We start from the raw sequence: 115,343 nt of genomic DNA, 5'->3' as shown, positions 1-115,343 counted from the left end.
CGCACCGAGCGCGCGAATCTCGTGCGGCAGCACGGCCGCCGGATGCGAGCCGTCCAGCTCGGACACCGGGGTCGCCTCGTCCGCGCCGTCGACGGCCCGGGTCATCGTGACGTCGAGCATCGTTCCGGCCTGGGGGATTCCGGTGACGCGCAGGCCCTCGGGCCGCTCGGCGAGCAGGTGCGCGCGCAGCGCGTCCAGGTCGCCGAAGTCACTCCAGGCGCGCCGGGGCAGGTCGGCGAGCGATCGCACGTTCGCGGGGGCCTTGCGCAGCACGATGTCGTACCGGTAGCGCGTGAGCTCGTTGTCGACGGGCGCGTACTTGAGTTCGATGTCGACGGCGGCGATGTCGGAGATCCGTTCCCGTACCGCGAGGAAGAACTCCGGGGCCAGGAGCAGTTCCTGCTCGGCCAGCAGTGCGCGCCGGGCCCGCTCGCGCACGGCGGCCACGGTGTCGCCGTCGCCGCCCCCGGCCAGTTGGGTGCCCGTGGCGAATTCCCGCAGCAGCGACAGGTTTCGGATGTCACCGAGGAACAGCGCGCCCCCGGGCGCCAGCAGGGCCATGACCTTGCCGATCACGTCGACCAGGTAGGCGGCGTTCGGGAAGTACTGCGCCACCGAGTTGATGACCACCACGTCGAATCGGCCCGGGGGCAGATCCGAGACGTCATCGGCGGCCTGCACGCGCAGCGACACCCGCTCGGCCCAGTCCACGCCCGACTCGCCCAGGCGCGAGCGGAGATTGGCGATGGTGGCGGCCGAGAAGTCGGTGCACCAGTACTCGGCGCAGTGCTCGGCCAGGCGCGACATGAGCAGGCCCGATCCGACGCCGATCTCGAGCACGTGTTCGGGCCGCAGCGCGAGCACCCGGTCCACGACCGCGTCCCGCCATTCCCGCATCTGCGGGACCGGAATGGGCGCGCCGGTGTAGCTGCTGTTCCAGCCGCCGAAATCGGCGTCCAGGGCCAGCGGCTCGGCGAACTCGCGGCCGTTGCCGAGGTAGCTCTCCCTACCCGCGTACAGGTTGTCGTAGACCTGGCGCCAATGATCGACCAGATCGGCCGCGCGGTCATCGTCGTCGCCGACGGTCGTGTCGTGATCGCGCACGATGTAGGCGACCAATTGCTTGTCGAGCACGGCGTTCTCGTCACCGGAGGCGAGTGCGCGCGCCACCACCACCGCGCGCGACACCGCCGGGTGTGCGACCAGCGCCGCTTCGACCTCGCCGGGTTCGATGCGGTACCCGCGCACCTTGACCTGGTCGTCGGCGCGGCCCGCGAACTCCAGGACCCCGTCGCGGGTCCACCGCACCACGTCCCCGGTGCGGTACATGCGCTCGGCGTCCCCGAACGGGCACGCCACGAACCGCTGTGCGGTGAGCCCGAGCCGGCCCGCGTAGCCGCGCGCCAATTGGGCTCCGGTGACATACAGTTCGCCGGCAACGCCCGTCGGCACCGGACGCAGCCGCGCGTCCAGGATGTACGCGCGCACGTTCGGCACGGGTGCGCCGATCGGCACCCGCGCGTCCTCGGCCCACGGGTCGGCGGCGAGGATGCGGTGGGTCGACACGCAGACCGTGTTCTCGGTCGGGCCGTAGGCGTTGGCGATGTCGACGCCCGGCCAGCGATCCCGGAAGCGGCTCACCGCGGCCGCGCTCAGCGCGTCGCCGCCGGTGACCACCTGGCGTACCGACGCGGCGTCGAGTTCGGGCTCGGCCGTGGCGAACAACTCGAACAGCGCGGTCGCCATGAAGAGCGTGGTGACGCGATGGCGGGCCACGGCGCCCAGCAGCACGGTGAGATCGAGCCGGCCGGGGGGAGCGACCACGAGCGTCGATCCCGCGAGCAGCGCGGGCCACAGTTCGTACGCGGAGGCGTCGAACGCCATCGAGGAATGCAGCATGACCCGCTCGCCGGGTCCGCCCGGCCAGCCGTGCACCGCCATGTTGAGCACGCCGCGGTGGTCGACCACAACGCCTTTGGGGCGTCCGGTCGAGCCGGAGGTGTAGATGACGTACGCGGCGTCGGACGGGGACAGCGCGGGCAGCGGGACGCCGGGCGCGCCGGTGTCGAGTTCGACGGTGTCCAGGCACAGCGGAACCCGGTCGCCCAGGGGCAGGCCGCCCGCGGTGGCCGAGGTGGTCACCACGAGCGCGGGCTGCGCGTCGTTCAGAATGAATTCGATACGGCTGCCGGGGTATTCGGTGTCGATCGGCAGGTACGCGGCCCCGGCCCGCACCACCGCCAGCACCGTGGTCACCAGATCGGCCGAGCGCGGCAGCGCGACCGCCACCACCGCACCCCGCCCGACTCCGCGCACGGTGAGCACCCGCGCGAGCGCGTCCACGCGCGCGCCCAGGTCGCGATAGGTGAGTTCGCCGTCCGCGTCCGCGACGGCGATCGTGTCCGGCGCCTGTGCCACCCGTTCGGCGAACAGGTGGGCCGCCGACGGCGCCTGCGGCACCGCCGCGGCCGTGTCGTTCCAGGTCCGCAGCAGCCGGTCGCTCTCCTCGGGCGCGAGCAGATCCATCCGGGACAGGGACAGTCCGGGGTCCGCGGTGACGGCCGCGAGCAGGCGCACGAACCGATCGGCGAGATCGGTCACGGTGGCGAGATCGAAAAGGTCGGTGGCGTATTCGATCCGGCCCGAGAGCATCGGCGCGGCCGCGCCGTCGGCGGGATCCGCGCGCTCGACCACGTCGACGTGCAGATCGAATTTCGCGGTGCCGGTGAGCGCCGGGACGATCTCGGCGGCCAGATCCGGCAGGCGCAGATCCGGCAGCAGGTTGTTCTGCAGCGCGAACGAGACCTGGAACAGCGAGTGGTAGGCCGGCGATCGGGTCGGCTGCAGCAGTTCGACCAGGCGCTCGAACGGCGCGTCCTGATTCTCGTAGGCGGTCAGGGCTTTTCGCCGGACCTGATCGAGCACCTGCTCGAAACGCGGGTCGCCGGACAGGTCGACGCGCAGCACCCAGGTGTTGACGAAGAAGCCGATCAGATCGTGGGTGGCCTCCTGGGTCCGGCCCGCGACCGGGCCGCCGATGCTGACGTCGTCGCCGGCGCCGAGCTGGGACAGCAGCACCGCGAGCGTCGACTGCAGCAGCATCGACACCGTCACCTGGCGCTCGTGTGCCAGGGCGTAGAGCCGCTCGCACAGCTCCGGCTCGAAGCCGAACTCGATGACGTCGCCGCGATTGCTGGCCACCGCGGGCCGCGGGCGGTCCACCGGCAGCGTGATCGGCTGCGGCGCGTCGGCCAATTCGGTTTCCCAGTAGCGGAATTGGGTCGCCAGCACGCTGTCCGGATCCGATTCCAGGCCCAGGGTCTCGCGCTGCCACAGCGCGAAGTCCGCGTACTGCACCGGCAGTGGCGTCCAGTCCGGCTCCCGATCCTGGCGGCGCGCGGTGTAGGCGGCGGTGAGATCGCGCACGAACGGCGCGATCGACCAGCCGTCTGCGGCGATGTGGTGCAGCACCAGGACCAGGGTGTGATCGTCGGCGCCGTTGCGCAGCAGGGTCACTCGCAGCGGCGTCGCCGTCGAGACGTCGAAGCCCCGGCGCACGAGGTCCAGGATGGTCCGCTCGCGCTCACCGGGATCGACCGTGGCGGTCTCGATCGCGGGCACGGCCTCCTCGACCGGCAGGATCTGCTGGTACGGCACCCCGTCCTCGTGCGGGAACACCGTGCGCAGGCTCTCGTGCCGGGCGACCACGTCGGTCAGCGCGGCGGCCAGCGCGTCCTGATCCAGCGGGCCGCGCAGGCGCAGCACCATCGGAATGTTGTAGGCCGGTGAGTCCGGCTCGAATCGGTTGATGAACCACAGCCGGGACTGGGCGAACGACAGCGGCGTGCGCTCGGGCCGCGCGCGGACCGTCAGGCCCGGCCGGGCCGGCTGCGCCGTGGCCGTGCGGTCGGTGAGCGCCTGCGCGAGTCGCGCGGACGTGGGCGCCTCGAAGACCTCGCGCACGCCCACCTCGACGCCCAGCACCGCGGTCAGCCGGGACGCCACCCGCATCGCCGAGAGCGAATGCCCGCCGAGGGCGAAGAAGTCGTCGTCGACCCCGACCCGGTCCAGGCCGAGCACCTCCGCGAAGACGGTGACCACGGTCGTCTCGGCCGGGGTGAGGTCCGCGCGGGATTCGGTGACCGCGGCGCTCGGCGCGGGCAGTGCGCGCCGGTCCACCTTGCCGTTGGGGGTCAGCGGCAGCGCGGGGAGCACGACCAGGGCGGAGGGCACCATGTACTCGGGCAGCCGCTCCGCGGCGAAGCGCCGGATCCCGGCGGCGTGCCCGGCGTCGTCCGGTTCGGATCCGTTCGTGTCGAGCACGAGGTATCCGACCAGCCGCTTGTCGGTCGCGACACCCGAATCCGCACTCGCGGAACCGAGTTCGCGGGCGATGACCACCGCCTGCGCGACCAGCGGGTGCGCGGCGAGCACGGTTTCGACCTCGCCCGGTTCGATCCGGTAGCCGCGCACCTTGACCTGTTCGTCGGCGCGCGTGACGAATTCCAGTATCCCGGTGCGGGTCCAGCGCACCACGTCACCCGTGCGGTACATGCGCTCGCCGGCGCCGAACGGGCAGGCCGGGAACCGTTCCGCGGTCAGGCCCGGCCGGTTCCGGTAGCCGCGCGCCAGCTGGACACCGGCCACGTACAACTCACCCGCGACGCCCGCGGGTACCGGGCGCAACCGCGAATCCAGCACGTACACACGCATATTGCCGATGGCGGCGCCGATCGGCACGCTGCCGTGCTGCAGCGCGCGCGGTGCGCCGGGGATCTCGTAGGCGGTCACGCACACCGTGTTCTCGGTGGGACCGTAGGCGTTGATCACCGCGATGCCCGGCCACCGGTCCCGGAAGCGGGCGACCGCCGCGGGCCGCAGCGCGTCACCGGCGGTGACCACCCGCCGCACCGAGTCCAGCGCCAGTTCCGGACCGGCGCTCGCCACCACCTCGAACAGCGGGGTCGTGACGTACAGCGCCGTCACCCCGTGCCGGGCCACGGTCCGGCCCAGTTCCGCGAGATCGGCGCGCCCGGGCGGCGCGACGGCGAGGGTCGAACCCGCCAGCAGGGCGGGCCAGAGCTCGTACGCGGAGGCGTCGAAGGCCATCGAGGAGTGCAGCAGACCGCGCTCGCCCGGTCCGCCCGGCCAGCCGTGGGCGGCCATGTTGACCACGCCGCGGTGTTCCACCACAACGCCTTTCGGGCGTCCGGTCGAGCCCGAGGTGTAGATGACGTACGCCGCGTCGGCGGGCGCGGGCGCGGGAAGTGCGGTGCCGGGGGCGGTATCGGTGAGATCCGCGGTGTCCAGGCACAGCACGGCCCGTCCGTTCATCGGCAGCCCCGCGGCGGTCTGCGCCGTGGTGAGCACGAGCGACGGATCGGCGTCGTCGAGAATGAATTCGATACGGCTGCTCGGGTATTCGGGGTCGATCGGCAGGTACGCGCCGCCGGCGAGCACGACCGCCAGCAGGGCGGTCACGAGCTCGGCCGAGCGCGGCAGTGCGACCGCGACCACCGCGTCGCGGCCCACGCCCCGCTCGCACAGCGCGCGGGCCAAAGCCTCGGCGTGCCCGGCGAGTTCGGCGTAGGTCAGTTCCCGGTCGCCGTCCCGCAGCGCGACGGCGTCCGGGCGCGCGGCCACCCGGTCACCGAACACCTCGGCGATCGTGAGCTGCGGTCCCTCGTGTGGCGCGTGCGCGTTCCACTCCAGCAGCAGCCGTTCGCGTTCGGCGTCGCCCAGCAGGCCGATATCGGTGATCCGCACGGCCGGTTCGGCGCTCACGGCCCCGAGCACCCGCAGGAATCGGTCGGCGATACCGGCCACCGTGTCGTGGTCGAACAGGTCGGTGGCGTATTCGATGCGACCGGCCAGCGTCGCGGGCGACTCCGCGGTGCCGAGGGTCTCGATCAGATCCAGGTGCAGGTCGTGTTTGGCGCTCGCGGTGGACACCGGCACGAATTCCGCCACCAGATCGGGCAATTCGAGCGCGGGCAGGCCGCCGCTCTGCAGTTCCAGCGAGACCTGGAACAGCGGGGCGTGCGCGGTGGATCGGATCGGGTTGAGGCGTTCCACCAGGCGCTCGAAGGGGGCGTCCTGATTCTCGTACGCGCTCAGCGCCTTACCGCGCACCTGGTCGAGCACCTGATCGAAACGCGGCTCGCCGGACAGATCCACGCGCAGCACCCACGTGTTGACGAAGAAGCCGACCACGTCCCGCAGGGCATCGTCGGTGCGCCCGGCCACCGGTCCGCCGATCGACACGTCGGGCCCGGCGCCCAGCCGCGACAGCAGCACCACCAGCGCGGCCTGCAGCACCATGGACGCGCTGACCCGGTGTTCTCGGGCGAGCCGGTACAGCGCCTCGCGCAGCGGCGCGTCGACGGTGAACTCCACGACGTCGCCACGATTGCTCAGCACCGGCGGGCGCGGGCGGTCGGCGGGCAGCGCGATCGGCTGCGGCGCGTCCGCCAATTCGGTTTCCCAGTACCGGCATTGCGCCACCAGGGCGCTGTCGGCGTCGGACTCGGTGCCCAGCAGGTCGCGCTGCCAGAGCGCGTAGTCCGGGTACTGCACCGGCAGCGGGCTCCAGCCCGGATCCCGGCCCGCGGACCGCGCCGCGTACGCGGTGGACAGGTCGCGCAGCAGCGGGGCCATCGACATACCGTCCGCGGCGATGTGATGCACCACCAGCACCAGGACGTGATCGAGCCGCCCGCAGCGCAGGATCGTGGCGCGTACAGGCAGTTCGGTCCGCAGGTCGAAGCCACGCCGGACCCGCTGGGCCACCGCCTCGTCGAGCCCCGCGGGGTCGACATCGGCCACGTCCACGATCACCGCGGCGTCCGTGCCGGAGACCACCTCCTGGTAGGGCACCCCGTCCGCTTCGGGGTACCGGGTCCGCAGCGCCTCGTGCCGTGCGATCACCGCGTCCAGCGCCGCGCGCAAGGTCTCGGTGTTCAGCGCCCCGGCCAGCCGGAAGACCAGCGGAATGTTGTAGGTCGGCGCCTCTGGCTCGAAGCGGTTACCGAACCACATGCGAAGTTGCGCGAACGACAACGGGATTCGCTCGGGTCGCGGTCCGGCGGCCAGCGCCGGGCGCCGCCGGTTCCGGCCGATCTCGCGGGCGGCCAGGACCCGGGCCACCCCGGCGACGGTGGGGGCGTCGAAGATGTCCCGGACGCCGACCGTGCGCCCGGTCACCTCGGCCAGGCGTCCCGCGACCCGGGTCGCGGAGATCGAATGTCCGCCGAGGGCGAAGAAGTCGTCGTCGGCGCCGACGCGGTCCACCCCGAGGGCCTCGGCGAACGCGGCGGCGATGATCTCCTCGAAGGGCGAGGCCGCCGCGCGATAGGCGGCGACCGGGCGCAGCGGCGCGGGCAGGGCGCGGCGGTCCACCTTGCCGGTCGGGGTCATCGGCATCTCGTCGAGGACGGTGATGGTCTCGGGAACCATGTACGAAGGCAGCCGCCGCGCCAGCGCCTGCCGGACGGCGGCGGTGTCGACGGTGTGGCCGGGTGTCGCGGTGATGTGGGCCGCGATCCAGATGCCCGCGTCCGCGCCGGCGGTGCCGACGACGGCCTGGCGGATCTCGTCGAGAGCGTTCAGCGCCGCTTCGATCTCACCGAGTTCGAGGCGCTGGCCGCGGATCTTGATCTGGGAGTCGGTGCGGCCGACGAAGATCAGCGTCGGGGCGCCGTCCGCGCGCGATTCCCAGCGCACGATGTCCCCGGTGCGGTACATCCGCGCGCCGGGGGGACCGTCGGGATCGGCCACGAACGCGGTGGCCGTCAGCACGGGCCGGCCGGGGTAGCCGCGCGCCACCCCGGGCCCGGAGACGTACAGTTCGCCCGCGACGCCCGCGGGTACGGGACGCAGCCACGCGTCCAGGACCGTGAGCCGCACACCGGGAATCGGGGCGCCCAGTGCGACGGCGTCGTCCGGGCGCAGCGCGGCGCCGGTGACCCAGATCGTCGCCTCGCTGGGCCCATACAGGTTGTACAGCTCGCGGACACCGGCGGTGTCGGTGCCGGACCACTGCCGCACCAGCGCGGGCGGGCACGCCTCGCCCGCGACCATGAGCACGCGCAGCTCGTCCAGGCGCGACGCGTCGAGGGTGGCGGCGACCGCCGGAGTCAAACACGCATGCGTCACACCGTGGGCATGCAGCAGCTCGGTCAGGGGCGGACCGGCGAAAACACCGGTGGGAGCGACGATCAGGGCCGCGCCCGCCGACACGGCCGCCAGCAGTTCGAAGACCGCCGCGTCGAAGGTGCGGGCCGCGACGGCCAGCATCCGGGCATCGGCGTCGACCCCGTAGTGCCGGGCCAGGGTGTCCGACACTCCCGACAGGCCGGCGTGGGTGACCGCGACCCCCTTCGGGGTGCCCGTCGAGCCGGAGGTGTACACCAGGTACGCGGTGGAGTCGAGCCGGACGACACCGGCCCGATCCGCGTCGGTGACGGCCTCCGGGCGGTGGTCGCCGGGGAGGTCGTCGAGGTCGAGCGCGCGCACCCCGTGCCCGTCCGGGGCGGCGGCGACCATGCCGTCGAACAGCACGATCGCGGCCCCGCAGTCGTCGATCACGAACCGATTCCGCTCCGCGGGCTGGGCGGGGTCCACGCTCACGAACGCCGCGCCCGTCTTGGCGACCGCCCACACCGCGCGCACCCAGGCGGCCGAGCGGGGGATCGCCACGGCCACCGTGGTTTCCGGACCGGCGCCGCACTCGATCAGGGCCCGGGCGCACCGGTTCGACCACTCGTCGAGTTCGCCGTAGGTCCAGGTGTGTCCGCCGTCGCGGACCGCGATCCGGTCGGCGTGGGTCGTGGCGGTCCGGGACAGCAGCTCGGGCAACGTGATTCGCTCCGGACCGGCCTCCCCGGTGCCGGCGGCGCGCAGCGCGCGGCGCTCCTCGGGTTCGAGCAGTTCCACCGAGCGCACCCGGGTGCCGGGGTCGGCGCGGACGCAGGCCAGGAAGCTGTCGAAGAAGTGCGTGAACCGCTCGTGATGGGCCGCGAGCTGTTCGGGGGTGTACGCGCTGGGATTGGCGAAGAAGTCGACGCGGGTGCTCTCCCCGCCGACCGCGGGGTAGACGTTCACCGACAGGTCGGGCACCAATCCCGGTGTGAGAACGCGCAACCGGCCGACGATGTCGGCGAGCGTGATCCTGGTGTCCAGGATCATCAGGTCGACCATGGGTCCCGCGGCCTGCGGAAGATGGCGCGCGGCAACCGATCCCGAGTCCGCGAGCATGTCCTCGTGCCGATACCGCTGCCCGCGCAGGACTTCCATCAGGGTGGCCTGGGTCCGGTCGAGCAGTTCGCCCACCGACAGGTCCGGGGTGAGCCGGATGCGGAACGGGACGATGTTGGCGGTCATGCCGCCCGAGCGGCTCATCGCGGCGGTGACGCGCGCGGACACCGGCAGGCTCAGCACCACGTCGTCGGTGCCAGTCATACGCGCCAGGTACACCCCGAAGGCGGCGAGCAGGAAGACCGCGGGTCCGGTCGAGCGGTCCGCGACGGCGGTGCGCAGCGCGGTGTCGGTGCTGTCGGACAGCACGGCGCTGACGGTGAGCGGATGCGCTTCGGCGAGCGCGACCCGATCGGTGAGGGTGACCGGTTCGGGCAGGTCCGCCACGTACTTCGACCAGAACAGCCGATCGTCGTCGAAGCGCTGCGAGGACCGGTACTGCTCGTCCGCGGCGACGATCTCGGCCAGTGACCGGATCGCCGGGCGGGCGGGCTCGTCGCCCGCCGGCGCGGTGGTGTACAGCTGGGCGCTGCGGGTGAGGATGTTCAGCGCGGCGACGCCGTCCATGACGATGTGGTGGGCGCGCAGGTACCAGTACCAGCGGTGTTCACCGACGCGCAGCACCGCCCCGCGCACCACCGGGCCGTGCGGCAGGTCGATGGGTGTGCGGAAGTCCGCGTTCATCCAATCCTGGGCGGCCGCAACGGGATCTGCCGCCGAGGTGAAGTCCAGTTGCAGGACCGCGCCGTTGGCGGTGTCGTCCACCACCTGGCACGGCACGCCGTCCACCTCGACGACGCGTACGCGGCTGACCTCGAACTCGTCCAGGGACCGCCCGAACGACGCGATCAGCAGCGCCGTGTCCAGGTCACCGTCGAGTTCGAGGTACAGCGCGTTCGATACCGGTGTCTCGCCGGCCAGCTGCTGCAGTAACCGAATCGCACGCTGCGCCGCGGTGAGCGGGTAGGTCGATGCGTGGCCCTCGAGGGCTTGCAGGGGTGATCGATGGTCGCGCATCCCGCCTCCTGAAGATCCGAAACTCAAAGAGAACGTGCCTTGTTCGCAAGGGTGGCCAGCGAGTGCAGGCCGTCGAGCACGGCCGGCACCGGCACCCCGAAGTCGATGAGGCAGGCGATCTCGTCCGCCCCCGCCCGGTGCAGGCTCTCGACCATCGGCAGCGCCGATTCCGGGGTGCCGAACAGTCCGCTGGCGCGGTAGTAGCGCTCGAAGGCGAAGTCCAGCACCTTGTCTCGCGACCGGTCGTCCAGCTGGTCCAGGGCCTCCGCGCCGCGCCGCCACAGGTCGACCGAGTCGGCGAGGTAGGTCTTGAACGGGTCGCGGACCGTGTTTCGCACCTCGGCCTCGTCGGGGCCGACGAAGGTGTGCAGCATGACGGTGACCTTGCCCGCGCCGTGGCCGTGGCTCGCCCGGGCCTTGCGGTAGGCGGTGATCTTGTCCGCCAGTTCGTCCACGCTCTGGAAGAGCAGGGCGGTCAGCACGTTCGAACCGGACTCGCCCGCCATCTCGAAGCGCTCGATACCGCCGCTGCAGGTGAGCCAGGTGGTGAGCTCGGGTTGGATCGGGGCGGGGAAGACGCGCACCGATCGGGGTTCGCCCGCGCCGTTGGGCAACTCGACGGCCTCCCCGCGCCACAGCTGCCGGACGGTGTCGATGCCCGCGCGCGTGACCGCGACGCGTTCGGCGTAGTTGTCCGGCGCGAGCACGAAATCGTCGGGATTCCAGCCCGTGGCGAACGCGAGGTCCACCCGGCCGTCCGAGAGGTTGTCGACCACCGACCAGTCCTCGGCGACCCGGACCGGATGGTGCAGCGGCAGGACCACGCTGCCCGCTCGGATCCGCACCCGCCGGGTGCTCGCCGCCAGCGCGGCCGCCAAGACCGCGGGATTCGGGTACAGGCCGCCGAAGGTGTGGAAGTGGCGTTCGGGCAACCAGATCGCGGCGAAGTCGTGCTCGTCGGCGAATCGCGCACTGTCCAGCAGCAGCCGGTAACGCCGCGAATCGTGGTGTTGCGCATCGCTGGCGAAGAAGAACAGGCTGAAATCGACGCCGGCGCCGGGTCGTTTCGCGGTGCCGCCGGTGGCGCCGGCCGGCTCGGTGCCGGGGGACCGGTGTTCGGTGATCGCGGCGGCCAGGTCCGCGACGCACATGCCGCCGTAGATGTCCTCGGCCGACACCTCGATGCCGAAGCGGTCCTCGAGGATCGTCAGGAGTTCGGCGGCCTTGACCGAGTCGAGCCCGAGGGCGGTGAGCGGCGTTCGAGGGTCGACGGTGTCGAGTCCCAGACGTTGTCTGGCCCAGTCCAGGAAGAACTCCGTGGTGTTCGCGTCGTCCCGTGGCTCGCTCAATTGGCCCTCGATTCGAATTCGTTGGCGTACACATGACGTAGGTGCGATCGGCGAATCTTGCCGCTGGTCGTTTTCAGGACTTTGCCCTTGTCGACGAAGATCACCCGGTACAGCGCGACGGCGTGCTCGCGGCTGATCGTCGATTTCATGGACTCGGCCAGGACGGCGTTCTCGGGGGAAGCCGGTTCATCGACTTCCTGGACGACGACCAGCCTTTCCTCGCCGTCCACCTCTATCGAGAGCGCGGCACAGCCGCCGCGGCGCAATTCCGGATGCGTGGACTCGATACTCCATTCGATATCCTGCGGAAAAAGATTGCGCCCGTTGATGATCATCACTTCTTTGCGGCGCCCGCAGATGAACAGATCGTCGTCCACGGTGAAGCCGAGATCTCCGGTGCGCAGGTATCGGGTGCCCGGCTCGCCGGCGATCTCCGCCTCGAAGATGGTCGCGGTCTCCTCGGGCTTGTTCCAGTAGCCCGCAGTGACGCTCTCGCCGTGCAGCCAGATCTCGCCGACGCCGCCCGGCTCGGATCGGCGCAGCGTATCGGGGTCGACGATCGCCGCTGTGCCGGCTCGGACCGGTCCGTAGCCGACGAGTTCGCGCCCGTCCGATTCCGGTACCGCACGGCCCTGTTCGAGCTCCTGGCTCGCGAAGGATGTCGCGCGCACACCCGCGCCGGCGGGCCCGCCCGCCACGTACAGGGTCGCCTCGGCGAGACCGTATCCGGGGAAGAACGCCTCGCGGCGGAATCCGCTGGCGGCGAATTTGTCCGCGAACGTGGCGAGAATGGTCGGATTCACCGGTTCGGCGCCGATGAACGCGATATCCCAGCGCGACAGATCGAGTTGTTCGACGTCCTCGCGCGAAACCCGTTCCGCGCAAATTCCGTAGGCCAGATTCGGGCCGCCCGCGGTGGTATTCGCGTTCTGCGATATCTCGCGCAGCCAGATGAGAGGGTGGCGCAGGAATGTCAACGGCGACATGAGCGTGACGGGATATCCGGTGAACAATGGTTCGAGGATTCCGAGGATCAGGCCCATGTCGTGCGACGGCGGCAGCCATTGGACGGCCGAACTGCTCTCGTCGTGTTCGAGTACGCGTCGCAGCACATCGAGGTTGTGCATCATGTTGCGGTGCAGCACCACAACGCCCTTCGGGCTGCCGGTGGAGCCCGAGGTGTACTGCAGGTGCGCCACGTCGTCCGCGCAGGGCAGTGCCATGTCGAGCAGGCCGAGGCCGCCCTCGCCGGTCGTCGCGCTGTCGATGATCCGCTCGTCGGGCCAGCTCAGCAGCTCGCGGGCGACCGCGCCGACCGAGCGCGGCGCGATGATCGCGATCGCGCCGCTGTCGCGGGTGATCGCGGCGACGGTGTCGGAATGCCGTTGTGAGGTAGGCACATACAGCGGGACAGCGACACGCCGGGTGAGCAGGCACGCCAGGTACGCGTGCACCATGTCCAGGCTCGGCGGGCACAGCAGCAGGACGCGGTCGCCGGGCGCGCTGACGGCCTGTAACCGGGCGGCCAGGGTGGCGACCCGGTTCAGCAGCAGCGCGTAGTCCTCGACCTCGCGATTGCCGCGATCGTCGAGGAACATGTACCCGATCCGGCCGGGTTGTTCGACCGCGCGACGCATGAGAATGTCCGCCAGGGTCGACGGGCGCCCCGGTAGTTGTTCGTAACTCATCGACCTCGACCTCTCGAATCAGCTTCAGCCACAGTGGACGAACGGTATTCAGGCCTGCGAAAAGACGATCGGCAGCGCGATGGATGCGCTGCGCGCAGGACATCCTCGCAGGTATTGCGTCGATCACCGGGAGGCGCTCGGGGCCCGTCGCGAACGAGACTGCGGGGAGGGGGACTTCGGCGCCCGGGTCGCGATCGCGATTCCCGGTCGATCGACGGTCAGCGGGCCGGTCTCCCGGGCACGGCGCACGAGCGCACACCACCGCGGATCACACGCGCCGCGCATGCTCGGACCGCATCGTTCGAGCTGGTAGGAGGCGGTACGAAGGAACGCAAGGACATGTCGAGCCGTGGCACTGTGCTCCTTTCCTGGTGGGGCGCAACGGCGGTGGTCGAGGTGTCCTCCCGGTTCGTCGCCGCGAGTTGGTTCGACGCCGGGGGTGCGGCGGATGGGTCGGGATCGATGTCCAATTCACGAACTTGCGGTCGGTGCCCGGGCGGCCCGGCGCCCGTGCGGATCGCACCCGGCGCAGGGGGCGCGGGAGCGCCCGCGCCGCTCGAGATGCGCGGACGCCGGTTCGGTGCGATGGTTCTGACCGCTTGGTTGTGTGGAATCAGGGACGGGAGCGTCGTCATAACACTTCGGATTTGGCTGAGCAGTGCCGGCGCGGTGAGTGCACAGATCATGCGGCTGTTGCGGGAGAACCCGGACGGGGTCGACGTCACGATCTACGCGGGCAATGTCGACCCGGCGGCGGTCGCGTTGCTGGCGTGCGATGTGCCGGTGGTCGAACCGCGCTGGGTCGACAACGACGAGTACGCGCGGTTCGCACTCGAATTCTGTCTCAGGAACGGGATCGACGTCCTCATACCGGCCCGGCGGCTGGAGGCGCTGGCGCATCGCGCGGCTGATTTCGCCGCGGTGGGCACCAGCCTGATGTGCGCGCCGCCCGCGGCGGTGCGGGCGCTGGTCGACAAGGCGCGCACCTACGAAATCGCCGGGGCCGCAGGGGTTCCGGTACCGCCGTGGCGGGTCATCTCGGACGCGGACGGATTGGTCCGGGCGGTGGCGGAGCTGTCACACACCGCGGAGAAGCTGTGCATCAAGCCCAGCGGTGAGTACTCCGCGTTCGGCTTCCGCATTCTCGACGATCGCCCGCTGAGCATCGCCGGGTTGCTCGCTCCACCGCAGCCGGTGGCCTCGGTCGATCAGGTGGCGGCCGCGCTGCGGCTGGCGGCGGCGCAGGGTGAGCGGGTGCCGGAGCTGATGGTCATGCCCTACCTCGACAATCCCGAGGTCAGCATCGACTGCCTGTCCGGTCCGGGAGGCGAGCTGCTGGTGGCGATTCCGCGCGCCAAGCACGGCCGCTTCCGTACCCTGCTCGACGATCCCGCCCTGGTGGAGGTGGCCAGCCGCCTGGTCGCCGGTTTCGACCTGCCGTACCTGTCCAACGTCCAGCTCCGCTACCTGCACGGGGATCCCGTTCTGCTCGAGGTCAATCCGCGCGCCTCGGCGGGCCTGTTCCAGACGGCGTACGCCGAGGTCAACCTCCCGTGGTCGGCGATCCGCCTGCTCCTGCACGACGACCCGTCCCAACCCCGCACCCCGCGCCTCGGCATCCGCCTGGCCGTCACCGAGGCCGTCATGGAGGTGACGCCCGTGCCCGACGGCGCCGCGTTCGTCAGGGCCGTGGATACGGTTCCATATCGCGTAGGCGCTGGCGGTGACTGCGCTGTAGTTCGCTCACCCGGGTGAGGAAACCGGCTATCAGTTCGAGCTCGGCCGGATCGTACCGGGCGAGCATCATCCGGTAGCCGTCGTCGACCAGGCTCGAGAGCAGGTCGCGCAGGCGGGCGGTGGCCAGCTCGGTGGCCACCACTACCACCCGGCGCCGATCGGTGGGATGCAGGGAGCGGGCGATGTAGCCCTGCTTCTCCAGCCGATTGAGCAGGATCGTCACACCGGCGGCGGTGAGATCCAATCGCTCGGCCAGCATTCCGGGCGTGGTGGCCTTCACGTCGCCGAGCAGCACGATTTCCAATGCCCGCCTGTCGGTTTCGTTCACACCGAGCAGGCGGATCAATTCGCGGGCCAGATCCTCGAGGGTGCCGTGATAGAACTCCAGCGCCTTGCGCAGCTCGACCGCGACCGGCGCCGGATCAATGGACATCGGACGCACGGGCTCCCATCCTCGAACACTCGAAACATGAAACCTCTCAACAGGAGTCATCCGCAAGCCCGGGCTGGGCCGCTGATCGCAGCCCAGCCCGGGCACTCACCACATGTCACCAGCGTGCATGCGGGCCGTCACGCTGTACCGCCGGCCGATGGGCTCAGCTGACGGTCGTGGTGGTGAGGGTCGGGGACGGGTTCGGGTAGCACGCGGTCGCGACGTTGCCGACGAACGCCACCTTGGTCGTCATGGTCATACCGGGGTTGCCGTAGCTGGTTCCGGCGTACTTGCTGGTGATCGGCGTACCGGGCGAACCCGCGGTGACGTTGATGGTCACCGCCGGCGGGGTGAAGCTCGATCCGCCCGCGATCGGGCCCGGCACGGTGAGCACGACGTTGCCGCCCGAGGTCGACACCGAACCCGCCACGGTGCCACCGGAAGCCGTCGCCGAGACCAGCGTCGAATTCGCCGGCACCGGGAAGGTCATCTTCAGGTTGCTGATGTTCGTCACCGTGAACCCGGACGCCGAACTGGGCACCGAGGACGCGCCCGGCGTGAGGGTGATGGCCACCGCCGAACCGGACGTCGCCGAACTCGGCGCGGTGCCGGTGACGGTGGTGCCCATGCTCGAGGTCTGCCCGATGCCGAAGATCGTGCCCTGGCAGCTCCAGTTCACGCTGATCGGGGCGGCATTGGCGGGAGCGGCGAAACTGAAGAAAGTGGCAAGCGCCACCGGAGTAACGATGCCGGCACGAAGCAACACGGATGCGGTCGTTCTCATGACAATCTCCAATATTGTGAAGCAATGGCACGACCCGGGTTGCGAGCCGTAACCGTAAGAGATCTGAAACATAACCTGTTCTCATCTTGCCGTGGGTGAATTCGGAAATAAATTCCCCAGGTCGGAAACAGGTGACGACATCACGTGTTCGGTATGTATCTATCCCGGATTGATAATTAACTCGGGAAAGCTAATTCGGCCAAGCGTTCGGCAATTCGAATTCGTCCGGGCATTCGAGCGGAATTGCAGATGCAAGAACAAGGCGGCGCGAACTCGGCCCGGGTCGCGAATTGCGGCCGCGTGTCGCGATCGGGGCGTCGCGTCGCGTGTCGCGGTCAGGGCGTATCGAGCGCGCTCACCGGTACCCCGTAGGGCAGGAAGCGGACCCGGCGGCGTTCGTCGGTGTTGTCGCGATGGGCGCGCAGGGCTTCGAGCTCACTGGGGAATACCTGATCGATTCTGGCCGCGCCGTCCTCGACGGTGTAGATGGTCCACACGCCGCTGCCGGTTTCCCCGGTGGTCTCCTCCCGCGGCGTCGCGGTCCGGGGGCGTTCGGGTTGAACGAATTGTGCGAACAGCGAGCCGAGGGTGCCGGCGCCGGTGCGGTCGATGTACTGGCCGGCTTTGCCGAGCAGATCCTGGAGGTTGATCCCGGCTTCACGCAGTGCGCGTTCGAATTCTTCGGGATCGATCCCGAAAGGCCCGTTGGTTGCCATTGCTGCTCCTGGGGAGAAAGGTGCGCTACGGACCCAGTCTCCCCGCGAAACTCGGCCCGCGCCACGTGCGCCGGCCCGTGTCCCGGGGTCGCGGACCGCCGCGCCGGGGCTCGCCGTTCGGGCTGCGGGGCATTGTCGGTGCAGGTCATTACACTCCGGGCCACCGACTCGAGGAGGATCCGCATGGCCGTCATCAGTGTCGCCCGCACCATCAACGCACCCGTCGATCGGGTCTGGGCGGTGCTGACCGATCTCGACAGCGCCGCCGACACCCTGACCGGCGTGCGCAAGGTCGAGCGGCTCGCGGGCGAGGGGTATCAGGTCGGCACGCGCTGGCGCGAGACCCGGGCCATGTTCGGTAAGGAGGCCACCGAGGACATGGAGGTGGCCGAGCTGTCCGCGCCGAATCGCACGGTGGTCGTTGCCAATTCGCGCGGGGTCGACTACCGCACCGAGATCACCGTCGAGCCGCGCGGCGCCGGGTCCGAACTCACCTTCGTGTTCTCCGGGGAGACCCGGAGTCCGAGCAGGCTGCGGGCCCTGCTCGAACGTCTCACCAGGCCGCTGGCCGCGTCCATGACGAAGAAGATGATCGCCGCGGATCTCGCCGACATCGCGCGGGTCGCCGAGGCGGGATAGGCGGACGCGTTCGGCGCCGCCGAATCGCGCTGAAATGCTTCGGTTTCCGCTCGGGGGCCCGGTCTCGTCCCTACGATGAGATGATGAGTAGTTTTGTTTCTCACTCTTCCGAGGGTGCGGGCGCGCACGTGGTGGTGGCGGGCGGCGGTCTGGCCGGTCTGGGGTCGGCGGTGTGGCTGGCCGAACGCGGGCACCGGGTCACCCTGGTCGAGAAGTCCGGTCGCCTGGGCGGGCGCACCTTCTCGTTCGAGGTGCCCGGCGTGGACGGGCTGGTGGACAACGGTCAGCACCTGTTCGCCGGGTGCTACGACGCCCTGCTGAAGTACGTCGAGACCATCGGCAGCGCCGGGGGATTGCGCTGGGACGCACCGCCGTTGGCGATCCGGAGGGGGCCGGGCGAGCTGCTCACCGGAGCGGGCCCGTCCTGGCTGCCCGGGTGGGCTCGCCGGGTCGTGGGGCCCGCGTGGCTGGTGTGGCCGCCGATTCCCCTGCGCGACAGGCCCGCCGCGCTGCGCACCTGGGTGCGGCTGGCCGCCGCGGTCGCCCGCGAGGACGCCCGGCTCGACGAGCTGACCGTGGACCGCTGGTTCCGCACGATCGGGGTGCCGAACTCGCTGCGCGCGCTGACCCTCGATCAGTTCGTGATCGGCCTGCTCAACGAACGACCCGACCGCGTCTCGGCGTTCACCTTCGTCCAGGCGTTGCGATTCATCGCGGGGCGCGCGCTCGCGGGCAATCCCCGTGCGGGAGACGCGGTCTGGCCCCGCGTCAGCCTGCACGAGTTGTTCGTGGCGCCGGCCGAACGGTACCTGCGCGCCCGCGGCGGTGAGATCCACACCGGCGCGAAGCTCGTCGACGCGGTGCTGCGGGACGGGCGCGTGCGGGGCGTCGAGTTGGCGGACGGCCGCGTGATCGATTGCGACGCCGCGGTACTGGCGCTCCCGCCGTGGGCGCTGACCACCGTTCTCGATCGCGGCGCGCTGGGCGGACACGATTTCTTCACGCCGGTCCGCAAGATCGAGGCGGCGCCCATCTCCAGCGTGTACCTCTGGCTCGATCGCCCGCTGCGGATGCGGCGGCTCGCGGAGAACCTGCGCGACACGACGATCGAGTGGGTCTTCGACACCTCCGGCATGCACGGTTCCCCGGATGCCGCCGAGCACTGCTACTCCCTGGCGGTCAGCGCGTCCTGGGACACCGTTCACCTGCGCAACGCCGAATTCATCGACGCGGCGATCGCATCGCTGCACAGGCACTATCCCGAGTCCCGGACGGCGCGGGTGGTGCGTACCAAGGTGATTCACCAGCCCGCCGCCACGTTCTCCGCCCAGCCCGGCTTCGAATCGCTACGGCTGCCGCACGTCACGCCCATTCCGGGGCTGTTCCTCGCGGGCGACTGGACCCGCACCGAACTGCCCTCGACCATGGAGTCCGCGGCCGAGAGCGCGGTGCGCGCGGTCGGCGCGGTGACCGACTATCTCGCCGCCGTACCCGGTCACGCCCGGTGAGCGGCGGCCGCGCCCGGCGCGGCGATCAGTTCGCGCCGCGCATCAGCCCCTGTGCGGTGACCGAGGCGACCAGTTCGCCGGTGTGGGCGAAGACCTGGATCTGGCCGTACATGCGGCCGGCGCCCGCGAACGTGCTCTCGCACCGCAGCAGCAGCCAGTCCTGGATGTGGAAGGGGCGGTGGTAGGTGACCGTCTGGGTGAGCATGGCCGAGGTGCCGCGCTCGCCCCGGCGGGCGATCTCCGAGCGCGGATAGGGGCGCATCGCGGTCGGGCCCAGGAAGCCTTCGGTGCCGTGCGCCAGCAGGGCGCGGCCGAGCGTCGGCGCGTCGGGGGCCTTGGTGGCGCGCATCCAGACGTTCAGGACGGGCGGTGCGGCAAGTTCGGGTGCGAAAGCGTCCGCGCCGCCGAGGGTTCGGACTTCCCAGGGCAGCAGCGCGCAGGGGAATTCCGCGCACTCGTCGGGGCCGGGGACATCGCCGGGCAGTCGCGCGCCGTGCTCGAGGAAGTCGGGTTCGCCGGTGCTGAGCATGGTCAGCACCCGCGCGTGTTCGCGGCCCTGCTGGCTGAACGACACCTGGACGGTGGCCAGCGCCCGGCCCGACTGCACGATCTCGGTGTGCACCTCGACGTCGCGGTCGGCGTAGCCGCCCCGCGGGAACACCCCGTGCAGGGACTGGACCGCCATGTGCGGCACCGTGCGCTCGGCGGCCACCACCGCCTGGGCCAGGGTCTGACTGCCGAGGGTGGTCGGCAGCGTCGAGACGACATTGCGGGCGTGGAAGCGCCCGGGGCCCGCCTCGGTGAGGTCCAGGACGTCGAGCAGGTCGGGCAGGTCGACGACCGGCCATGAATCAGTTCCACCAGCCATCGCGAAATATTCGCATACCGGGCACGGTGCGGCGGTCACCGAGGCCGGTCACCGGACGCGGGCCGGTGTGGTCACGCGGTGGGATCGTTGTGCCGTGCGATGAGTGAATTGCCGCATGGCGTTGGCAATGCTGCGAATCGGAATTGTTGTCGACCTGTCGTCGCGCGGCCTTGTGACGTCTCACAGGTCCGAGCCGATGGCCGCGGTGGTGGCGGGCGTAATCCATTGTCGCGGATGACAATATCGCCGTCGATTCGTGCGACCGGGGCGGGCCGGTGACGCGCTCGTGCACTGTGCACCAACGAAGTCCGGCCGTACCGGACAATCGGCTGAATTGCTTTGGAATTCGGTATTTCTCATCGGGCCCCTCCTACAGTTTGTCGTCACCACCATTCGGTGGGTGCCACTCAGATTCAGGAACACGTATGCAGAATCGAATTCTCGGTACCCGTCTCGCTTTCCTCGCCGCCGCTGCCGCCGCCGTCCTCGCCGTGCCGAGTACGGCGGTGGCGGCCGGCACGATCACTTTCGCGCCCAAGGTGGATTCGCCGTCCGGCGGATCATTTCCCTCCTGGGGGCCGGGCCCGTCCGCCATCGGCATGATGGGCGGTGATTTCACCGGCGACGGAATTCCCGATGTGGTTGCCGCCGACTTCCAGGGTGAGGGCCCGATCCTCATGACGGGCAAGGGGGACGGCACTTTCGCCAAGGGAACCCGCGTCGGCAAGCCCGGAATCGGCTACGGGGCCATCGGCGCGGGCGATGTCAACGGCGACGGCAAGATCGACGTCGTCGCGCAGAGCTGGGTGAATCTCGCGGTGTTCCTGAACAACGGTGACGGCACGTTCAAGGCGGGTAAGACCTACTTGACCGTCGAGGGCGCGCAGCAGCAGGTCATCGTGGCCGATGTCAACGCCGACAACAAGCCGGACATGCTGAGCCTGGTGCCCGCCGGTGTGCAGGTGTGGCTGGGTAAGGGGGACGGAACGTTCGACCAGGGCGGCTCGGCGCTCATCCCCGGCGCGCCGACGGCCTTCACGGTCGGAAAGTTCAACGCGGACAACAAACCCGATATCGCGGTCAACAACACCGTGCTGCAACGGGTGGAAGTGTTTCTCGGAAAGGGCGACGGCACATTCGACAGGAAGGGTTCGAGCACCAGCGGACTCATTACCGAGGATGTGCGGGCGGGGGATTTCACCGGCGACGGCATAGACGATGTGGTGACCGCGGATTCCTTCTCCTTCAGCACCACGCTGCTCGTATCCGACGGGAACGGCGGATTCACGAAGACGAATCGGGTCGGGCTGTCCGGTCTGGGGCCGACGAGTATCGCGGTGGCGGATTTCGACCGCGACGGCAAGCTGGACGCGGCGATGTCGGCGGTGCTGAATTCGCGCATGGTGCTCTTCGCCGGGAACGGTGACGGCACCCTGGCCAAACGGGGTGAGGTCGAGGTGACCTCGCAGCCGCAGACGCCGGTGCTACTCGACTTCGACCGGGACGGGAAGGTCGACATCGCGGTCGCGGGCAGTGCGAACGCGGTGTCGTTCCTGAAGAACCAGTCCTGAGTCGAACGGGGCCCGGGCCCGCGCCGCGCGCCCGGGCCCCACGCGTGAACCACGCACGATGCCGGGCACGGCGGTGAGAAGGCGGCACCCATGCGATCAGCCGACAGCAGTGAAACTCCCGATACGCACGCGACCGAGCTCCTCCCGCTCGAGGCACACGCGCCCGGCCCGCGCCCGACGGCGATGATCCGCGCGTACCTCGCCGGCACCGACTTCCGCAGGCACAGGCCCCAGATCGCCGCCGTCGCGGCGCTGGTGGCGGTGACGGCCGGGGTGTTCGTGGCGGTGGAATCCCGGGGCGAGGACCGGGTGGGCGACGCGGTGGCCGCCACGTCGCAGACCTCCGACGGAGTACCCCCGGCCGTCGACGCCGGGCCCGAGGGCGCGACCCTGCCTGTGACGACAACGCGGCCGGTGACATCGACGAGGCCGGGGACAACCACCCGCCCGGTCACGACCACACGTGTCGAGACAACGCCACGCGTGACAACACTTCCCACGACATGCGACGCCACGACGGGGACCACCACGACCGGCCGGGGGACGACCACCCCGGGAGCGACCACGACCGGCCCGGCGATAGCCCGCCCGCCGGTCACCCCACGCGCCCGGACCGCGCCGTCGTCCACTACCCCCGCACGGATGTGCGGATAGCACGGCACGAGAAACCCGTTGAACAGCACTGCCGCACACAGTTATGACCGCTGACCCTCGAGCGCCTGCCCGCCTCGAGCGCCCGAGTCGAACCTCTCGTGCATGCGCGCTCGCCCGCGGTGGGGAAGGTGTCCTTGCGCCGGGCCACGGTCGGGAACACCGGCAGCCGGGTGCCGTCGACCGTCTCGGTCCACTCGGTGCGCTCGACCAGGGCCTAATAGGCGAACTGATCCACCGCCGGGGCAGCCGAGGTCGGCTGTGTCCGGCCGTCGCCGATCCTTGTGCGCCGCAAACCAACTCGGTGCAGGCGACGCCGAGTCGAACTCACCGTTCTGCTCGCCGGTGTCGTGGCGCGGCGGTGGTGCGGGAACGGCGCGCGGTGCCAATTCCGCAGCGGGTCGCTCTCACTGCTCCAGGTGGGGGCGGCGGAGGTCGGTCACGGCTATGCGGGCGGCCTCGGCTATGGCGGCGTCGGCGGCGGGGAGCACGGGGTCGGCGCGGGCGGCGCGGGTGAAGACGGCCACGGCTATCGGGGGTTCGTGCGGGAACTCGACCACCGCCACCTCGTTGCGGATGATGCCGATCGTGCCGGTCTTGGCGGCCACCGAGATCGTGGGGTGGGGGAAGGCCGAGGCTATGCGGTGGGGCCAGATCTGGTTGCGCATCACCGCCTGGGCGGCGTGGGTCTGGGTGGGGGACAGGAGCTTTCCGGTCCACACGGCCGTCAGGAGGCGCGTCATCTCCTCCGGGGTCGTCGCGCTGGTGTAGGAGGGATCGTAGGCCGAGACGGACCAGGCCTCGTCGTTGTCGGCCAGGGCGGCGAAGGCCTCGGCGGTGGTGTGGGTGTCGGTGTCGCGGACCAGGGTGCGGTGCAGGTCGGCGGTGCCGCCGACGAGATGGGTCTCGGTGAGCCCGGCCTCGGCGAGCAGGTCGTGGACCGCGGGCAGGCCGATCTCGCCGAGCAGCACGTCGGCCGCGGCGTTGTCGGAGGCGGTCATCATGGAGGTGGCCAGGTCCCGGCGGCTCAGCGTGATGGGATCCCGCATGATCGCCAGACCGGTCGGGCCCGGCGTGCAGTCGGCGGGAACGACGGTCAGCCGCTCGGCGGGATCGAGTGCGCCGCTGTCGATTCGGCGGCAGAAGGTCAGGAACAGCGGCAGTTTGTACACCGACGCCATGACCACCCGGTCCCGGCCGTCCACCGATATCTCGGCCGCGGAGTCGTCACAGCGGCGGGCGTGCAGCCAGCCGGTGCAGCCCGCGTCCGCGAAGACCGCGCGAATCCGTTCGACGGCTGTCATCGCAGCCGCTCCCGATACAGCGCGCGATCGAGCGCACCGGCCTGCGCGCTCGCGTCGGGACGGCGAATCACCCGCAGCCGCAACGCGATCGCCTGCGGCGCCAGGCGCACCCACGCCACCCCCGGCGTCGGGGTGGGCGGTGTGGCGGTGAGCCCGAAACTGCCCCCGGCCGCCACCGCCGCGAACAGCGCCCGGTCATCGCGCGCGGTCACGACGGGCGCGTCGACGCCGCGTTCGCGCAGCAGATCCACCACGGTGTCGAAGGCGGGTGGGTTGCCCGCCCGCGCCGGATGCGCGAACGCCAGACCGGACAGCATGGTGAACCCCGGCCGCTCGGCGACGGCGCCGCGATGATCCGCGGGCACCACCACCCAGCGCGGAATCTTCACCACCGGACCGGCTTCCACGCCGTCCACCAGCGCGGGGTGATCGATCACCGCCACGTCGCACACGCCCGCGCGCACCTCGCCGATCAGATCGACGGTCGTCCCCATGGTCGTGGAAACCGTTGCGCCCGCGCCCGTTTCCGCCCGCAGCGCGCTCACACAGGCGGTGACGACGCGATCCGGCAGCGCCTCGGTCGCGCCCCACTGCACCGCGCCGCGCGCGTTGGCTATGCGCTGGGACTCGGCGAGCAGGCGTTCGGCGTCGTCGACGAGCAACCGGGCCCGGGGCAGCAGTTGCCGCCCGGCCGAGGTCAGCAGCGCGCCCTGGCGGGTGCGATGGATGAGCTCGACCCCGAGGTGCTCCTCGAGCCTGCGCAACCCCTGCGACAACGGCGGCTGGGTCATGTCCAGCACGGTGGCCGCCCGGCCGAAATGCCCCTCGTTCGCGACGGCGACGAAGAACCGAAGATGCCGGACCAGATCCATGCCGCCATTGAACCAGCCGTTAGCGCGCCGGCCACGGCCCCGCCGCTCGGGTCCGGGCTTTCGACGGATACACGAAGTCTCTACCTGCGACGATAGTGAACACGACTCGGCTCGTGCCGGGTCCGCTATTGGCTCGGACCGCCCCGTCGGGCGTTTGCTGAGGTCGTGATCAACCCCCTATCGACCCGCACCGACCGCCCGCTCCGCACCCGGTTGCTGGCCGCCGCGCTCGCGCTGACGGCATCGACCGCCCTCGCCGCGTGCGACAGCCCATCCGCTTCGACCGAGCCCGTCACCAGCTCCGCGCCGGCCGCCGCGAACCCCGCCTTCGCCGAGCTGGAAGCCCGGGCGGGCGCCCGCCTCGGCGTCTACGCGGTGGACACCGCCACCGGCCGCACCGTCGCCTATCGCGAGGGCGAGCGCTTTCCCATGGCCTCCACCTTCAAGGGCCTGGCCTGCGGGCTGCTGCTGCGCGAGCATCCCCTGTCCTCCGGCTACTTCGAGCAGCGGATCACCTATCCCGCAAGCGATCTCGTCGAGTACTCACCCGCCACCGAGCAGCACGTCGCGACCGGCATGACCATCGGCGAACTCTGTGACGCGGCCATCACCCTCTCGGACAACACCGCCGGCAACCTGATCCTGAAGCAACTCGGCGGCCCGGCCGGTTTCACCGCCGGCCTGCGCGCCCTCGGCGATCCGGTGACCCGCCTGGATCGCTGGGAGACCGAACTCAACACCGCCGTCCCCGGCGACGAGCGCGACACCACCACCGCGCAGGCGCTCGCGGCCGACTATCGCGCCCTCGGGCTCGGCGATCTGCTCGCCGAACCCGAACGCGCGCAACTGCTCTCCTGGCTGAAGGCCAACACCACCGGTGACAAGCGCATTCGCGCCGGACTGCCGTCGGACTGGATCGTCGGTGACAAGACCGGCAGTCCCGCCTACGGTTCGGCGCTGGACGCGGCGATCGCCTGGCCGCCCGGGCGGGCGCCCGTGGTGATCACCGTGCTCACCACCAAATCGCAGGAGCGGGCCGAACCCGACAACGCACTGGTCGCGGCCGCGGCCCGCGCCGCCGTCGCGGCACTGGGCCTGGACCACTGAGCCGGCGCGAGGGCCGGTCCGCCGAGCTCGCCGGCGGCCCGGCCACCCGCGCCGATCACCTCACGGCTCTCGCAAACACAGCGTGCCCCACTGGAATCCGGCCCCGATGGCCGACAGCAGGAACGTGTCCCCGCCGCGCACGCGCCGCTCCTGCCGCGCCCGATGCAGCGCGGTGAGCACACCCGCCGAGCCGGTGTTGCCGAGCTCGTCCAGCGTGACCGGAGCCCGCTCCATGGGCACCCCGAGCTCGGTCATGGCCGCGGTCAGGATGTTCAGGTTGGCCTGGTGCAGGAAGAAATGGTCGATCTCGGTGACTTCGAGCCCGGCGCGCCGGGTGGCCGCGCGCATGCTCGCCGGGAGCGCCCGGGTCGCGGTCTCCCACACCGCGCGCCCGTCCATGCGCAGATAGTGCTCGCGATCGGCCACCGTCCGCGCGCTGGTGGGCAGGCGCGAGCCGCCCGCCCGGATCTCCACATCGTGCGAGAGCCGGGACCCGAAGTCCCACGCGAGCAATCCGGCGCCGGGGGTTTCGGTGCGGGACAGCACGATCGCGCCCGCCGCGTCGCCGAAGAACACCCCGGCGGTGCGGTCGCGCGGATCGGTGACCCGGGACGCGCAGTCCGCGGCCACGATCAGCACCGTGCGCGCGGACACGCTCAGCAGATGCGCCGCGAGCAGAATCGCCTGCAGCCCATTGGCACACGCGGCCTGGGTGATGTCGATCGGCAGCGCGCGCCACGCCCCGAGCCGCTCCTTGATCAGCAGCGCCGTCGAGGGCAGCGGCTGATCGAAGGTGTAGCTCGCCACGATCACCGCGTCCAGCTCGCTCGCCCGCACCCCCGCCTCCGCCAGCGCCGCGGGCGCGGCCGCGACGCACATATCCGAGACGGCAGCCTCGGGGGCGAGCCGGCGGCGCTGCCGGATGCCGGTGCGCCGCACGATCCATTCGTCCGAGGTGTCCAGGGTCCGGGCCAGGTCCGCGTTGGTCACCACCGTCTCGGGCAGGTGAACGGCGGAGCCGGACACCGTGATCGGCAACGGCACCGGCGGGCGCACGGTCAGCGAGCAAGCGTCCGCGGGCGCGTACGACATCGTCATGTCAGGGCCCCGTCCAGTTCGCGAGCGGTGTTGTGCTCGGGTGCGATGAGGGCGTCGAGGTCGACGTAGAACCGGCCCGAGGCGCACGGCGCGCCCAGCAGGATGCGCCGCGCGGCCGAGGTGACGAGCGCGCCGCCGAGCGCGACGTCCGAGGCCAATTGCGGCCAACTGCTCAGGGTCCGGCCGATCTGGCCGAACGCGTCGGCGAGTTCGGGGCTGATGCGCTCGGGGTCGACCATGGCCAGAATCAGATCCGACTTGGCCTGGGCGGTGAGTTCGGGTAGATCCGCGGCGCGCAGGTCGCCGATTCTGCCGTGCAGCAGCGGCCGGTCGGGCTCGAGGTCGAACCGCTCGATGTCGAGCATGCCCCGGTCGTTGCAGTCCATCACGACCGGAATGCCCAGCGCCCGAGCGCATTCGCGGGCCGCGATCTTCACGTACGGGGTGTCGCACTCCTCGACCAGCAGGTCGATCGGCGCGTGCTCGCCCTCGAAGAACTCCGCCATGTTGTCCGCGTGCAGCCCCCCGCTGTAGATCTCGATGTCGAGGTACGGGTCGATCTCGAACATCTGCCGGGCGCAGATCACCGTCTTGGCCAGGCCCAGGTGCTGCACCCCCGCCCGCAGCCTGTTCATGTTCGACAGGCTCAGTTCGTCGAAGTCCGCCAGCCGGAACGTGCCCCCGACGCCTTCGAGCGCGAGCGTCACCGCCGCGCTGTTGCCCACCGACAGCCCGACCACCCCGATGCGCCCCTCGAGCAGTCGGCGCTGCTGCGGTCGTTGGATCTTGCCGCGATTGCGGTCGGTGCGCACCAGCCGGAACTCCTCGCGCGGCAGCACATGCACCAGCCGCCCCGACCACGGGTACCAGACCCACGAGCCGTAGGCCCAGGGCTCGACCCCGGCCAACTGCTCCTCGATCCGGCGCTCCAGTTCGGCTCCGGCATAACGGTGCTGGGGCTCGCGGCAGCCGATCAGCTCCGCGAGCTGATCGGTGATGGTGTCGTGCACCGCGTTCACCCGGCCCGATTCGAGCAGGTCGGTCAGCGCCGCGTAGTCGTCGGCGCGGTGGGGTTCGAACAGCACCGGCCGCCACGTCTCGTTGTCGCCGTGCCGCGCGGCCGCCAGAGCCGCTGGCACGTGCGGGCTTTCGCGCCGCGCGGCGGGCGCGGCGTCGAGACCGCCGGTCACCAGCAGCGGGAATTCGTCACGCATGCGCGCCACCAGGCCGGTGTACTCGCCCGCTCCGGCGGCGGTGCGGTGCACCAGGATGACGACCTCTTCGGTGTAGCGCTCGACGTAGCAGCGTGTTCCGTCCACCGGGTGAAACCCGAACCGGCCGTGGAAGTGATCCTGCCCGTCCCGGGTGCCGGAGGTGCCGATCATGAGCTCGGCGCCGAGATGATGCGCGGCCCCGATGGCCACCGCGTTGAGATGCGCTCCCAGCCCCAGTTTGCGCGCGCGGTGTTCCACCACCAGCCGGCTGTGCTCGTAGGTGGTGGCGATCCCGGCGCCCTCGGCGGCCAGCAGCTGCTCGTATCGCGCGTCGCCCAGGTACGCGCGGGACTGGAACAGCTCGGCGGTGTCGGGGGTGGAGAGCCGGATGTAGCCGAGCACGGGGCCCTCGCGATGCCGCCGCGCCACGAAATGCCAGGCACCGTAGTCTAATTCCTGGTCGTCGACGTGAGCGCCCGCGGCGTCGCGGAACTCCGGTCGCCGGCCGTTGTCGTAGAGGATGCGGGCCCGCAGCGCACGTAACCGTTCCACCTGATCGGCGGCCCCGGTCCCGTGGCGGGGTATGTGGAATGCGCAAACATGCCACTGCGGATCAGAATTGCGGTTCCGGATATCGCATCCGTCGACAGGCATACGAGATCCGCCAGATACCGACACGTGTATGGATCCTTTCCCGGAATTAGCTGGCTATACCACACCCCGCTACAAGTTCAGCCGGGTACGGCAATGCCATGGCGAAACTGAACAGGAAGACAACGTGATTCGCGCGCCCTCGCGACTGACAATCAACGTTGCTGAATAGTAGCTGTGATGGGAATGGAATGACTAACCGGACAAATTGCCATCGGATAACAATGGCAATTTGTCTACTTTGTTCCCTTTGTTGCGCGGGGTTCCGAGGCTCATCGCCCGAGTGCGCGTCGCTGTCCCCGGAGTGTCGGGCGAACCCGGACCGTCATCGCCTGCGCGGTTCGAGCCAGGCCAGCGCCGCGGCGGTCAGCCCGTTGACCCCGGGCCCGATGGTGGGTTCGGCCAGCGGCGCGAAATGCGGCGAGTGGTTCATCGGCAGGTCCTGATCGGTCGTGCCCCGGCGCTGTGCCGCCGCGACTTTCGCCGGATCCGCGCCGCCGAAGAACCAGAACGACAGGGGCGCGCCGGCGGCCTCGGCCAGGATGCCGACGTCCTCGCTGGCCGGGAAGGCCGCCATGTCCAGCACGTGATCGTCCCCGAGCGCCGCCCGGAGCCCGCCGCATGTCTTGTCCAGTGCGACAGGGTCGTTGAAGGTGACCGGTAATCGGGTCAGGGTCTCTATGGTCGGCTCCCGGTCCGCGCCCGCGGCCGCCGCCTCGGCGTGCACGATGCGCCGCACCGCCGCGAGCACCCGCTCGCGCGATTCGGGCGAGTAGGTCCGCACGCTCAGCCCGAGCTCGGCCTGATCGGCGATGATGTTCTCCTTGGTGCCCGCGTGCAGGGTGCCGACCGTGACGACGACCTGATCGGCGGCGGCCACCTCGCGGGACACGATGGTCTGCAGCCGCAGCACCGTCGCCGCCGCCATGACGATCGGATCGATGGTGGTCTCGGGCCGGGAGCTGTGCCCGCCCCGCCCGTGCAGCGTGACGCGCAGACTGTCGTTGGCCGACAGGATCGCGCCCGCCCGGGTGGCCACGGTGCCCGCGGCGATCGGCAGGACATGCTGCGCGAGCACTACTTCCGGCCTGCCGAAGCGGTCGAACAATCCGTCCTCGACCATGGCCAGCGCACCCAGGCCCACTTCCTCGGCGGGCTGGAACACCGCGAGCACGGTGCCGGACCACCGGTCGCGCGCGGTCGCCAGCGCGTCGAGCGCGCCGAGCAGGCACACGATGTGCATGTCGTGCCCGCAGGCGTGCATGACCGGTTCGCCGCCGGCCGGATCGGTGGCGGTCGAGGCGTAGGGCAGCCCGGTCTGTTCGAGCACCGGCAGCGCGTCCATGTCCGCGCGCAGCAGCACCAGCGGTCCGGGCCCGTTCGCGAGCCGTGCGACCACGCCTGTCCCGCCGAGCTTCTCGGTCACTTCGCACCCCAGGGCCTTGGCCCGCCGGGCGATGATCGCCGCGGTGCGGTGCTCGGCGAAGGACAGCTCGGGATGCGCGTGCAGATCGCGGTACAGGTCCGCGAGATCGGCGGTGACGTGGGCGACTCGACTCTTGATCGACGACACCCTGCCAATGATCCACGGCCCGAAGCTGATCATGGCGATTTCCCGGTTTTCGCCGTACCCGCCGCCGAACCTCACCGTGACCAGGGGCCCGCTGACCCCGGCCCGGGCGATCCGGACGGGTCCGCACGGGCAGCAACGGAACCGCAAGGGCCGCAATTGTTCCGAACGAAACTCCGTGGTCGGGCGCGCGGACGGCTTAGCCTGTCCACACAGGGTGTGATCGTTCCGGGCGAGTGAGGCGGGTTCGATGGACAGGGTTTTCCCGCTGGATCAGCCGCACACGTCGCGAATCTACGATTACTTCCTGGGCGGCAAGGACAACTACGAGGCCGACCGCGCGGCCGCGGCCGAGATCCTGCTGGCCTGGCCGGACATCCGCACCGCGGCCCGGGCCAATCGCCAGTTCATGCACCGCAGTACGCGATTCCTGGCCGAGGCCGGGATCACGCAGTTCCTCGACATCGGCACCGGCATACCGACCGAACCCAACCTGCATCAGATCGCGCAGGAGATCACCCCGGACGCCCGGGTGGTCTACGTCGACAACGATCCGCTGGTGCTGGCGCACGCCCGCGCGCTCATGACCGGGGGAACCCCGGGCGCCACCACCTACATCGAGGGCGATGTGACCGATCCGCGGGCCATTCTCGCCGCACCGGAGCTGGCCGCGCTGCTCGATCTGTCGCGGCCGATCGGGGTGAGCATGATCGCGCTGCTGCACTTCGTCGAAGCCGACGTCGACAAGATCGTGTCCGACATCCTGGCGGCCCTGGCCCCCGGCTCCTACCTCGTGATCTGCACCATCACAGCCGATTTCGCCCCCGAGCAGGTCGTGGCCGCCCAGGACGTCTACCGGGTGCGCCGACTACCCGCGCAGGTCCGCACCCACGACGAGGTCACCTCCTGGTTCGCCGGGCTCGAGCTCGTCGAACCCGGGGTGGTGCCGCCGCATCGGTGGCGGCCCGCCGAACCCACCGACATCTCCCGCGCACACGACGCCAGGGTCTCCTGCTATTGCGGCGTGGCGCGCAAACCCTGAATCGGCCCGGCAGCTGACATTTGTCATGGCCGAACCATGACGAACCCGCTCTGCATCGGTGACTGCGCGTACTACTGACGCCGCGCCGAATTCGCGATCGTGGATCACGTGACCATCACCGAACGACGCCACGTCCGCAATCCGCCGCCGAGTCCCGACGTCATCGTCGCCCACGGCCTGCGCCGCACCTACGGCACCGGCAAGAACGCCTTCGAGGCGGTGAAGGGCGTGGACCTGCGGGTCGGGGAGGGCGAGGTCTTCGCGCTGCTGGGCACCAACGGCGCCGGCAAGACCTCCACGCTCGACCTGCTCGAGGGCCTGGCCGCGCCGACCGCGGGCGGCGTCGAGGTCTTCGGCCTCGACCCGCGCCGCGACCGCGCCCAGGTACGAGCCCAGGTGGGAATCATGTTGCAGTCCGGCGGTTTACCCGCGGAGCTGACCGTCACCGAGACCCTGGAGATGTGGCGGGGCACCTGTAGCAACCCGGCCCCGGTGGAATCCGTGCTGGCGCTGGTCGACCTGGCCGGGCGGGCCGGGGTCCGGGTGGGCTCGCTCTCGGGCGGTGAACGCAGGCGGGTCGATCTGGCCTGCGCCCTGCTCGGCCAGCCGCGCCTGCTGTTCCTGGACGAGCCGACGACCGGCCTGGACCCCGAAAGTCGCCGGGACACCTGGCGATTGCTCGCGGACCTGAAGGCGTCCGGGGTGACGATCGTGCTCACCACGCACTACCTCGACGAGGCCGAGGCCCTCGCGGACCGCATCGCGATCATGCACGCCGGCGCGGTCGCCCGCACCGGAACCCTGCGCGAGATCGTCGACGGCCACCCCGCCCGCATCGTGTTCGACCACCCCGGACTGCCCCTGCCCCCGCTGCCGGGCGCGAGCGTGGACGCGCGGGCACGCGTCACCATCGCCACCCACGATCCGCAGGATCATCTGCTCACGCTGCTGGGCTGGGCCCGCGATCACGACGTGCGCCTCGGCGGGCTCGAGGCCCGCGCCGCCTCGCTCGAGGCGGTCTTCCTCGACATCGCCGACGACTCCGCCGGCGCCCCCGAACCGATCGGAGCCACCCGATGACCGCCACCCCGACCCCCGCGTTCCGGCGCCGTCCGCTCACCGCGCTCGCCAAGGCCGAGTACCTCCAGTTCCGCCGCAACAAGACCCTGGTGTGGATGGGTGTGCTGTTCCCGGTGGGCATTTCGCTGGCCACCTACTTCTTGCTGACCAAGGAGCAGGAGCCGACCGCGGACATCACGGCCTCGACCCTCGAACTCATCACCCTGGTGTCACTGCTGTTCGTGCAGTACTACTCGGTGCTCTCGATGATCACCACGCGGCGCGGGGAGGGCGTGCTCAAACGCCTGCGCACCGGTGAGGCCGCGGACTGGCAGATCCAGACCGCCCCGGCCGTACCCGGCGCGCTGCTCACCGTGGCCTCCACCGTCGCGGTCGCGGCGGTTGTCTACGCCACCGGCGCGCCGCTGCCGGTGAACCCGCTCGCGATAGCGCTCGCCCTCATCGCCGGGATCGTGTTGTTCTCCCTCCTGGCACTCGCGACGAGCGCCGTCACCAAGAACGCCGAAGCGGCACAGATCACCTCGCTCCCGGTCATGACCGTCGCGATGCTCGGCATGGGGTGGCTGCGCGGCGTGCTGCCCGATCGACTGGCCCAGGTGGCGGACTGGACCCCGTTCGCGGCCATCTCCGACCTCGTGTACCTCGGCGCCTCGGGTCGGACGGCGACCGCCGGCGACGCCGCCGCGACCCTCGACTTCGCGGGCACCTGGGCCGAGTTCGGCCGCCCGTTTGCCACACTGGCGATATGGACGGCCCTGGCATTCGCGCTGACCCGCAGGAACTTCCGCTGGGACGATCGCGGCTGATGGGCGTGCGGTCGTGGTGGCGCGGGTTGTCGGCGGCCGCGAAGTTCCGCCTCTACAGCCGGGTCATCCTGCAGGTGGGGCTCGTCGTGGTGATCATCGCCATGGCGGTCACCGCGGGCTCGTGGTGGTCCGCCGCGGTGGTCGTGGTCGCGGGGATCGCGTCCATCGCCGTGGTCGAGATCCAGCCCGAGTTCGCCCCGCCCGCGGCTTCGGCGCCGCGCCCGTGGATCCGGCCGGTGGCCACCGCGACCCTGGTCCTGCTGTGGCCCGCCATGGCCGTGGTCGCCCGGACGACCACCGACGACGCGACCGCGACCCACGCCCGGGTCGCCGGAATCTATGTCGCTCTGCTGGCCATGTTCTCGGTGATCTCCTTCGCCCGGCAGCGGTGGTGGGCGGTGCTCGGGCTGAGCCTGGCCACCGGGGTGGCGTTCGGTTCGGGGCCCGCGGCGATGGCCGCCTTCGCGCTGATGACCTTTCTCGCCGGCGGATTCGTGGTCGGCACCACGCTGCTGACGATCTGGGGACTGCGGGTCGTGGAGGAACTGGACCGGGCCAAGGGCGTCGAGTCCGAACTGCGCGTGGCGCAGGAGCGGCTGCGCTTCGCGCGGGATCTGCACGATGTCGTCGGGCGCGGCTTCTCGGCGATCGCGGTGAAGAGCGAACTCGCCGCGGTGCTCGCGCGGGCGGGTGCGAGCGACCGGGCCGCGGCGGAAATGGACGAGGTGAAGACCCTGGCCGTCGAATCCATGGGCCAGATGCGCCAATTGGTGCGCGGCTACCGGGACATCGACCTGCGCGGCGAGGTCGCCGGGGCGCGGTCGCTGTTGTCGGCGGCGGGCTGCGAACTCGTCGTCGAGGGCGATCCGGCGAAGGTGCCCGCGCGACTGCACGAGGTCGCGGCGTGGGTCGTGCGCGAGGGGACCACCAATATCGTGGAGCATTCGCGGGCGAGCACCGCGGTGCTGACCCTCGGGCCCGCGGGCATGGCGCTGCGCAACGATCGCCCCGAGGGCGTCCCGGGTGCGCACTCGGGATTGCGCGGGCTGGCCGAGCGGCTCGCGGCGGTGGGCGCGCGGCTGACCGCCGAGCTGCGCGACGACCAGTTCGTACTCGAGATCCATTGGGAGGAAACATGATTCCCGTCTTCCTGGCGGACGACGAAACCCTGGTCCGGGCAGCGCTGGCCACCATGCTGGATCTCGAGGCCGATCTCACGGTGGTCGATCACGTCGGTTCGGGCGAGGAACTGCTGGCCGCGTGGCGGGCGCGGGCCGCACACGGTGATCCGGTCGCGGTGGCGGTGATCGACCTGCAGATGCCGGGCATCGACGGCATCGAGACCGCCGTCGAACTGCAGCGGCTGACCCCGGGCGCGGGCACCCTGATCGTGACCAGTCACGGGCGTCCCGGCTATCTCAAACGCGCTCTCGCAGCGGGGGTTCGGGGGTTTCTGCCCAAGACGACGTCCGCGGCGACCCTGGCCGAGGTGATCCGCACCGTGCATCGCGGCGGCCGGTACGTCGATCCCGAACTGGCGGCCGAGGCGATCAGCGCGGGGGACACCCTGCTCACCGCGCGCGAGGCCGATGTGCTGGAATACGCGATCGACGGTGCGCCCGTGGAGGATATCGCCCGGCGTGCGCACCTGTCGCCGGGCACCACGCGCAATTACCTCTCCTCCGCGATGGCCAAACTGGGTGTCTCGAACCGCTACGAGGCCGCGCTCGAGGCCCGCAGGAGAGGCTGGATCTAGGCCGCCGGAAGGCGCTGTTGCAGTTGCAATTTCATTTGTCGCTTGCAGGTGTCGTTGTCGAGGACCTGCGGTGCCGAATAGCCGACGAGTTGTGCCATAAAAGGATTCGTGGGCAGAAAAGTAGCCCGGAGGAGATGACACTCGGAGGCACGGTCCGTTGCGGGCCGTTGTCCAGATCGCCGGCAAGGGCACAGGAGCCGGCGGCCAACGTTCGTGTATGGAGGCGAGACCAGAGTATGAGGGCATCCGAAGAGGAGCGGCAGATCAGCGAGCTCGTCGACCGGCTGGCCGGCAAATTCCCCTACCTGACGGCCCGGGTCGTCGGCGAGGAAGTGCGTGGAATTCACCGCGAGTTCGACGGCCATCGCGTTCGGGAATTCATACCGCTGCTGGTGGAGCGGATCGCGGAACGACAGCTGAGCAGGCGGGTCTCGTATCAGCCGTCGGCGAAGATGGGCGACCCGTTATGGGGCGCGTTGCGGCCGTCGTCCCCGATCTTCCTGTGACACATCGATCGCTGTGTCGGTCCGGAGCCGTGTACCCGGTGACAACCGGGTACACGGCTCGGTCGTGGATCGCGCCCGCCGCTCGGGATCAGCCGAAGGTCGGGGTGATCGTGAGTTCGGCTCCGCTCTGGGTGGATTTGCCGTACCAGCAGATCGCGTCGGTGCCCGAGGTGTCCACCGGATCGCCGTAGAAGACGTTGTTGCCCACCTTCGGTGCGTCCTGTTTCCACCAGACCGCGGCGACCTGCGGGATCACCTTGTCGGTGATGGCGGTGTTGTAGTTGAACACGTAGCCGAGCACCCAGACGACATTGCTCTTGTCCACGGCCGTGGTGAGCGTGACGATCTGATTCCCGGGCTGGGCGTACGCGGTGACCGTGCCCGCGCCGTCGCCGAGGATCTTGAATCCGCTGGTGTCCGACAGATCGACCCGCCATTTCAGCTGGGCCTGCGAATTCGCCCACACCAGTGAGAAATCGGCGGTCGCCGCGATCGGCGCGGTGAACGAGATGTCGTTGACCCCGGCCGTCACCTTGCCCGGATAGGACTGCTTGCCCGCGGGCGGCTGCGAACTACTGCTGACATCGGTGATGACCAGCGCGATATCCGACCCCGAAGCCCAGGTCGTGTTCTTCGACAGCGTCAGGGTGAGCCGCCCGCCGTCGTCGTCGAAGTTCCAGCCCGGATAGTTGATATTCATCTTGCCGACATCGGAATCGGAGAAGTACGTCGGCATATTGATCGTCACCGTCGCCCCCGAACTCAGCGCGACATCGTGCCCGGAGGTATTGGTGAGGGTCACCTCCAGCGTGGCGTTCTCCTTGACCGCGATGGTGCCGACCCCGGTCGCCTTGTTCACCACCTTCAGCGTGGCGCGCCGCGGCCGGTCCCACGCGGTCTGCTTCGCGGCGAACACCGCGATGACGCCGTCGGGGGTCTCTTGGTTCTGCCGCAGCGGCAGTCCGATGCCCAGCGGGAATTGCAGTGAGACACCACTGAAGTCGAGTTCGGTGGTGCCCTCGGCGCGCTGCTTGATGTACATGAACCGGATGAACAGCACGAGGGCGTACTTGGTCGGAATGTAGAGGTCGAGCAGCCAGCCCGCGAGCGCGCCGGTGACCGGCTTCTGGACCCAGAAGCTCAATTCCAGGCCGGCGCTGATGGACAGCCCGCCCTTGATCGAGCCGCCTTTCCACACACGGCCGTGGACCTGCGCCTCGTCCTTGAAATCGAAGACCACGTCCGCGCCGGCCAGCAGGCCGACCACCGCGCTCACCCCGGCCGAGACGCCGATGCCGAAGCCGCGCAGGCCCTGCGGGGCGCCCGCGGTGAGATCGAACGCGCCGTTGCGCGCGATCTGCGCGGCGATGTCCACGCTGAGCGGGTTGGGCGCGACGCTCTCGAACGAGCCCTCCAGCGCCTTCACGTAGGCGACGCCGTCGGGGCTGTCGAGAAAGTCGATCGCGCCGTCCACCGCTTTGTCGAAGACGTCCTGGTGTTTGAGATACACCTTCTGGCAGGCCTGTACCAGTTCGACATTGGTGGGTGTCTTTTTCGGAAACAGCTCTTCGGTTCCGACCGGACGGATTCCTTTTTTGTCGAGCTTGGCGGCCTTCGCCAATTCTTCCTTGAATGCCTTCTCGAGAATACGAGTGGGAGTTGACATGAATTCCTCCTGGAGCGACTCGTGACGCAGCCCCCGGTGCACTGTGCGCGTGCATATCCCTCCGCGCCCGGGACCGGATGTTTATCGGCCGATGTATGGCGGATTTCGCGGCGGTGTCGTGTCCATCGGTTCACACTCGGTTCCCGCGCAATATGCTACGCCCGTCGTCACGCGACAGTGGTGCTGTTTCGATGAATTCTCGTGCGCCGCCGAGTATTTCGAATTTGCTAGAAGAATGGATAGAGCCGACTGGTCTCGATTGGAAAAGTCGCAGTGTCGGGGGATTTGCGGCGGTGGGGGTGAGATCGTTTCCGGTGCCGTTGCTACAGGGGTGCGCCGGGCCACCATCGGTCGCGAAGCGCCTGGCCGGAGGTCAGACCCACGACTTCGAAGCCGCATTTCGACCGGCTGGGGCGGTCGAAGTCGATCAGGACCACACCCTCGTCGTTGTACGTGCCCCAGATGATGCGGCCCGAGCCCGAGGGGCGGTCCCATTTCTCGTTGCCCTGGACTGTCATACCCGTGATCGGCTGCACGCGATAGGAACCCGTCGGATGTGAGCAGATCATGGTGAGACGGCGAACGGGGTTGCTGTCCCCGGTGCAACTCACCCGCAGTTCGGCGCCCTGCGGTGCGTCGACATCGGCCGGTTGCATCTTGCTGTCCACCGCGGTGCAGCGAATTCCCTGGTATCCCTGCGCAGCCTGTGTCTGCGGCATCAAGTCGGGGTACAGCTCGACGGCGGACTTGTATGCGCGCCACGAGCTGGTTTTCGTGGTTCCGGTGGTCTTGGTCGGCGTGCCGGTGCCGGTGGTGTTCGGTGCGGTGGGAGCGGCGGCCGGGGATTCCGGGTCCCGCCCGCGCAAGGCCAGCGTCCCCGCCCCGATCAGCACGATGAGGGCCGTCGACACGGCCAGCGCGACCAATGCCCGCCGGCGCCGAGACAGGCCGTGCGCCTGTGGAATCGGAGCCGAGTTTACGAGGGCTGCGGCGGCCGCGGCGACCAGCTCACCGGCGGAGGCGAATCGCCGCGCCGGATCTTTGGCCAGCGCCGTCGCCACCACCGCGTCGATCCGGGCGGGCAGCGCCGGAGCGCGCTCGGTGGCCCGGGGCGGCTCGGCGGTGAGATGCGACCGTGCGACTTCGGCAGTCGACGCGCCCGGGAACGGTGGTGTGCCGGTGAGCATCTCGTAGAGGATGCAGCCCAGGGCGTAGACGGTCGTGCGCCCGTCGACCATCCCGCCGGTCAGCTGCTCCGGTGCGGCGTAGGCGAGCCTGCCGAGTTCCGCGCTCGCGTCGATCGAGGTGCGCGCGATGCCGAAATCGGTGACGAACACTCGATCGGGTTCGCCCGCAGGCGATTCGACGAGAATGTTGGCGGGCTTCAGCTCGCGATGCAGCACCCCGGCCGTGTGCGCGGCGTCCACCCCGCGCGCCACCTGGCCGAGAATCGCCAGAACCCGCGAGACGGGCAGTGCGGCGGGGCCCCGGCGAATGAGCGCGGCGACGTCGACGCCGTCGACGAATCGCATGGCGACCCAGGGCCGGCCCTGCTCGATACCCCGGTCGTGCACCGCGACGATATTCGGATGATCCAGCCGGGCAACGTCTTCGGCCTCGCGAAGAAAGCGCGCTCGGGTCGCGGCATCGGTGGCCGAGAGCACCTTGAGCGCGTCCCGCCGCGGCAACCGGGGATGGCCGGCCAGATAGACGGATCCGGACTGCCCCAGCCGGGCCTCGATGGTGTAGCCGGCGAAGATCGAGCCGGGACGTAGTTGGTCGCCGGTCATTCCGGATCACGCTGCAGGAGCACGAATTGGGCAGCGGCCTTCTTGCGCACCTGGTCCTCGTCACTGCTGTAGAGGAGCGCGACGTAGCGTCCGTGGAGCAGGACACAGGCGTACTCGCTGCCGGTGCCCGCGCCATCGAGATCGCGTACGCAGTCCACCTCCGGCACACCCGTGGGTCCGGCGATGTCCTGAACGGTGGCTCCGGCGGTGAAGTCGCCGAGATAGGCCCGCCTGGCGGTCGACGCGTCCGAGTACCGGAGCAGCTCGGACTGGCCGCTGAAGGCATGGGCTTCGGCTTTGCGCTTCGCTGGGCGCGGGCCGCGCAGTGCCACCGCCCGCGGGCCGTAGACCACACCGCTGGGAAAGATGATGGCTCCCCAGCCCGCGTTCGTGCTGTAGCCGTTCGTCAGCGCCTCCGGGGCGGGCCAGTGGCCCGGATCCTCGCTCAGCAACCGTCGAAGCATGCCGTCACGGTCGGCTCGAAGCGCCGCGATATCGCCGGTCGAGGTGGGCCGGAATCCGGCCAGGAGGGCTCGCTGGGCGGCGAAGGCGCGGCCGGCGAGGGCTGTCATGGCGGTCAGATCGGTGCTGGTGTGGCCGATCAGGAGGCTGATGACGAAGGAGTCCTGTGCCAAGGACGCGGCGAGAGTGGGTGCGGTGGGTCGCCAGTGCGCGTGGGCATCGGGAAATCCCGGAATCGGCACGCCGACGTTCTCGGTGCTGACCGCCGCGTCGGCGGAATCCATCTCGATGGCTGCCTGCCGTGCGGATTTCGCGTCCGGAAAGCGCAGCAGGAGCACGGTGAGCAGGCGATTGGCGCCGACGATGGGCTCGGCGGTCGCGCGATCCATGCCGGTGGCCCCGAAGCCCGCGAGCATGCCGTACTTCGCCAGTACGCCGCGGGCCGGATCCGAGAGCGTGCCGATCGCCTTGCTCGGGGTCGGGATCGGGTGGGCCCCGGCGGTGGCCACGCCGTAGATCAGACTCGCGTCGGCGTCGGCGGGATCGATCGTGGCCTCGCCCATGCGCACCGACTCCAGTACGCGCCCGTGTTTTTCATCGGGCGCGGCGGGCTCGGTGAGGGGGTCGATCGAGTAGTAGCCCACGTCCAGCGAGGTCAGGTCCGTGGTCTCGCGTACCGGTGTACCCGCCACCACACATCCGGACAGCACCATCGCCACCGCGGCGGTCACGGCGGGGAACCCCGCGCGAGATGTTCTGGGTCTCATGGCATTCCTACGCGGGGGCATCGGCCCACCAGCGGTCGCGCAGTTCGGCGCCGGAGGTCCGGGAGAAGGCCCGGAGGGAGCAGAAATTGCGGGCCGGATTGTCGAAGTAGACCTCGATGTACCCCGCGGTCGCGTTCCTGACCGTGGTGTAGGTCCCCCAGCGCGCGAAGCCCGTGCCCGACGCCCGGGTCCATGTCTCCTCGCCCTCGACGACGTCGATCGCGGGTTCCGGCTTCATGATCGAACGATCGGAATTGCAGAACACCTGCAACCCGACCGCCGGGTCCTCGTCGCCGTTGCACGAGATGGTCGAGATCGTGGGCGATTTCGAGAAAGGTATGTACTTGTCCTCGAATTTGGGCCGGCACTGGACGAGTGCCTGGTATCCGATGTGGTTCGGGGAGAACGGCAACAGGTCCGGGAACGCCTCGGCGACATAGGTGAACGCTCCCCACTCGGCGGCGGCGACCGGCGGAGCGGTCGTGCGCGGCAGATTGGGCGCCGCCGCGGCGTCCTCGCGACTCAGTACCAGCGTCACTACGCCGGCGATCACCAGCGCCACCGCCAGCAGCGTGGCCCCGAGCAGGTGGAAACGCGCCGACGGAGGCGCGCCCGAGGTGGCCGCGGCGATCGTCGCCGGCCGCGCGGAAGCGCCGCCCGGACTCTCGAGAGGCTGTTCACCCGTGTGGATCCGGTGGCCCGGGCCGGTTGCGCGATCGGCCTCGCGCTCCGGGACCGGCAAACCCGCTGCCGCCCACGCCGCGTCCGCGAGCGCCCGGCAGCTCTGGAACCGCTGATCCGGGTCCTTCGCCATCGCCGTCGCGATCACCGCGTCGAAACCCGCCGGTATCAGCGGATTTCGCTCCGTGGGCCGGGGTGGCGGCTCGTGCAGGTGCGCGTAGATCACCGCGCCGGCGCTGCCGCGCGCGAACGGCACCGTGCCGGTGAGCATCTCGAACAGCGTGCAGCCCAGCGCGTAGACGTCGACCCGGTGGTCCAGCGGGTCGGCGCGCAGTTGCTCGGGCGCGGCGTAGCCGAGGGTGGCCGTGATCGCGCCGTCGGCGCCGATGGTCGCGGAGTCGTCGGCGGGGCGCGCGATGCCGAAGTCGGTGACCAGCACGCGATCCGGGCCCTCGGGGGAGGAGGCGACCAGGATGTTGGCGGGCTTCACGTCGCGGTGCAGCAGGCCCGCGCGGTGGATCTCGTCGAGTCCGCGCGCGGCTTCGGAGAGCACGTGCAGCATGCGGGGCGGTGGCAGCGCCTGCGCTCCACCCTTGATCAACCCCGCGAGATCCACGCCGTCGACGAACTGCATGGCGATCCAGAGGTGCCCGTCGTACTCCCCGCGATCCCGGACCGCGACCAGGTTCGGATGCTGCAGCCGGGCGGCGACCTCGGCCTCGCGCAGGAAGCGCGCGCGGAACTCCTCGTCACCGCGATGGGTGTCGGCGAGCACCTTGAGCGCGTCCCGGCGCGGCAGCCGCGGATGCTGCGCCAGCAACACCGTTCCCATACCGCCGCTGCCGAGCGTGCGTTCGATCCGATACCCCGCGAAGGTCGTGCCTGCCTCGAACACAGCGGGCCTCCCCTCCCAACTGGACAGCAGCGCGGCAACCGTCTGGCTACCTGTAAAGCTGTGCTGTACAACGATTTACGTCGCGACTATAACAGCGACGACCGCCCGGACCGGCTACCGCGTGGGTGCGGTGGACCGTCCCGCTCCCGGGGCGGGATGACAACCGCGGGCGAAACGGGTGGTGAGAAAGCACACAGCACGGTCCTCAATGCCGACTTTAAACTGTTTGCGAGTTTCGGTCGCGACGATCGAGTCTGGGTGGGGCGCGTACCGTGCGGGTCCCTTCATCGCGTGTGGGCCTTGTCATAGGAGTGGATCCAGTTTTGAGCAGCGCCTTTCGCCGCCGCATCTCGCCCACCGAACGTCTCTACCTCGCGGCGCGGGAGGTGCATCCGCACTTCCTGATTCAGGTGGCCGTCGAGGGCGACGGCGCGCTCGACGCGGACAAGTTGCAGCACGCGGTCGAGGTCGCGACGCGGGTGCACCCGGGTGCGCGGCTGGTGCGCTCGGGGACGGACTGGATCGCGCGGGGCGCGGTGCCACGGGTGCGGGCGGTGACCAACACCGTGCTCGATTACGACCGGCTGACCGAGGACGCGGTGCTCAACGCCCCGATCAGCCGCCCGGACTACGTATCCGAGGCGCCGAACTGCGAGGTGGTGCTGCTCACCGCCGATCCGGTGACCGTCATCTTCCGCGCCTTCCACGGCGTCATGGACGCCAAGGGCCTGCAGATGTGGGCCGCGGACGTCTTCCGGGTGCTGCGCGGGCAGACCCCGGAGGGCGCGCTGGACGCCACCACCGATCAGGAGTTCGCGCTGCGACTGGGCATTCCCGGCTCGCCGGTGTCCACCGTCCCGAACTTCCGATCGCCGATCGGGCACGGCGCGAAGATCGCGGGACGCCCGTTCCTGCTGCGGCATCGCGAGATTCCCGGCGTCAGCCCCGCCATCGTCGCCCGCGTCGGCGAGATCGTCACCGCGGCGACCGGTTCCCGCGCGCGGCTGATGATCCCGGTGGATCTGCGCCGCCACGACGCCGAACTGCGATCGACCGCCAACCTGACGCTGCCGCTGTTCCTGGACACCGAACCGGGCGAGAGCTGGCGCGAGATCAACGCCCGCATGCTGGCCGGCCTGATGCGCCGCGACGAACTCAACCAGATGAAGAACCCGGGGCTGGAACAGGTTCCGGTGCCGATCGCCAAGGGCATCATCCGCACGATCGACAAGCTCGGCAGGCGCACGGGCCGAAACCTGTGCTCGGCCATCGTCTCGCACGCGGGCAAGGTGGTCCTCGACGACTTCGCCGGACCGGACTTCACCCCGACCGCCGTGGTCGCGATCCCCGCGCACACCGGACTCGCCCCGATCAGCTTCGCCATCGTGGAATCCGAACGCGCCACCGGGATCACGGTGTCCTGCCGTAACGGCGCGGGCGTGGCCGAGCGACTCGAATCGCTGCTCGACACCATCGCGCGCGAACTCGCGCAGGAACCGGAGCTCACGGCCCTCGGGACCGGGACCGTGCTCGCCCTCGAAGCGGCGAGCACGAGTTCGGCCGTCGTTCTCGATCCGCTGACCGGCCCCGAGCTCACCGGCCGCGAAGCCACCCTCGTCGAGCTGTTGCGCGCCCAGATCGCCGCGCGCCCCGGCGCGGTCGCGATCACCGGCCCCGACGGGTCGCTCACCTACGCGCAGCTGGGCACCCGCTCGGCCGCCGTCGCCGCCGCGCTGCGCGAACACGGCGTCCGGCCCGGGGACACGGTCGCCATCCTGGCGGGTCGTACGCAAGCCGGCCTGACCGGGCAGTGGGGCATTCTCGAAGCGGGCGCGGCCTTCCTGCCGCTGGACCCCAGACACCCGCGCGAGCGAATCACCCAGGTACTCGCCGACTCCGGCGTTCGCCTGTGCCTGGCCGAGCGCCGTTTCGCCGAGATCGCCGAGGCCACGACGCCGGTGCTCGTCCTCGAGGACCTGCCCGCGGACGGTGCCGACCCGGTCGACGTCGGCGTCGAGCCGGGCGACGTCGCGTACGTGACCTACACCTCCGGATCGACCGGGCGCCCCAAGGGCGTGCGGGTGACCCACGACGGTGTCGTGCACTACCTGCGCGCGGCCCTGGACTGGTACGAGCTGACCCCCGCGACCCGCTACGCCCACTACCACACCCCCGCGGCCGATATGGCCTGCATGGCAATGGTTTCCCCGCTGATCGCCGGTGGCGCCGTGGTGCTGGTGCCGGGGGAGATCAACCACCTGACGCTGTCGGACATCCTGGGTCCGGACGGCGCGGACACCCTGTTCCTCACCCCGAGTCTCGCCGAAGTGGTCCTGCGGCAGGACATCACGCCGGTGGGCATGCGCACCGTCGTCCTGGGCGGCGAGCAGCTCAGTCACGATCTGCTGCGCCGGGTGCGCGAATTCTTCGGCCCGCGTGTGCGATTGGTCAACAGCTACGGTCCCACCGAGGTGAGCCTGGTCTGCGTCTCGCAGATCCTCACCGGCGTTCCCGCGCCGGACGCGACCGCGGTGCCGATCGGCCTGCCCGCCCCCGGCACGACGGTGTACCTGCTCGACGCCCAGGGCCGGCCGGTGCCGGACGGCAAGGTGGGCGAGCTGTATCTGGGCGGTCCCCAGGTCGCCGCCGGCTACCTGCACCGGCCCGAACTGACCGCCGAGCGGTTCGTCACCGTCGGCGGCGAACGCACCTATCGCACCGGAGATCTGGTCCGGCGGCTCGGTGACGGCACGTTCGAATTCGCCGGGCGGGTGGACGATCAGGTCAAGATCCGCGGCAACCGGGTGGAGCCCGACGAGATCCGGTGCGTCCTCGAGACGCATCCCGCGCTCGCGGCCGCAGCCGTCGTCGGCCGCCGCCGCGCCGAGCACAGCGATCACGTGCTGGACGCCTTCGTGGTCATCGCGCCGGGCGTGCCCGCCGGCGAACCCGGTGATCAGGAATTGCGGGACTTCCTGGCCGAGCGGCTCCCGGTGTACATGATTCCCCGGGCGTTCCACCGCCTGCGGGTGTTGCCGCTGACCAGCAACGGCAAGACCGACCGGCTCGCGCTGGTCCGGCTGGCCGAGGGCGAGTCCGAGACCGCGCTCGAGGCTCGGTCCGAGCTGCCCGCTCCCGTGACCGTCCCCGCCGGTGCGGCCGAGATCGCCGCGAGCGAACCGGTGGTCGCGGACGTGCTCGAGGCCGCACCGAACCCGCTGCCGGACAGCGATTCCGGCGCGGATGCCGGGGACCGTGTCCTGGACGGCGTCGCCGACATCTGGGCGCGCGTGCTGCGGCGCGAGCGCGGCGAGCTGCGCGCGGACTCGGACTTCTTCGCCCTGGGCGGGGATTCGCTGGCCACGGTGGAAATGCTGGCCCAGGTGTCGCGCCAGATCGTCGGACCCGAGGCCGAACAGGCCTTCGTGGCCCAGGTGGAGGGTCTCATCCACCATCTGACCCTGAACCGAGTAGTCGAGGCCGTGACGGTGGCGGTCAGTGCGGGAGAACAGCGGTGATATTCATCGGTAGCGGCTCGCTGCTGTGGCGCGCGGTCGATTTCGCCCTCGCGGCCGGGCATCCGGTCGATCTGGTGGTGGTGCCCGCCGGGCAGGCGGGCACGGCGGGCGCCCGCGCGGTGACCGTGCGCGCGGTCGCCGACGTGAACACGATCGCCGAGGAGGTGGCGGCCGGATCTTCGGATCGGATCGTGTTCTCGGTCAACAACGCGACCATCCTGCGCACACCCCTGCTGGACAAGGGTTTGCGCATCTACAACATCCACAACGGCCTGCTGCCCCGCCATCGCGGGCTGCCCGAGGCGGCCATCGCGCACGCGATCCTCAACGGCGACACCGCCTACGGCGCGACCCTGCACGAGATCGACGCGGGGGTGGACACCGGAGCCGTCCTGGACACCGAGAGCTTCCCGATCTCGGGCACCGACGGCTTTCAGGACATCATGCTGCGCGGCCTGCGCGCCTGCACGCTGCTGTTCGAACGCAACCTCGACGACATCGCCGCCGGTCGCGCGGTGCCGGTGCCCCAAACCGGCGGGGCCGGCGGCTATTACGGCCGCAAGGCGCTGGACGGGCTGCGGGATCTGGCCGATCACCCGGACTTCTCCCGGGCGACGGATCTGGGCATCTTCGCCGCCTTCTACCCCGAGCTGGCCGCCGCGAGCCGCGCTTCCTGATTCGGGGCGCGGCTCGCGGACGGGTCCGGCCGGACCACGTTGTCCGGCCGGTGCCGGAGGGTTTCAGCCGACGGCGGTCACGTTCCGGGTGGACGCGACGAAGTCCGAGATCCAGGGCAGTACCGCGCCGCGGACCCGAACGGTTTTGGGCAGCAGGCCATTGGCGGCCAGCAGGTCGGCGGCGTGCTGCTGCTCGTCCAGGAACGATTCCGAGACCGGGTCGATCCCGAACGGGCGCCCGCGCAGGGCGGCCTCCCACGCGTCGAGATCGGCCGTGCCGCCGCGCGCGACGATGTCGTCGACGAAGTACTGCGCTGCGGCGCGCGGATTCTCGGTGATCCAGGCGTCCGACTCCTGTAGTGCGGCCACGATCGCCTCCAGGGCTTCGCGATTGCCCTCGGCGAAGTCACGGCGGGTGAACCACAGCGAGGGGTGGCTGAACAGCGATTCGGTGTCGACCAGGGTGTGCAGCTCGGCCTGCGCCTCGATGGCGGCCAGCCCGGGGTACGCGCCGACCCAGGCGTCGAGGTCGCCGTTCAGCAGCGCGGCGCCGCCGTTGACATCGGTGTCGACCGGCTCGATGTCGGCCCAGCCCAGGCCCGCCCGCTCGAGCGCGAACAGCAGCAGGGTGGTCTGCCACGAGCCGTGCGCGATGCCGACGCGCTTGCCCTTCAGGTCGGCGACGGTCTCGATCCCGTTGCCCGTCTTGGCGACCAGGCGGCCGTTCTCGATGCGGGGTCCGGAGATGCCGAGGTAGACGATGTCGCGGTCGTTCGCCAGCGCGGTGACCGGCGGGGTGAAGCCGGTGCCGATGACGTCGTAGCCGCCGTCGGTGAACAGCCAGTCCGAATGCAGCGACGGCAGCGCGGTTTTCACGTCGGCGCGCGGGGTCTCGGGCAGCGCGCGCAGGTCGACCCACTCCACGTCGGGCAGGGTGCGCTCGGCGATGCCGCGGTGCCGCAGCACGAACAGCGAGTTGTTGTGCGGGAAGTAGCCGATACGAACGGTCACGGGGGAATTCCTTCGGGGTGGGAGTGATGGATCAGATCAGGCCGCGGCGGCGGGCCTCGTCGGCCAGCCCGGTGCGGCCCCACTGCACGGCGAGGTTGGAGGCGTCGAAATCCACCGAGCCGCCGAGGGTTTCGCCGATGGCCTGGTACTGCGCGCCTTCTTCGAGAAGGACGACGAGCTTGGCCAGGTCGAGCAGCCCGGCCCGGCCGATCACGTTCGCGCCGCCGTTGGCCTCGAAGATGGCGATGAGGTCCGGGTCGACGGTCAGGCGCTGGAGGATGAAGTCGCCCGCGCCGATGCTGCGGTCGATGTGCGGCGGGATCTCCCTGGACAGGGTCAGTCGCTGCACGGCCGCGTAGCGGATGGGCAGGGTGCGGTGGGTCTGCGCCCAGCCGCCCAGCCACGGCGAATGCACGTGCACCACGGAGGTGATCTCCGGGTGGGCGCGGAACACCTTGGCGTAGCCGGTGACGAACCCGGCGGAACCGCTGCCGGACAGCACTTTTCCGTCGAAGGTCGCCACCACCGGACGCACGGTGCGGTCGTCGGCCCAGGGGCCCGGCTCGTTGAGCGCGACGGCGATGTCCTCACCCGGCACGCGCTCGACGAAGTTGACGGTGCCGTTGCCGGTCACGGTGCCGCTCTCGCGCAGCACCCGGAACGCCTTGTCCGCGTCGCGGGTGACCGCGGCGACGAATTCGGCGGCGGTGTCCGAGAGGACGGTCTCGACGGTGGTCATGATGTCTCCTGATTCGATGTCTGTGGTGTGCTCAGCGCGTAGCGGACAGCGCGGCAACGGGTTCCGGTGCGGTGAGCCGCGAGCGGCCCAGCAGCGGCAGCACTTCCTCGCCGACCCGGTACGCCTCCTCCAGGTGCGGATTGCCCGCCAGGATGAAGGCGTCGACGCCGAGCTCGGTCAGCTCGTCGAGGCGCTGGGCGACCTGTTCGTAGCTGCCGACGAGCCCGAACGCGGGCCCGCCGCGAATGAGGCTGAAGCCGCACCACACATTGGGTTGCACCTCCAGATCGCGGTAGCCGGTGATGGTTTCGGGCACCCAGCCCTTGATTCGGGCCGCGCCGACCGAATCGCCCTGGGCGGCGCGATTGGCGGCGTCGCGGTCCACGAACGCCCAGCCCTTCTCGATCTCGGCCCAGGCGGCCTCCTCGGTGTGCCGGGCGACGATGTCGATGCGGACCGCGAACTTCGGGGTGCGCCCGATCCGGTCGGCGTGCGCGCGGACGCCGTCGAACTTGGCCCGCAGGTCCGCGAAGGGCTCGAGCCAGGACAGGTAGTAGTCGGCGTGCCGTCCCGCGGCCTGCACCGCCGCGCCCGAGGACCCGGAGAAGTAGACCTCCGGGAAGGGCTGCCCGGCCAGGCCCGGCGGCAGCGCGGCGTCCTCGCCCCGGTAGAAACGCCCGTCGTGCGTGTAGGGCTCGCCGTCCCACACCCCGCGCAGCACGTCGAGGAACTCGCTGGTGCGCGCGTACCGGTCGTCGTGGGAAACCTTGTCGCCCCACCACAGTTGGGCCGGTCCGCCGCCCCCGCTGATGATGTTGTAGACCAGTCGCCCGCCGGTGGCGCGCTGCAGGCTCGCCGACATGCGCGCGGCCTGCACCGGATGCAGAAAACCGGGCTGGAAGGCGACCATGAACCGGTAGGTGGTGGTCTCGCGGGCCAGCGCGGCCGCGACGGCCCAGGGATCCTCGGTGACCGGGAACGAGGGCAGCAGTCCGCCCAGGAAGCCGGCCGATTCCGAGGCCCGGGCCACGGCGGCGACATGGTCGATGTAGCCGTAGCCGTCGAGTTCGCCGCCGCGGATCGCGGGCGCGATGTTGCCCGGCCCGTAGCCGCCCGCGTGGCCGCGGTTGTAGCGGCGCGGGGTGCGCAGCGAGGCGTGATCGCCCTCCATGCCGATGCGCCAGTAGATGTCGATGGTCACGAGAGAGCCTCCTGCAGAACACGTCCGGCCGGATCGGCGAGATGCAGCAGGTGCTCGCCGGTCCGATGCACCTCCTCGATATGCGGATGGCCCGACAGCGCGATGCTGTCGATCCCGGCGGCGGTGTACACCTGGAGTTGCCGCGCCACCTGCTCGTAACTGCCGACCAGGCCGATGGCCTGCGGGTACCCGAGCTCGCCGAATCCGGCCCAGCGGCCGTCGCCCAGACTCAGCGAGGTCGCGTCCGGACCCGACGGATGCAGCTCACGCCACTGCCGCTCGACCCGCGCCCAGGCCTCGGTCTCGGTCTCGCGGGCGATGATCGGCAACTCCAGCCCGGCCCGGACCGTACGGCCCTGCGCGTCGGCGAGCCGGCCCAGTTCGGCCAGCGGTGCGGCGAAACCGTCGAGTGTTTCGGTGAAGACGTGGACGTCGGCGTGCTTCGCCGAAAGCTTCAGCGCGGCAGCCGAAGTCCCCGACAGGTACACCCGCGGGAACGGCAGTCCGGACAGGATCCCGCGGAAGCCGCCGTCGATGACGTCGTAGAACTCGCCCGCGTACTCGAACCCGGTGCCCTTGAACCCCGCGCCCGGAATGGGATCCGAGTTCCAGACACCCTTGGCGACGGTGAGGAATTCGGCCGCCCGCGCGTAGCGGTCGTCCCCGACGACCCGGTCGCCGCGCGCCCGTTCGTCGGCGATGTCGGTGTCGACCGCGAGCCGCCACCCCAGCCGCCCGGCCGAGAGCCGTTGCAGCGTGGCCGAGATCTTGGCCGCGTACACGGGAGTGCCGAAGGCGGGCTGGAACTCGACGACGACGCGGGAGTGCCGGGTGGCCCGCAGCGCACCCGCCGCCACGATCCAGGACTCCTCGCCCAGCGGATCGTAGGGTGCGAGCACACCGTCCAGGCCGTTGAGTTCGGCGGCGTCGATGATCTGGTGCAGGTCGTCGAACGGCCCGAAGTTGCCGGGCCGCACATCGGTGGCCGGGGTGACGGGGCCGGGCCCGCCGAAGCCGCCGCGGTGCCGCAGTTCCGGATTCGCGCGCCGGCCGTCGCCGCGGGCGGGCAGCCGCCACAGGTAGTCGGTCATGCCGGCACCCGCTCGGCGGCGACGAGGGCGCGGGCCTGTTCGAGGGGCTCGTGTGCGACCCAGGCGTCCAGGTCGAAGTCCGCCGCCAGGAAGCCGTGGCTGTACAGGAACTGCTGCTGCACCCCGAGCAGTTCGACGCGCTCGGCCGTGAGCGAGGGGTGCAGGCCGCGATGGAACTCGGTGCCGTAGGCCGCCACCACACCGTCGGGGCCGGACAGGGTTTCGCGCTGGAGCACCTCGCGCACGCCGTCGAGGTTGCCCGCCGCCCAGTCCGCCGCCCGCAGGCTCTGGGCCAGGAAGCCGACCACCACTTCGGGTTTGGTGTCCAGCAGTTCCTGATGCACCGTGATCGGGCGCGGGGTGCCGTTGTTCACCCGCAGTCGCTTGGTCTCGGAGGCGTCCAGGTCGATGGCCACGCGCAGGCCGTGTTCGACCGCCACCTCCTGGGCGCGGGCGCCCTTGACGTAGATGGCGTCCACCGTGCCGTCGAGCAGTTCCCGTACGCCCCAGGTGATGTCGCGACGCCGCTCCTGAACCTCGGTGCGCACCTGCGGGTCCCGCTCGACCCCGACCTCGGTGACGCGCACGTCGGCCAGGGTGAGCCCGGCCGGGCGCAGCGCGTTGGCGAAGCCGTGCAGTGCCATGGCGCGCGGGAAGCTGCGCGCCTGATCCTGCGCCCACGCCGGCACCGCGACCCGCAGTCCCGCGAGATCGGCCGCGCCGGTGACCTGCGAATCCGGGCCGACCAGGATGGCCTGCGACTCGTCGATCCAGGTCAGGCCGATCAGCCGGGTCGGCGAGCCCTGCGCCCGGGCGGCGAGGGCGGGCACGTTGCCGCCCTCGCGGATCAGCCCGGACAGCTCGTGCGAGAAGTGGAAGCCCGCCAGCTCCGGACCGGCGTCCTGCAGCACCCCGAAATCGAGGCCGCTGTGCGCGGCGGTCTCGCCGAGCCAGCCGAGGCTGTGCGCCAGCCCGCTCGCGGTGGGGACGGGGCAGCGCGTGTACCAGAGGGTGTCGGTCATGATGTGCTCCTGGGAGTTTCGGGAATGCGGTCCACGCCCAGCTGGGCGAGGAAGTCCGCGCGATAGCGCAGGGCCGCGGGATCGGTCCGATCGCGCGGTCGCGGCAGGTCGATGTCGGTGTCCACGGCGAAGCGGCCGTTGTCGAGCACCAGGACGCGATCGGCGAGCCGGACGGCCTCGTCCACGTCGTGGGTGACCATGAGCACCGCGGGCCGGTGCCGTGCCACCAGATCGCCGACCAGGTCCTGCATCTGCAGGCGGGTGAGGGCGTCGAGGGCGGCGAACGGTTCGTCCAGCAGCAGCAGTTCGGGTTCGCGGACGAGGGCGCGGGCCAGCGCCGCGCGCTGGGCCTCGCCGCCGGACAGGGTCGCGGGCCACTGGCGGGCCTTGCCGTCCAGGTGCACCTCGCCCAGTGCGCGCAGCCCGGCCTCGCGCACCTGGCGGGAACGGCGCTGGCCGACAACGACATTGGCCAGCACCCGCTTGGAGGGGATGAGTCGCGGTTCCTGATAGACGGTGGTGCGGGCGGCGGGGACCAGCACCTGTCCGGCATCGGGAAGCTCGAGGCCGGTGAGCAGGCGCAGCAGCGTGGTCTTGCCGGTGCCGCTGGGCCCGAGCAGGACCACGAACTCGCCGCGGCGAATGGTCAGCTCGATGTCGTCCAGCACCACCTTCTCGCCGAACGCCTTGCGCAGCCCGGTGATCGAGACGGCCACCGGGCTCTCGGTGCGCGGGGTTACGGCGGTCATCGGATGGCCACCTGTCGCCGCCACGGCATGGCGTACCGCTCCGCGATGCGGACCAGACCGTCGAAGATCAGGCCGAGCAGCGCGTAGAGCACCACGCACAGCACCATGTAGTCGGTGCGGTTGTATTCCTGGGCCAGGGTCACCAGGTAGCCCACGCCCTCGTTGGTGCCGACCTGTTCGGCGGCGATGAGGCCGGTGATGCTGATGGACAGGCACACTCGCAGGGCCATGAGCACGCCCGGCAGCGCCGAGGGCAGGATGACCTCGAGCACCAGCCGCACCCCGCTCAGCCCGAACCCGCGCGCGGCCTCGACCACCTTGCGGTCCACGTTGCGCACGCCCAGGTAGGTGTAGGCGTACATGGGCGCGACGGTGGCGACCGCGATCAGCAGCACCTTGTACAGCTCGTCGATGCCGAACCAGGCGATGAACAGCGGCACCAGCGCCAGGAAGGGCACGGCGCGCAGGATCTGCATGGTCGAGTCGACCAATTCCTCACCGAGGCTGGACAATCCGGCGGCGAAGCCGAGCAGCAGGCCCGCGCCGACGCCCAGCGCGACGCCCAGGGCCGCCCGGGTGAACGAGGCCAGCGCGAAATCCACCAGTTGGCCGGTGCCGAGCAGTTCGGTGAAGGCCGACCACACCTTGGGCGGTCCGGCCAGGACCCGCGGGGACAGCGCCCCCGTCGCCGAACCGATCCACCAGCCCGCGAAGATCAGCGCGGGCAGCAGGAACCGCAGCGGAATCGACAGCCATGCGGGCCTGCGCTTCTCGATACGAGCGCGGGGCGGAGCGAGCACGAGTTCGGAGGCGGTGGGGGAGTGGGCGCCGGGCGCGGCGGGGGATTGCGCGCCCGTGCCCGCGGCGACGAGGACGGCCATGTCAGCTTTCCTTCAGTGCGGCCAGCTGCTCGGGGGTCAGCTTGGACTTCAGGTCGTAGAAGATGTCCGCGCCGGTGATCTTGCGGCTGATGACGCCGTTGTCGGCGAACTGGTTCACCACGTCGGCCAGATCGGCGGCGTCGGACTCCTTGGGCAGGTGCGGCTGGGTCGCCTCACCGCCGACGCGCAGGGCGTCGGCCAGGCGCGCGCCGCTGAGCGCGCGCGGGCCGGTCTTCTCGAAGACGTTCTCGAACTCGGCTGGGTTGGCGCGCTGCTGGGCCGAAAGGCCCTGCAGCACTTCGAGATACTTGGCCGCGACGTCGGGCCGCTTATCAAGAACCTCGGTGCGGAACACCACGACGGTGTTGTCCTTGGAGCCGATGCTCTGCTCGGTGGCCAGCTCGATCCCGCCGTTGGCCTTGGCCTCCTGGTACGGGACCAGGAACGAGGCCCAGGCGTCGACCTTGCCGGTGGCGAAGGCCGAGGCGGCGTCCTTCTGCTGCAACGGAACCCGGGTCACCTTGTCGGCCGGGACGCCGGCCTGGGCCAGGGCCTTGAGCAGGATGTACTCGCCCTTGCCCGCCGGGTTCACCGCGACGCGCTTGCCCACCAGATCCTTGACCGCGCGGATGCCGGCGTCCGGGTGGGCGATGATGCCGCTCTGATCCTTGCCCGCCGGATCCTGTACGGCCACGATGCGGACCGGCACGTCCTTGGACAGCGCGCCGACCACGGGGCTGAAGGCCGCGCCGGACACATCGAGCTCGCCGGTGTTGAACAGCTTCAGCATGGAGCTGAAACCCGGTGTGGTGGTGACCCATTCGATGCGGGCGCCCAGCGGGGCCAGGGCCTTGTCGAAGGTGCCGTCGCGCTTGCCGACCGCGAGCGGGCCGGAGTTGCCCGGGTCCACGACCTTGAGGACCAGTTCCGGTCCGGCCGCGTCGTCGGTGCTCGCGCCCGATCCACACGCGGCGACGAGAGCGACGACGGGGGCCAGCGCGAGCGCGAGCCGCCAACGGTTGGGCCGACGTGTGCGGAACATCGTGGGGACACCTCTTCCGGTTCGAGAATCGATCGCGTCATCGATCGATGCCCTGGGACAGTAGGGATCCCGGAGCGCCACGGCGAGGTAATGCTTTCCGAGGATCGGAAGGCTTGACAGCGGTGGGGGACAGCGGTTACACCGCGCGAAGTCGCCGGTGCCCGCGTCGAACGGGCTGATCCTCGACAGAGTTTCGCGCGGGCCGATGCGAATTCGTGTGCTGGGAGGTTTTCCGGATAGTGGAAAGCTCGGCGGTGGGGGCCGATGTGTCCGTGCTACCGTCGCCGACGTGGAAGCCCCCGGTGTGCAAACCATTGCCCGTGCCCTGTCGGTGCTCGAATGTTTCCGGGGCGGCGACGAGCGCGGCGTCTCGGAGATCGCGCGCCAGCAGGGCCTGGCCGTGAGCACCACGCACCGGCTGCTGGCCGCCCTGGTCGCCGCCGGATTCCTGGAGAAGAACGAGGAATCCAGCCGCTACCGCATGGGCGGGGCGCTGGCCGAATACGGTCAGATCGCCTACCGCCAGCACCGCATCTATCTCGCCGAACCGTGCCTGGAGCAGTTGGCCGCCACGACCGGCGCGAGCGCCTCGGTCGCCATCCGGCACAGCATCCACGCGGTGCTGCTCGGCACCAGCCGCTGGCGCGAGACCGACGGCCATCGCCTGCAGGGCGTGCGGCTGCCGCTGCACGCCAGCGCCCTGGGCAAGGCGCTGCTGGCGTGGTCGGACGCCAGCGACGAGGAGCTCGCGGCCCTGCCCTACGACGAGGGCACCGATCGCTCGGTCTCGGGCCCGGCCGAACTGCGCGCCGAACTGACCCGGACCCGCGAGCGCGGCTACGCCTACAACGACGGCGAACTCGACCCCGAGTTCCGCACGATCGGCCTGCCGATCCTCGATCCCACCGGCCGCTGCCGCTTCGCCCTGGGCCTGCGCGGCCCCACCGCCCTGATGATCCCCGAGCGCGTCCCGTTCCTGGTCGAGCTGGCCAAGGTCACCGCCGCCGAGATCGGCACGCGCTTCGCCGCGGCCACATCGGAATAGCGCACGGCGTCCACGCGACCCGAAAGCCGCGTGGACGCCGGTCGGGTGCCGCCGTCGATCCGGTCAGCCGCGCGCGTGGGCGAGGCGGGTGACCTCGGTGATGAAGCGGTCGATCTCCTCGCAGGTGTTGTAGAAGGCGAAGGAGGGGCGAACCGTCGCCTCCACGCCGAAGCGGCGCAGGATGGGCTGGGCGCAATGGTGCCCGGCCCGGACCGCTATGCCCTTCTCGTTCAAGGCCGTTCCGACTTCGAGGGGTTCGTAGCCGGCCAGGGTGAACGACAGCACGCTCGCCTTGTGCGCGGCGGTGCCGATGAGGCGCACACCCGGGATCGCCGCCAGGCGGGGCGTGGCGTACTCGAGCAGGCCGTGTTCGTAGCGGGCGATGGTGTCGATGCCGAGGGTTTCGACGTATTCCACGGCCGCGCCCAGGCCGACCGCGTCGGCGATGTTGCCGGTGCCCGCCTCGAAACGGCCCGGCGGCGGCTGGAACAGCGAGCGATCGAAGGTGACGTCGCTGATCATGTTGCCCCCACCCTGCCAGGGCGGAAGGTCCTGGAGCACTTCGGATTTGCCGTAGACCGCGCCGATGCCGGTCGGGCCGAAGAGCTTGTGGCCGGAGAAGACGAAGAAGTCGGCGTCCAGGGCGCGGACGTCGATCCGGGTGTGCGGGATGGACTGCGCGCCGTCCACCACGGTGACCGCGCCCGCGCGCCTGGCCTCGGCGACCACGTCCGCGATGGGCGTAATGGTGCCCAGCGCGTTCGACACATGGGTCACCGACACCAGTTTCGTGCGATCGGACAGCAGCCGGGTGTACTCGTCCATCCGCAGCTGGCCGGTGTCGTCCACCGGAATGACCTTCAGCACCGCGCCGGTCTCGGCCGCCAGCAGCTGCCACGGGACGATATTGGCGTGGTGTTCGAGGTGCGAGACGAGGATCTCGTCACCGGCGTGCAGGTTCTTGCGGCCCCAGGTCTGGGCGATGAGGTTCAGGCCCTCGGTCGCCCCGCGCACGAAGATGATCTCCTGTGCCGAGCCCGCGCCGAGGAACCGCGCCACCGCCTCTCGGGCATGCTCGTACGCGTCGGTCGAACGCGCCGCCAATTCGTGTGCGGCACGGTGGATATTGGAGTTCTCGTGCTCGTAGAAGCGGGTGATGCGGTCGATGACCGCGCGCGGCTTCTGCGTGGTGGCGGCGTTGTCGAACCACACCAGCGGGTGCCCGTTCACCCGCTCGCCCAGGATGGGGAAATCCCGGCGGATGGCGTGCACGTCGAACGGCGGATGCCGATCCGGCACGGGATCGCCTGCCCGGTCCCCGAGGAAGTAGAACTGTGACCCCGCCGGTGTCGGCTCGGCCTGCGGGCGCTCGAGGAAGTAGAAGCTCGGCCCGCCCGCCGGGGCCGCCGGTGAGCTGAAACGCGATGGGGTCAGCGGGATATCGAGCGACGGCAGTTCCGGCAGCCAGGGATCGGTGTGCACCGGGGCCGCGGCGGTCCCGGACTCCCAGCCCGGCACGGTCGGGGCGGGTGTGGCCCCGCCGGGCGGCACCGCACCCCGCGGTGCGCCCGGAGTGCGCGCAGTGCCCGCCGTGGCAGGAACGGAGATGCCCGGACTCGGCTGCGGCACAGCGCCTTCCGACACCGCACCGCCGCTCGGCACGGCCGGGTCCGGTGCGTGCGGGAGCGAGCTCGCCCCCGCCGCCGACAGGGGAGCGGCCACAGGGGCCGACGCGGCCGAGGGCAGTGCCCCCGGCGATCCGGGAACGCCGGACGGCCCCGCCGGGGTGCTCGGCGCGCCCGGAACATACGGGATCGGCGGCGGCTCCGGGGCCGGGGTGCTCAGCCCCGCGACGCCCAACCCCCCGAGGCCCGGCGCCGCCGACGGCAGCGCCGAGAAGAACTCCCCGGCAAGGCGATTCAGCGTCGCCTCGTCCGGGAGCAGCGCGCTCCACTCGGAACCGGTGGCGGCCACCGGTTCCGGGGGAGCGGGCAGATCAGCGGTAGGTCGGTGCATAGTCATGGAACCTGTTCACCTCTGCGCCCTCGAGCACGGCCACCGCGTCGTCGGTCAGGATCGCCAGCGAGCAGTACAGCGACACCAGATACGAGGCAATGGCACTGCGGTCGATTCCCATGAACTTCACCGACAGGCCCGGGCCCTGTTCACCGGCCAGGCCCGGCTGGTACAGCCCGACCACGCCCTGTCGCTCCGCGCCCGGGCGGATGAGCAGGAACGTCGTCTTGCCGCCCGTCACCGGGACCTTGTCCGAGGGGATGATCGGAATCCCGCGCCAGGTGATGAACTGCGAGCCGAACAGGCTCACCGTCGGCGGCGGCACACCGCGCCGCGTGCACTCTCGCCCGAACGCCGCGATGCCCTCCGGATGGGTGAGGAAGAAGCCGGGCTCCTTCCAGACCTTGGCGATGAGATTGTCCAGGTCGTCGGGCGTGGGCGGGCCCGCGATGGTCGAGATCCGTTGCTTCTTCGGCGTATTGGCGATCAGCCCGTAGTCGGGGCTGTTGATCAGCTCGCCTTCCTGATGCTCCTTGATGGCCTCGATGGTCAGGCGCAGCTGCTGGGAGATCTGGTCGTGCGGGCTGGAATACAGGTCCGAGACCCGGGTGTGCACGTCGAGAATCGTGTGCACGGCCTTGAGCCGGTACTCGCGCGGATCCTTCTCGTAGTCGATGAAGGTCTCCGGCAGCGGGGACTCGTCGTAGTTGTCGCACTTGATGTCGACGGTCTGCTCGTGCGTCACCCGATTGCGCCGGTAGATACCGGCTTCCACCGGCACCCAGCTCAGCAGATGGACCAACCACCGCGGGGTGATCGACTCCATCTGCGGAACGGTCTTGGTGGCATTGGCGAGTGTCCGAGCGGCCTCGTCGCCCAGTGCCACCGGTTGCGGCACGGTACTTGTCATGAAAACCGCCTTCAATTAGGCAAATTGGGGGTTACCGACGGGACGGAATACTAACCCCGGGAGTCGGCGCTGTCCTGGCGAAGCACACGGCGGGCGTGTCCTGGAAGTTTGCTGGCGATACCGTGATTCGATGCCGCCACTTCCGTGAATGTGAAGGAGTGCACTCCGCCGGATAGGAGTCACGAGCTAACAGTGAGGAAACCGTAATTGCGCGGTAATGAGCGCGCGGGCGGCGCGCGTGGAAACCGGTGCGGCCCCGCGCCTCAGCGCACGCCCACGAGCACCGCGTCGGTGATCGAGCGCCACGCCACCCCGGCTTCGGTGAACCCCGCCGCGCGGACACGGTCGAGATGCCAGTCCAGGGTCTGCGGAACGCCCTGCTGCCGGTTGTCCAGGATGGCGCGACTGGCGGCCAGTTCGTTGCTCAGCCGGGAATCGTCGGCGATGCTCGCCCACCACCGTTCCCAATCCGGCACGCCCTCCGAGCGCACACGCTCCTGATGTCCGCGCTGGATCCGCTCGTCCAGCTCGTTCAGTAGCGGGGTCCCCGGGTCGGGCATGTGATCGGCGTTGACGAGCAGCCCGCCGGGGCGCAACAGCGTCGGCAGGTCCGCGATCCCAACTTTCTTGCCACGCTTCCCAATTCATGGCTTCTCCAGGGTCTGATCAGCGGCTTCGGAACGGACGCAGACTACGCGGCCGTCCGGGCGCGTCGGCGCCGTGACACGCGGCCGGGCGACGCCGGGACGCGCCGGGAAGGGGTGTGGTTGTCGGCGGCGGTACCACTTCGCTATATTCGCCTGCGCAGCTGGTTCGCCGGAGGCGGTATCGAGGAGCCCCTGATCCGTCCGAAGGCGTCGAAGCCCGGTGGCGCGTTCGCGCGCCGCGGGGCGAGAGGGAACCCGGTGGGAATCCGGGACTGTCCCGCAGCGGTGAGTGGGAACGACAGCCGTCATTCCGCGCTGGGCGCGTTGCCCGGGAAGCGATGGCCGATAGGACCAGCCCCGGCACGAGCGCCGGGGCCGACCCGGGTCACGGGTCGATGCCCACGAGTCCGAAGACCTGCCCGTTGTGCCGGATACGTCGTGTCCGGCGGTTGTCGCCTCGTGGACCGGGTGGCATGCCGAGCGGAACCGGGCGTCACACGACGCCACATCATGGGCTCCTTTCAGCGTGCACTCGCGATGAGGTGGCCATCGGCATGCTGACCATGGAGCTCACCAATGACGAACCCGGACAATACATTCGCGGCCGTGCCCGGCCGCGCGCCGATCGAACGCACCGCCCGCGTCGCGCCCCTGGCCGCCGCGCGCGCCTCGGTCGTGCAGAACCTGCGCATCCATTCCGGTGCGCGAGTGCCCTTCTCGGTGGAGTTCAATCCGCCGCGTGACGCCGCCGGCGAGGCCCGGCTGTGGCGCACGGTCCGGGAATTCGAGCGCATGCACCCGGCCTTCGTCTCCATGACCTACGGGGCCGGCGGCTCCACGAAGGACCGCACCGCCCGCATCACCGGCCAGCTCGCCCAGCAGACCACCCTGCTGCCGGTGGCGCACCTGACCGCGGTCGGCCACAGCATCGCCGAACTGCGCGCCCTGGTCGGTTCGTACGCCGACTGCGGCATCCGCGACATCCTGGTGCTGCGCGGTGATCCGCCGGGCGATCCGCTCGGGGCGTGGGAGCGGCACCCCGACGGTGTGGAGTACGCCGAGGAACTGGTGCGCATCGTGCGCGATCTCGGCGATTTCAAGGTCGGGGTGGCCTCGTTCCCGCAGGGCCATCACCGCTCACCGGACCTGGCCACCGATACCGCGCACCTGGTCGCCAAACTCCGCGCCGGAGCCGACTATTCGATCACCCAGATGTTCTTCGACGTCGAGCACTATCTGCGACTGCGGGATCGGGTGGCCGCGCACGACCCGGTCGAGGGCGCGAAGCCGATCATTCCCGAGCTGATGCCGATCACCTCGCTGCGCACGGTGCAGCGCGCGGTGGAGCTGTCCGGCCGCGAGCTCCCGCCCGCCGTGCTGGCGCGGTTGCGGCGCGCGGCGGGGGATGGGCCCGAAGAGAACAGGGCCGCGGTGCGCGCCGAGGGCATCGAGATCGCGACCGAAATGGCGCAGCGTCTCATCGACGAGGGCGCGCCGTGTCTGCACTTCATCACCCTCAATTTCGCCAAGGCGACGACCGAGGTGCTGACCAATCTCGGCTACCGGGTCACCGCGGCGCCGCTGAGCGCCTGAGAAACCGGCGGCGGGTCCGGAAATCCCGGCCCGGCCCGGCAATCGGCTGGCTCTGAGATCTGCGTTACGCTAGCCTAACCTAAATCGGATGAGGTTAGGCTACGTTTACTACGTAAGTGTACGCTGATCAGCGGTTACGCCCCGCGGCCGGCCGTAGATGCTGAAAGCCTGCCGCTATTGCTCGCGTGTTGCGAGAGACCCGCTGCGATTTTCGGGTTAGCCCACCCTAATAAAATAGGTTACCCTAACTCGCGAATGTGGATCTGCGAGAGGGTTTCTGATGGTGGTTGCTCGTCCCGAGACGAGTCCGGGTACCGATGGAGTTGCCGAACCAGCTGTTTACGAGCTGACCGCCCGGCCCATCGATATCGAACGTGACACCGAGACCGCTCATCGGTGGCTCATCCACCCCAAGTCGGCGTACTGGGGCATGCTCGAGAGCACCCCGGCCGACGTCGAGGATCTGATCCGCGTCGCCAAGTCCGACCCGGATCCGCGATTCGGTATGTGGATCGGCGCTTTCGAGGACGAGCCGCAGTTCCTGTTCGAGCTGTACAACCCGCAGACCAGTGATCTGGCCAAGCCGGGCACCGGATACGAGCACGCGGCCGGTGACATCGGCATGCACCTGCTGGTGTCCAACAGCGAGCGCAGGCTGCCGGGCTTCACCGGCAACGTCATGCTGCACATCATGCGCACCGCCTTCTTCGAGTGCGGCGCCGAACGGGTCGTGGTCGAGCCGGATCACCGGAACCTGCACGTGCAGAAGCTCAACGCCGCGGTCGGCTTCCAGGTCGCGGGTGATTTCCCGGTGGCCGACAAGATCGCCCGCCTGAGCTACTGCACCCGTGCCGATTTCATTCGGCTCACGGACAACGGCCGGTCCCTGGCGACCGACTTCCAGCTCGCGAACTCCTGAGAAGGTAGTGCTTTGACCAGCCCCGAAGCTTCCGCATCCCTATCCGCGTTCTGGCAGACCTACGAGAGAAGAATCGCGACCAAGATTCTGGCCGAGTTCTGCCACGAGCGGTTCGTGCACCCCGTCGAGTTGACCCCCGGCGTCTACGTACTGCACTCCGATGACGGCCTGACCGAATACGGTTTCCGCGCCGAGGTGCTGTCCCTGGACAGCTGGTGCATCGACGAGTCGTCGCTGCGCCGCACCCGCGACGGCGAGCCCGCGCGCATCGACGCCACCCAGCTCGTCATCGATCTCAGTGGCTCCCTGGGTATTCCGCGCGACGCGCTGCCGGAATACCTCGAGGAGTTCACCAACACCCTGCTCATGAGCGCGAATCGCCCCGACGATCGGCGCATCGCGGCCGCGGAGCTGGCGGTCGCGGACTTCCAGACCATCGAGCGCACCATGACCGAGGGTCATCCGTGCATCGTGGCCAACGCGGGCCGGCTGGGCTTCAGCGTCCACGACGTGGAGAACTATGCGCCCGAATGGGGTTCGCGTTTCGCGCTGACCTGGGTCGCGGTCCGGCGCGAGCACTGCGAGTTCGCCGCGGTCGAGGGCGTGGACTACGACTCGGTGGTGCGCGAGGAACTGGGCGCGGACACCCTGGACCGCTTCGCGGCGGTGCTCACCGGCCGCGGCCTGGATCCGGCGCGGTACTACTACATGCCGGTGCACCCGTGGCAGTGGCTCGAGAAGATCTCCCGCGTCTACGCCGTCGACATCGCCGAGCAGAAGATCGTGGAACTGGGCACCGGGCCGGACCTGTACCAGCCGCAGCAGTCCATCCGCACGCTGTTCAACACCACCCGCCCCACCCGGCACTACGTCAAGATGGCGCTCTCCATCGTCAACATGGGATTCACCCGCGGCATGTCCGCGGACTACATGCGCAACACCCCGCTGATCAACGACTGGATTCGCGGCCTGGTCCGCGGTGACGAGTACCTGAAGTCGCTCGACTTCGAGATGCTGTACGAGGTCGCGGCCATCGGGTACCGCAGCCCCAGCTACACCTCGATCACTCAGCCCGGCTCGGAGTACCGCAAGCTGCTCGCGGCGCTGTGGCGCGAGAGCCCGGTCCCGCTGGTGCGCGAGGGCGAACAGCTCACCACCATGGCGGCGCTGCTGCACGTGGATCACCACGGCGATTCCTTCCTGGCGGCCGTGGTTCGCGAGTCGGGTCTCGAGGCCGGCGACTGGCTGCGCCGGTACCTGCGGTCCTACCTGCACCCGATCGTGTACCTGCTCTACCGGTACGAACTCAAGTTCTCCCCCCACGGCGAGAACCTGATCCTGGTGCTGGACAAGGGCGTTCCGGTGCGCGCCATGCTCAAGGACCTCGGCGAGGAGGTGTCGATCTTCGGCGCTCCCGCCGACCTGCCCGAGTCCTGCCACCGCGCCCTCGCCGAGGCGACCGACGACATCCGCAACATGGGCGTGCTCTCGGACGTCTTCGACGACTTCCTGCGCCACCTGGCCGCGATCTTCCACTCCAGCGGTCTGCTCGCCGATCAGGACTTCTGGGCCGTGGTGGCCGAGAGCGTCGCCGGGTTCCAGGACCTGCACCCGGAGCTGGCCGAGCGTTTCGCCAAGTGGGACATGTTCGCGCCCACCTTCAAGGCCATCCACATGAACCGGCTGCAGCTGACCAACAACCGCCGCATGGTGAACCTCGGCGACTCGTACTCGACCCTGGTCGACGACGCGCACGAGCTCGTGAATCCCATTGCGGCGCACCGGCCCCTGCCCTCGCCGCTGGAACTGCGGGACGAGGTGGCGGTCTCGTGAGCGAGTACACCCCGGACGTGGAGATCCTGCGCGACGCCCACGGCATCGCGCACATCACCGCGACCACCGCCGCCGGCGCGCTGTTCGGTCAGGGCCGGGCCTGCGGGCTCGACCGGGCCTGGCAGCTGGAATTCCTGCGGTTGCGCGCGGAGGGCCGCACGGCCGAGGTCTTCGGCGCCGACACCGTCGGCTGGGACCGCTTCGCCCGCCGCGCCCAGCTGGACGTGGCCGCCAAGCGCATCTACGACGGATCGAGCCCGCGCACGCGGGAACTGGTGCGCGCCTACGTCGATGGCGTCAACAGCACCCTGGACACCGCCGAGGCCATCGAGCTCACCGGGCTCGATCACCGCCCGGCGCCGTGGCAGCCGTGGACGCCCATCGCGGTGTTCATCATCCACAACGTGCTCTTCGGCCGGTTCCTCACCAAGCTCTGGCGCGTGCACGCGGTGCGCGCGCTCGGCCCGGCCGCGCTGGCGCTGTTCGACTGCGAGGGCGTCGACGACGCCACCGTGAACGTGCCCGGCGTCCCGGACGAGGCGTTCCTGGCCGCGCTGCTGGACCTGATCCCGGCCCCGGCCGCCCCGGCGCCGGCCCCCGAATCCTCCTTCGGCGACGCCATTTCCGGCAGCAACGCCTGGGGCGTGGCCGCGGCCCGCACCGCGACCGGCGCCCCGCTGATCGCCGGCGACCCGCACCGCTTCCTGGAACTGCCCGGCATCTACCAGCAGTTCCACCTGGCCGCACCGGAATTCGACGTCGTCGGCTTCTCCTTCGCGGGCGTGCCCGCGCTTCCGCACTTCAGCCACACCCGCACCGTCGCCTGGGGCATCACCAACGCCATGGGCGACTACCAGGACCTGTACGTCGAGAAGCTCACCCGGACCGGCGACGGCGTGCTCGCCGAAACGCCCGGCGGGACGGAGGCCGTCGAGTCCCGGTTCGAGGAGATCCGGGTGCGCGGCGGCGAGCCGGTGCGCGTGGAGATCATCACCACCGGCAACGGCGGGGTCGTCTTCGGCGGACCCGAGGACGCCTTCGCGGTGAGCCTGCGCACCCCGATGCTCAGCGATCCGGACGTCACCTTCGACGCCGCCATCGACCTGCTGTTCGCGACGAACGTCGGTGACGTCGAACAGGCCCTGGCCGGGTGGTCCGAGCCGGTCAATCGCATCGTCATCGCCGACACCACCGGCCGCCTCGCCCACCACGTGGTGGGCGCCATGCCCGACCGCGCCGACGAGAACTACTGGCTGCCGGTCCCGGGCTGGGACGAGCGCTACCGGTGGCGCGGCTACCGTCCCGCCTCGGTGCTCGAGGAGTCCTTCGACGCCGGGGTGGACACCTACTCGGTGATCGCGAACCAGCGCATCTGCGACTCGGATCCGTTGCAGCCCATCACCACCGAGTGCGCGCCGTCCTCCCGGGCGGACCGCATCGACGCGTTGCTCGCGGACGGTGCGAACGTCTCGGGCGCGGACTGCGAGCGGATCCACGGCGACGTGCAACTCGAGGAGTCCGACGCGCTCACCGAGCTGCTGGGCACGCTCACCGGACTCGGCGCCGACGCCGAGGCCGTGCGCGCCCGCCTGCTGACCTGGGATCGCGCGATGCGCGCCGACAGCACCGAGGCGTACGTGTACGCCGAGGTGCGCGCGAACTTCGTGCGCGGCCTCACCGCCGCGCCCGCGTTCGCGGGTCTGGCCGCCGGGCACCCGTTCGGGCCCACCTTCACCCCGTGGTTCGTCGCGGGCACCCGCATCGGCGCGGCCCTGGACGCGGTCGTGGCGAACGCGCCGGCGCTTGGGGTGGATGTCGCCGGCGTGCTCACCGCCGCTCTGGACGCCACCGCGGCGAAGCTCGCGGGTCAGGAGCAGACCCCGGCCTGGGGCAGCGTGCACCTGTTCGCGCCCATCCACGGTTTCGATCTGGTGGGCGCGGGCGTCAAGCATCCGGAACTGAACGCGGCCATCCGCCCCGTCCCGCTGCCGCTGGGCGGCGACGCCGAGACCGTGTTCGCCAACGCCAGCGCCGTCGGCTTCTCGCACCTGTGCAGCGTCGGCTCCGCCGCCCGGTACGTCTGGGATCTGGACGACCGCGACGCGGGCCGCTGGATCGTGCCGCTGGGCGTCAGCGGCGCACCGGATTCGCCGCACTTCCAGGACCAGGCGCCGCTGTGGGCGCGCGGGGAGCTGATCGACATCGTCAGCGACTGGAAGATCCTGCGGGAGAACGCGACCGGGTACGAGAGCTTCGACCGCGCACCGGATTCGGACGCCTTCGTGCCCGCCTCCACCACCGCCGCCTCGACGTTGGGAGCGAAATGAAATCGCAGACCGCCGCACGCCTGGAGTTGCTCAAGCAGCGCCTGGCCGCCGCCGGACTCACCGCCGAAGTCGCCGCCCCGGCCCCGAGCGCCGGGCCGGCCGCTCCCGAGGGCGCGCTCGGCGTCGCCGAGCGCCGCATGTGGAAGATCTACGGCTTCGACCCGGAGTCGTTGTCGCACAACATCGGTCTCGTGCTCGACTTCGAGGGCGGGTACGGCCTGGACGAGGTCATCGCCTCCTTCGAGACGATGGTCGAGCGCGCCGCGGTCCTGGGCTCGCTCATCACCGTCGCCGAGGACGGCACCCCCCGGCGCGTGCGCACCGCGATCGCGGGCCGCTGGGCCGAACCGGGCGTCACATGGGAGTGGGGCACCATTCCCGCTGCCGCGCAGGATGATTCGGACATCCGCTCGGCGGCCGACACGTTCACGAAGTCGCCGTTCGACCTGACCCGCGAACCCCCGCTGCGCGCCCGCATCACCCGCGGCGCCGACGACCGGGTGACCCTCGCGCTGGTCGTGCATCACCTCGCGGTGGACGACACCTCCTGGCCGCTGCTGCTGGGCACCCTGGTCTCGGGCGCCTGGCCCGAGAGCGACGACCGCCCGGTCCGCTCGACCGCGCCGGTCACCCAGGACGATGTGGCCCGCGCCCTCGAGCACGCCCGGAACACCTGGGCCGCCGAGGGAATCCGCTTCCCGCTCGACGGCACGCTGCCCGAGATCAGCCCGGAGCAGAGCTGGCTCTCGCCCATGGACGAGAGCGCGGGCATCCGCTTCGAGCGGCCCGTCCCGGGCGCGGACATCGCCGCGCTCGAGACCGTCGCCCGCGAGGTCGGCGCCACTCAGAACGCACTGCTCATCGGCGTCTGCGCGCTCGGGGTCTACGCCCTCACCGGCGAGGCCGACCACGTGCTGCTCATCCCGGCCGACAACCGCCGCCAGGGCGAGGGCCCGGCCACCGTCGGCTACACCGGCAACATCGTGCCGATGCGTTTTCGCTTCGACCCGAACTCGACCGTGCGCGAGGCGCTTTCCACCGCCGCCTCGGTCGTCTACGGCTCGATGGAATTCGCCGGCGTCGACTACGGCACCGTGCTCACCGCTCTGCGCGGAGCCGGCGGCCGCTTCCCGGTCGCCGAGATCATGGCCTCGGTTCGCAATGCCCCGCTGCGCGGCATCCCGGTCCCACCGGACCGGACCGTCACCTGCGAATCGGTCTTCCACGGGATCGGCAACTACCCGCTGACCCTGGCCTTCGAGCTCGGGGCCGACGACAGCGTGCACCTGGAGATCGATCATCAGCCGGGGCCCGTCGACGACGCCCGCGCCCAGCGCGCCGCGGACATCACCACCGCCCTCGTCGCGCGCATCCCCGGCGCGCTCGATCGCCCACTCGCCGACCTGGTCGGCGCGGTGCGCGAACCCCAACCGGTTTAACAGCTTTCCCGCCGCCGGGCTCGCCGCACCCGGCATGCGTTCCCCCTCCCCGCCGCAACGTTATGAGGTCTACCGTGTCAGTTGAATTCGATTCCCCCTGGGACAGAGCGTCCAAGTTCGCCCAGCCCGGAACCGGCTGGACCGCGGTCGGCGGTGGACTGGCCCAACTCGCCGCGGCCGTCGAAGGCCGGCACCACAACTCCCCGCTGCCGTCCGGCCAGCCCGCCGAGATGCTCGCCGCGGTCGCGGAATCCCTGGGCCCGGAGCAGATTCCGGCCGACGGTATCGGTGAGGCCGCCGCGCTGAACCACCTCGCCGATCTCATCGCCGCGTACGGCCTGGACCTGACGCACAAGCTCACCGCCGCGCACCTGCAGCCGCCGCCGCTGACCGTCGCCGTGGTCGCCGACGCCCTCGCCAGCGCCACCAACGCCTCGCTGGACACCTACGATTCGGGCCCGGCGACCCTGGGCATCGAGCAGTGGACCATCAAGGCGCTGGCCAAGCTGGCCGGTTTCACCGAGGCCGCCGGCGGCGTCTTCGGCCCGGGCGGTTCCTACTCGAACCTGCTCGCGCTGCTCGTCGCCCGCGACTACGGCGCCATGCAGAACGGTGTGGACATCCGCCAGAACGGCGTCAGCGCGCTGGCCCGGCCCGTGGTCCTGTGCTCGCGCGTCGCCCACTTCTCCATCCACCGCGCCTGCGCCGCACTGGGATTGGGTGAGGCCGCGGCCATCCCGATCCCGGTCGACGCCGATCACCGCATGATCCCCGAGGCCCTGGACGAGGTGCTCACCGAGCTGCGCGCCAGCCACACCCCGGTCGCCATCGTGGCCACCGCGGGCACCACCGACTTCGGCTCCATCGACCCGCTGCCGGAGATCGCCGACATCGCCGCCAAGCATGGCGTCTGGATGCACGTCGACGCCGCCTACGGCTTCGGCTCGCTGTTCTCCGACGAGCTGGCGCCGCTGCTGACCGGCATCGAGCGCGCCGACTCGATCACCCTGGACCTGCACAAGGTCGGCTGGCAGCCCGCCGCCGCCTCGGTGCTCCTGCTGGCCGATCAGCAGCGCTTCGCCTCGCTGAACCGCTCGGTCGCCTACCTGAACCCCGACGACGACGTGGAGGCCGGCTACGGCGGTCTGCTGGGCCAGACCCTGCAGACCACCCGCCGCCCCGACGTGCTCAAGGTCGCGGCCACCTTCCTGGCCTACGGCCGCAGCGGCATGGGCAAGATGCTGGACCAGTGCCACGAGCTGGCCAAGTACGCCGAGGGCCGCATCGGCACCGAACTGCAGCTCGAACTGGTCGCGCCGGTCACCCTGACCACGGTCGTATTCCGGTACCTGTGTGAGGATCTGGATCTGGACGCGGTCAACGGCGAGCTGCGCCGTCGACTGATCAGCTCCGGTACGGCCCTCATCGGCCGCACCCAGGTCCGGGTACGGGGTGAGGGCGAGCCGCGCACCTGCGTCAAGCTGACCCTGCTGAACCCGGAGACCACCGAGCAGGACATCGACGAGCTGTTCGACGAACTGCTGCGCGTCGGTTTGGAAGTGGAGTCCGAAGGCTTGCAGAGCGTCGGCGACGAAATGGTGAAGGCCCATGAGTGAATTCGAAAAAGTAGACATCCTCGCGATCGGCGCGGGTCCGTTCAACATCGGGCTGGCCGCGATGGCGTCGACGGTCGACGACATCGACATCCTCGTCGTCGACTCGGTGCCGGAATTCCGCTGGCACACCGGAATGATGTTCGAGGAAGCCAAACTTCAGGTCAGCTTCCTCTCGGATGTCGTCTCGCTGGTCGACCCCACCCACCCCATGACGTTCCTGGCCTACCTGGCCGACGTGGACCGGCTGTACCCGTTCCTGGTGCGTGAGGACTTCTTCCCCACCCGCCGCGAATACGAGGACTACCTGCTGTGGGTGGTGCGGCGGCTGAACACGCTGCGCTTCGGCACCACCGTGAACTCGGTGGTGTGGAACCAGGAGCAGTCTCACTTCGAGGTCGCGGTGACCACGAACGGCGCGGTCTCGACCATCGTCGCCGGACACGTGGTCGTCGGCGTCGGCACCGAGCCGACCATCCCGCCCGCCCTGGCCACCTCCTCGTCCGCGCTGATCCACAGCTCGGAGTACCTGTTCAACCAGGAGGCCGCGCACAAGGCCGGCGCGGTGACCGTCATCGGCTCCGGGCAGTCCGGTGCGGAGATCGTCGTCGACCTGCTCGAGGCGAACCTGCAGGGCGGCCCGGCCGTCCAGTGGTGGACGCGCACACCGTGGTTCGCGCCGCTGGACTTCACCAAGCTGTCGCTGGAGATGACCACGCCCGCGTACATGGACTACTTCCAGAGCCTGCCCGAGGACACCCGCGACAAGGTGCGCGCCGGGCACTGGCAGTTCCACAAGGGCATCTCGACCGACACCCTGGCGCGGCTGCACGACCTGCTCTACCGCCGCGAGCTCAAGGACAAGCTGCAGCCGGTGCGCCTGCGCAACGGCGTCGCGGTCGAGGGCCTGGACACCCTGGACGACGGCCGCCTGCGCATTCGCGGCCGGCACCGCGACACCGGTGCGCTGCTGGCGCACACCGCGGACATGGTCATCGCGGCCACCGGCTACAAGGCGCGCAGCCAGAGCTTCCTCGGGCCCATCGCCGAGCTGCTGCACCGGGATTCGCAGGGCCGTCCGGTCGTGGCGAACAACCACTCGGTGGACGCCGACAACGGCCTGGGCGGAAAGCTGTTCCTGGCCAACGCCGAATCGCACGCCATCGGCGTCTCCGCGCCCAACCTCGACATCGGCGCGGTGCGCAACGCCAAGATCCTCAACAGCGTGGCCGGTCGCGAGGTCTACCGCCTGCAGCGCAATACCGCGTTCACCAGCTTCGGCGTCGGTGACGAGGAAGTGCTCGAATAGCACGCCGCACAGCCCGCGGCGCGTGTCCCCACCTGCCGGATACCGGGTTCCCGATGCGTAGCGTCGTGAACCCGGCCGGTAGCAAAAACCTTCAGTCCCAAGGAGTTACCTCATGTCCGACCAGATCACCGATGTGCTGAACAGCATTCTCGAAGAAGACCTGGACCTGTCCCTGGCCGATGTCTCCCGCTCGTCCCTGCTGGTCGAGGACCTCGGCGTCGACTCGGTGGCTTTCGCCATCGGCGTGGTCGCGATCGAGGAGCGCCTCGGGGTCAAGCTGACCGAGAAGGAGATGTCCGAAGCGGCCTCCGTCGGTGATCTGGAAGACCTCATCCGGTCCAAGGTCGCCGCGTGAGCACCGCCGTCGTCACCGAGACCTACGACGAGCTGCTCGCGCGCGTCTTCGACGAGCAGGTCGTGGCCTGGACCGAACAGGCCGAGCAGGACAAGCGCTTCCCGCGTCAGCTGCTCGAGCACCTGGGCCGGGAAGGCGTGTTCGCCCGCAAGTGGGAGGACCGCAAGCTCACCGACCTCGGCATGCACTTCGCCCTGGCCCAGCGCCTGGGCGCGCTGAACTCGGCGGGCATCGGCGTCGGTGTGAGCCTGCACGATTCGGCGATCGCCATCCTGCGCCGGTTCGCGCGCAACGACTTCCAGCGCGAGCTGGCCGACAAGGCGATCAATACCGACGTGGTGCTGTGCATCGCGGCCTCGGAGGAATCCGGCGGCTCGGATCTGCAGATCGCGCGCACCATGATCGAGCCGGAGAACGGCGGCTACCGCGTCGTCGGGCACAAGAAGTTCGTCTCGCTCTCGCCGATCGCGGACTACATCGTGGTCGTGGGCCGCAGCGCCGGGGACGGCGAATCCGCCGATCACGGCAACGTGGCGCTGGTGCTCGTGCCGACCTCGCAGGTCGAGATCGCCGAGCCCTACGAGAAGCTCGGCGCCGGGCCGCTGGACACGGCCGCGGTGGCCATCGACACCTGGGTTCCGGAGGAGGCGCTCATCGCGCGTCCCGGCACCGGCCTGGCCATGATCAGCTGGGGCCTGGGGCACGAGCGGTTCTCGGTCGCCGGGCAGATCGCCGGGGCGTGCGAGGTCATGCTCGGGGTCACCCTGGCGCGCATGATGAACCGCTCCCAGTTCGGCAAGCGGCTCTACGACCACCAGGCGCTGCGCCTGCGCGTCGCGGATCTGCAGGCGCGCGTGGACATGCTGCGCTACGCCCTGATCGGCGTGGCGACCGAGGGCAAGATCAACCTGCGCACCGCCGCCGCCCTCAAGGCCACCGCCGCGCACCTGGGGGAGGAGGTGGCCTCGGAGTGCCTGCACATCTTCGGCGGCATCGGCTACCTCGACACCGGGCTGCCCATCAACCGCTGGTTCCGCGACATGAAGCTGGCGCGCGTCGGCGGCGGGACCGACGAGGTGCTGTGGGAGCTGGTCGCGGCGGCCATGAAGCCCGACCAGGAGCGTTACGACAAGATGTTCGAGAATCAGGTGGAACTGCCGTGAGTGATTCGGCCGCAAGCACTTCCGTGATCGAGCTGACCGGTCCGGACCACACCTACCTGCACCTGGACGGCAAGGGCCGTCCGATGCACTGGGCCATGGTGCTCGAGCTGGACACCGCGGGTGACCGGCTGACCGCCGCACAGGTGCGCGCCCGGGTCGCCGAGCGCATCGGCCTGTTCGACCTGTTCCGGGTCGGCATCGCCGAAGGTCGCTGGCGCGCACCGCGAGTCGTGCTCGCGGAGAATCCGGATCTGGATCAGCACGTCGCCGGTGCGGACTACGCGACCCCCGAGGACCTGCGCCGCCGCCTGGCGAAGCTGCTGGAAACCCCGCTGGTGCGCCCGAATCCGCTGTGGCACCTGACGCTGTTCACCCCGAGCGGCGACGGCCCGCAGGTCGTGGCGCTGCGCGTGCACCACGCGCTGTCCGACGGCATCGCCGGTGCGGCGTTCGCGGCCCTGCTCGCCGACGGAACCCCCGATGAGCTCAAGGAATTCGAGCGCTTCGCCACCAGCCCGCGCTTCCGCACCCCGCCGATCGATCCCGAGGTGCTGAAGGAGTCCAAGGCCGCGTTCGCCGAACAGCACGCCGGTGGTCGTACGGGCCGGGGCTGGCCCAAGCTCACCAAGTCGGGCCGTCGCGAGGTCGCCCTGCTCAGCGTCTCCACCCGGGACCTGCGCCGCGCCGCCCGCAAGCACAACGCCTCGGTGCACGAGTTCGTGCTGGCCGCCATCGGAACCACGCTCAGCACCATCCCGCCGAGCACGGGCAAGCCGGCCGAGGTCATTCGCGTGACCCTGCCGGTGACCAACGATCCCGAGTTCCGGCACACCGGCAACGCGGTCCTGGTCTCCCCGCTGAACCTGCTCGGCAGCGAGACCGACATCAGCCGCCAGATCGAGCGCGCCCGTAGCGAATTGGCGACGATCGAGAAGCGCCGGCCGGAGCTGGCCTCGGCCATTCCCGACGGCGGTCCGCAGGCGCCGTGGCCCGTGCAGCGGCTCATCGCCAACGCGGCCATGGCCCACATGAGCCCCGATGTCCACATCGGCATCAACCCCGGCTTCTCCCGCATCCGCGAGGTGCTGGGCAAGCGCATCACCGAACTCACCGCGCTCTCGCCCCTGGCGGGCTACTCGTTCTCGGTGACCTCGCTGATCCTGGGCAAGAACACCTCGTTCGGCGTCGTGATCGACCCCGCCGCGCTCCGCCAGGGGTACGCCGAGAAGTTCATAGAGCATTTCGAGCGCGTGCTGCGCGAAGAATCACCGGCCGCGTGAACACGGAAGAGATGACACAGCAATGAGTAGAGTGACCGAGCTGCTGTTCGAGCAGCCCGCTTCCACCACCACCGGCCTCTGGAGCGGCAGCGATGTCTCCGAGCCGGTCCTGGCGACCTGGGAACAGGTGCGCGCCGAGGCCGCCCGCATCGCCGGTGGCCTGGCGGCCGCCGGGGTCGAGCACGGCAGCTCCATCGCCATCCTGGCCGGCGAGCCCCGCGACGTCGGCCCGCTGGTGCAGGCGTCCTGGATGCGCGGCGCGGCGTACACGATGCTGCACCAGCCGACTCCCCGCACGAATCTGGAAGTCTGGCTCGAGGACACCCGCGCCGTGGTGGCGATGCTGGACGCCAAGGTCGTCGTGCTCGGTGAGCCGTTCACCGCGGCCGTCGGCGGCCTGGACCTGGGCGCGCCGGTCGTCTCGATCGAGTCGCTGGCCGCGCACGAGCCGGTGGCGCACGTCGAGGTGGCCGAGGACGACATCGCGATCCTGCAGCTGACCTCCGGGACCACGGGTGTGCCCAAGGCCGTGGCGATCTCGCACGGCAACATCTATCAGAACCAGGTCGCCATGCGCGAAGCGGCGGGGTTCCAGTCGGACGAGGTCGTGGTCAGCTGGCTGCCGCTCTACCACGACATGGGCATGATCGGCATGCTGCTGACACCCATGCTCGCTCAGGCGACCGCGGTGATCACGACGCCGCTGGCATTCCTCAAGAGGCCGCTGGCGTGGGCCGAGTACATGACGAAGTTCCGCGGAACCTTCACCGCCGCACCGAACTTCGCGTACTCCCTGCTGGCCCGCCGCCTCAAGCGCGCCGAGGCCGGTGCGTTCGACCTGTCGAGCATGCGGGTCGCGGTCAACGGCGCGGAGGCCATCGACGAGAGCACGCTGAACGAATTCGTCACCGAGGCAGCCCGTTTCGGCCTGGCTCACGAGGTGATCATGCCCGCCTACGGCATGGCCGAGACCACCCTGGCAGTCTCCTTCGCCGCCGTCGAGGAGGTGTTCACCGTCGATCGGATCGACGGCGAGGGCTCCGAGCGTGACGGTGTCGTGCGCCGCAACGGCGTCGAGAACGGCCGTGCCCTGGCCAAACTCGGCCCGCCGGTCCCCGGCATCGAGCTGCGCGTGGTCGATGATCAGGGCCAGGTCCTGGGCGCCGATCGCATCGGCACCCTGCTGGTGCGCGGCGCCGCGGTCACCAAGCGGTACCTGACCCAGGAGGGCTACACCTCGGCGATCGACGCGGACGGCTGGCTCTCGACCGGCGACCTCGGCTACGTGACCCCCGACGGCCAGGTCGTGGTCACCGGCCGCAAGAAGGACGTCATCATCGTCGCGGGCCGGAACATCGCCCCCACGGTCGTGGAACGCGCCGCCGGCGTCGTCTCGGGCGTGCGCCCCGGCGGCGTTGCGGCCGTTGGCGTTCGGCTGCCGTCCATGGCCCGCGAGGGTATCGCGGTGATCGCGGAGTCCGACGCGGCCGACAACGCCGACGAGGCCGAGCGCATCCGCAAGGAGGTGGCCCGCGCGGTCTTCGACGATGTGGGCATCGCCCCCGCCGTCGTCACCATCGTGACGAAGGGTTCGCTCCCGAAGACGCCGTCCGGCAAGCTCCGCCGGTCGCTGGCGACGAGTTTGATCCCGGCCTGAGTTTTCCAGGTCGGTCGCGGTGGGCCGGGTCGGATTTCCGACCCGGCCCACTTGTGTATTCGGGTGGGTCGAGGTGCCCGACGTGCCGACGCCGGTACTCCGTCACCCCGTACGACAAGGCCCCCGCAGCGTCCGCCGCGGGGGCCTTGTCGCCCAACTACATCGAATCAGCGCCGCTGTTCAGCCGCGTGCCGATATCCCCGAACCGCGAGCGGCCCGAATACCACGATCAACCCGACGGTCCAGAGCACGGTGATGGCAAGCGGTTCGGCAACCGCCCCGCCCTCGGTCAGTCCCTTGATCGCCTCGATCGCCGGAGTCATCGGCTGATGCCGCACGACCGGCTGCAACCAGCCCGGATATTCCGTCACCGGCGCGAATCCGCCGTTGAAGAACAACAGCAGCAGGAACAATCCACCCAGTTGCTGCACGGCCTGCTTGCCCGAAGCGACTGTCGCCAAGGCGATCACCGGCACCGCGATGCCGACGGCGAAGATCATCGGAACGATGATCGCGCCCAGCGCGGCCAACAGTCCGTGCTCGAAGCGGAAGCCCAGCGGAATCGCCACCAGGAACAGCACGATGGTCGCCGGCCCGGTGCGCAGGGCTTCGGCGAGCAGTCGCCCCGCGATGAAGCCGGCGCGGGGGACCGGTAGCGTCCAGGTGCGCGCCAGCAGCCCGGTATCCCGCTCCTGGATGAGGGTGATGGCGGTGGCCAGCGTGCCGAAGAGCGCGCCCACCAGGGCTACCAGTCCGGCGTTGCCGTACACGCTGTCACCGCCGCCCATGGAGGTGACGGTCTTGCCCAGCACCAACTGGAACATCAGCAGCATGAAGGCCGGAAAGACCATGGACTGCACGATGATTCCGGGATCTCGGGACCACGAGCGCAGCAGGGCGCTCGCGTGCACCAGCGATTGGCGGATCAGGGACACCGAGTGGCGGGCGGGCCACGTCGGCGCGGTGGGGGTGGTCGTGGTCTGGGTCATCGGCCCACCTGTGCTCGGCCCGCAGCCGTGATCGCGAGCAGGCCCGCGGAGAGGAGTCCGGCCGACCACAGCAGGGCGGCGGTCAATTCGGGATCGGTACCCGCCGCGAGGCCGCGCAGGGCGTCGGCGAAGACCGAGAGCGGCTGGTTGCGGACGAAGGGCTGAATCCAGTCCGGAAAGCCTTCGGCCGGAACGAGACCGGTGGAGGCCATCACCAGGATGAGCTGCGGGATCATGAGGATGCTGGCCACCGAGACCGAGTTGCGCGCCACCGTGCCGATCGCGTCGGTGAGCATGCTCAGGGCCAAGCCGAAGATCACGACCAGGATGATGAACGCCGCGGTGTCGACCGCCGAACCGTGGAATCGGAAGTCCAGGCTGTATCCGATGCCCACACCGCCGGCCAGGGCCAGCAGCATGCGCACGATCACCCAGGCCATGCGGCCCAGGAAGGGCGTGACGCGGGGGATGGGTAGGGACATCATGCGCTCGTGCACTCCGGCGCGGGCATCGTGCCCGGCGACCTCGGTGGCGCTGATGGCGGTGAAGAGTCCGGCCTGCAACAGGATGATCGGCGTGAGGAATTGCGCGTAGTGCCCGCCGCCGAGTTCGAATTGGCGATGCAGTGGCACGTAGAAGCAGACGAAGAATACGACGGGTCCGAAGACGGCGAAAATGCCGTCACCGGAACGGATCGCGGCCAGAATCTTCTGCCGGGCCAGGGTGGCGGTCGCGGCTCCCAGGCCGACCGACGCGCGCGCGGTGGTGCCCGCTCGCGTGACGGCGGCTGGTTCGGCGGTGAGAGTGGACATCAGCGCGACTCCGTGAGCTGGAGGAAGACCTCGTCGAGCGAGGGCTGGCGCAGTCCGATGTCGACGACATCGATGTTCGCGCCGCGCAGGCGCGAGATGACATCGGAGACCGTGGCCATGCCCTCGGGGGCTCGCACGACCAGGCGGGGATGCGTTGCCGCGCCGGAAGCCGATCCCTCGGAGGGCGATTCGACGATGTCCAAGCCCTCGAGCAGTGCGACCGTGCGCGCGGTGTCCGAGCGCTCGATGAGCGTCACCTCGCACACCGCCGCACCGATTTGCTGCTTGAGTTGTCCCGGCGTGCCCGCCGCGACCACGGTGCCCTGATTCAGCATGACGATGTGGTCCGCGAGCCGGTCCGCTTCCTCCAGGTACTGCGTGGTCAGCAGCACCGTGATGCCCTCGGCGCGCAGGCCGGTGACGGTGTCCCACACCGAGGCTCGGCTGCGCGGGTCCAGGCCCGTCGTCGGCTCGTCGAGGAACAGCACTTCGGGCCGGGTGACCAGTGCGCTCGCGATGTCGACGCGGCGCTGCATGCCGCCCGAGAGTGCGCTCACGCGCCGATCGCGTACCGCGCCCAGATCGAATTGCTCGACCAGTTCATCGATGCGGGTCTTCAGCGCGTGTCCGCGCAGGCCCGTGAGCTTGCCGAATACCGCGAGGTTCTCCACCGCGGTCAGTCCGCCGTCCAGCGCGGCGTATTGCCCGGTGAGAGAGACGAGTTCGCGCACGCGCCCGGCGTCGGCCACCACATCGTGACCGCAGATGCGGGCGATGCCGGAGGTCGGCCGCTGCAGGGTGGACAGCAGGGTGACCGTCGTGGTCTTGCCGCTGCCGTTGGGCCCGAGCAGGCCGAGTACCTCGCCGGGCGCCACTTCGAACGATATTCCCTTGAGCGCCTTGACTTCTCCGTAGGCTTTGACCAGCTCGCCGACCTCGATCGCCGGCGTTGCCCCCTTGGCGTCGCGCTCCGCCCCCGGTGTACCGGCGTCCGGCGAGGTCACGACGCCCGCGCCACGGTCGGCACGAACCGCGGTAGGGCGTTCGGTGAATGGATCCTCATCGGCATGTCGATTCCCTCCTCGTGAGCCCGTTCGGGCTCGGTTCTTGTTAGGCAAGGCTAGACTAACCAATGGGTGCGTGCTGTGACCCCGCTCTCTATCGATCGCCCAGGTTGGAGGCCCTCACATGCGGCGATGGGGACTTCACTTAGGATTGACTTACCTAACTGGCTTGGTTAGCGTGATGCTTGCCCGCTCGAGCTGCGCCCCGCGATCGCTCCACCCCGCGGGTGAGCGCCGTACCCGGTCTCGCGGCCACACCGTGAATGCCACTGCGGCGCATTGTTTTCGCTCGCCGTCCAGAAGGGCTGTCATGCCAAAATTCATCAAGGTCGCCATGGTGGCGCTCGCCGCCGCCGTTCTCGGACTCGGCTTCGCGCAGCCGGCTTCGGCCGATATCTCCATTCGCGATTCCCAGGCTTCGGATCTCTACCTGCGCGACAACACCCCGAGCCTGCACCAGATCGAGAAGGCGTTCGCCGCGTTCTGGAATCCGAATATCAACATCGAGCCCAAGATCGAGGTCAGCTACAACGGCTCCAGCGCGCGCCCCGCGCTCGAGCGCGTGATGCAGGCGAGCACCACCTACGACTTCTTCTCCATTCAGGGCCGCGCGATCGGACCGGTGCAGGTCTCCGGCAACAACCTCTCGGTCAAGGTCGAGGGCCTGATGGCGGGCTTCCCGGCGTCGAGCACCAACTACCACTTCCTGCGCGATGGCGGCATCTGGAAGTTCGACTGGAAGGCCACCTGCGCGGAGATGCAGTGCTCCGGTAACCCGGACTTCGGCTACTGACCACCCATTCCAGGCACGTCGGAGCGACCCCCCGAATGTGATTCATCCGGGGGGTCGCTTCGTGTGTACAGCGAGACGGAAGTGAATTGGACTGTGCGACAGTTACTCAGGACCGCGCCATGATCGGCGTGCGCGGCATTACCAAGCGTTTCGGCGACACCGTGGCCGTGAACGACGTTTCGTTCGAGGCCGAGGCGGGCGGCATCACCTACCTGCTCGGGCCCAATGGCGCGGGCAAGACCACCGTCATGCGCATGATCGCCGGATTGGCGCGCCCGAGCGCGGGCTCGATCACCGTGAACGGCCGGTCCCTGCGGGACTACCCGAATACTCTGCGCGAGATCGGTTTCGGGCTCGGGGCGTTCGCGCGCAATCCGCAGCACACCGCCACCCAGCATCTGCTGTGGCAGGCGCGCCTGGGCGGCCTGCCGAAAACCGTGGTGGCCCCCGCGCTGGAGCGAGTAGGGCTGGAAGGCGTCGGAAAGCGGGCCGTCGGCGGCTTCTCCTACGGCATGCTGCAGCGGCTCGGCATCGCCGCGGCGCTGCTGGGCGATCCCGAGACGGTCGTGCTGGACGAGCCCGCCAACGGCTTGGACGTCGAGGGCATCCTGTGGCTGCGCGAGCTGGTCTCCGGGCTGGCCGCGGAAGGCAAATGCCTGCTGGTGGCCTCGCACAATCTGACCGAGGTCGAGATCACGGGAACGAGGGTGGTCATCATGGGCCGGGGCACGGTGCTCTCGGATACGACCAAGGACGAGTTGGTCGCACAGGGCACGGGCCCCCGCAAGCTGGAGTCGGCCTACATCGAAATTACCCGCGGCAGTGTGCAGTACACCGCGAAGGAAGGTGCGCGGTAATGGTGCTGACCTATCTGGCGCAGTCCGTGCGCAGCGAAGCCGCCAAGCTCTCGCGGCGCAGTTCGCTCTGGTACGCGGTTGTTCCGCTGGCGCTGGTGATTCCGGTGGCCATCAATTTCGGCATCGCCAAGGCGACCGAGTCGAACACCTTCCGCGGCGCGGGCGGTATGCACACCAACAACGCGGCCTACTGGATCCTGATCTTCTCGACATTCATCCTGATGTCCGGAGGCGTGACCTCGCTCTGCGCGGAGGTCAAGGACCGCACGATCGAGACGGCGTTCGCGATTCAGCCTCGTCGCTGGCTGCTCCCGGTCGCGAAACTCATCGTGTTCGGCGCGGTGTCCGCGGTGACGGCCTTCGCCGCGACGTTCATCATGCTCGGCGGTTTCCCGCGCCTGTTCCCCGAGATCTGGGGCAAGGTGGATGCTTTCTCCGGCGACGGTGTGCGCCTGCTGATCTGCGTTCCGCTGTTCGCGGTGCTCGTCACCGCCCTCGGTCTCGGTGTCTCGGCTCTGCTGCCCAAGCCCGGCCTGGTGGTCATGACGATCCTGCTCTGGAAGTTCGGCGTGGAGGTCTTCGTGACCCTGATTCCCGGTGATCTCGGCCTGCTGCTGCAGCGCCTCTCGCCCTTCAAGAACGGCGAGCTCGGTGTGGGCCAACTCTCCACGATCGAAAGCTGTTTCGGCGGTCAGAACGGTTCCCTGATCTTCTTCACCGTCCTCTGCGTTCTGATCTTCGTTCTCGGCACCGTCCGCCTCTCGGTCGCCGACACCAAGAGCAACTGACGCCCGCACGGGCAGCTTCCGCCCGAACGACAGCGCCCGCCGGAACCGAATCGGTTCCGGCGGGCGCTGTTTCGCTTCCGTGTGCTGATCAGGCCCGGCCGGCGGTGGCCAGACGCCAGCCGGCGGCGTCGCGCTGGTGGGCCCAGAACTCGGCGAAGCGGCCCTCGGCGGCCAGGAGCTCCTCCACGGTGCCGTCCTCGACCACGCGGCCGCTCTCGAGGAACAGCACCCGGTCCGCGCCGGCGATGGTGCTCAGGCGGTGGGTCACCACGATGCGGGTGCGGGCGCGGGGATCGTCCGCGATCGCGGTCACCACGGCGGCCTCGTTCTCCGCGTCCAGGGCGCTGGTGCCCTCGTCCACGAGCAGGATCGAGGAGGGCTTCAGCAGGGCGCGGGCGATCGAGACGCGTTGGCGCTCACCGCCGGACAGGGCCGTGCCCGCGTCGCCGACGAGGCTGTTCACGCCCTCGGGGAGCCGGGCGGCGAATTCGTCCACGCGGGCCAGGCGCAGCGCGGCGTCGAGTTCGTCGGCGGTGGCGTCCGGATTGCCCGCCAGCACGTTGTCGCGGATGGTGCCCGCGAACAGGTACGGCTGCTGGAACACCATGGAGGTGTCGGCCGGGCGCTGGGCCGGGTCCAGACCGCCGCGGTCGACGCCGCCGACGGTGACGCTGCCCGAATTCGGGGTCTCGAGGCCGGCGACCAGGGAGAGCAGGCTGCTCTTGCCCGAGCCGGACGGGCCGACGATGGCGGTGATCTCACCGGCGCGGAATTCGATGTCCAGGCCGTCGAGCACGAGCGGCGCGGCGTCGTCGTACGAGAACCGCACATCGCGCAGGGCGACCCCGGCGGCGGTGTTCGCGCCGGTGCGCTCGTCTGCCACGGCGGGCCGCTCCGGGCCCGGCGCGTCGACGACGGATCGGATGTCGCGCAACGTGTTCCGGCTGGTCTCGATGGCCGGGGCCAGATCGCCGATGGCCGCGAACGGCTCCAGGAAGCGAACCACGACCACGATGAGCGCGATGGCCTCGGGGGTGCCGACGGTGCCGCGCACCGCCAGCCACGCGGTGGTGCCCGCGAGCAGGATGAGCGCGACCTGGCTCGCCAGGCTGAACAGCACCTGACCCGGAACGTTCAGCAGCAGCAGGCGCACGGTCGCGCTGTGCTGGGCGTCCAGCGCGGCGCCGGTCTGGCTGCGCGCCGGCTCCACCCGCCGGGCCGCGCGCAGGGCGGCCTGGGTGCGGGCGAATTCCAGAATGCGTTCGGTGAGAACGCTGTTGGAGTCGGCGGCCGCCTTGTCCGCGACGCGGGTGATGCGCCCGGTCGCCCACAGCGCGCCCAGCAGCAGCGGCACGGTCAGCAGTGCGACAACGCCCAGCTGCCACGAGATCGGCAGCAGCGCCAGGCCGATCACGATGGGGAGCAGGATGCCCTGAATGATCGGGGTGACCAGGTAGCCGACCAGGCCGACCAGATCCGGCCCGGTGGTGGCGATGGCCCGGCGGGTGATCGCGGAGTTGTCCTCGTCGAACCAGCGCAACGGAATGCGCGCCACCTGGCTCGAGACATCGCGCTGGGCGCGGTTGAGAATGCCGAAGCCCAGGTCGAATCCGATGCGCGAGGCGATGGAATCGATGATCCAGCCCGCGATCACGGCCACGGTCAGCGCGCCGACCCAGCGCCAGGCATCGGCGGGGGTGTCGCCGAACAGCGCCGACACCAGCGGCACCACCAGCACGACCGCGATGGCGCGCACGATGGTGGAGGTTCCGATCAGGGCCAGATATCCGATCCAGCGCCGCCGATCCGCGGGCGGCAGCAGGCTCAATACGGTGCGCGTCATCGCACGGTCTCCTTCGTGTCGGCGGTGGCGCCGGCATTCCACAGCTGCTGGTAGCGCCCGTCGACGGCGAGCAGTTCGGTATGGGTACCCGATTGGGTCACCCGGCCTTGTTCGAGCACGACGATGCGGTCGGCTTCGGTGATGGTGCGCAGGCGGTGCGCGATGACCAGCACGGTGCGACCCACCGCGAGCCGGTCCAGTGCCTGCTGCACCAGATACTCCGACTCCGGGTCCGCGAAGGCCGTCGCCTCGTCGAGGATGAGCACCGGGGTGTCGGCGAGCAGGGCGCGCGCGATGGTCAGGCGCTGCTTCTCGCCGCCGGACAGGGTTGCCGACGCGCCCAGGACCGTGTCGTAGCCCTGCGGCAGGCGCAGGATGCGTTCGTGCAGTTGGGCATCGCGGGCGGCCTGTTCGATGGCGGCGTCGCTCGCGTCCGGCACCGCCAGCGCGATGTTCTCGCGCACGGTTCCGGCGATCACCTGCGCGTCCTGGAAGACGAACCCGATGCGGGTGTACAGCTCGTCCGGGGTGAATTCGGTGATGTCCCGGCCGCCGACGCGGATCGCGCCGCCGTTGATGTCGTGGAAGCGCGCCAGCAGCGCGGCCAGGGTCGACTTGCCCGCACCGGACGGGCCGACCAGGGCGGTGATGGTGCCGGGCTCGAGGGTGAGCGAGATGTCCTGCACGACGGGAACGCCGGGGCGGTAGCCGAAGGTCACGTCGTCGAAAACGACGTGGCCGGGCTGGTTCTCGGTGTTCGCGGCCGCGCCGGCCCGCACGTCGAGTTCGTTCTCGTCCAGGGCGACCTGGATGTTCTTGGCGGCCAGGCGGCCTTCCCGCAGACCCGACAGGCCGTAGCCGATGCCGAGCAGGCGCGAGCCGAAGGTGGTGCCCAGGAACAGGAACGGCAGCAGATCGACCGGCTCGAGGCTGCCGGACACGATCATCGCGGTGCCGACGGTCAGGGTGAGCCACAGGAAGGTGACCGGGCGCGTGATGAGGTCCATGACGGACTTCTTGCCGACGAACGGCCGCTGCCAGCCGTCCAGGAAGCCGATGTACTCGTCGAGGCTGCGCCGGAAGGGGGAGGCCGCCGAGCCGCCGAACACGCGAATCACGGGCTGGCCCTCCAGGTACGAGGTGGCCTCGCCGTTCATCTTCTCGGCCCAGCGCTGCGACTGCATGATCTTGGGCCCGGAGGAGGCCATCATGGTCAGCATGGTGAAGACGTAGCCGAGCACCGGTACCAGCAGCACCAGGGCCAGTCGCCAGTCCACCCAGAACAGGTAGCCGAGCACGGCCAGCGGGGCGACCACGGCGGCGACCGCGTCGATGACCGCGTGGGTCACCAGGTAGTGCAGCGACAGGGTGTCGCCGGTGATGAGCTTGTTGATCTTGCCCGGGCCGCGAGCGGTGAACCAGCCCAGCGGGAGCCGCGCCAGCTTGCTCAGCAGCCGGGACCGCAGATCGCGGCTGAAGCGCGCGTCGACCGCGTGCAGCCAGAATTGCAGGATCGCTTCCAGCAGCGCGCCCAGACCCATCAGGCCCAGGGCCCACAGGCCGAGCGTCCAGAGCTTGGACTCCTCACTCGCGCCGAGCAATTCGCGCGCCAGCTCGACCAGCAACACGAACGGCGCGAGCTGGACGAGGGTGATGATGAACTGCAGGACCGCGGCGGCCCACAGCTTGCCGCGGACGCTGTCGAACAGGCGGCTGCCCGCCTGGGAACGCCAGCGGCCGGGGGTGGCGGGCGCGGGGGCGGCGGGGGCTTCGGTGGTGGTCGCCGCGACGGCCGGGGCGGGAGTCGCCTCGACGGCCTGCTCGACGACCGTGGCGGCCGCGCCGTTCGTGCTCTGTGCGGCTTCGGCTTCGGCTCCGTCGCGCTGCTTGCCCATCGCGCGCCCGTGCACCCAGTACGCCTGCGCGTAGACGTCGGTCTTGGGGAAGCCGAAATCGTCCTTGAGCCGGGCGCGAATGAGCTTGAGCGACTTGGATTCCGGGCCGGCCCACGCGTACCAGTTGGACCAGTCGCGGGCCTCGAGAGCGGCGGCGAAGGAGGCCTCGGAGGTACGCGGGACCCAGTGCACGCGCGCGAGCGGATGCTCGGTGAGCGGGATCAGCAGGTCGTCGTCGTGGTGCTGCTCGAGGTAGACCTCGACGGCCACGTGCGGCGGCACCGCGGCCAGGATGGAGTTGATCGCCGGAATCGAGGCGGAATCACCGATCAGCAGGTAACCGGCGGGCAGGTCGTCCGGGGTGATGGGAAAGCCCTTGGAGCCGAACGAGGTGACCTCGATGGTCTCCCCGCCCTTGACCCGGCCGGCCCACGCGGACGCGGGCCCGGCGGGTTCGTGCAGCACGAAGTCGATCGCGAAGCGGCCGTTGTCCAGATCGGCCTCGGCGATGGTGTAGCCGCGCTGGAATTCCGATTCCGAGCCCTCGGGATCGGGGAACCAAATCCGCAGCCAGGCGGTCGGCTCCATCGTGATCTCGTCGAAGAGCGAGGGTGCGGTCAGCCAGACCCGCAGGTATCGCGGTGTGGTCTGCTCTATCTCGAGCACCGTGGCGGTGTGGTACTGAACGCCGAAGGCGGTCAGCACCGCCCCCTGAAAACCTCTGCGCGCCATTCTCGGCTGTCCTCCGATCGGTGTGCGGCGAGTCGACCCCTCCGCCCGGCGCCGCACGCGCGCGCGTACGACCCCACTGCTTCCGAACCGGAATCCTCACCTCCAACTTTGGTAAGCCTACACATACCCCTGGAAATCGGGTGAGTCAGGATCACAGGTTCGAGCCGCGTACCCGCCCGCCGGGTATCGGTCCGTAAGCTGACAATTCGTGTCCGACCGCCAAACGCAGATATTGGAAGCCGCCGTTCGGGTGATCGCCCACGACGGGGTGCGGGGCTTGCGCGTGGAGAAGCTCGCGGCCGAGGCCGGGGTGTCCACCGCGCTGATCTACTACCACTTCAAGGATCGCGCGGGGGTGCTGCAGCACGCGCTGCAGTTCGTGAGCGGGAAGGCCGCCCGGTACACCGAGAGCGCGTTCGCGCAGGCCAACCCGCGTGCGGCGCTGGAGGAGATGCTGCTGCTCGAGATCCAGGACGTGCCCGAGGTCCGGGACAACAGCATCGCCTGGGGTGAGTTGCGGGCCAGCGCGGTGTTCAACTACGAACTGCGCGAGCAATTGCGGGCCGGTACCCAGGAATGGGTCGACGACGTCGCCGCGCTCATCGAGCGGGCGCGGGAATCCGGGCTGGCGTTGCGCGAGGTGAATCCCGCCGCAGCGGCCGCCCGGCTCACCACGCTCGTCGAGGGACTGAGCGAACGGTGGCTGAGCGGCTCGCTCACGGTGGAACGGGCGCGCGAGTTGCTGTCCGGGGCGATCGTCGCCGAACTCGGCCGCGTCTGAGGCGCGCTCGGATCAGGCGGGTTCCTGCTGGGTCGTGCAGTGAATGCCGCCGCCGCCCCACACGATGGCGTCGATGTCGATCTGCACGATCCGCCGGTTCGGGAACAGGCGCGCCAGGGTCGCGAACGCGGCCGAATCCGCTTCCGGGTCACCGAATTCCGGCGCGATGACCGCGCCGTTGCAGACGTAGAAGTTGATGTAGCCCGCCGCGAAGTCGGCCGACTTGTACTCGGGCCGCACGCGGGTGGGCGCCTTGATGACTTCCACCTGCACGGTGCGGCCGTGCGCGTCGGTCGCGGTCCGCAGAATCTCCAGGTGGCGCTTGGTGACCTCGTGATCGTAGGACTCGGGGTTGGTGTCCAGGGCCGCCACGACGACGCCGGGGCGCACGAAGCGCGCGTAGAAGTCGGTGTGCCCGTCGGTGATGTCCCGCCCGGCGATACCGGGCAGCCAGATGATCTTCCGCAGGCCGAGGAGCCTGTCGAGTTCGGCCTCGACATCGGACTTGGTCCAGCCGGGATTGCGATTGGCGTTCAGGACGCAGCTCTCGGTGATGACGGCGGTGCCTTCGCCGTCGACCTCGATGCCGCCGCCCTCGAGTACGAGGTCGGTGCGCACGCGCTCCACCCCCGCCGCGCGGGTGACGATGTCGGCCACCGCGGCGTCGAAACCGTGCTCCTGCTTGCCGCCCCAGCCGTTGAAGTTGAAGTCGACCCCGGCACGACGGCCGCCGTCGGAGACGAAGACCGGGCCGGTGTCGCGCATCCACAGATCGTCGATCTCCGCCGGGACCAGTTCGACGTTCGCGTCGCCGATCAGCTCGCGCGCGATCGCCAGTTCGGCCGGGCGCACCAGCATGGACACCGGTTCGAAGGCGGCGATGGTCCGCGCGATGGTCGCGAGATTGCGCCGGGCCTCGGGCAGGACGTCGTCGTAGTTCTCGGCGGTCGCGCCGAAGGCCATCCAGGTGCGCCGATGCGGCTCGCCCTCCTCGGGCATGCGCCAGGCCCGTTCGGCGGCGCTGCCGCTGCCGCCGAACGGTGAGCGCGGGAGCAGGCCCTGCTGGTTGGCCATGATCAGGCCGCTGACCACGGTGATTCCCGCCTGTACGAATCGGCGTCGCTGCATGTTCTTACTCCTGAGGTGTCGAGTCATGGGGGACCGGCGCCGATCTCCGGGGGAGATCAGCGGTAGTAGGAATCGGTGGGATAGGGCTCGGTGTCGCCGTATTCGGCCGTCGTGCCCTCGACCACGGCCGGATCGGAGTCCGGGATGGGTTCGCTGAACAGGTAGACCACCCCGATGACGGCGGCGATCGTGAGCAGCGCGCCCGCGGCCCACAGCACGCCCTTACGCCGGGATTTCGGCGGGGTGGGCGCAAAGGTGTTGTGCGGCACGGGGGTCGGATACGGATACGGCGGTGGGGGCGCCACGACGGGCGGCGGGGTCGCCACCGCGGTGCGAGCCGATCGATACACCGCGTCGGCGGATCGGTACTCCACCGCCGCGGGCGGCAGGACGCGAGCCGCGGGAGCCGTGATCGCCTGCGCGGCCCGGTCGGCGCGGCGGCCGGGAACGTGCAGCGCCCGGCGCGCGGCCGCGGCGAATTCACCCGCGCTCGCGTACCGGTCCTCGGGGTGTTTGGACATCGCGCGGATGATGGCGGCGTCGAGCCCCGGCGGCAGGCCCGGCCGCAGCCGGCTCGGGCGCGGGGCCGGGGTCATCAGGTGTCCGGAGACCTGCTGCTCGAGACTGTCGCCGGGGAAGGGCCGGGCGCCGGTCAGCGCCTCGTGCAGCACGCAGGCGAGCGCGTAGACGTCGGACTGCGCACTGGCGTGGCCGGTGCTGAACTGCTCGGGCGCCATGTACGCGAAGGTCCCGATCGCCGAGCCGGAGGTGGTCAGCGGCGGTTCGCCCTCGGCGCGCGCGATCCCGAAATCGATGAGGTACACGAAGTTTCGGTCGCCCACCAGAACGTTCGCGGGCTTGATGTCACGATGCACCAGCCCCGCGGCGTGCGCGGCGTCCAGCGCGGCGGCGATCTGGTCGATGGCGGCGACCGCCGCGTCCGGGTCGAGCGGGCCGTGCCGAGCCAGCAGCGTCTGCAGATCGGTGCCTTCGATCAGGCGCATGTCGAGGTACAGCCGGCCCTCGATCTCCCCGTAGCGATGGATCGGAACCACGTGCGGTTCGCGCAGGCGGGCGGCCGCGTGCGCCTCGCGGCGGAAACGCTCGCGAAAGGCGGGATCGGCGGCGGTGTGCTCGTGCAGCACCTTCAGGGCCACGAAACGGTCGGTGGTCGTGTCGTAGGCCCGGTAGACCCGGCCCATGCCGCCTTCGCCGATGAGTTCGTGCAGGTCGTAGTGGCCGAACGTACTTGCTTCCACGGGGGTTCTCCTGTCGACCGAGCGAGCCTGTCCGGGCGCTGGGGATTCGGTCGTGTTCCGCAAATGAACTGAAAATATAGTCAGGATCGTAGCGCATGGCTGCGGGGAGGGGTCCGCGCTCGTGTGACATAAGCAGTGTTCATGCAGATAGAAGCACTGTGAAAGCCGCCTCACTAGCTTGACTGAAAATTCAGTCAAGGTTACCGTGGACGGCAGGTCGCACCCCGCGACCACCCGTCGCGCAGGCGGCGGATCGACGAGTCAGGAGCACGGCGGCATGGGTGAGAGCAGATTCGCGCGAATGGGTGAGGCGCTCGGCGCACTGCTGCTGGGCGATCCCGACGGCGCGCAGGACGACGGGCGCCGCTGGATCATGCGTGACGAAGCCGATCCGCATCGGCGCACCTGGATGGCCTTCGGCGCGAGCAAGGACGTGTGGGGCCGGCATCTGCTCGCGCAGGTCCGCCACGATCTGGCGACCATCGCCACCACGATCGCGCGCTTCGAGCCGGTGTCGATGCTGGTCCGGCCCGACGAGCTGCACATCGCCCGGGAGTTGATCGGCGGCGCGAACGTCGAACTGGTGCCCGCGCCGCTGGACGATCTCTGGATGCGGGACACCGGGCCGGTCTTCGTCACCGGCGAAAAAGGCCGAGCCGGAATCGATTTCAACTTCAACGGCTGGGGCGGCAAACAGCAGCACCGCCGCGATCGCAAGGTCGCCGAGCTCGTCACCGCGCACGCGGGGGTGGAGCGGCTCGAGACCGATCTGGTGCTCGAGGGCGGCGGTATCGAGGTCGACGGCGAGGGCACCGCCATCATCACCGAAAGCTGTGTGCTGAACGGCAATCGCAATCGCGGCTGGCGCAAGGGCGATGTCGAGGCGGAACTGCGGTATCTGCTGGGGCTGGAGAAGATCATCTGGCTGCCCGGGATCGCGGGCTACGACATCACCGACGGGCACACCGATTTCTACGCGCGGTTCGCCGGGCCCGGCGTGGTCGTCGCGGGCCTGGACAACGATCCGGACTCCTTCGACTATCAGGTCACCCGCGCGCACCTCGAGATCCTGCACGCCGAGACCGACGCGCGCGGCCGGCGACTGCGGGTGGAGGTGATCGCGGGGCCGTCCCGCGTTCGCCCGCAGTACGACTGCGAGGACTTCGCGGCCGGATACATCAATTTCTACGTCTGCAACGGCGCGGTGATCGCACCCCAATTCGGTGATCCGGAGGCGGATTCGGCGGCCTTCGCGACGCTGCAACGGTTGTTCCCGGACCGGCAGATCGTGCAGATCGCGATCGACGGCATCGCCGCCGGTGGCGGCGGGATCCACTGCACCACCCAGCAGGAGCCCGCGCGCTGATCCGTGCTGCGCGGAAAGGGTTGGACAGCTTGTGAATTGCGCCGTGCGCGACGGGGGAATTCGGCGCCCGCCACCGGCGGCGTGGTCCAAATCGCTTGCGGCGCAATGTTATGAACGGCGGTGCGGGGTATGTCTCGGAAAGGCGCAATTCGCGCCGATCCGAGAAAACACCGTCGAAGGAGAGAGAACCTGATGAATACACGTGACACCTCTCTGTTGCGGGCGCAGCTGCGTTCGGTGCGTGCTCTGACCAATACCGAGATCCAGATCGCCGAGACCCGGACCGGGCAGGCGCGGACGGAGGCGGTACGCGAGGAGCTGGCCGCCAACGCGGCCAACGCCCGTGCTCGGGCCGAGGCCATCGGGTCGGCCGAGCGTGAACTGGGTGGGGTGCCGGAGGTCATCGGACCCTTCCTCGGCAAGGCCACGGCCGTGGTGAAGACACTGCGGGAACAGGCCCAGCCGTTCGATGAGGCGCTGCTCGGCGATCTCGCGCTCGAGCATCAGCTGCTCGACCGCGCCCGCTACATCAAGGCGCTGGCGACCAACGCGCGCGAGCCGCAGGTGGTCGCCCTGGCCGATCGCCTGATCAAGGCGCATTCGGCGACCGTGAACTGGCTCGGCACGGTGCTGGCGGAGGAAGCGCTCGGCGGCCCGGCCGCGTTGCGCCGCACCCCCTTCCAGGCCGTCACCGGTACCGCGGTCAAACTGGCGAACCTGCCGGTGACCTGGTCCACGCGCGGCATCGACCGCACGCTGGACGCGTTCCGTTCGGCCCCGCCCGCACTGGGCGAGCTGCTGTCCCGGGGCGCGCATGTCGGTGACGTGGCGGTGAAGTCGCTCGGGGCGTCGCGGGACGCGGTGCTCGAGAGCGTGGAGGAGGTCACCCGTCGTGAAGGTGAGCCGCGCGCAGCCGATTCGGTGCACGCGGTCCGGACCGCGACCGGTGTCCTGACCCCCGCCGAGCTCCCGATCCGCCGCTTCGACGAGCTGAATGTCACCCAGGCCTCGGCCAAGGTCAAGGAGCTGACCGAGCCCTCCGACGTCCGGGCCGTCCTGGCGTACGAGGAGGCGAACAAGAATCGCCACGGTGTGGTCTCGGCCGCCGAGAACCGCCTCGCCGCGATCGCCCAGGATGTCGCGGGCCTGAATTGATCACCCCGCCACGATGTCCGGCGGTCGCGGTCGCGAGACCCGCATGACCGCAACCGCTTCGGACGCCCGAGAAAGCAGAACTGTGGCCCCCTCTCCGGAGGGGGCCACGGTGGTGTGCGCCGGCGGGTGACGCGAATCCTTGGCTATGCGATTCACGGGCGCGTGTCGACGGTTTCGTGACCGTGCGCGCGCGGGCCGGCACGTCGATTCTCCGGCGCTGTTCGCGAGCTTCCGGATGTTGGTCTCCGACATTGCGTTACGGACTAGGAAAACGCGCCGGATGTAACTGTTTCGCCAGGTGGATTGGGGCCCAGCAATTTCTGGGTACACCCAGCTGGAGCCGGGCGCGTCCCGGAGGATCGAAAAGTTAAGAAGTACCACCATGCGTAGAGCAACGGCGCTCTTCGCCGCATTACTGCTGGCCCTGCTCCTGTCCCTGACCAATGTGTCGGGTGCCGCAGCCGAGGCCGATGTCTGCGTTGGCGATTGGGCAATCGGTGTCGGCGGACTCGGCGACAATACGTCGTCGACATTCATCCCATTTGTTAATCAGCCCGTTGGTTACAACTCGCTGGACCCGATGTCGGGTCTGAACGAAATCAACCGGCTCTTCTGGCAGCATCGCAATCAGTGCCCGGGAGATCACATCCGCCTGATCGGGCACAGCGAGGGCGCGGGCCTGGTGCACGCGTGGGTCACCGCGAATCAGAACGTGGACAATGCCAACGCCATTCTGCTCGCCGATCCCAAGCGGCGCGGCGGGCCCGGCTGGGGCGGCCTGGCCTCCACCCCCGGCAGTGGCATCATCGGCTATCCCCTTGCGGGCGTCGATGATTGGTTCGGTGCCTTTCCGGTGCTGACCGTCTGCAATCGCGACGACCAGATCTGCGACACCTCCGCTGGTTGGTGGGGGTACCTCTTCGGAGGCGCGCATCAGCGTTACGATTTCAACGTCTGGAACTACGGCGCCTGGGATTCCGGCGTCTGGTACCGGTAGACGGTGATTCATGGGGATCAGTAGCCGTGCGGCACTGGTCCCCATTGACCGAACCCACGCCCGAGGGAAGTGCACACCGCCGCGCCGTTGAAGGTGAGCTGGCAGGTGGCGCCCGCGTGGGTGACGGAGAACTGCGGGTCGTGATAACTGGCCTGAATCAACCGCGGCAGTGCGGGGTTTCCACCGGGCAGCGTGTGGCTGCCGTTCGAGTTCCACTGGGGATGCGCGGGCCAGCCCGACGAGTCGATAATGATCGCGGGCACATTCGGCAGCGAGATCTGCGCTCCGGCGATGAGGACATTCATGCTCGCGGCCGGGACGGCGAGGTCGCAGCCCAGTACGCCGTCGTCGCGAATCGAGCAGTTCCAGTTGCCGAGCGCGAAATACAGTGTGTCGCCGACCAGCGCGGGGCCGGGCGCCGGGTCGGCGTGGGCCGGGGTCACACCTAGCAGGCATGCGAGAGTTCCGAGAATTACTCCGCAAACCCGTGCGGCGGTTGAATTTCGAGTGCTGGACACGGTACTTCCTCGAGGTGTCATTCAGTCTGTGATGGCCCCGGCCATAGAGAAAAACTATCACTTATCGGTGTGTTCGCCCCCGATCTGTCCAGACCCCTTTCACGATAATTGCGGGGTGGATCCGGGTTGATCGGTCTGGTTTCAGCGACGGAACAGCAGTTCGGAGGCCCGGGGCGGGGTGTGCGGGCCGCCGCCGGCGATGTCCGGGCGGCTTGACACGGTGGCGGGGCGTCGCGGACGCTGCCGTCCCGCCGTGTCCCGGTGACCGGGATTCGAGCTGGTTCGGGCTCGCTCGTGCGGACAGTGTCCGCAGTACGGAATTGATCTTCAAACTGGCGGCTTTGCCTGTTCAGGGCTGTATCGTCCAGCGAGAACCTGTTTCAAGTTCAACGTCCTGGACATCTGACTTACTTTCATTTCGGATTTGCCTCCGCAAGGGTGGCCCGGCGTGATCTACTGCTCGCCAGTTCGGGTGAATCAGCGCCTCGATGACGACATCGCAGGGCACCCGGCTGTACGTGGAGGCAAAGATGGTGGATAGAGGAACGCAGCGAGCGGCAGGCTCGTTGGCCGCGTTCGCGGTCGCGGCCGGTTTCGCGGCCGCGATGATGCCGGCGACGGCTTCGGCCGCACCGGGATCGATCACCTGGGAAGACGGGAACAGCAAGTTCACCCGCACGGTGTCGAACACCAACCCGAAGGTCGGTGACGTCGTCACCGTCACGACGAAGTGGGAGCGGACCGGTATTCCGGTCGAGTACATCTACAACGTCAAGGATCTCAAGCCCGCCTGCCTGACCCCCGTCGCGGGCTCGGCGAAGATGGGCGGCGACCAGGTCTCGCTGGACACCTCGTCCTCGGACTGGGTGCGCGCGGAGTTCGGCATCACCAAGTACCCGGTGTACCCGAACATCAACCCGAAGTCGCAGACCTTCGAGGTGCAGTACAAGGTGGGCGTCAACTGCGCCCGCGACACCCCGCTGCCGACCTCCATGCACTACGGCGGCTCCCTGGGCGATGGCACCTACCAGGGCAAGGGCCCGGCCATCACCGTCTCGAGCGACGCCCTCTCGACCACCGCCCTGGCCGACGTCTCCGGCGCCAAGGTCGGTGTGGCCGTGACCCTGGAGGCGACCGTGAACCCGGCCGCCGCCGGTGGCACCGTGCAGTTCAAGGCGGGCGACAACGTCCTGGGCGACATCCCCGTGAACGCCAACGGCAAGGCCACGATCAGCTGGACCCCCGGCGCCGCCGGCTCCTACACGATCGGCGCGACCTTCTCCGGCCGCGAAGGCGTGGCGGGCTCGACCACGACCAAGACGGTGACGGTCGCCGAGCAGCCCACCGATCCCGAGCCCCCGACCAAGCCCGGCACGGGTTCGTTCGGCTCGTAGTTCCGCTGTAGTCGAATTCGGCTGCGACCGAGCGTTTTCGGTCGCAGCCGTTTCGCGTTCGCGCCGGTTCCGGTGCGTCGGCCCGGTTCAGGTCCCGTCCGCGGCCGGTTCATGTCGCAGTGGTGACACCGCCCGCCGAGCGTAGGTCTGCTCCGGCTCGACCGTGATCACGTCCAGCCGTCGAACCAGCCCCTCCGGCACCCGCCCGCCCTCGAAGTGCTCGGGCCCCGGCACGATCACGGCCTCGGCGTCCAGCCGCGTGGCCTGCGCTTTGAGACCCGCCAGCGGCGGCCGCCCCGAGGAAGGGTCGAACACCACCGCCCCGGCGAAGTCGTAACCGAGCCGCGCGGCGAGGTTTCGTATCCGGTCTTCGTCCCGGAGTCGAGCCGCGCCGGACACGTCGGTCCGCAGATAGCCGAGACACGTTGGCCTGTAACGCATTGCGCGATCATCTTCGTGATCGTCGGAGTGGAGTCCGAGGGAGACGTCCGGCTCGCCGCCGACCGTCCCGTACGACCTGAGCTCCAACAGGCCGCCCGGAAACTCGAAAAGTCTGGTGTTCCTCGCCATCTCGCCCCCTGGGTCGCGGATGTGTGGAGAGGTCGACGTGGCGGATGCCCCATCGCACCTCGGCTCCGACGTTAGAGAGCGGCCTAGTGCGTCAACCATAACTATGCTCGAGGATGCTCGGATATCATCATTGATGCTCCAGTCGGTGTCTGGCGGAGGATGATTGAAAAGGTATGAGCATTACCGTGCATTAGATCCGATGGGAGACTGATCATGCGGGTTCATTTCCTCGGCAAGGGCGACTCCGAAGGTGGCGGGTGTCCCAGCATGTACGACACTGATCGGGCGACCTATGTCGTCCAGGGCTGGAAAACGGAGGTCGCCGGAACGATCGAGATTCCGCAACGGCTGCTGGGGTTCATTCACCCCGATACGTACATTGACGCGACGATGATCGACACGGGCAGAGGGACTTTCGCGCTGTCCGGAATTCCGGTGACCGACGGTGACGCGCTGGCACAGATGGACATCTACCCCAACGAGACGGCCATCGAGGTGCCCAAGGCGGAGAGGACGTTCTACGGCAATGCTGCTAGTGCAGGGTGAGGCGTTCAACGACCTGTTCCGAGAGGCGAAACGTGAAGCCTTCCACCTCGAGGTCAGGGACGACTACTACCCGCCGAGTTACGGCCCGCTCGTTCGGTTCCTGGCCGGCGAGCCGGAGGACTACGGGTGGTTTCAGCCCTGGTTGACCCTCGTTCGCGACACCGCGAACCGCGGGGTGTCGATCAATCGTGCGCGGGTCGTGTCGACCCCGCACAACGATTACACGCGGTACGCCAAGCATGTCGCGCGCCTGAACGTGGAGGCGGGTGAGCAGGTGCGCTATCTGTCACGCGACTTGATCGACGCGGACCTGTTGACCCGTGACGACTGGTGGCTCTTCGACGATTCCGTCGTCGCTTTCACCGCTTTCGAGCCCGGCGAGAACGGGCGCTGGCTCGGGGGAGCAGTCACCACCGACCCGCGGATCGTGGAGTATGTCCGAGGCGTGAAAGAGCGGGTCTGGGCCCTCGCGGTTCCGTTGTCCGAGTACGGGGACTCGTGACGGGTTCGATCGACCAGGCCAGGGAGGCTCTCGGGGCGCGGCTCCGGGAGCTTCGCCTCGACGCCGGGATGTCGGGAAGTGAGCTCGCCCGGCGAGCCGGGTGGCATCAGACCAAGATTCCGAAGATCGAATACGGCAAGACCAAACCCACCGATGCCGACCTTCGCGCGTGGTGCGTGCACACCGGTTCCCAAGCGCAGCTGCCGGATCTGATCGCGACGCTGCGGAACCTCGAGGCCGCGTGGCTCGAGTGGCGGCGAGTGCTTGGAAGCGGAACCAAACGGCGGCAGCAGGTTTCGATCCGATTGGAAGCTGAGACGGAGGTGATGCGGGTCTACCATCCGTTCCTGGTGCCCGGCCTGCTCCAGACGGCGGAGTACGCCGAAGGCGTCCTGCGCAGCGTCGTCGACTTTCAGCGGGTGCCGGACGATGTCGACGAAGGCGTCGCCAAACGGATGGAACGTCAGCAGGTTCTGTACCGGCGTGATCACCGGTTCCATTTCGTGATCGCGGAGCAGGCCCTGCGAACGTCGGTCGGCGGTGACCGGACGATGATCGGACAGCTGGACCGACTGCTGGCCGTGATCGGCATGCCGAGGGTCGTCCTCGGGATCGTTCCGGCCGAATCGCCCTATCGGGTCTCGATGACGAACTTCCTCATGTTCGACAACACGAGAGTCATGGTCGAGACGGTGACGGCCGAGCTGACCATCACGCAGCCCAGGGAGATCGCCCAGTACGGGCGCGCGTTCGATGTGCTGGCGGGCCAGGCGGTGACCGGGGACGCCGCGCGGGGCCTGATCCGCAAGGCCCTCGAAACGCGGGGTAATTGAGGGCGACTGTCCGGTTCGGCCGTTAGGGTCGGGGGATGGCCGGTAAGTCTGGTTCGCCCGCGGTCGAGGTGGAGGTCGGGGACCACGTGGTGCGGGTGTCCAACCCGGACCGGGTGTACTTCCCGGAGACCGGGGCCACCAAGCTGGACCTGGTTCGGTACTACCTGAGTGTGGGGGACGGGATCGTCAACGCGCTGCGGGAGCGGCCCTGCATGTTGCACCGGTTCCCGAAGGGACTGCCGGGTGGGAAGGTCCATCAGAAGCGGGTGCCGGCGGGGGCGCCGGACTGGATTCCTACCGTCCAGCTCTTCTTCCCGCGATACGGGCGGACCGCGGACGAGCTGTGCGTCGAGAAGCTGGCGGACGTCATCTGGGCCACGCAGATGTCCACCGTCGAATTCCATCCGTGGAACTCGCGGCGGGCCGACACCGAGATGCCGGACGAGTGGCGGATCGACCTCGACCCCATGCCGGACTGTCCCTGGTCGCGGGTGCAGCGGGTGGCGGGGGTCGTGCACGAGGTCTTGGACGAACTCGGCGCGGTGGGGTGGCCGAAGACCTCCGGCGGCAAGGGCATGCACGTCTACGTCCGGATCGAACCGGCGCACGGTTTCCAGGAGGTGCGCCGCGCCGCACTGGCCTTCGCGCGCGAGGTCGAGCGCCGCCTGCCCGAGGACGTCACCACCGCCTGGTGGCGCAAGGACCGCGACCCGGCCCAACTGTTCGTCGACTACAACCAGAACGCCCGCGACCACACCATCGCCGCCGCCTACTCCGTTCGAGGAGTCCCCGCAGCGACCGTCTCCACCCCGGTCCTGTGGTCCGAAATCCCGGACCTGCACCCCCGCGACTTCACCATGACCACCGTCCCGCCCCGCTACGCCGCCCTCGGCGACCTGCACGCCGGCATCGACGACGCGGTCTTCGCCCTCGACCCCCTGCTGGAGTGGGCGGACCGGGATCGGATCGTAGTGGATCTGGACGACGCTCCGGAAGACTGAGATTGTTCTGCCTCGCAGCACTTTCCGCCGCTGGGTAGAAAAGCTCGTATGAGACTCGCAGGAATGACCGCGGCCGCCGCCGGTGCACTGTTTCTTCCGGCGTTGCTGGCACCCTCGGCGGGCGCCGAAATCGACGACATCACCGTCATGAGTCAGAGCGGGGAAATGCCGTCCGCATGCGACGCGGTCGGGCAGACCTGCCGCGTGATGGCCCGCATGTTCGGGGCCGACTACGCGCTGCCCGCCACCGTGACAATCAACGGCAAGCCGCTGGCCTCGGCCGAGCGGCTGGACTACCCGCACCTGGAGCGCAGCGCGATCGTGGGCGAATGGCGGCCGACGGCCAAGGGTAAATACACGATCGTCGCCACCCAGGGTTCCTCGACCAGGTCGCTCGTCGTGGAGATCACCGGCATCGACACCGGCTCGCTGTCGGGTGTGCTGCCCAGCGGTTCCGCGGGCTGATCGGCCGCACCGAAGACCGTCGCGCCGCACACCAACCGGGGGCCGCGTGCACCCGCCCCGCGTCCTGCCGATCACGTAGAACACCGCCGCGCGTACTGCGAACGCAGTACGCGCGACGGCCTCCGCTCGCACGATGCCGACTACAGCAGCCTCGGACGAGCATGATCGCATGGCGAAACTCCTGTACCGGCTCGGCCGGTTCGCGTTCGAGAAGCGGCGGCTCGTCGCACTGCTCTGGGTGGGAATCATGGGCGCGCTGGTGGTCGGGGCCGCCGCCGCGCCGACACCCCCGCCGGACACCTTCTCCATCCCGGGCACCGAATCCCAGCGGGCGTTCGACCTGCTCGAGGAACGGTTCCCCGGCACCAAATCCGATGGGGCGCAGGCGCGTATCGTCTTCGTCGCACCCGAGGGCCAGCGCATCGACGCCCCGCAGAATCAGGCGGAGGTCGAAAAGGTCATCGCCGACGTGGCCGGCGGTACGCAGGTGAAGGGCGTACTGGATCCGTTCCAGGCGGGAGCCGTCAGCGCGAACGGCACGACCGCGTACGCCACGGTGAGCTACGGCGAGACCACCGAGAACCTCACCGACGCCACCAAGGCCGCACTCACCGACGCGGTCGAGAACGGCAAGAACGGCGGGGTCACCGTCGAAGTCGGCGGCACCGCGCTGCTGGCCGAGCCGGAGATGGGCATGGCCACCGAGCTGGTCGGCATCGCCGTCGCCGCCATCGTCCTGATGATCACCTTCGGCGCGTTCGCCGCCGCCGGGCTGCCGCTGATCACCGCGCTGATCGGGATCGGCGTCGGAATCGCCGCGATCGTGGCCATCGGATTGTCCACCACGACAACGACTCTCGCCATGATGCTCGGCCTGGCGGTCGGCATCGACTACGCGCTGTTCATCGTCTCGCGCTACCGCACCGAACGCGCCGAGGGCTACAGCGCCGCGGAAGCGGTGGGCCGGGCCGTCGGCACCGCGGGCTCGGCGGTGGTCTTCGCCGGACTCACCGTGATCATCGCCCTGGCCGGACTGGCCGTGGTCGGGATTCCGGTGCTCACCACGATGGGCCTGGCCGCGGCCGGCACGGTGGCCGTCGCGGTCACCATCGCCCTGACCCTGCTGCCCGCGCTGCTGGGCTTCTTCCAGAACGCGGTCATGCCGCGCGCCTTCCGCAAGTCGATCCGGCCCGGCGAGGAGACCGAGGCGAATGCCCGGGCCGCGAGCCAATTACGCGAGGACAAGCCCGGAATGGGCACGCGCTGGGCGCGATTCATCGTGCGCCGCCCGGTCGCGGTCCTGCTGATCGGCCTGGTCGGCATGGGCGTGCTCGCACTGCCGGTGCAGAGCCTGGAACTCGGTATGCCGGGCGACGAGTCCCAGTCCACCTCCACCACCCAGCGCCGCGCCTACGACGCGCTCGCCGCGGGCTTCGGCCCGGGCTTCAACGGCCCGCTCACCATCGCGGTGGATCTCGAGGGCGCGGCGAATCCGCAGGCCGCGCTGGATCGGGTCGCCCAGACCCTGGCCGGCACCGCGGGCGTGGTGTCGGTGACCCCGCCGATCCCCAACGAGTCCGGCGACGCCGCCATGCTCACCGTGATCCCCGAGACCGGCCCCTCCTCCAGCGAGACCAAGGACCTCGTGCACGAATTGCGCTCGGAGGCAGGCGATCTGAAGGACGCCACCGGCGCCACCGTGCTGGTCACCGGCGCGACCGCCATGAACATCGACGTCTCGCAGAAGATGTCCGACGCCCTGCTGCCGTACCTGGCGGTGGTGGTCGGCCTCGCGATCCTGTTGCTGATGCTGGTGTTCCGCTCCATCGCGGTGCCGATCAAGGCGGCCCTGGGCTTCCTGCTCTCGGTCGGCGCGGCCTTCGGCGTCATCGTCGCGGTGTTCCAGTGGGGCTGGCTGGCCGGGCTCATCGGCGTGGAGCAGACCGGACCGGTCATGAGCATGATGCCGATCTTCCTCATCGGCGTGGTGTTCGGCCTGGCCATGGACTACGAGGTCTTCCTGGTCACCCGCATGCGCGAAGCCTTCGCGCACGGTGAGAGCGCGACCGACGCCATCGTCACCGGCTTCCGGCACAGCGGCCGGGTGGTCGTGGCCGCGGCGGCGATCATGATCGCGGTCTTCGCCGGCTTCGTCGGCGGCGGCGAACCCATGATCAAGATGATGGGTCTGGGCCTGGCCGCCGCGGTGTTCTTCGACGCCTTCGTGGTTCGCATGACCCTGGTCCCGGCGGTGCTCGCGCTGCTCGGCGACAAGGCGTGGTGGCTGCCGCGCCGACTGGACCGCATCCTGCCGAACGTGGACGTCGAGGGTGAGGCACTGGCCGTCCACGCCGCGCCCGCGCCGCGCGAGCGCGAACTCGAGGACGCGCGCGCCTGAGTTCCACCGCACCGGCAGGCAGTCCCTCGCGGGCGGCCTGCCGGTGCCGGTGCGGCCCGCCGATTAGGGTTCTCAACGACGAGAAGGGACGCACATGACCGCCGAATGGTCGCAGTGGCCGCGCCGGCACAGCCGTGCCGTCGACGTGATGGTCGCGGTGCTGCTGTGCGTACTGACCACCTACGCCAGCCGCCTGATCGATCACGGTGACGGTCGCGGGCCCGTGGTCGACCAGCCCGCCTCGCTCGCGGTCTTCGGCCTGTCCGCGGTGGCGTCACTGGCCCTGCTGTGGCGGCGGCGCTTCCCGCTCGGGGTACTCGGCGTCACCACCGGCTGCGGGATCCTGATCGCGGTGTGCGGATTCGAGCCGTCGATTCTCACCGTGGGCGCGGCCCTGGTCGCGGCGTACTCGGCCGGCATCTGGGTGGCGGATCTGCGCACCGCCAAACTCGCCCCGGTACTCGCGGGCGGCGCGCTGCTGCTGACCTCGCTGGTCCACGACTTCACGCCGATCCTGACCGGCGGGCGCATCACCCTCATCGCCGCGATATTGGTCGCGGGCGCCTTCGCCGAGGCCGGGCGCAGCAGGCGCGGATATCTCGCCGCGCTGCACGCCCGCGCCGAACTGGCCGAACGCACCCGCGAGGAGGAGGCCCGCCAGCGCGTGGGCGAGGAGCGGGTGCGCATCGCCCGCGAGCTGCACGACATCGTCGCCCACCACATGGCCCTGGCGCACGCCCAAGCCTCCACCGCCGCATACCTTTTGCGCAGTCAGCCCGATCAGGCGCAGGAGATGCTCGACCAGTTGGCGGGCACGACCTCGGCGGCGCTGCGCGAGCTCAAGGCCACGGTGGGGCTGCTGCGCGAGGCCGACTCCGACGCGCCGCTGGAGCCGACCCCGGGCCTGGACCAATTGGCCGAGCTGCTCGGCTCTTTCGAGCGCACCGGGCTGCGGGTGGAACTCGCGGTCGCCGGGGAGCCGCGCCCGCTCTCGCCCGGCGCCGACCTCACCGCCTACCGGATCATCCAGGAGGCGCTCACCAACGTCACCAAGCACGCGAGCACCACGACCGCGACGGTGCGCCTGGTCTACTCCCGCCTGCTGCTGACCATCAGCGTGAGCGACGACGGTGGCGCCGAAACCGTTCGCGCCGAGCCTGATTCGGCGTCCGACGAACAGGGTTACGGTCTGATCGGCATGAACGAGCGCGCGGTGTCGGTCGGTGGTCACCTGCGCGCGGGCCGCCGTCCGGACGGCGGATTCGAAGTCACCACCGAACTTCCCCTCGAACCGATCCGCGACGCCGACCACGAGGACAAGCCATGACCATCCGGGTACTGCTGGCCGACGATCAGGCCCTGCTCGCCGGGACCTTCCGGCTGCTGATCGATTCCGCCGACGACATGGAAGTGGTCGGCATGGCTGGAAACGGCCGGGAAGCAGTGGATCTGGCCCGGTCGAGCATCCCCGACGTGGTGGTCATGGACATCCGGATGCCCGGGATGGACGGTCTGGCCGCGACCCAGGAGATCTGCGCCGATCCGGCGCTGCGCGAGACCCACGTGCTCATCCTGACCACCTTCGAACTCGATGAGTATGTGGCGCAGGCCCTTCGCGCCGGGGCCAGCGGTTTCCTCGGCAAGGACGTCGGCCCGGAGGAACTGCTGCGCTCGATTCGCGCCGTGGCCGCGGGGGAGGCGCTGCTCTCGCCCACCGCCACCCGCACCCTGATCTCGCGCTACCTCGCCCGCCCCGAAAGCCGGGTGAGCGCAGCCGAATCGCTCGAGGTGCTCACCGCCCGCGAGCGGGAGGTGGTCGCGATGGTCGCCGAGGGGCTCTCCAACGAGGAGATCGCCGAGCGGATGTACGTCAGTCCGCTGACGGTTCGCACTCACGTGCAGCGCGCGATGTCGAAAGTCGGTGTGCAGAACCGCGCCCAGCTCGTGGTGATCGCCTTCCAGTCCGGGCTGGTCCGGGTCGAACCGCCGCGCCGCGGGTCCGGTAGCTGAGGTTAGCTCGCTCGCTGTTTCGGTCGCCGAAAACCGTTCCAGCGTCGGGTCCGTCGGGCACCCGCTCGAATTGCTTTGGTGCCATTGATGCCTAACGTGACTCCTGTGACTGTGGTTGTCAATCACCCCGTGGCGTTCCCGCGTTTCGTCCGATTTCTCGGTTAACCTAGCGACATTTCGGCAAACTGCTCGTGTCCGGTTCGCCCTGTTGTTCGGGGCCGTGGCGGTCGGGGGCAAGCAACGAAGAGGAGTGTCGGCGGATCGTGACTGTCATCAGTGCGGACAAATCCGAGATTCGGTCCCAGGCGCCACAAGCCGAAGCGCAGATCATCGCGCTGTGCAATCAGAAAGGGGGAGTGGGGAAGACGACCTCGACGGTCAATCTCGGCGCGGCACTGGCCGAAGCCGGGCAGCGAGTGCTGCTGGTCGATCTGGATCCGCAGGGCGCGCTGTCCGCGGGTCTGGGTGTGTCCCACTACGACCTCGCCATGACCGTGTACGACCTGATCGGCAAGGACACCCCGCCGGTCGACGAGGTGCTGCTGCACACCGGTGTGGAGCGACTCGACCTGCTGCCGAGCAACATCGACCTGTCCGCCGCGGAGATCCAGCTCGTCAACGAGGTGGCCCGCGAGTACTCGCTGCGCCGGGTGCTCGACCCGCTGCGCGACCGCTACGACTACATCCTGATCGACTGTCAGCCCGCGCTGAGCTTGCTCACGGTGAACGCGCTGGCCTGTGCCGACGGGGTGATCATCCCCATGGAGTGCGAGTTCTTCTCCCTGCGCGGGCTCGCGCTGCTCACCGACACCATGGAGAAGGTGCGCGAGCGACTCAATCCCCGGCTGAACATGCTCGGCATCGTGATCACCATGTTCGACTCCCGGTTGCTGCACGCGCGTCAGGTGCTGACCCGGGTCGAGGAGATCTTCGGCGAGCAGGTCTACAAGACGATGATCACCCGCACGGTCCGCTTCCCCGATGCCAGCATCGCGGGCGAGCCCATCACCTCGTGGGCGCCCAAATCCCGTGGCGCGGACCAGTATCGGGCGCTGGCGCAAGAGGTGCTCGACCAACGCTGAACCCGGTCGCCGCGGCCGGCGGATGACAAGCGCCGCGGCCGTGGCGTTCGCGGCGTCGAGCGGTCTCAGCCCACGATGTACGCGGGCTGCGGACCGGTCGTGGCGATCGTGCGCCCGTCCTGCGTGAGATTCACGGTCACCTGGCCGCCCGAGCTGTTCGGCAGAATGCGCCCGGGCGCAACGAGATTGCCGGTCCAGCGGTGCGCCGCCCCGTCGCAGTCCACCTGAACCGGTCCATCGAGCCGAATGGCGATGGGCCCCCCGATCCCGCCCTGGAACATCTGCTCCAGTGAGCCGTCCACGACGTCGACCCCGGCCGTCCCGCCGCCCTGGCAGGTTGCGCTGCCGCTGATGGCCAGCGTGGCGACGTTGTAGACGAGTTCGGCATCGGCCGAGACGACGGGCGATTGCGCGCCCGCGGGTCCGGCGAGAATTCCGGCGCAGGCCGCGACGGCCAGCAGCGACAGCGGTAGTCGAATGGGGAGCATGACGGGCCTCGAATCGAATCGATGATCGCGATCTTGTCCCCATCATGCGCGCGTTCCGCGGTCTCGCCCGCGAATATTGCCGAAACGTTGCCCTGGTGCTCGAGTGCAATGCGTCGGAAATGTCCGATTGCGAAGAACTCTCCTAGATCGGGCAAATCGGTCGAAAGTAATCCGGCGATTCTCACCGTGCTTCCGTGCGTCGCGATACGGACGTTTGCCCAGCAAGTCGATGCCCCCTGCGCTCGCATTCTGATCCGGGCATTTTTAGACATATGACCACTAGGGGAGCGCGCGAAAGGACTGGTCATTCGCCCAAAGTGGCGTAGGTCACAGTTTGATAGAAGTTCGCCCCACGTGCCGCAAACCCTTTTCAGCTTCTTTGGAGAGTCTTTACGATTACGCCGTTCCGCTCCGAATAGCGTCGTGCCTACACAGCTTCGCCCGCCGCTCGCTCTCGATGCCAGTACATGTTGACCGATGAACCGGACCGTAAAACCGTCCGGCGAAGGAGAAATATGTCCACCGACACCGAACAGCTTCCCCGGACGTCGCTGCCCGGATTCCACGACCTGCTCCGCCACGACCTACCGGCCTCACTGGTCGTCTTCCTCGTCTCGCTACCGCTGTCCATCGGCATCGCGGTGGCCGCCGGCGCGCCCGTCGCCGCCGGGCTCATCGCCGCCGTCGTGGGCGGTCTCGTCGCCGGGTCGCTCGGCGGGTCCACCCTCCAGGTGAGCGGGCCGACCGCCAGCCTCACCGTGGTGGTCGCCGAGTGCATCAATCAGTTCGGCTGGGCCGTCACCTGTTTCATCACCGTGGCGGCCGGTCTGTTACAGATCGTGTTCGGGCTCAGCCGAATCGCCCGCGGCGCGCTCGCCATCGCCCCGGTCGTGGTGCACGGCATGCTCGCCGGCATCGGCGTCGTCATCGCCCTGCAGCAGGTGCACGTGCTCTCGGGCGGTAGGTCGCTGAGTTCCTCGTGGGACGCCATCAGCGGACTGCCCGGCCAATTGCGCTCCGCGCGCCTGGGTGACCTGTTCGTCGGGCTGCTCGTCATCGCCATCCTGGTGGGCTGGAAGCATGTCCCCGAACGGGTTCGGGCCATCCCGGCCCCGCTGGTGGCGGTGGTCGCGGCCACGCTGGTGGCCTTCGTCCTCCCGGTGAGCGTCGAGCACATCGTGCTGAACGGCTCGCTCGTCGACGAGCTGAACCTGCCGGGACTGCCGCACGGCGGCTGGGGCACCGTCGTGCTCATGGCCGTCACGGTCGCGCTGATCGCCAGCGTGGAGACGCTGCTCTCGGCGGTCGCGGTCGATCGCATGCAGAAGAACTCCGCCCGGCGCACCGATCTCGACCGCGAGCTCATCGGCCAGGGCAGTGCCAACGTGGTGTCCGGTCTGATCGGCGGGCTGCCGATCGCGGCGGTCATCGTCCGCAGCATCACCAACGTGAAAGCCGGTGCGCGCGGGCGGGCTTCGACCATGCTGCACGGGCTCTGGATTCTGGTGTTCTCGGTGGCCCTGGTCGGGGTGGTGCGCCAGATCCCCAAGGCGGCACTCGCCGGGCTGCTCATCGTGGTCGGCATCCAGCTCATCAAGCTGGCCCACATCCGGCTCGCCAAGCGCAACGGTGACCTGGTGGTCTACGCGGCCACGGTGACCGTCGTGGTGTTCTGGAACCTGCTGCTGGGGATGCTGGTCGGCCTGGCCCTGGCGTTCGGGCTGCTGCTGTGGCGCGTGGTGCGGGTCTCGGTGTCGGCCGCGGAGGTGGGGCCGCTGCGCTGGAAGGTGACCGTGGACGGCACCTTCACGTTCCTCGCGTTGCCCCGGCTCGCGCCCGAATTGGCCAAGGTGCCAACCGGATCCGACGTCACGATCGAGATGACCGTCGACTTCCTGGACCACGCGGCCTACGACGCGATCCAGGAGTGGGTATCGGAGCACCGGGCCGACGGCGGCACGGTGGAGTTCGTCGAGCGGGGCAGCGCGCGCATGGCCAACGCCGTGTCCGGCCCGCCGGCGCGCGGGCATTCGCGGCACATGGTCGACGAGGTGCTCTCGCCGTGGCGGCGCAGCGGGCAGCGGGTGGATCCGGTGGTCGCGGGGGTGGCGGCCTATCACCGCAATCACGCCCACGCCATGCTCCCGCACCTGGATGTGCTGCGAAATGGCCAGGAGCCCGATTCGCTCTTCGTGACCTGTGCGGATTCGCGCATCGTGCCCAATGTCATCACCAATAGCGGGCCCGGGGATCTGTTCACTGTCCGAAATGTCGGGAATTTGATTCCGGCCGATCGCCGGGACTCCTCGATGGAGGCCGCGCTGGTCTACGCCCTGGACAAACTCGACGTGCGATCGGTGGTGGTCTGCGGACATTCCGGCTGCGGCGCGATGGAGGCGCTGCACGCCGAATCGGTGACGGGCTCGGGTCTGGACGACTGGCTGGCCAATGCCCGGCCCAGCCTGGACCGATTCCGTTTCGGGCACGTGGTGGCCGAGGCCGCGGCGGCGGCGGGATTCGGCCCCGTCGATCAGCTCGGCATGGTCAATGTGGCGGTGCAGTTGGAGACGCTCTACGCGCACCCGGTGGTGCGGCGCGGGGTGGATGAGAGGGGGGTGGTGCTTTCCGGTCTGTTCTTCGATATCGCGACAGCCCGAGTGGTGGAGGTCACGGTGGACGGAATACGTGAGATCGACGACGCGGGGGCCGATAGCCATTGTGGCTCAGGTTTTCTCAGCCTTTGCTAAGTCTTTACTTCTAGCCTGGCACGACTCGTCCGGTGAGTTGTGGCCAACGCCGTCCACAGCATCTTTCGATGCCTTCAGAACATGTTCGACATCTTGCGGACCGCCCAGCGGTCCGGAGTAGGAGCCGAAATGTCCACAGACACCGATTCACCGCCCGGCAGAGCGGACCACTGGTCCACCACTCTGCTGCGCCACGATCTGCCCGCGTCATTCGTTGTATTCCTGGTAGCCCTACCCCTGTCCCTGGGCATCGCCGTGGCCTCGGACGCCCCGATCGCCGCGGGCCTCATCGCCGCGGTCGTCGGCGGCGTGGTGGTCGGCATTCTGGGCGGCGCGCCGCTCCAGGTGAGCGGTCCGGCCGCCGGTCTGACCGTGGTGGTCGCCGAGACCATCAACCAATTCGGCTGGAAGATGGCCTGTTTCGTCTTCGCCGCGGCCGGCGTCCTGCAGATCCTGTTCGGCTTGAGCAGGATCGCGCGCGCCGCGCTCGCCATCGCGCCGGTGGTGGTGCACGCCATGCTCGCGGGCATCGGCATCACCATCGCACTGCAACAGCTGCACGTGCTGCTCGGAGGGGCGTCGCACAGTACAGCTTTCCAGAACATCGTGCAGCTGCCGGGGGAGCTGACTTCGCTGCACGGTGACGACGTACTCGTCGGCGGTGTGGTCATCGCCATCATGCTGGGCTGGAAGTACGTTCCCGACCGCCTGCGCGCCCTGCCGGGACCGCTGGTGGCGGTCGCGGTCGGCACCGCGCTGTCGCTGGTGCTGCCCGGCAACATGGAGCGAATCGTGTTGAGCGGCTCGCTGTTCGACGCCATCGGCCTGCCCGAGGTGCCCTCCGGGAACTGGGGTTCGGTCGCGCTGGCGGTCCTGACCATCGCGCTGATCGCGAGTGTGGAGAGCCTGCTGTCCGCGGTGGCCGTGGACAAGATGCAGACCGGCCCGCGCACCAATTTCGACCGCGAGCTGGTGGCCCAGGGCGCGGCCAACGTCACCTCGGGCCTGCTCGGCGGTCTGCCGGTCACCGGTGTGATCGTGCGCAGCGCCACGAACGTGCAGGCGGGCGCCAAGTCCAAGAATTCGGCACTGCTGCACGGCATCTGGATCCTGGTGTTCTCGGTGCTGCTGGTCGGCGTCGTCGAGCAGATCCCCAAGTCGGCCCTGGCCGGCCTGCTGATCGTGGTCGGTATCCAGCTGGTGAAGCTGGCCCACATCCGGCTGGCCCGGCGCACCGGCGATCTGCTGGTGTACGTGGTCACCGTGCTGGGCGTGGTGTTCGCGAACCTGCTCGAAGGTGTGCTCATGGGCCTGGTGCTGGCGTTCGCGCTGCTGCTGTGGCGCGTGGTGCGCGTCGTGGTGACGGCGTCGCCGGTGACCGGGACCGACCGCTGGCTGGTGACGGTCGAGGGCACCTGCACCTTCCTGGCCCTGCCCAAGCTCTCCACGGAGCTGGCCAAGGTGCCCGAGGGCGCGGAGGTGCTGCTCGAGATGAGCGTGGACTTCCTGGACCACGCCGCCTACGAGGCCATCCACGACTGGGCCAAGCAGCACGAAAGCACCGGCGGGAACGTGGAATTCGTCGAGCTGGGCACCGCGCCCATGGCCGACGCCGTGAGCGGTCCGCCCGTGCGCGGGCGGTCGCGCGGCCTGCTCGACGCGGTGCTCAAGCCGGGACAGGACGGCGACGGGAACCCCGTCACCTCCGGTGTGGCGGCCTACCACCGCCGGCACGCCCACGTGGTGCGCCCGGCCCTGGACGAGCTGCGCGACGGTCAGAATCCGCATTCGCTCTTCCTGACCTGTGCCGATTCGCGCATCGTGCCGAACGTCATCACCAGCACCGGCCCGGGTGACCTGTTCACCGTCCGCAACGTCGGCAACCTGGTGCCGCCGCAGGGGCGCGACAGCTCCATCGAGGCCGCCATCGTGTTCGCGCTCGAGGAGCTCGAGGTCGATCACCTGGTGGTGTGCGGGCATTCGTCCTGCGGGGCGATGCAGGCCCTGATGTCGGGCGCGCCCGCGGGTCCGGGCCTGGGCGATTGGCTCGGGCACGCTCAGAGCAGTGTCGAGCGCTGGATGCAGCGGCATCCGGTCGGCACGGCCGCCGCGGACGCGGGTTTCCGCGCGACCGATCAGCTCGCGATGGTGAATGTGGCCGTGCAGCTGGAGAATCTGCAGGCGCACCCGGTGGTGCGGCGCGCGATCCTCGAGCGGGGCGTCACGTTGTCGGGCATGTTCTTCGACATCGGGACCGCGCGGGTGCTCGAGGTGTCCCACGACGGCATCGCCGAGATCACCGACGCCGACCTATCGGCCCTGGCCGCCGCGCTCGGCTGAGGCAACGACCGGGGCGCGGCGGCCACCGCGCCGCCTTCGCCCCGGTCGCGGCCCGGTCGGCGTGCCCCCGTGCGGGTTCTCGCACGGCGGCCGGCCGCGTCTCACGCACGTACGCTGGCGGTGTGCGCACAGAGAACGACACGGCGGGGATCACGGCCGCCGCGAACGATCCGGCCGCCGCCGGAGCAGACACCGCGGCGGCCGACACCGCCGCGATCGACGCGATCACCGAGAACGAGCCGGGTCGCTGGCGCGCCTTGCGGGCCTCGATCGCCGCGCGCCCTACCCTGAACATCACCTACCGGATCGCGGTGGGAGTCCTCGGCCTCGTCGTACTGACGCTCGGGATTCTCGCGATTCCGTACCCCGGCCCGGGCTGGCTCATCGTCTTCGCGGGCCTGGGCATCCTGGCCACCGAATTCGCCTGGGCGCACCGGACACTGCACTGGACGCGCGGGAAATATCGGACCGGCATGGACTGGCTGGCCCGCCGGGGGATCCTCGTGCGCGGGCTCGCCGCACTCGGTACCGTCGCCATCGTGATGGCGACGCTGTGGTTGCTCGGCACCTTCGCTGTCCTCGCCGGTCTGATCGGAGTCGAATGGGAACCATTGAGCAGTCCGCTGTTTCGGTGAACACCGGACCGGTGATCGTGCCCGGCACGCACCTGCTGGACGCGCGCTGGCTCGGTGAGCGGATTGCCGACATGGGAGTGTCCTGGGGGACGGGCAACACCCGAGTCGCCGGGACGCTGTGGTGGTGCATGGCGGCCTCCTCCCTGGTCGCGCCGGTGGTCGGGGCGTACGCCGCCGGTGATCCGGCGCCCGATACCGATATCGAGCGGATCTCCTGCGAGATCCGGCCGGACGGCGGTGTCGAGCGGGTGTTCGCGCTCGGCACGGTGGCAGCCGACCAGCAGGCGGGCCAGGTGCTGCGGCATACGCTCTCTCAGGTCGTTCCGGTCGTGGCCGAGGCGTCCGGGGCGGGCATCGCCTCGCTGTGGGCGATCGTGGCCGACGCCATCGGCAATCGCGCGCTCGACCTGGGCGATCAGGAGGCCGGGGCCCGCCTGGCCCGGGACGTGGCCGGACGGCTGCCGGTGCCGCGGTTCAGTGATGTGGGCGCCCGCACTTTTGTGCGCCGCATCTCCTGCTGCCTGGTGTTCGAGGTCTCGGGCTGCGAGATGTGCACCAGCTGCCCCAAACGCCCTGCCGCCCAGCGCGAAGCGCTGCTCAGCGAGCTCGCCGCTCGCGGCGAGGGCTGACCGCACCGCCGCCCGCGCCCGGCCGTAACGCCCCGCGCGCCCGGCGGCGCGGGCGCGGACACCCCGGCGGCCGGTCCATCGGCACGCCCCCGTCACCATGCCGATAGCATGGTGCGCGACCAAGCGGCGGGCTTTCGCCCGTCCACGACAACTCCAAGGAGCGCTCAGCCGTGACCACCTCAGTGCCGAAAACCCCAGTCGCCCTCGTCCGGGTGTCGGCCGGGACTACGGCGGGTGCCGCGGTGCGCGAGGCCGACCTGCCCAGCAAGGGCCCCGAGGCCGTGATCGCCGTGCGTGACGGCGAGGGCAATCTCAAGGACCTGTCCTGGATTCCCGAGATCGACGAAGAGGCCGAGGCCGTCACCGCCGATTCCGAGGACGGGCGCTCCATCATCCGGCACTCGGCCGCCCACGTGCTGGCCCAGGCCGTGCAGCAGGAGTTCCCCGAGGCCAAGCTCGGCATCGGCCCGCCCATCAAGGACGGCTTCTACTACGACTTCCAGGTCGATCGCCCCTTCACCCCCGAGGATCTCGCCAAGCTGGAATCCCGGATGAAGAAGATCATCAAAGGCGCGCAGCGCTTTTCGCGCCGCGTCACCGATGTCGAGTCGGCGCGGATCGAACTGGCCAAGGAGCCGTTCAAGCTCGAGCTCATCTCCGACAAGTCGGGCATCGACGATCCGGAGATCATGGAGGTCGGCGGCAAAGAGCTGACCATCTACGACAACCTGGATCCGCGCACCGGCGAACGCGTCTGGGGCGACCTGTGCCGGGGCCCGCACATCCCGACCACCAAGTACATCCCCGCCTTCAAGCTGACCCGCAGCTCGGCCGCCTACTGGCGTGGTGATCAGAGCCGCGAGGATCTGCAGCGCGTGTACGGCACCGCCTGGGAATCGCAGGAGGCGCAGGACGAGTACCTGGCGCTGCTGGCCGAGGCCGAGAAGCGCGATCACCGCAAGCTCGGCGTCGAGCTGGACCTGTTCTCCTTCCCGGACGAGCTGGGTTCGGGCCTGCCGGTGTTCCACCCCAAGGGCGGCATCATCCGCAAGGCGCTCGAGGACTACTCGCGCGATCGGCACATCGCCGCCGGCTACGAGTTCGTGAACACCCCGCACATCACCAAGGGCCACCTCTTCGAGGTGTCGGGCCACCTGGACTGGTACCGCGACGGCATGTTCCCGGCCATGCACCTCGACGCCGAGTACAACGACGACGGCACCGTGCGCAAGCCCGGGCAGGACTACTTCGTCAAGCCGATGAACTGCCCGATGCACAACCTGATCTTCCGTTCGCGCGGCCGGTCCTACCGCGAGCTGCCGCTGCGGATGTTCGAGTTCGGCTCGGTGTACCGCTACGAGAAGTCCGGCGTCGTACACGGCCTGACCCGCGTGCGCGGCATGACCCAGGACGACGCGCACATCTACTGCACCAAGGAGCAGATGCACGCGGAGCTGACCACGACCCTCGGGTTCGTGCTCTCGCTGCTGCGCGACTACGGCCTGGACGACTTTTACCTCGAGCTCTCCACCAAGGACCCGGTCAAGTTCGTGGGTTCGGACGAGCTGTGGGAGGAGGCCACCGAAACCCTGCGCAAGGTGGCCACCGATTCCGGCCTGGACCTGGTGCCGGATCCGGGCGGCGCGGCCTTCTACGGCCCGAAGATCTCGGTGCAGGCCAAGGACGCTCTGGGGCGGACCTGGCAGATGTCGACCATTCAGCTCGACTTCAACCTGCCCGAGCGGTTCGAGCTGGAGTACACCGGCTCCGACGGCGCCAAGCATCGCCCGGTCATGATCCACCGCGCGCTGTTCGGCTCCATCGAGCGGTTCTTCGGCGTGCTCACCGAGCACTACGCGGGCGCGTTCCCGGCGTGGCTGTCCCCGGTGCAGGTCGTGGGCATCCCGGTCGCGGAGGCCTTCGCCGAACACCTCGAGGGTGTGGTGGATCGGTTGCGGGAGCACGGCATTCGCGCCGAGCTCGATCGCAGCGACGACCGCATGCAGAAGAAGATCTTCAACCAGACGGCCCAGAAGGTGCCGTTCATGCTGCTGGCCGGCGCCCGCGACGTGGAGGGCGGCGCGGTCAGCTTCCGGTTCCGCGACGGCACCCAGGTCAACGGCGTCCCGGTCGCGGACGCGGTGGCGACCATCGTGGACTGGGTCAAGCGGCGGGAGAACACCTCTCCGACGGCCGAGGGCTTCGAGATCCGATCGGCAGGCGTATGAGTGAGCGTGGGGTTTCCGGTGGTCTCGCCGAAGAGGCTGCCGGGCAGGAGGATTCGGTAGGCACGATCGTGGATCACGGTGCGGGCGAGCCGGATCGGCTGCAGCGGCTGTGGACGCCGTACCGCATGTCCTACATCACCGGGGCCACCGCCGAGCGCAAGGAACGCGCGGCGCAGGATCCGGACGCGCCCAAGAAGACCGGGCACCCCTTCACCGACATCCCGCAGATGTCGGACGAGGACGGCCTGGTGCTGGCGCGCGGTGAATGGGTGTACGCGGTGCTGAACCTGTACCCCTACAACCCCGGTCACATGATGGTGGTGCCGTACCGTCGCGTCGCCAACCTCGAGGACCTGACCCCGCAGGAGAGCGCCGAGCTGATGGCGTTCACCCAGCAGGCGATCCGGGTGATGAAGCGGGTCTCGCGGCCCGAGGGCTTCAACGTCGGCCTGAATCTCGGTGGTGTTGCCGGTGGTTCACTCGCCGATCACCTACATCAACACATCGTGCCCCGCTGGAGTGGCGACGCGAACTTCATTACCGTCGTCGGCGGTGTGAAGGTGATGCCGCAGCTGCTGCGCGAGACGCGGGCGCTGCTGGCGGAGGCATGGAAGGAATCCGAATAGCGTGCTGAGCTTCTTCGGTCGCGAAACGTTCGCCAAAGCGACCGCGCCCCTGGGCAAAGCGCTGGTGGGCACCGGTCTGACCCCGGACGCGATGACGCTCATCGGTACCACCGCCACGATCGCCGCGGCGGTGACGCTGTTCCCGTCGGATCACCTGTTCTGGGGAACGATGGTGATCTGGCTGTTCGTCATGTTCGACATGCTGGACGGCGCCATGGCGCGGGCGCGCGGCGGCGGCACGAAGTACGGTGCGGTGCTGGACGCCACCTGTGATCGGGTGGCAGACGGCGCGATCTTCGGTGGTCTGGCCTGGTGGGCGGTGTACAACGAGGGTTCGCGCGAACTGTTCGTGGCGACCCTGGTGGTCCTGGTGACCTCGCAGGTCATCTCCTACGCCAAGGCGCGCGCCGAGGCCAGCGGGCTCTCGGCCGACGGCGGGCTCATCGAGCGGCCGGACCGGCTCGTCATCGTGCTGGTCGGCGCCGGATTCACCGGCATCGGCGGGCATTTCGGCATCGAATGGCTCTCGTACGCGGTGTACGCGGCCATGTACGTCCTGGCGGTGCTGAGCATCGTCACCGTTTTCCAGCGGGTGCTGGCCGTGCGTAATTCGCCCGGCGCCCGCGAGGTCATCGCTCCCGTGGCGGCGACCGGCAAGTCGACGAACGCGCCGGAGGAACCGCAGCGGTGAGCACCGATTTCACGTCCGCGATGACCGACAAGGCATACGCGGCCGGGTGGCGACTGGTGCGCGGGCTCCCGGACGGGACCGCGCGCCGGATCTTCGACGCGGGCGCGGACGCCGCCGCTCGCAGGGCGAATCGCGCGTCGCACGCCGGGCACCCGAATCAGTTGCGGCGCAACCTGGCTCGCGTCATCGGCACCACCCCCGATGCGGTGCCGGACACCCTGATCCGGGACAGCATGCGGGCCTACGCCCGGTACTGGCGCGAGGCGTTCCGGCTGCCGTCCATGGATCACGCGGAGATGGCGCGCTCGGGCATCATCCAGGTCGCGCAGATCGAGAATCTCGAAACGGCGCTCGAGGCCGGGCGCGGCGTGGTGCTGGTGCTGCCGCATTCGGGCAACTGGGATATGGCCGGCATGTGGCTGGTGCAGAACTACGGGCCGTTCTCCACGGTCGCCGAGCGGCTGCAGCCGGAATCGCTGTTCAAGCGGTTCGTGGAGTATCGCGAGAGCCTCGGCTTCGAGGTGTTCGCGCTGACGGGCGGCGAACAGCCCCCGTTTCCCGCGCTGGCCGAGCGACTCCGGCAGAACCGGGTCGTGTGCCTGATGGGCGAGCGCGACCTGACCGGCAAAGGTGTGCCGGTGAACTTCTTCGGCGAGCGCACCTGGATGCCCGCCGGCGCGGCCAAGCTCGCCGTCGAGACCGGCGCGGCGCTGATCCCGGTGCACGGCTGGTCCATCGTCGACGAACAGGGTCGCGAGGCGTGGCGCTTCAAAACCGAACAGCCCCTTGATGTCTCGGACGGGGTGGAGGCCGCGACGCAGGCCCTGGCCGCGCGCTTCGAGGCCAACATCGCCGAGCACCCCGCGGACTGGCACATGCTGCAACCGCTGTGGGAGGGTGATCTCTCGCCCGAACGGCTCGATCGCATCGCGGCCGCACAACGCCAACTCGGCTATCGGGCACCGGACATCGCGCGGGGGGACAGCGCTCTATGAGAATCGGCATGGTCTGCCCGTACTCGTTCGACGTGCCGGGCGGCGTGCAGTCGCATGTCGTGGAGTTGGCGCAGGTCCTGATCGAGCGCGGGCACAAGGTGAGCGTGCTCGCCCCCGCCTCGGAGGACACCCCGCTGCCGGACTTCGTGGTCTCGGCCGGGCGCGCGGTCGCCATTCCCTACAACGGGTCGGTGGCGCGACTGTCGTTCGGGCCCACCGCCTACACCCGCATCCGGCGCTGGATCACCGACAACGATTTCGACGTGCTGCACATCCACGAGCCGAACGCGCCGAGTCTGTCGATGCTGGCGCTCAAGATCGCCGAGGGTCCCATCGTGGCGACCTTCCATACCTCGACCACGAAGTCGTTGGTGCTCAGTACTTTTCAGGGCGTGCTGCGCCCATACCACGAGAAGATCAGCGGGCGGATCGCGGTCTCCGAGCTGGCCCGGCGCTGGCAGGTGGAGGCCCTGGGCGGAGACGCGGTCGAGATCCCCAACGGCGTGGACGTGCCCGCCTTCGCCAATGCTCCACTGCTGCCGGGCTATCCGCGCGCCGGGGGCAGCGTGCTGTTCCTGGGCCGGTTCGACGAGCCGCGCAAGGGCATGGACGTGCTGCTGGGCGCGCTGCCCGAACTGGTCCGCCGCCACCCCGAGGTCGAGGTGCTGATCGTGGGCCGCGGCGACGAGGACCGCCTGCGCCGCGAGGCCGGGGAGAACGCCTCGCACCTGCGGTTCCTGGGGCAGGTCTCGGACGCGGACAAGGCCTCGGCCATGCGCAGCGCCGACGTGTACTGCGCGCCCAACATCGGCGGCGAGAGCTTCGGCATCGTGCTTGTTGAGGCCATGGCCGCCGGAACCGCCGTGGTGGCGAGCGATCTGGACGCCTTCCGCCGGGTGCTGCGGGACGGCACCGCGGGCATGCTGGTGCCGGTGGGCGACTCCGATCGGCTCGCCGAGGCCCTGGACACCGTGCTGACCGATGTCGAACGCCGCGAGGAACTCGTGCGCACCGCCAATCAGGTGGTCGGCGAATACGACTGGCCGGTGGTGGCCGAGCAGATCCTGCGGGTCTACGAAACCGTCACCGTGGGTGACCTGCGCGTCAGGACCGCCGGGTGATCACTTTCTCCGCGACGGCCATTCTGGTCCTCGCACTCGTCGCCGCGCTCGTCATCACCATCGGCGTCTGGGCGTACACCACCGCCAATCGCCTGGACCGCCTGCACGTGCGCTCGGATCAGGCGCGCAACGCGCTCGACGCGGCGCTGGCCCGGCGCGCGGTGGTGGCCCGATCGGTGGCCGCGGTGCTCGGGGTGCCGAGCGCGGACCCGGAGTTGTTCGAGCAGTCGCGGCGGCTCATCGCCCTGGCGGACCGGGCCGAGCGCTCGGACTGGCAGGCCCGCGAAGCGGTGGAGAATCAGCTGGCAGGCGCGCTGTCGGCGGTCGACATCGATTCGCTGCCACCGCAATTGGTGGCCGAGCTGGCCGACGCCGAGGCGCGCGTGCTGATCGCGCGGCGCTTCCACAACGACGCGGTGCGCGACACCCTGGCCCTGCGCACCCGCCGCCTGGTGCGCGTGCTGCACCTGGGCGGCACCGCGCCGCTGCCCACCTATTTCGAGATCGCCGAACGCGTCACCCCCGCCGCGTCCACCGGGCTCGAGGTCGACACCGTGCGCACCTCGGCGCGCGTGGTGCTGCTGGACGAACAGGACCGTGTCCTGCTCCTGCGCGGGCGTGACCCCAAGGTGCCGGACGTGGAGTTCTGGTTCACCATCGGCGGCGGCGTCGAGACCGGGGAGTCGTTGCGCGAGGCCGCGATTCGTGAACTCCACGAGGAGACCGGCCATGTCGCGGATCCGGCCGGGCTGCGCGGCCCGCTCTGGCGTCGCGTGGCGGTGTTTCCCTTCAACGGCGAGCTGATTCGCTCCGAGGAACTGTTCTTCGCCCTGCGGGTGCGCAATTTCGAGCCCGTGCCCGCGAAGCTCGACTTCATCGAGCGCCGCTCGATCACCGGCAACAAGTGGTGCGCGCCGGAGGACATCAAGACCCTGGATCACTCCGGGGAGACCGTGTATCCGTACCACCTGGACGAACTGCTGGCCGAGGCGATCACGGCTGCCGACGCCGACGCCGATCCGGAGGTCCGCTCGATCCGCTGACAGGCGGAACCGGGCCGTCGCGCCCGGCTCGGGTCGCCCGCGGTGGTGACGTATCCGAAGGGCGTCGTCCATCGCGTCGATGCCTCGGTCGGCATCGCGTTCCAGTGGCCGGGACTTTAAGCGAAAGTTCTTAGTTTCGGCGGTGCGGGCGGTTACCGTGGGCCGGTCAATGGTGATCGGTGGCAAGGATTTCGGTATGAAGCTGATGTACGCGCTGTGGGGTTCGGGGTTGGACGAGCGGCTGCACGCCGCGGAACTGCGGAACCGGCTGGCCGATGTCGGGGCGAGCGAGTGGCAGGTCAACGTCCGCGACGCCGACGTGGCGGCCGCGCAGGTGCGGCATTCGACCTACGAGACCCCGATCGACGCGATCGTCAGCGTGCGCACCCGGGGCGGGCACGAAGCCGTGACCGCGGCCGTCGCCTCCGTGGCGGACGAGGTCAACGGATGGATCGTGGACGAGCGGACCCCGATCGTCCCGCCGCGGGTCGAGAACGGCACG

The 115,343-nt window shown here is 69.6% G+C and carries 92 protein-coding genes and 1 riboswitch (2 of these 93 running past the window's edge); of the genes, 55 read left to right on the top strand and 37 right to left on the bottom strand.

What is annotated here, in order from left to right; translation table 11 throughout:
* The 3 genes in view from ACWDOP_RS11665 to ACWDOP_RS11655 are tightly spaced (at most 23 nt apart) and all read right to left on the bottom strand, a layout consistent with a single transcriptional unit that may run on beyond the window.
* Window positions 1-10,272 carry the start of a non-ribosomal peptide synthase/polyketide synthase gene (locus tag ACWDOP_RS11665; protein WP_456345003.1) on the bottom strand. The gene continues 15,549 nt to the left of window position 1, outside the view, so the window shows 10,272 of its 25,821 coding nt (coding positions 1-10,272); the start codon lies at window positions 10,270-10,272; its stop codon lies off the left edge, out of view.
* 23 nt (window positions 10,273-10,295) lie between these two features.
* Window positions 10,296-11,621: a MupA/Atu3671 family FMN-dependent luciferase-like monooxygenase gene (locus tag ACWDOP_RS11660; RefSeq protein ID WP_456345002.1), complete on the bottom strand. Its 1,326-nt coding sequence runs from the start codon at window positions 11,619-11,621 to the stop codon at window positions 10,296-10,298.
* A complete protein-coding gene (locus ACWDOP_RS11655) occupies window positions 11,618-13,309 on the bottom strand; it encodes a fatty acyl-AMP ligase (protein WP_456345001.1) in 1,692 nt (563 codons plus the stop codon). The genes ACWDOP_RS11660 and ACWDOP_RS11655 overlap by 4 nt, the downstream gene beginning before the upstream one ends.
* A gap of 669 nt (window positions 13,310-13,978) precedes the next feature.
* Between ACWDOP_RS11655 and ACWDOP_RS11650 the strand changes: the two genes are divergently transcribed.
* Window positions 13,979-15,064 (top strand): ATP-grasp domain-containing protein, encoded by a 1,086-nt coding sequence (locus ACWDOP_RS11650; RefSeq protein ID WP_456345000.1) that lies wholly within the window; start codon window positions 13,979-13,981, stop codon window positions 15,062-15,064.
* Here ACWDOP_RS11650 and ACWDOP_RS11645 read toward each other — a convergent pair.
* Together ACWDOP_RS11645 and ACWDOP_RS11640 are read right to left on the bottom strand one after the other, a co-directional pair.
* Complete coding sequence (locus tag ACWDOP_RS11645) at window positions 14,991-15,479, bottom strand: MarR family winged helix-turn-helix transcriptional regulator (protein WP_456344999.1); 489 nt, start codon at window positions 15,477-15,479, stop codon at window positions 14,991-14,993. The genes ACWDOP_RS11650 and ACWDOP_RS11645 overlap by 74 nt on opposite strands.
* Window positions 15,480-15,642: 163 nt before the next feature.
* The gene (locus ACWDOP_RS11640; RefSeq protein ID WP_456344998.1) at window positions 15,643-15,819 is read right to left on the bottom strand and encodes a hypothetical protein; all 177 of its coding nucleotides are present in this window, start codon (window positions 15,817-15,819) and stop codon (window positions 15,643-15,645) included.
* On the opposite strand from ACWDOP_RS11640, the gene ACWDOP_RS11635 reads away from it, so the two are divergent.
* Window positions 15,812-16,315 carry a hypothetical protein gene (locus ACWDOP_RS11635; RefSeq protein WP_456344997.1) on the top strand — a complete coding sequence of 168 codons (504 nt, stop codon included), beginning with the start codon at window positions 15,812-15,814 and terminating at the stop codon, window positions 16,313-16,315. The genes ACWDOP_RS11640 and ACWDOP_RS11635 overlap by 8 nt on opposite strands.
* Window positions 16,316-16,598: 283 nt before the next feature.
* On the opposite strand, the gene ACWDOP_RS11630 is transcribed toward ACWDOP_RS11635, so the two are convergent.
* Window positions 16,599-16,979 (bottom strand): hypothetical protein, encoded by a 381-nt coding sequence (locus ACWDOP_RS11630; RefSeq protein ID WP_454208686.1) that lies wholly within the window; start codon window positions 16,977-16,979, stop codon window positions 16,599-16,601.
* A 183-nt stretch (window positions 16,980-17,162) separates the two neighbouring features.
* Between ACWDOP_RS11630 and ACWDOP_RS11625 the strand changes: the two genes are divergently transcribed.
* The gene (locus ACWDOP_RS11625) at window positions 17,163-17,618 is read left to right on the top strand and encodes an SRPBCC family protein (RefSeq protein WP_456344996.1); all 456 of its coding nucleotides are present in this window, start codon (window positions 17,163-17,165) and stop codon (window positions 17,616-17,618) included.
* Window positions 17,619-17,701: 83 nt separating this feature from the next.
* A complete protein-coding gene (gene hpnE, locus ACWDOP_RS11620; protein ID WP_456344995.1) occupies window positions 17,702-19,126 on the top strand; it encodes a hydroxysqualene dehydroxylase HpnE in 1,425 nt (474 codons plus the stop codon).
* Window positions 19,127-19,151: 25 nt separating this feature from the next.
* Here hpnE and ACWDOP_RS11615 read toward each other — a convergent pair whose 3' ends face one another.
* Window positions 19,152-19,994 (bottom strand): acyl-CoA thioesterase, encoded by an 843-nt coding sequence (locus ACWDOP_RS11615; protein WP_456344994.1) that lies wholly within the window; start codon window positions 19,992-19,994, stop codon window positions 19,152-19,154.
* Between the two features lie 425 nt (window positions 19,995-20,419).
* On the opposite strand from ACWDOP_RS11615, the gene ACWDOP_RS11610 reads away from it, so the two are divergent.
* Together ACWDOP_RS11610 and ACWDOP_RS11605 are read left to right on the top strand one after the other, a co-directional pair.
* Complete coding sequence (locus ACWDOP_RS11610) at window positions 20,420-21,565, top strand: FG-GAP repeat domain-containing protein (protein ID WP_456344993.1); 1,146 nt, start codon at window positions 20,420-20,422, stop codon at window positions 21,563-21,565.
* Window positions 21,566-21,655: 90 nt separating this feature from the next.
* On the top strand, window positions 21,656-22,219 hold the full coding sequence (locus tag ACWDOP_RS11605) for a hypothetical protein (protein ID WP_456344992.1): 564 nt from the start codon (window positions 21,656-21,658) through the stop codon (window positions 22,217-22,219).
* A gap of 404 nt (window positions 22,220-22,623) precedes the next feature.
* Here ACWDOP_RS11605 and ACWDOP_RS11600 read toward each other — a convergent pair whose 3' ends face one another.
* Both ACWDOP_RS11600 and ACWDOP_RS11595 read right to left on the bottom strand, forming a co-directional pair.
* Window positions 22,624-23,520 carry a serine hydrolase gene (locus ACWDOP_RS11600; protein WP_456344991.1) on the bottom strand — a complete coding sequence of 299 codons (897 nt, stop codon included), beginning with the start codon at window positions 23,518-23,520 and terminating at the stop codon, window positions 22,624-22,626.
* Complete coding sequence (locus tag ACWDOP_RS11595) at window positions 23,517-24,392, bottom strand: LysR family transcriptional regulator (RefSeq protein WP_456344990.1); 876 nt, start codon at window positions 24,390-24,392, stop codon at window positions 23,517-23,519. Before ACWDOP_RS11595 ends, ACWDOP_RS11600 begins: the two co-directional genes overlap by 4 nt.
* Before the next feature lie 213 nt (window positions 24,393-24,605).
* On the opposite strand from ACWDOP_RS11595, the gene bla reads away from it, so the two are divergent.
* The gene (bla, locus tag ACWDOP_RS11590) at window positions 24,606-25,499 is read left to right on the top strand and encodes a class A beta-lactamase (RefSeq protein ID WP_456345010.1); all 894 of its coding nucleotides are present in this window, start codon (window positions 24,606-24,608) and stop codon (window positions 25,497-25,499) included.
* 60 nt (window positions 25,500-25,559) lie between these two features.
* Here the strand turns inward: bla and ACWDOP_RS11585 are convergent, their stop codons facing one another.
* The 3 genes from ACWDOP_RS11585 to ACWDOP_RS11575 form a co-directional block, all read right to left on the bottom strand.
* Window positions 25,560-26,597: a 3-oxoacyl-ACP synthase III family protein gene (locus ACWDOP_RS11585; RefSeq protein WP_456344989.1), complete on the bottom strand. Its 1,038-nt coding sequence runs from the start codon at window positions 26,595-26,597 to the stop codon at window positions 25,560-25,562.
* Window positions 26,594-28,363: a ThiF family adenylyltransferase gene (locus tag ACWDOP_RS11580; RefSeq protein WP_456344988.1), complete on the bottom strand. Its 1,770-nt coding sequence runs from the start codon at window positions 28,361-28,363 to the stop codon at window positions 26,594-26,596. Before ACWDOP_RS11580 ends, ACWDOP_RS11585 begins: the two co-directional genes overlap by 4 nt.
* A gap of 424 nt (window positions 28,364-28,787) precedes the next feature.
* On the bottom strand, window positions 28,788-30,044 hold the full coding sequence (locus ACWDOP_RS11575; RefSeq protein WP_456345009.1) for an amidohydrolase: 1,257 nt from the start codon (window positions 30,042-30,044) through the stop codon (window positions 28,788-28,790).
* Between the two features lie 238 nt (window positions 30,045-30,282).
* Here ACWDOP_RS11575 and ACWDOP_RS11570 point away from each other — a divergent pair, with 238 nt between their 5' ends.
* The 6 genes from ACWDOP_RS11570 to ACWDOP_RS11545 all read left to right on the top strand — a co-directional run bounded on the left by ACWDOP_RS11570 (window position 30,283) and on the right by ACWDOP_RS11545 (window position 35,222).
* Window positions 30,283-31,074, top strand: a complete 792-nt coding sequence (locus ACWDOP_RS11570) for an SAM-dependent methyltransferase (protein ID WP_456344987.1) — start codon at window positions 30,283-30,285, stop codon at window positions 31,072-31,074.
* A gap of 114 nt (window positions 31,075-31,188) precedes the next feature.
* Window positions 31,189-32,154, top strand: a complete 966-nt coding sequence (locus ACWDOP_RS11565) for an ABC transporter ATP-binding protein (RefSeq protein WP_456345008.1) — start codon at window positions 31,189-31,191, stop codon at window positions 32,152-32,154.
* Complete coding sequence (locus ACWDOP_RS11560) at window positions 32,151-32,960, top strand: ABC transporter permease (protein WP_456344986.1); 810 nt, start codon at window positions 32,151-32,153, stop codon at window positions 32,958-32,960. Before ACWDOP_RS11565 ends, ACWDOP_RS11560 begins: the two co-directional genes overlap by 4 nt.
* Window positions 32,960-34,099: a sensor histidine kinase gene (locus ACWDOP_RS11555; RefSeq protein ID WP_456344985.1), complete on the top strand. Its 1,140-nt coding sequence runs from the start codon at window positions 32,960-32,962 to the stop codon at window positions 34,097-34,099. Before ACWDOP_RS11560 ends, ACWDOP_RS11555 begins: the two co-directional genes overlap by 1 nt.
* Entirely contained in the window at window positions 34,096-34,716 is a 621-nt protein-coding gene (locus ACWDOP_RS11550; protein ID WP_456344984.1) for a response regulator, read from the top strand. Before ACWDOP_RS11555 ends, ACWDOP_RS11550 begins: the two co-directional genes overlap by 4 nt.
* Before the next feature lie 236 nt (window positions 34,717-34,952).
* Window positions 34,953-35,222: a three-helix bundle dimerization domain-containing protein gene (locus tag ACWDOP_RS11545; protein WP_454208701.1), complete on the top strand. Its 270-nt coding sequence runs from the start codon at window positions 34,953-34,955 to the stop codon at window positions 35,220-35,222.
* 88 nt (window positions 35,223-35,310) lie between these two features.
* Here ACWDOP_RS11545 and ACWDOP_RS11540 read toward each other — a convergent pair whose 3' ends face one another.
* The 4 genes from ACWDOP_RS11540 to ACWDOP_RS11525 form a co-directional block, all read right to left on the bottom strand.
* Complete coding sequence (locus ACWDOP_RS11540) at window positions 35,311-36,888, bottom strand: hypothetical protein (protein WP_456344983.1); 1,578 nt, start codon at window positions 36,886-36,888, stop codon at window positions 35,311-35,313.
* 323 nt (window positions 36,889-37,211) lie between these two features.
* Window positions 37,212-38,678: a serine/threonine-protein kinase gene (locus tag ACWDOP_RS11535; RefSeq protein WP_456344982.1), complete on the bottom strand. Its 1,467-nt coding sequence runs from the start codon at window positions 38,676-38,678 to the stop codon at window positions 37,212-37,214.
* A complete protein-coding gene (locus ACWDOP_RS11530; protein ID WP_456344981.1) occupies window positions 38,675-39,907 on the bottom strand; it encodes a DUF7373 family lipoprotein in 1,233 nt (410 codons plus the stop codon). Before ACWDOP_RS11530 ends, ACWDOP_RS11535 begins: the two co-directional genes overlap by 4 nt.
* 7 nt (window positions 39,908-39,914) lie before the next feature.
* Window positions 39,915-41,483 (bottom strand): serine/threonine-protein kinase, encoded by a 1,569-nt coding sequence (locus ACWDOP_RS11525; RefSeq protein ID WP_456344980.1) that lies wholly within the window; start codon window positions 41,481-41,483, stop codon window positions 39,915-39,917.
* 323 nt (window positions 41,484-41,806) lie between these two features.
* On the opposite strand from ACWDOP_RS11525, the gene ACWDOP_RS11520 reads away from it, so the two are divergent.
* Entirely contained in the window at window positions 41,807-45,001 is a 3,195-nt protein-coding gene (locus ACWDOP_RS11520; protein ID WP_456344979.1) for a non-ribosomal peptide synthetase, read from the top strand.
* Window positions 44,998-45,678 (top strand): formyltransferase family protein, encoded by a 681-nt coding sequence (locus ACWDOP_RS11515; protein WP_456344978.1) that lies wholly within the window; start codon window positions 44,998-45,000, stop codon window positions 45,676-45,678. Before ACWDOP_RS11520 ends, ACWDOP_RS11515 begins: the two co-directional genes overlap by 4 nt.
* Window positions 45,679-45,741: 63 nt before the next feature.
* Here the strand turns inward: ACWDOP_RS11515 and ACWDOP_RS11510 are convergent, their stop codons facing one another.
* From ACWDOP_RS11510 to ACWDOP_RS11475, 8 genes are read right to left on the bottom strand one after another with little or no spacing between them, the layout of a single operon-like run.
* On the bottom strand, window positions 45,742-46,689 hold the full coding sequence (locus ACWDOP_RS11510) for an ABC transporter substrate-binding protein (protein ID WP_456344977.1): 948 nt from the start codon (window positions 46,687-46,689) through the stop codon (window positions 45,742-45,744).
* 31 nt (window positions 46,690-46,720) lie between these two features.
* Complete coding sequence (locus tag ACWDOP_RS11505) at window positions 46,721-47,428, bottom strand: class II aldolase/adducin family protein (protein ID WP_456344976.1); 708 nt, start codon at window positions 47,426-47,428, stop codon at window positions 46,721-46,723.
* Between the two features lie 31 nt (window positions 47,429-47,459).
* Window positions 47,460-48,629, bottom strand: a complete 1,170-nt coding sequence (locus ACWDOP_RS11500) for an LLM class flavin-dependent oxidoreductase (protein ID WP_456344975.1) — start codon at window positions 48,627-48,629, stop codon at window positions 47,460-47,462.
* Window positions 48,626-49,720, bottom strand: a complete 1,095-nt coding sequence (locus ACWDOP_RS11495; protein ID WP_456344974.1) for an LLM class flavin-dependent oxidoreductase — start codon at window positions 49,718-49,720, stop codon at window positions 48,626-48,628. Before ACWDOP_RS11495 ends, ACWDOP_RS11500 begins: the two co-directional genes overlap by 4 nt.
* Window positions 49,717-50,742 (bottom strand): ABC transporter substrate-binding protein, encoded by a 1,026-nt coding sequence (locus tag ACWDOP_RS11490; protein ID WP_456344973.1) that lies wholly within the window; start codon window positions 50,740-50,742, stop codon window positions 49,717-49,719. The genes ACWDOP_RS11495 and ACWDOP_RS11490 overlap by 4 nt, the downstream gene beginning before the upstream one ends.
* A complete protein-coding gene (locus ACWDOP_RS11485; RefSeq protein WP_456344972.1) occupies window positions 50,739-51,491 on the bottom strand; it encodes an ABC transporter ATP-binding protein in 753 nt (250 codons plus the stop codon). Before ACWDOP_RS11485 ends, ACWDOP_RS11490 begins: the two co-directional genes overlap by 4 nt.
* Window positions 51,488-52,372: an ABC transporter permease gene (locus ACWDOP_RS11480; protein WP_456344971.1), complete on the bottom strand. Its 885-nt coding sequence runs from the start codon at window positions 52,370-52,372 to the stop codon at window positions 51,488-51,490. Before ACWDOP_RS11480 ends, ACWDOP_RS11485 begins: the two co-directional genes overlap by 4 nt.
* A 1-nt stretch (window position 52,373) precedes the next feature.
* A complete protein-coding gene (locus tag ACWDOP_RS11475; RefSeq protein WP_456344970.1) occupies window positions 52,374-53,414 on the bottom strand; it encodes an NrtA/SsuA/CpmA family ABC transporter substrate-binding protein in 1,041 nt (346 codons plus the stop codon).
* Between the two features lie 289 nt (window positions 53,415-53,703).
* Here ACWDOP_RS11475 and ACWDOP_RS11470 point away from each other — a divergent pair, with 289 nt between their 5' ends.
* Window positions 53,704-54,459: an IclR family transcriptional regulator gene (locus tag ACWDOP_RS11470; protein WP_456344969.1), complete on the top strand. Its 756-nt coding sequence runs from the start codon at window positions 53,704-53,706 to the stop codon at window positions 54,457-54,459.
* Between the two features lie 63 nt (window positions 54,460-54,522).
* Here the strand turns inward: ACWDOP_RS11470 and ACWDOP_RS11465 are convergent, their stop codons facing one another.
* The 3 genes from ACWDOP_RS11465 to ACWDOP_RS11455 form a co-directional block, all read right to left on the bottom strand.
* Window positions 54,523-56,481 carry a family 2A encapsulin nanocompartment cargo protein cysteine desulfurase gene (locus tag ACWDOP_RS11465; protein WP_456344968.1) on the bottom strand — a complete coding sequence of 653 codons (1,959 nt, stop codon included), beginning with the start codon at window positions 56,479-56,481 and terminating at the stop codon, window positions 54,523-54,525.
* Window positions 56,456-57,385 carry a family 2A encapsulin nanocompartment shell protein gene (locus ACWDOP_RS11460; protein ID WP_456344967.1) on the bottom strand — a complete coding sequence of 310 codons (930 nt, stop codon included), beginning with the start codon at window positions 57,383-57,385 and terminating at the stop codon, window positions 56,456-56,458. The genes ACWDOP_RS11465 and ACWDOP_RS11460 overlap by 26 nt, the downstream gene beginning before the upstream one ends.
* Window positions 57,386-57,648: 263 nt before the next feature.
* Window positions 57,649-57,945, bottom strand: coding sequence for a hypothetical protein (locus ACWDOP_RS11455; RefSeq protein ID WP_456344966.1), 297 nt, complete (start codon window positions 57,943-57,945; stop codon window positions 57,649-57,651).
* 335 nt (window positions 57,946-58,280) lie between these two features.
* Window positions 58,281-58,449: riboswitch (cobalamin riboswitch) on the top strand.
* A gap of 159 nt (window positions 58,450-58,608) precedes the next feature.
* Here ACWDOP_RS11455 and ACWDOP_RS11450 point away from each other — a divergent pair.
* The 11 genes from ACWDOP_RS11450 to ACWDOP_RS11400 all read left to right on the top strand — a co-directional run bounded on the left by ACWDOP_RS11450 (window position 58,609) and on the right by ACWDOP_RS11400 (window position 73,520).
* Window positions 58,609-59,625, top strand: a complete 1,017-nt coding sequence (locus tag ACWDOP_RS11450) for a methylenetetrahydrofolate reductase (protein ID WP_456344965.1) — start codon at window positions 58,609-58,611, stop codon at window positions 59,623-59,625.
* Between the two features lie 280 nt (window positions 59,626-59,905).
* Window positions 59,906-60,544, top strand: coding sequence for a GNAT family N-acetyltransferase (locus tag ACWDOP_RS11445; protein WP_456344964.1), 639 nt, complete (start codon window positions 59,906-59,908; stop codon window positions 60,542-60,544).
* 12 nt (window positions 60,545-60,556) lie between these two features.
* The gene (locus ACWDOP_RS11440) at window positions 60,557-62,377 is read left to right on the top strand and encodes an IucA/IucC family protein (RefSeq protein ID WP_456344963.1); all 1,821 of its coding nucleotides are present in this window, start codon (window positions 60,557-60,559) and stop codon (window positions 62,375-62,377) included.
* Window positions 62,374-64,704, top strand: coding sequence for a penicillin acylase family protein (locus tag ACWDOP_RS11435; RefSeq protein ID WP_456344962.1), 2,331 nt, complete (start codon window positions 62,374-62,376; stop codon window positions 64,702-64,704). Before ACWDOP_RS11440 ends, ACWDOP_RS11435 begins: the two co-directional genes overlap by 4 nt.
* Window positions 64,701-66,143: a condensation domain-containing protein gene (locus tag ACWDOP_RS11430; RefSeq protein ID WP_456344961.1), complete on the top strand. Its 1,443-nt coding sequence runs from the start codon at window positions 64,701-64,703 to the stop codon at window positions 66,141-66,143. Before ACWDOP_RS11435 ends, ACWDOP_RS11430 begins: the two co-directional genes overlap by 4 nt.
* Before the next feature lie 62 nt (window positions 66,144-66,205).
* Entirely contained in the window at window positions 66,206-67,759 is a 1,554-nt protein-coding gene (locus tag ACWDOP_RS11425; RefSeq protein ID WP_454209061.1) for a pyridoxal phosphate-dependent decarboxylase family protein, read from the top strand.
* A complete protein-coding gene (locus ACWDOP_RS11420; RefSeq protein WP_456344960.1) occupies window positions 67,752-69,065 on the top strand; it encodes a lysine N(6)-hydroxylase/L-ornithine N(5)-oxygenase family protein in 1,314 nt (437 codons plus the stop codon). The genes ACWDOP_RS11425 and ACWDOP_RS11420 overlap by 8 nt, the downstream gene beginning before the upstream one ends.
* Window positions 69,066-69,177: 112 nt before the next feature.
* Window positions 69,178-69,420: an acyl carrier protein gene (locus tag ACWDOP_RS11415; protein WP_456344959.1), complete on the top strand. Its 243-nt coding sequence runs from the start codon at window positions 69,178-69,180 to the stop codon at window positions 69,418-69,420.
* Window positions 69,417-70,583 carry an acyl-CoA dehydrogenase family protein gene (locus ACWDOP_RS11410; protein WP_456344958.1) on the top strand — a complete coding sequence of 389 codons (1,167 nt, stop codon included), beginning with the start codon at window positions 69,417-69,419 and terminating at the stop codon, window positions 70,581-70,583. Before ACWDOP_RS11415 ends, ACWDOP_RS11410 begins: the two co-directional genes overlap by 4 nt.
* Window positions 70,580-71,863 carry a wax ester/triacylglycerol synthase domain-containing protein gene (locus ACWDOP_RS11405; RefSeq protein WP_456344957.1) on the top strand — a complete coding sequence of 428 codons (1,284 nt, stop codon included), beginning with the start codon at window positions 70,580-70,582 and terminating at the stop codon, window positions 71,861-71,863. The genes ACWDOP_RS11410 and ACWDOP_RS11405 overlap by 4 nt, the downstream gene beginning before the upstream one ends.
* 22 nt (window positions 71,864-71,885) lie before the next feature.
* Entirely contained in the window at window positions 71,886-73,520 is a 1,635-nt protein-coding gene (locus ACWDOP_RS11400; protein ID WP_456344956.1) for a long-chain-fatty-acid--CoA ligase, read from the top strand.
* A 167-nt stretch (window positions 73,521-73,687) separates the two neighbouring features.
* Here the strand turns inward: ACWDOP_RS11400 and ACWDOP_RS11395 are convergent, their stop codons facing one another.
* Genes ACWDOP_RS11395 through ACWDOP_RS11385 form a run of 3 tightly spaced genes read right to left on the bottom strand, consistent with a single transcriptional unit; the run spans window position 73,688 to window position 76,325 of the window.
* The gene (locus ACWDOP_RS11395; RefSeq protein WP_456344955.1) at window positions 73,688-74,509 is read right to left on the bottom strand and encodes an ABC transporter permease; all 822 of its coding nucleotides are present in this window, start codon (window positions 74,507-74,509) and stop codon (window positions 73,688-73,690) included.
* Entirely contained in the window at window positions 74,506-75,321 is an 816-nt protein-coding gene (locus ACWDOP_RS11390; protein ID WP_456344954.1) for an ABC transporter permease, read from the bottom strand. The genes ACWDOP_RS11395 and ACWDOP_RS11390 overlap by 4 nt, the downstream gene beginning before the upstream one ends.
* Complete coding sequence (locus tag ACWDOP_RS11385; RefSeq protein ID WP_456344953.1) at window positions 75,321-76,325, bottom strand: ATP-binding cassette domain-containing protein; 1,005 nt, start codon at window positions 76,323-76,325, stop codon at window positions 75,321-75,323. Before ACWDOP_RS11385 ends, ACWDOP_RS11390 begins: the two co-directional genes overlap by 1 nt.
* A 370-nt stretch (window positions 76,326-76,695) precedes the next feature.
* On the opposite strand from ACWDOP_RS11385, the gene ACWDOP_RS11380 reads away from it, so the two are divergent.
* The 3 genes from ACWDOP_RS11380 to ACWDOP_RS11370 all read left to right on the top strand — a co-directional run bounded on the left by ACWDOP_RS11380 (window position 76,696) and on the right by ACWDOP_RS11370 (window position 78,823).
* On the top strand, window positions 76,696-77,178 hold the full coding sequence (locus ACWDOP_RS11380) for a hypothetical protein (protein ID WP_456344952.1): 483 nt from the start codon (window positions 76,696-76,698) through the stop codon (window positions 77,176-77,178).
* A 119-nt stretch (window positions 77,179-77,297) separates the two neighbouring features.
* Window positions 77,298-78,035, top strand: a complete 738-nt coding sequence (locus ACWDOP_RS11375; RefSeq protein WP_456344951.1) for an ABC transporter ATP-binding protein — start codon at window positions 77,298-77,300, stop codon at window positions 78,033-78,035.
* The gene (locus ACWDOP_RS11370; protein WP_456344950.1) at window positions 78,035-78,823 is read left to right on the top strand and encodes an ABC transporter permease; all 789 of its coding nucleotides are present in this window, start codon (window positions 78,035-78,037) and stop codon (window positions 78,821-78,823) included. Before ACWDOP_RS11375 ends, ACWDOP_RS11370 begins: the two co-directional genes overlap by 1 nt.
* An 88-nt stretch (window positions 78,824-78,911) precedes the next feature.
* Here ACWDOP_RS11370 and ACWDOP_RS11365 read toward each other — a convergent pair whose 3' ends face one another.
* Window positions 78,912-80,666: an ABC transporter ATP-binding protein gene (locus ACWDOP_RS11365; RefSeq protein ID WP_456344949.1), complete on the bottom strand. Its 1,755-nt coding sequence runs from the start codon at window positions 80,664-80,666 to the stop codon at window positions 78,912-78,914.
* Complete coding sequence (locus ACWDOP_RS11360) at window positions 80,663-83,293, bottom strand: ABC transporter ATP-binding protein/permease (protein ID WP_456344948.1); 2,631 nt, start codon at window positions 83,291-83,293, stop codon at window positions 80,663-80,665. Before ACWDOP_RS11360 ends, ACWDOP_RS11365 begins: the two co-directional genes overlap by 4 nt.
* A 208-nt stretch (window positions 83,294-83,501) precedes the next feature.
* Here ACWDOP_RS11360 and ACWDOP_RS11355 point away from each other — a divergent pair, with 208 nt between their 5' ends.
* Window positions 83,502-84,074, top strand: coding sequence for a TetR/AcrR family transcriptional regulator (locus ACWDOP_RS11355; RefSeq protein WP_456344947.1), 573 nt, complete (start codon window positions 83,502-83,504; stop codon window positions 84,072-84,074).
* A 12-nt stretch (window positions 84,075-84,086) separates the two neighbouring features.
* Here ACWDOP_RS11355 and ACWDOP_RS11350 read toward each other — a convergent pair whose 3' ends face one another.
* Together ACWDOP_RS11350 and ACWDOP_RS11345 are read right to left on the bottom strand one after the other, a co-directional pair.
* On the bottom strand, window positions 84,087-85,202 hold the full coding sequence (locus ACWDOP_RS11350; RefSeq protein WP_456344946.1) for an agmatine deiminase family protein: 1,116 nt from the start codon (window positions 85,200-85,202) through the stop codon (window positions 84,087-84,089).
* 56 nt (window positions 85,203-85,258) lie between these two features.
* On the bottom strand, window positions 85,259-86,461 hold the full coding sequence (locus ACWDOP_RS11345; protein WP_456344945.1) for a serine/threonine-protein kinase: 1,203 nt from the start codon (window positions 86,459-86,461) through the stop codon (window positions 85,259-85,261).
* A 277-nt stretch (window positions 86,462-86,738) separates the two neighbouring features.
* Between ACWDOP_RS11345 and ACWDOP_RS11340 the strand changes: the two genes are divergently transcribed.
* From ACWDOP_RS11340 to ACWDOP_RS11330, 3 genes are all read left to right on the top strand, one after another.
* The gene (locus ACWDOP_RS11340) at window positions 86,739-87,827 is read left to right on the top strand and encodes an agmatine deiminase family protein (RefSeq protein ID WP_456344944.1); all 1,089 of its coding nucleotides are present in this window, start codon (window positions 86,739-86,741) and stop codon (window positions 87,825-87,827) included.
* A gap of 192 nt (window positions 87,828-88,019) precedes the next feature.
* Complete coding sequence (locus ACWDOP_RS11335; protein WP_456344943.1) at window positions 88,020-88,982, top strand: ferritin-like domain-containing protein; 963 nt, start codon at window positions 88,020-88,022, stop codon at window positions 88,980-88,982.
* A 382-nt stretch (window positions 88,983-89,364) separates the two neighbouring features.
* The gene (locus ACWDOP_RS11330) at window positions 89,365-89,979 is read left to right on the top strand and encodes a cutinase family protein (protein WP_456344942.1); all 615 of its coding nucleotides are present in this window, start codon (window positions 89,365-89,367) and stop codon (window positions 89,977-89,979) included.
* 17 nt (window positions 89,980-89,996) lie between these two features.
* On the opposite strand, the gene ACWDOP_RS11325 is transcribed toward ACWDOP_RS11330, so the two are convergent.
* Complete coding sequence (locus ACWDOP_RS11325) at window positions 89,997-90,422, bottom strand: hypothetical protein (protein WP_456344941.1); 426 nt, start codon at window positions 90,420-90,422, stop codon at window positions 89,997-89,999.
* A gap of 563 nt (window positions 90,423-90,985) precedes the next feature.
* Between ACWDOP_RS11325 and ACWDOP_RS11320 the strand changes: the two genes are divergently transcribed.
* Window positions 90,986-91,891, top strand: a complete 906-nt coding sequence (locus ACWDOP_RS11320) for an Ig-like domain-containing protein (protein ID WP_454207222.1) — start codon at window positions 90,986-90,988, stop codon at window positions 91,889-91,891.
* An 87-nt stretch (window positions 91,892-91,978) separates the two neighbouring features.
* Here the strand turns inward: ACWDOP_RS11320 and ACWDOP_RS11315 are convergent, their stop codons facing one another.
* Window positions 91,979-92,332: a hypothetical protein gene (locus ACWDOP_RS11315; protein ID WP_456344940.1), complete on the bottom strand. Its 354-nt coding sequence runs from the start codon at window positions 92,330-92,332 to the stop codon at window positions 91,979-91,981.
* A gap of 342 nt (window positions 92,333-92,674) precedes the next feature.
* On the opposite strand from ACWDOP_RS11315, the gene ACWDOP_RS11310 reads away from it, so the two are divergent.
* From ACWDOP_RS11310 to ACWDOP_RS11270, 9 genes are all read left to right on the top strand, one after another.
* Window positions 92,675-93,007, top strand: a complete 333-nt coding sequence (locus tag ACWDOP_RS11310) for a hypothetical protein (RefSeq protein ID WP_456344939.1) — start codon at window positions 92,675-92,677, stop codon at window positions 93,005-93,007.
* Window positions 92,988-93,509 carry a DUF6879 family protein gene (locus tag ACWDOP_RS11305; protein WP_456344938.1) on the top strand — a complete coding sequence of 174 codons (522 nt, stop codon included), beginning with the start codon at window positions 92,988-92,990 and terminating at the stop codon, window positions 93,507-93,509. Before ACWDOP_RS11310 ends, ACWDOP_RS11305 begins: the two co-directional genes overlap by 20 nt.
* Window positions 93,506-94,342: a helix-turn-helix domain-containing protein gene (locus ACWDOP_RS11300; RefSeq protein WP_456344937.1), complete on the top strand. Its 837-nt coding sequence runs from the start codon at window positions 93,506-93,508 to the stop codon at window positions 94,340-94,342. The genes ACWDOP_RS11305 and ACWDOP_RS11300 overlap by 4 nt, the downstream gene beginning before the upstream one ends.
* Window positions 94,343-94,377: 35 nt before the next feature.
* Entirely contained in the window at window positions 94,378-95,343 is a 966-nt protein-coding gene (gene ligD / locus ACWDOP_RS11295) for a non-homologous end-joining DNA ligase (RefSeq protein ID WP_456344936.1), read from the top strand.
* Between the two features lie 48 nt (window positions 95,344-95,391).
* Entirely contained in the window at window positions 95,392-95,808 is a 417-nt protein-coding gene (locus ACWDOP_RS11290) for a hypothetical protein (protein ID WP_456344935.1), read from the top strand.
* Window positions 95,809-95,977: 169 nt separating this feature from the next.
* On the top strand, window positions 95,978-98,206 hold the full coding sequence (locus ACWDOP_RS11285) for an MMPL family transporter (RefSeq protein ID WP_456344934.1): 2,229 nt from the start codon (window positions 95,978-95,980) through the stop codon (window positions 98,204-98,206).
* Window positions 98,207-98,300: 94 nt separating this feature from the next.
* Window positions 98,301-99,533: a sensor histidine kinase gene (locus ACWDOP_RS11280; RefSeq protein ID WP_456344933.1), complete on the top strand. Its 1,233-nt coding sequence runs from the start codon at window positions 98,301-98,303 to the stop codon at window positions 99,531-99,533.
* Window positions 99,530-100,216, top strand: coding sequence for a response regulator transcription factor (locus tag ACWDOP_RS11275; RefSeq protein WP_456344932.1), 687 nt, complete (start codon window positions 99,530-99,532; stop codon window positions 100,214-100,216). The genes ACWDOP_RS11280 and ACWDOP_RS11275 overlap by 4 nt, the downstream gene beginning before the upstream one ends.
* Window positions 100,217-100,479: 263 nt before the next feature.
* A complete protein-coding gene (locus tag ACWDOP_RS11270; protein ID WP_454207238.1) occupies window positions 100,480-101,298 on the top strand; it encodes a ParA family protein in 819 nt (272 codons plus the stop codon).
* Between the two features lie 65 nt (window positions 101,299-101,363).
* On the opposite strand, the gene ACWDOP_RS11265 is transcribed toward ACWDOP_RS11270, so the two are convergent.
* Window positions 101,364-101,786, bottom strand: a complete 423-nt coding sequence (locus ACWDOP_RS11265) for a hypothetical protein (RefSeq protein ID WP_456344931.1) — start codon at window positions 101,784-101,786, stop codon at window positions 101,364-101,366.
* Between the two features lie 515 nt (window positions 101,787-102,301).
* Between ACWDOP_RS11265 and ACWDOP_RS11260 the strand changes: the two genes are divergently transcribed.
* From ACWDOP_RS11260 to ACWDOP_RS11210, 11 genes are all read left to right on the top strand, one after another.
* Complete coding sequence (locus ACWDOP_RS11260) at window positions 102,302-104,533, top strand: SulP family inorganic anion transporter (protein ID WP_456344930.1); 2,232 nt, start codon at window positions 102,302-102,304, stop codon at window positions 104,531-104,533.
* Window positions 104,534-104,662: 129 nt separating this feature from the next.
* The gene (locus tag ACWDOP_RS11255) at window positions 104,663-106,873 is read left to right on the top strand and encodes a SulP family inorganic anion transporter (RefSeq protein WP_456344929.1); all 2,211 of its coding nucleotides are present in this window, start codon (window positions 104,663-104,665) and stop codon (window positions 106,871-106,873) included.
* Window positions 106,874-107,088: 215 nt separating this feature from the next.
* A complete protein-coding gene (locus ACWDOP_RS11250) occupies window positions 107,089-107,508 on the top strand; it encodes a TIGR02611 family protein (RefSeq protein ID WP_454207347.1) in 420 nt (139 codons plus the stop codon).
* A complete protein-coding gene (locus ACWDOP_RS11245) occupies window positions 107,475-108,137 on the top strand; it encodes a (2Fe-2S)-binding protein (protein WP_454207245.1) in 663 nt (220 codons plus the stop codon). Before ACWDOP_RS11250 ends, ACWDOP_RS11245 begins: the two co-directional genes overlap by 34 nt.
* Before the next feature lie 170 nt (window positions 108,138-108,307).
* Complete coding sequence (gene thrS, locus ACWDOP_RS11240; protein WP_456344928.1) at window positions 108,308-110,365, top strand: threonine--tRNA ligase; 2,058 nt, start codon at window positions 108,308-108,310, stop codon at window positions 110,363-110,365.
* Window positions 110,362-110,991 carry an HIT family protein gene (locus ACWDOP_RS11235; RefSeq protein WP_456344927.1) on the top strand — a complete coding sequence of 210 codons (630 nt, stop codon included), beginning with the start codon at window positions 110,362-110,364 and terminating at the stop codon, window positions 110,989-110,991. The genes thrS and ACWDOP_RS11235 overlap by 4 nt, the downstream gene beginning before the upstream one ends.
* A 1-nt stretch (window position 110,992) precedes the next feature.
* Window positions 110,993-111,682: a phosphatidylinositol phosphate synthase gene (gene pgsA, locus ACWDOP_RS11230; RefSeq protein ID WP_456344926.1), complete on the top strand. Its 690-nt coding sequence runs from the start codon at window positions 110,993-110,995 to the stop codon at window positions 111,680-111,682.
* Window positions 111,679-112,677, top strand: a complete 999-nt coding sequence (locus ACWDOP_RS11225; RefSeq protein WP_456344925.1) for a phosphatidylinositol mannoside acyltransferase — start codon at window positions 111,679-111,681, stop codon at window positions 112,675-112,677. The genes pgsA and ACWDOP_RS11225 overlap by 4 nt, the downstream gene beginning before the upstream one ends.
* Complete coding sequence (locus ACWDOP_RS11220) at window positions 112,674-113,798, top strand: glycosyltransferase family 4 protein (RefSeq protein ID WP_454207254.1); 1,125 nt, start codon at window positions 112,674-112,676, stop codon at window positions 113,796-113,798. Before ACWDOP_RS11225 ends, ACWDOP_RS11220 begins: the two co-directional genes overlap by 4 nt.
* The gene (locus tag ACWDOP_RS11215; RefSeq protein ID WP_456345007.1) at window positions 113,798-114,841 is read left to right on the top strand and encodes an NUDIX hydrolase; all 1,044 of its coding nucleotides are present in this window, start codon (window positions 113,798-113,800) and stop codon (window positions 114,839-114,841) included. Before ACWDOP_RS11220 ends, ACWDOP_RS11215 begins: the two co-directional genes overlap by 1 nt.
* 196 nt (window positions 114,842-115,037) lie before the next feature.
* Window positions 115,038-115,343: the 5' portion of a hypothetical protein gene (locus tag ACWDOP_RS11210; protein WP_456344924.1), read on the top strand. It continues 363 nt past the right edge of the window; the window shows 306 of its 669 coding nt (coding positions 1-306); the start codon lies at window positions 115,038-115,040; the stop codon falls past the right edge of the window.

The sequence above is a fragment of the Nocardia sp. NPDC003693 genome, from assembly GCF_053981095.1.
The sequence above is the reverse complement of the archived record's forward strand: the minus strand, read 5'-3'. Positions and strand labels throughout refer to the sequence as shown.

Bases quoted from the DNA above. Each gene is read 5' to 3' on its own strand.
- ACWDOP_RS11655 (WP_456345001.1), bottom strand. From the start codon at position 13,309: ATGAGTTACGAACAACTACCGGGGCGCCCGTCGACCCTGGCGGACATT.
- ACWDOP_RS11645 (WP_456344999.1), bottom strand. From the start codon at position 15,479: ATGTCCATTGATCCGGCGCCGGTCGCGGTCGAGCTGCGCAAGGCGCTG.
- ACWDOP_RS11635 (WP_456344997.1), top strand. From the start codon at position 15,812: ATGGTCACCGCCGGCGGGGTGAAGCTCGATCCGCCCGCGATCGGGCCC.
- ACWDOP_RS11630 (WP_454208686.1), bottom strand. From the start codon at position 16,979: ATGGCAACCAACGGGCCTTTCGGGATCGATCCCGAAGAATTCGAACGC.
- ACWDOP_RS11625 (WP_456344996.1), top strand. From the start codon at position 17,163: ATGGCCGTCATCAGTGTCGCCCGCACCATCAACGCACCCGTCGATCGG.
- hpnE (WP_456344995.1), top strand. From the start codon at position 17,702: ATGAGTAGTTTTGTTTCTCACTCTTCCGAGGGTGCGGGCGCGCACGTG.
- ACWDOP_RS11615 (WP_456344994.1), bottom strand. From the start codon at position 19,994: ATGGCTGGTGGAACTGATTCATGGCCGGTCGTCGACCTGCCCGACCTG.
- ACWDOP_RS11610 (WP_456344993.1), top strand. From the start codon at position 20,420: ATGCAGAATCGAATTCTCGGTACCCGTCTCGCTTTCCTCGCCGCCGCT.
- ACWDOP_RS11605 (WP_456344992.1), top strand. From the start codon at position 21,656: ATGCGATCAGCCGACAGCAGTGAAACTCCCGATACGCACGCGACCGAG.
- ACWDOP_RS11600 (WP_456344991.1), bottom strand. From the start codon at position 23,520: ATGACAGCCGTCGAACGGATTCGCGCGGTCTTCGCGGACGCGGGCTGC.
- ACWDOP_RS11595 (WP_456344990.1), bottom strand. From the start codon at position 24,392: ATGGATCTGGTCCGGCATCTTCGGTTCTTCGTCGCCGTCGCGAACGAG.
- ACWDOP_RS11585 (WP_456344989.1), bottom strand. From the start codon at position 26,597: ATGACGATGTCGTACGCGCCCGCGGACGCTTGCTCGCTGACCGTGCGC.
- ACWDOP_RS11570 (WP_456344987.1), top strand. From the start codon at position 30,283: ATGGACAGGGTTTTCCCGCTGGATCAGCCGCACACGTCGCGAATCTAC.
- ACWDOP_RS11560 (WP_456344986.1), top strand. From the start codon at position 32,151: ATGACCGCCACCCCGACCCCCGCGTTCCGGCGCCGTCCGCTCACCGCG.
- ACWDOP_RS11555 (WP_456344985.1), top strand. From the start codon at position 32,960: ATGGGCGTGCGGTCGTGGTGGCGCGGGTTGTCGGCGGCCGCGAAGTTC.
- ACWDOP_RS11550 (WP_456344984.1), top strand. From the start codon at position 34,096: ATGATTCCCGTCTTCCTGGCGGACGACGAAACCCTGGTCCGGGCAGCG.
- ACWDOP_RS11545 (WP_454208701.1), top strand. From the start codon at position 34,953: ATGAGGGCATCCGAAGAGGAGCGGCAGATCAGCGAGCTCGTCGACCGG.
- ACWDOP_RS11540 (WP_456344983.1), bottom strand. From the start codon at position 36,888: ATGTCAACTCCCACTCGTATTCTCGAGAAGGCATTCAAGGAAGAATTG.
- ACWDOP_RS11535 (WP_456344982.1), bottom strand. From the start codon at position 38,678: ATGACCGGCGACCAACTACGTCCCGGCTCGATCTTCGCCGGCTACACC.
- ACWDOP_RS11530 (WP_456344981.1), bottom strand. From the start codon at position 39,907: ATGAGACCCAGAACATCTCGCGCGGGGTTCCCCGCCGTGACCGCCGCG.
- ACWDOP_RS11505 (WP_456344976.1), bottom strand. From the start codon at position 47,428: ATGACCACCGTCGAGACCGTCCTCTCGGACACCGCCGCCGAATTCGTC.
- ACWDOP_RS11495 (WP_456344974.1), bottom strand. From the start codon at position 49,720: ATGACCGACTACCTGTGGCGGCTGCCCGCCCGCGGCGACGGCCGGCGC.
- ACWDOP_RS11490 (WP_456344973.1), bottom strand. From the start codon at position 50,742: ATGACCGACACCCTCTGGTACACGCGCTGCCCCGTCCCCACCGCGAGC.
- ACWDOP_RS11485 (WP_456344972.1), bottom strand. From the start codon at position 51,491: ATGACCGCCGTAACCCCGCGCACCGAGAGCCCGGTGGCCGTCTCGATC.
- ACWDOP_RS11480 (WP_456344971.1), bottom strand. From the start codon at position 52,372: ATGGCCGTCCTCGTCGCCGCGGGCACGGGCGCGCAATCCCCCGCCGCG.
- ACWDOP_RS11475 (WP_456344970.1), bottom strand. From the start codon at position 53,414: ATGTTCCGCACACGTCGGCCCAACCGTTGGCGGCTCGCGCTCGCGCTG.
- ACWDOP_RS11465 (WP_456344968.1), bottom strand. From the start codon at position 56,481: ATGACTATGCACCGACCTACCGCTGATCTGCCCGCTCCCCCGGAACCG.
- ACWDOP_RS11460 (WP_456344967.1), bottom strand. From the start codon at position 57,385: ATGACAAGTACCGTGCCGCAACCGGTGGCACTGGGCGACGAGGCCGCT.
- ACWDOP_RS11455 (WP_456344966.1), bottom strand. From the start codon at position 57,945: ATGCCCGACCCGGGGACCCCGCTACTGAACGAGCTGGACGAGCGGATC.
- ACWDOP_RS11450 (WP_456344965.1), top strand. From the start codon at position 58,609: ATGACGAACCCGGACAATACATTCGCGGCCGTGCCCGGCCGCGCGCCG.
- ACWDOP_RS11445 (WP_456344964.1), top strand. From the start codon at position 59,906: ATGGTGGTTGCTCGTCCCGAGACGAGTCCGGGTACCGATGGAGTTGCC.
- ACWDOP_RS11430 (WP_456344961.1), top strand. From the start codon at position 64,701: ATGAAATCGCAGACCGCCGCACGCCTGGAGTTGCTCAAGCAGCGCCTG.
- ACWDOP_RS11425 (WP_454209061.1), top strand. From the start codon at position 66,206: ATGAGGTCTACCGTGTCAGTTGAATTCGATTCCCCCTGGGACAGAGCG.
- ACWDOP_RS11420 (WP_456344960.1), top strand. From the start codon at position 67,752: ATGAGTGAATTCGAAAAAGTAGACATCCTCGCGATCGGCGCGGGTCCG.
- ACWDOP_RS11415 (WP_456344959.1), top strand. From the start codon at position 69,178: ATGTCCGACCAGATCACCGATGTGCTGAACAGCATTCTCGAAGAAGAC.
- ACWDOP_RS11400 (WP_456344956.1), top strand. From the start codon at position 71,886: ATGAGTAGAGTGACCGAGCTGCTGTTCGAGCAGCCCGCTTCCACCACC.
- ACWDOP_RS11395 (WP_456344955.1), bottom strand. From the start codon at position 74,509: ATGACCCAGACCACGACCACCCCCACCGCGCCGACGTGGCCCGCCCGC.
- ACWDOP_RS11390 (WP_456344954.1), bottom strand. From the start codon at position 75,321: ATGTCCACTCTCACCGCCGAACCAGCCGCCGTCACGCGAGCGGGCACC.
- ACWDOP_RS11380 (WP_456344952.1), top strand. From the start codon at position 76,696: ATGCCAAAATTCATCAAGGTCGCCATGGTGGCGCTCGCCGCCGCCGTT.
- ACWDOP_RS11375 (WP_456344951.1), top strand. From the start codon at position 77,298: ATGATCGGCGTGCGCGGCATTACCAAGCGTTTCGGCGACACCGTGGCC.
- ACWDOP_RS11370 (WP_456344950.1), top strand. From the start codon at position 78,035: ATGGTGCTGACCTATCTGGCGCAGTCCGTGCGCAGCGAAGCCGCCAAG.
- ACWDOP_RS11365 (WP_456344949.1), bottom strand. From the start codon at position 80,666: ATGACGCGCACCGTATTGAGCCTGCTGCCGCCCGCGGATCGGCGGCGC.
- ACWDOP_RS11360 (WP_456344948.1), bottom strand. From the start codon at position 83,293: ATGGCGCGCAGAGGTTTTCAGGGGGCGGTGCTGACCGCCTTCGGCGTT.
- ACWDOP_RS11350 (WP_456344946.1), bottom strand. From the start codon at position 85,202: ATGCAGCGACGCCGATTCGTACAGGCGGGAATCACCGTGGTCAGCGGC.
- ACWDOP_RS11340 (WP_456344944.1), top strand. From the start codon at position 86,739: ATGGGTGAGAGCAGATTCGCGCGAATGGGTGAGGCGCTCGGCGCACTG.
- ACWDOP_RS11335 (WP_456344943.1), top strand. From the start codon at position 88,020: ATGAATACACGTGACACCTCTCTGTTGCGGGCGCAGCTGCGTTCGGTG.
- ACWDOP_RS11330 (WP_456344942.1), top strand. From the start codon at position 89,365: ATGCGTAGAGCAACGGCGCTCTTCGCCGCATTACTGCTGGCCCTGCTC.
- ACWDOP_RS11320 (WP_454207222.1), top strand. From the start codon at position 90,986: ATGACGACATCGCAGGGCACCCGGCTGTACGTGGAGGCAAAGATGGTG.
- ACWDOP_RS11315 (WP_456344940.1), bottom strand. From the start codon at position 92,332: ATGCGTTACAGGCCAACGTGTCTCGGCTATCTGCGGACCGACGTGTCC.
- ACWDOP_RS11310 (WP_456344939.1), top strand. From the start codon at position 92,675: ATGCGGGTTCATTTCCTCGGCAAGGGCGACTCCGAAGGTGGCGGGTGT.
- ACWDOP_RS11305 (WP_456344938.1), top strand. From the start codon at position 92,988: ATGCTGCTAGTGCAGGGTGAGGCGTTCAACGACCTGTTCCGAGAGGCG.
- ligD (WP_456344936.1), top strand. From the start codon at position 94,378: ATGGCCGGTAAGTCTGGTTCGCCCGCGGTCGAGGTGGAGGTCGGGGAC.
- ACWDOP_RS11290 (WP_456344935.1), top strand. From the start codon at position 95,392: ATGAGACTCGCAGGAATGACCGCGGCCGCCGCCGGTGCACTGTTTCTT.
- ACWDOP_RS11285 (WP_456344934.1), top strand. From the start codon at position 95,978: ATGGCGAAACTCCTGTACCGGCTCGGCCGGTTCGCGTTCGAGAAGCGG.
- ACWDOP_RS11280 (WP_456344933.1), top strand. From the start codon at position 98,301: ATGACCGCCGAATGGTCGCAGTGGCCGCGCCGGCACAGCCGTGCCGTC.
- ACWDOP_RS11275 (WP_456344932.1), top strand. From the start codon at position 99,530: ATGACCATCCGGGTACTGCTGGCCGACGATCAGGCCCTGCTCGCCGGG.
- ACWDOP_RS11265 (WP_456344931.1), bottom strand. From the start codon at position 101,786: ATGCTCCCCATTCGACTACCGCTGTCGCTGCTGGCCGTCGCGGCCTGC.
- ACWDOP_RS11260 (WP_456344930.1), top strand. From the start codon at position 102,302: ATGTCCACCGACACCGAACAGCTTCCCCGGACGTCGCTGCCCGGATTC.
- ACWDOP_RS11255 (WP_456344929.1), top strand. From the start codon at position 104,663: ATGTCCACAGACACCGATTCACCGCCCGGCAGAGCGGACCACTGGTCC.
- ACWDOP_RS11245 (WP_454207245.1), top strand. From the start codon at position 107,475: ATGGGAACCATTGAGCAGTCCGCTGTTTCGGTGAACACCGGACCGGTG.
- ACWDOP_RS11235 (WP_456344927.1), top strand. From the start codon at position 110,362: ATGAGTGAGCGTGGGGTTTCCGGTGGTCTCGCCGAAGAGGCTGCCGGG.
- ACWDOP_RS11220 (WP_454207254.1), top strand. From the start codon at position 112,674: ATGAGAATCGGCATGGTCTGCCCGTACTCGTTCGACGTGCCGGGCGGC.